This is a genomic window from Streptomyces sp. DH10 (assembly GCF_029813805.1).
GTDB lineage: Bacteria > Actinomycetota > Actinomycetes > Streptomycetales > Streptomycetaceae > Streptomyces > Streptomyces coeruleofuscus.
In genome coordinates this window covers 454,432-565,072 of record NZ_JARVKU010000003.1, presented here as the reverse complement: position 1 = coordinate 565,072, position 110,641 = coordinate 454,432, and the positions used below count along the sequence as shown (strand labels likewise).

The window sequence follows — 110,641 nt, the reverse complement described above, 5'->3', positions numbered from 1 at the left end:
TCACTCCGTGAGGTTCAGCCGGGGGGTGAGGTGTGGCTCCCGGCGTGTCCGAGGCACCCGGCGTGAACCCGGCGTGTCCGAGGCACCCGGCGTTGGCCCACCGTCCCCATGGGGCTCCGCCCCCTGGACCCCCGATCGGCCTGAACGGCCTCGTCCTCAATCGCCGGACGGGCTGATGGTGCCGATCGGCGCTGCGAAGGCCGGCGCTGCCGTAATCCGCGGGCATTCGTGCCTCCCCCAGTGCCTTAAGGGCCTGGGAGGTGCCCCCAGGGCGGCACGCGTGGGCGCGGGCGGCACCCCTCAGCGCCGGGCTGCGCAACGCCCTGACCCCAGCGACAACACCGAGCAACCGTCACGCAGGCCTCAGGTGCACGATGTCCCCCGCGCCGACAGGCTCCTGCACCCCCTCCCCCGTAGCCAGCACCAGCCGCCCGTCCCCGTCCACCGCAACCGCTTCCCCCACCACGGCCCGGTCACCCGGCAGCTCCGCCCGCACTTCCCTCCCGAGCGTCGCGCACCCCGCCGCATACGCCTCCTGCAACCCGCAGACACCCGCGTCGCCCCCCGCCGTACGCCACTTCCCGTACCACTCCTCCAGCGACCGCAGCACGCCCCGCAGCAGCGGATCCCGGTCCGTGCTCACGGCCCCGGCCAGCTCCAGCGAGCCCGCCGTGGGCACGGGCAGCTCGGCCTCCTTCAGCGTGACGTTGATGCCGACGCCGATGACGACCCCGCCGTCACCCGCCCGCTCCGCCAGAATCCCCCCGGCCTTGCGCTCCTCGCCCCGCACGGTGACCAGCAGGTCGTTCGGCCACTTCAGCGCCGTGTCGACACCCGCCGCCCGCGACAGCCCCGTCGCCACCGCGACACCCGTGAGCAGCGGCAGCCACCCCCACCGCTCCACGGGCACCTCGCCCGGCGTGAGCAGCACGGAGAAGAACAGACCGGAGCGGGGCGGCGCCGTCCACTGCCGGTCGAGACGCCCGCGCCCGGCCGTCTGCTCCTCGGCGACGAGCACGGCGCCCTCGGCGGCCCTGCCTTCGGCGGCCCGGGCCACCAGGTCGGAGTTCGTGGAGCCGGTGCGCTGCACGACGTCCACCTCGGACCACAGCCCGCCCTCGTGCACCAGGCCGCGGCGCAGGGCGGTGATGTTGAGGGGCGGACGGTCCAGGTCGGACCAACGGCTACCGTTCGGCTCTGATGCATCTCGCGGCGTCATGCAAGCCACCCTAGGTGTGGTAAACGCCGCACTGCCGATGCGGAGGCACCCCACTAGTCTACGGATGAGTAACCGTCCCCCCTTTTGAGCAGGCAGGGAGCCACATCCCGATGTCCGAGCCGGAAGAGTTGCAGCAGCCCGACATTCACACGACCGCGGGCAAGCTCGCGGATCTCCAGCGCCGCATCGAAGAAGCGACGCACGCCGGCTCCGCACGCGCCGTCGAGAAGCAGCACGCCAAGGGCAAGCTGACGGCCCGTGAGCGGATCGATCTCCTGCTCGACGAGGGCTCCTTCGTCGAACTCGACGAGTTCGCCCGGCACCGTTCCACCAATTTCGGCCTCGACAAGAACCGGCCGTACGGGGACGGGGTCGTCACCGGATACGGCACCGTCGACGGCCGTCCCGTCGCCGTCTTCTCCCAGGACTTCACCGTCTTCGGCGGGGCCCTCGGCGAGGTCTACGGGCAGAAGATCGTCAAGGTCATGGACTTCGCCCTGAAGACCGGCTGCCCGGTCATCGGCATCAACGACTCCGGCGGCGCCCGGATCCAGGAGGGTGTCGCCTCCCTCGGCGCCTACGGCGAGATCTTCCGCCGCAACACCCACGCATCGGGTGTCATCCCGCAGGTCAGCCTGGTCGTCGGCCCGTGTGCGGGCGGGGCCGTGTACTCCCCCGCCATCACCGACTTCACGGTCATGGTCGACCAGACCTCGCACATGTTCATCACCGGGCCCGACGTCATCAAGACCGTCACCGGCGAGGACGTCGGCTTCGAGGAGCTGGGCGGAGCCAGGACCCACAACTCGACGTCCGGAGTCGCCCACCACATGGCGGGCGACGAGAAGGACGCCATCGAGTACATCAAGCAGCTGCTTTCGTACCTGCCGTCCAACAACCTCTCCGAGCCGCCGGCCTACCCCGAGGAGGCCGACCTCGAGGTCACCGACGAGGACCGCGAGCTGGACGTGATCGTCCCGGACAGCGCGAACCAGCCGTACGACATGCACGCGGTGATCGAGCACGTCCTGGACGACGCCGAGTTCTTCGAGACGCAGCCGCTGTACGCGCCGAACATCGTCACCGGCTTCGGACGGGTCGAGGGGCGGCCGGTCGGCATCGTCGCCAACCAGCCGATGCAGTTCGCCGGGTGCCTGGACATCAAGGCCAGCGAGAAGGCGGCCCGTTTCGTGCGGACCTGCGACGCCTTCAACGTCCCGGTGATCACCTTCGTCGACGTCCCCGGCTTCCTGCCCGGCGTCGACCAGGAGCACGACGGCATCATCCGGCGCGGCGCCAAGCTGATCTACGCCTACGCCGAGGCGACCGTCCCGCTCATCACCGTCATCACCCGCAAGGCCTTCGGCGGCGCCTACGACGTCATGGGCTCCAAGCACCTGGGCGCCGACCTCAACCTCGCCTGGCCCACCGCCCAGATCGCCGTCATGGGCGCCCAGGGCGCGGTCAACATCCTGCACCGCCGCACGATCGCCGAGGCCGAGACGGGCGGGGAGGACCTGGACGCGGTCCGCGCCCGGCTGATCCAGGAGTACGAGGACGCCCTCCTCAACCCCTACGTCGCGGCCGAGCGCGGCTACATCGACGCGGTGATCATGCCGTCCGACACCCGCCGGCACGTCGTGCGGGGTCTGCGTCAACTGCGGACGAAGCGGGAATCCCTGCCCCCGAAGAAGCACGGCAACATCCCCCTCTAGACCGGCGAGCCCAGGAGGCCCACATGACGATCAAGGTCGTACGGGGCAACCCGACCCCCGAGGAGCTGGCCGCCGCCCTGGCGGTGGTCAGGGCCCGCGCCGCGGCGGCAGCCGCAACGCCGCCCGGCGCGCCGACCACCCGCGACTCCTGGTCCGACCCGTCCCGCATCGCGGCCCACCGCCTGCCCCAGCCGGGGCCGGCGGCATGGGGCCGCACGTACTGGCCGGGCTGACCCCAGGGCGTGTCCGCAAAGTCCCGTCGTCCGCCCGGAGGGCGGGCCCTGCGGCGTCCGGTGCGTGCTCTGGGGGTCCCCCCGGCCGGAGGCTGGGGGAGTGCCGGGCGGACGCCCGCGTACTGGTTGTACGTGGGTGTCCGCCCGGTGCGGCGAGAGGGCGTGCCGGGCGTCGCGGGGCAGGCGGGACTTTGCGGACACGCCCTAGGGGTGGGGGCCGGACAAGTTGAGTACTCGTACTCAGGCGCCGCCCCCGTCCCCCGTCCGACCATGGAAGGCATGCTGTGGTCCGACCCCGAGAACGAACCGCCGAAAGAGCTGCGGGACACGCAGGACATGCTTCGGCGGCTGGGCGTTCTCATGGCGTTGGCCATGGTGCTGGCGATGATCGTGATCGGCGTGAGGTGAGTCGCGACAGGTGACGCCGATACGCTGAACGCATGACAGATCAGCCACGCCGCCGACTCGTCCTCGCCTCCCAGTCCCCCGCCCGGCTCGGGCTGCTCCGCCAGGCCGGTCTCGCCCCCGAGGTGATCGTGAGCGGCGTCGACGAGGAGGCCGTCACCGCTCCCACCCCCGCCGAGCTGGCGCTCGCCCTGGCCGAGGCGAAGGCCTCCGTCGTGGCGGCCCGGCCGGAGGCCAAGGGTGCGATCGTGATCGGCTGCGACTCCGTGCTCGACCTGGACGGCCAGGCCCTCGGCAAGCCCGAGGACGCCGAGGAGGCCACCGCCCGCTGGAAGGCGATGCGCTCACGCGCCGGAACCCTCCAGACCGGCCACTGCGTGTACGACACGCTCTCCGGCCGCTACGCCTCCGCCACCGCGTCCACCGTCGTCCACTTCGGCGATCCCACGGACGAGGAGATCGCCGCCTACGTCGCCTCCGGCGAACCCCTCTACGTCGCCGGGGCGTTCACACTGGACGGCCGCTCGGCCCCGTTCATCGACGGCATCGACGGCGACCACGGCAACGTGATCGGCATCAGCCTGCCCCTCGTACGACGACTGCTCGCCGAACTGGGCGTCGGTATCACGGAGTTGTGGGCGCCGACGGAGAAGTGACCGGGGTCCCGCCGCCGCCCGTCCCGTCCTGGGGCGCGGCGTCGGCGGGCTCGGCCGCACGGTCGTAGGTCATCAGCAGCAGCACGATCAGGCCGAGCACCAGCATCATGAACAGGAACGCGGGCGGGCCGACGAGGCCCCAGGTGAACGCGCCGAGCAGCCCGTGCACGACCGCCGCGCTGATCAGCAGCACCCGCCCTAACCCCGCCGCGGGCCGGTCCCGCAGCGCCACCAGCAGGGCGACCAGGCCGCACAGCGCGAAGTAGAGGCCGAAGACGATCCCGCCGATCTTCGACGACACGGACATCATGTGCGGGTCGAGTCCGGCCAGGGACATGTCCTGCCGGTCGACGGCCAGGCCGAGGATCCAGTTCAGCGCGGCGATGCCGAGCGCCTCTGCGAACAGCACCACCGCCACGACCCACGCCACCGGCCTGCGCACCACCGGGCCCCACCCACTTACCCCTAGTACGTTCGAGACATCGCGAGGCTACTAACCGGTAAACCCTGGGACAAGGGTTGAGCGGGGGGCAAAGAATCATTGGGCCATTCGTAGGGACTCCACAAAGAAACCGAGTGGCCCGCAGCACGTGATGACAGAGACCTTGGCCACAGGGGAGGGCTAGGGTTTGCCGGAGGAGTACTGCGTACCGCGGTGCGACAAGGGATTTCGCGGGTCGAGCGAGCCTCGCATCACGCTCCGTGTGGGCAAGCTCACCACTGGGGACGGGTCGAAGTGTCGTGTCGGCAGTCCCTAAACTCGGCTTGTTTCAAGGAGGGAGCCTCATCGTGCGCAAGGTGCTCATCGCCAACCGTGGCGAAATCGCTGTCCGCGTGGCCCGGGCCTGCCGGGATGCCGGCATCAAGAGCGTGGCCGTCTACGCCGACCCCGACCGGGACGCTCTGCATGTGCGCGCCGCGGATGAGGCGTTCGCCCTGGGCGGTGACACGCCGGGCACCAGCTACCTCGACATCGAGAAGGTGCTGAACGCCGCGCGCGAGTCGGGCGCGGACGCGATCCACCCCGGCTACGGCTTCCTCTCCGAGAACGCCGACTTCGCGCAGGCGGTCCTGGACGCGGGCCTGATCTGGATCGGCCCGCCCCCGCAGGCGATCCGCGACCTGGGCGACAAGGTCGCCGCCCGGCACATCGCGCAGCGCGCCGGCGCGCCGCTGGTGGCGGGCACGCCCGACCCGGTGTCCGGTGCCGAGGAGGTCGTCGCCTTCGCCGAGGAGCACGGTCTGCCGATCGCCATCAAGGCGGCGTTCGGTGGCGGTGGCCGCGGCCTGAAGGTCGCGCGCACGCTGGAAGAGGTCCCGGAGCTGTACGACTCGGCGGTCCGCGAGGCCGTCGCGGCCTTCGGCCGGGGCGAGTGCTTCGTCGAGCGCTACCTCGACAAGCCCCGCCACGTGGAGACCCAGTGCCTGGCCGACCAGCACGGCAACGTGGTCGTGGTCTCCACGCGTGACTGCTCCCTCCAGCGCCGGCACCAGAAGCTGGTCGAGGAGGCGCCCGCGCCCTTCCTGTCCGACGAGCAGATCGCCGAGCTGTACGCGTCCTCCAAGGCGATCCTGAAGGAGGCCGGCTACGTCGGCGCCGGCACGGTCGAGTTCCTCGTCGGCAACGACGGCACGATCTCCTTCCTGGAGGTCAACACCCGCCTCCAGGTGGAGCACCCGGTCACCGAGGAGGTCGCCGGCATCGACCTCGTCCGCGAGATGTTCCGCATCGCCGACGGCGAGGAGCTCGGCTACGACGACCCGGCGCTGCGGGGGCACTCCTTCGAGTTCCGCATCAACGGCGAGGACCCGGGCCGCAACTTCCTCCCGGCTCCCGGCACGGTCACGACGTTCGCCCCGCCGTCCGGCCCGGGCGTGCGCCTGGACGCGGGTGTGGAATCCGGCTCGGTCATCGGCCCGGCGTGGGACTCCCTGCTGGCCAAGCTGATCGTCACCGGCCGCACGCGCAAGGAGGCACTGGAGCGGGCCGCCCGTGCCCTGGAGGAGTTCCAGGTCGAGGGCATGGCGACGGCGATCCCGTTCCACCGTGCGGTGGTGCGGGACCAGGCGTTCGCTCCCGAGGTGCACGGTCAGGACGGGCCGTTCACGGTCCACACCCGCTGGATCGAGACGGAGTTCGTCAACGAGATCAAGCCCTTCGCGGCCGCTGCGGACGCCTTGGACGCGGACGAGGAGGCGGGTCGCGAGACGGTGGTCGTCGAGGTCGGCGGCAAGCGCCTGGAGGTCTCCCTCCCGGCGTCCCTGGGCATGTCCCTGGCCCGCACGGGCCTCGCGGCCGGGGCCAAGCCCAAGCGCCGCGCGGCGAAGAAGTCGGGCCCCGTCGCCTCCGGCGACACCCTCGCCTCCCCGATGCAGGGCACCATCGTCAAGGTCGCGGTGGAGGAGGGCCAGGAGGTCAAGGAGGGCGATCTGGTCGTCGTCCTCGAGGCCATGAAGATGGAGCAGCCCCTCAACGCCCACAGGTCCGGCACGATCAAGGGCATCAGCGCGGAGATCGGCGCGTCGGTCACGTCCGGCGCGGCGATCTGCGAGATCAAGGACTGAGCCCACCGGGCAACGGCCTGCGGCGCGGCCCCGGCTTGGGGTCGCGCCGCTTGGCTGCCGTCGGCCGCCGCTGCGGGCATCGTGCCTCCCCCAGTGCCTTAAGGGCCTGGGAGGTGCCCCCGGGGCGGCACGGGCGGGCGCAGCGGCACCCCGCAACGCCGGGCTGCGGACCCACCCGGCCTCGGCAGCCGCTGGCGGCACCCTTCCAGGCCGGGCCGGACCCACACCGCTCCGGCGACAACGCCGAGCACCTGGCCGCCATCAGCAGCGACTCAGCCGACCCGCCGGGTCAACGCCGCCGCAGATCCGCGACCCTCGCCCGCTCCGCCCCAGGACTCTGCTCCCCGAGCATCGAGGCCGACCGCAGCCCACTCCCCGCCCCCGGCACCTGCCTCCGAGGCCCGGGCAACGGCACGTCCCGACGCTGCTGACGCGCCGGGGCAGCGTCACCCCCGGGGCCTCCCGCCCCCGCCGAACCCCCCGGCGCCCCCGCGACGGCGATCTGCACTCCCTGATCGGCGAGCGCCTGGAGCTCCGTCGCCGCACGGTCGTCGTGACCTGGCGGTTCGTCCGTCACGAGGCGGGTGATGAGATCCGTCGGCACGGTCTGGAACATCGTGTCCGTCCCGAGCTTGGTGTGGTCGGCGAGGACCACGACCTCCGCGGCCGCCTGCACCAGCGCCCGGTCGACGGACGCCGACAGCATGTTGGACGTGGACAGCCCCCGCTCCGCGGTCAGACCGCTCCCGGACAGGAACGCCCGCGACACCCGCAGCCCGTGCAGGGACTGCTCGGCACCACTGCCGACCAGGGCGTAGTTCGAGCCGCGGAGCGTTCCGCCGGTCATCACGACCTCGACCCGGTTGGCATGGGCCAACGCCTGTGCGACGAGCAGTGAGTTGGTGACGACGGTCAGCCCGGGCACCCGGGCGAGCCGGCGGGCCAGCTCCTGGGTCGTCGTACCCGCCCCGACCACGATCGCCTCGCCCTCCTCCACGAAGCTCGCGGCGAGGTCGGCGATGGCGGTCTTCTCGGCGGTCGCGAGATGAGACTTCTGCGGAAAGCCGGACTCCCGCGTGAAACCGCCCGGCAGTACCGCACCGCCGTGCCGGCGGTCGAGGAGTCCTTCTGCCTCCAGCGCGCGCACGTCCCGCCGTACGGTCACTTCGGAGGTCTGGACGACGCGGGCGAGCTCACGGAGCGACACGGCCCCGTTCGCTCGCACCATTTCGAGGATCAATTGGCGACGTTCTGCAGCGAACACGAAACTGACAGTAACGCCAGCGACCGTCTGCTTTCAGCAGTTTGCGCTGAATAGCAGAAGATGTTCGCACGGAGCAGCGGGAAGTGATATAGGGCCTAGTCCCGCCGCCTATGCCGCACGCATGGTCGAACACTCCCCGTGACCAGCGGGGAGGCGGATCCGGCCTCAGCCCTCGCCGGTCTCCTTACGGGTGTGCAACTGCCGTGCCACCTCGGCGATCGAGCCCGACAGAGAGGGATAGACGGTGAAGGCGTTCGCAATCTGTTCGACGGTCAGATTGTTGTCGACCGCGATCGAGATGGGGTGGATCAGTTCCGAGGCACGCGGCGCCACGACCACACCGCCGACCACGATCCCGGTCCCCGGCCGGCAGAAGATCTTGACGAAGCCGTCGCGGATGCCCTGCATCTTCGCGCGCGGGTTGCGCAGCAGCGGCAGCTTGACGACCCGGGCGTCGATCTTCCCGCCGTCGACATCGGCCTGGCTGTAGCCGACGGTGGCGATCTCCGGGTCGGTGAAGACGTTCGACGAGACGGTCTTCAGGTTCAGCGGGGCCACGGCATCGCCCAGGAAGTGGTACATGGCGATACGTCCCTGCATGGCGGCCACGGAGGCGAGGGCGAACACGCCCGTCACGTCACCGGCCGCGTACACGCCCGGAGCGGTCGTACGCGACACCTTGTCGGTCCAGATGTGACCGGACTCGCGCAGCCTGACACCGGCTTCCTCCAGCCCCATGCCCGAACTGTTCGGAACGGCACCGACGGCCATGAGGCAGTGCGACCCGGTGATGACCCGCCCGTCGGAGAGGGTCACCTCGACCCGGTCCCCGACCCGCTTGGCGGACTGCGCCCGGGTACGCCCCATGACGTTCATGCCGCGCCGCCGGAAGACCTCCTCCAGCACGGCGGCCGCGTCCGGGTCCTCACCGGGCAGCACCCGGTCCCGCGACGACACGAGCGTCACCTTCGACCCCAGCGCCTGATAGGCACCGGCGAACTCGGCACCGGTCACACCCGACCCGACCACGATCAGCTCCTCGGGGAGCTCGTCGAGGTCGTAGACCTGGGTCCAGTTCAGGATCCGCTCGCCGTCGGGCTGGGCGTCGGGCAGCTCGCGGGGATGCCCGCCGGTGGCGATGAGCACGGCATCCGCCGTAAGGGTCTCCTCACTCCCGTCGGCGGCGCGCACCACGACCTTGCGCGACCCGTCGAGGGCCTGCATGCCCTCCAGCCGCCCGCGCCCGCGCAGGACACGCGCCCCGGCACGCGTCACGGAGGCCGTGATGTCGTGCGACTGGGCGAGTGCGAGCCGCTTCACACGCCGGTTGACCTTCCCCAGGTCGACCCCGACCACCCGGGCACTCTGCTCCAGATGCGGGGTGTCGTCCGCGACGATGATCCCCAGCTCCTCGTACGAGGAGTCGAAGGTGGTCATCACCTCGGCCGTGGCGATGAGGGTCTTGGACGGCACGCAGTCGGTGAGCACCGACGCCCCGCCCAGACCGTCGCAATCGACGACGGTCACCTCCGCACCGAGTTGGGCGGCCACCAGCGCCGCTTCGTATCCGCCGGGTCCGCCACCGATGATCACGATCCGAGTCACGTACTCCATTGTCCCGCACGCCTCCACGGGACACCGCCCCGGGGGACCGCCCGATGCGGCTCCGTTACGCGAGTGACTCCGGTGCACCTGCCGTACCCTCTCCCCATGTCGCTCTACGCCGCGTACGCCGGCAACCTCGACGCGCGGCTGATGTCCCGCCGCGCCCCGCACTCGCCGCTGCGCGCCACCGGCTGGCTGAACGGGTGGCGGCTGACCTTCGGCGGCGAGCACATGGGCTGGGAGGGCGCCCTGCCGACGATCGTCGAGGACCCCCTCTCCCAGGTCTTCGTCGCGCTGTACGAGATCGCCCCCATGGACGAGGAGTCACTCGACCGATGGGAGGGCGTGGGGCTCGACATCTACCGCCGCACACGCGTACGGGTGCACACCCTGGAGGGTGACGAGCAGGCGTGGGCCTTCACCCTCAACGCCTACGAGGGCGGCCTGCCCTCCGCCCGCAACCTGGGCGAGATCGCCGACGCGGCCGAATCGGCCGGCGCCCCGCACGACTACGTGATGGAACTCCGCAAGCGCCCCTGCTGAGCCCCGTCTGGTCGGAAACGACAGGACAACGATCGCCACCCCGTGAGCTCTGCCATCTACGCGCGTAGGCAATCACCGGCTACCCTCGTCGGCGTGAACGCATCTCTTCTTCCGGACGACATCCAGGGCGACCCCCACGCCGCCGCCGACGCCGCCGCGGCCCGCCTGCGCGAACTCACGGGCGCCGAGACCCACGACGTCGCCCTCGTGATGGGCTCCGGCTGGGCCCCGGCCGTGGACGCCCTCGGCGCACCCGAGGCAGAGCTCCAGGTCACCGAGCTGCCCGGCTTCCCGCCGCCGGCGGTCGAGGGCCACGGCGGCAAGATCCGCTCTTACCGAATCGGCAACAAGCGCGCCCTGGTCTTCCTCGGCCGCACGCACTACTACGAGGGCCGCGGCGTGGCCGCCGTCGCCCACGGCGTCCGCACCGCCGTGTCCGCGGGCTGCAAGACGATCGTCCTCACCAACGGCTGCGGCGGCCTGCGCGAGGGCATGCGCCCCGGCCAGCCGGTCCTGATCAGCGACCACATCAACCTCACGGCGACGTCCCCGATCATCGGCGCCAACTTCGTCGACCTCACCGACCTCTACTCCCCGCGCCTGCGGGCCCTGTGCAAGGAGGTCGACCCCACCCTGGAGGAGGGCGTCTACGCCCAGTTCCCCGGCCCGCACTACGAGACTCCGGCCGAGATCCGCATGGCCCGGGTCATCGGAGCGGACCTGGTGGGCATGTCGACGGTCCTGGAGGCGATCGCCGCGCGTGAGGCGGGCGCGGAGGTTCTGGGCATTTCCCTGGTGACCAACCTGGCCGCGGGTATGACCGGGGAGCCCCTCAACCACGAAGAGGTCCTCCAGGCCGGCCGCGACTCCGCGACGAGGATGGGCTCACTGCTGGCACAGGTCCTGGGGCGCCTGTAAACGACCCGGCGCCGCTGCCGAGGCCGGGCGGGTCCGGTGCCGCTTCCTTGGGACGGGTGCCACCCTGGGGGCACCTCCCAGGCCCTTGAGGCACCAAGGGAGGCACGACTGCCCGCAGCTAAGGCGGCCTGCGGCAGCTCAGCCGAGACGCGCCCGCACCCGCGCACGGTGAGAAGGGGACGTGTCGGGGGGTGTCCGCCCGCAGCGGTTGGCGCGTCAACGGACGGTTAGTCGGTTCGCAGGCCCATCGCGCCGTTCCGAGGACGGACACCCCCCGGCGCGGCCCCGACCCACAACCGGCGAGCAGGCGCTACGCGCACCCCCACCGAGGCCGCACAGGCCGCCGCAGGCACCCGGCACAACCGCCGGAGGCAACCCGCACCCCACCGAAGCCGCACAGGCCGCCGCAGGCACCCGGCACAACCGCCGGAGGCAACCCGCACCCCCACCGAAGCCGCACAGGCCGCCGCAGGCACCCGGCACAACCGCCGGAGGCAACCCGCACGACAACCGGAGAGGCTGACACAGACCGTGCACGACGAACTCATCGCACAGGCCCAGGCGTGGCTCACCGAGGACCCCGACCCGGAAACCCGCACCGAGCTCGCCCGCCTCATCGACGCGAAGGACCACACCGAACTCGCCGCCCGCTTCAGCGGCACCCTCCAGTTCGGCACGGCCGGCCTGCGAGGCGAACTCGGCGCCGGCCCCATGCGCATGAACAGCTCGGTCGTCATCCGCGCGGCCGCCGGCCTCGCCGCGTACCTCAAGAAGCAGGGCCACCACGACGGCCTCGTCGTCATCGGCTTCGACGCCCGCCACAAGTCCCACGACTTCGCCCGCGACACCGCCGCCGTCATGACCGGCGCCGGCCTCCGCGCCGCCGTCCTCCCCCGCCCCCTCCCCACCCCCGTCCTCGCCTTCGCGATAAGGCACCTCGGCGCGGTCGCCGGCGTAGAGGTCACCGCCAGCCACAACCCGCCCCGCGACAACGGCTACAAGGTGTACCTCGGTGACGGCTCCCAGATCGTCCCCCCGGCGGACATCGACATCGCCGCGGAGATCGCCGCCGTCCCGTCCCTCACCACCGTCCGCCGCCCCACCGAAGGCTGGGACACCCTCGACGACAGCGTCCTCGACGCCTACCTCGCCCGCACGGACGCCGTCCTGGCCAAGGACTCCCCCCGCACCGCCCGCACGGTGTACACGGCGATGCACGGCGTTGGCAAGGACGTCCTCCTCGCCGCCTTCGCCCGCGCCGGCTTCCCGGAACCGGCCCTCGTCACGGAGCAGGCCGACCCCGACCCGGACTTCCCGACCGTCGCGTTCCCCAACCCGGAGGAACCCGGCGCGATGGACCTGGCGTTCGCGAAGGCCCGCGCCACGACACCCGCCCCCGACCTGATCATCGCCAACGACCCGGACGCGGACCGCTGCGCCGTCGCCGTACGGGACGGCCAGGACGCCCAGGACGGCGCCGACTGGCGCATGCTCCGCGGCGACGAGGTCGGCGCCCTGCTCGCCGCCCACCTGGTCCGCCGCGGAGCGACAGGCACCTTCGCGGAGTCGATCGTCTCGTCCTCCCTCCTCGGCCGTATCGCCGAGAAGGCCGGCCTCCCCCACGTCGAGACCCTCACCGGCTTCAAGTGGATCGCCCGCGCCGAGGGCCTGCGCTACGGCTACGAGGAGGCCCTCGGCTACTGCGTCGACCCGGACGGCGTACGCGACAAGGACGGCATCACGGCAGCGCTCCTGATCACCGAACTCGCGTCGCAGCTCAAGGAGGAGGGCCGCACGCTCCTGGACCTCCTCGACGACCTGGCGGTGGAACACGGCCTGCACGCCACCGACCAGCTCTCGGTCCGCGTCGAGGATCTCTCCGTCATCGCGGCCGCGATGCGCCGCCTGCGCGAACAGCCCCCGACCGAGCTCGCCGGCCTGCCGATCACCCGCACCGACGACCTCACCCAGGGCACGGACACCCTCCCGCCCACCGACGGTCTTCGGTACACCCTCGACGGCGCCCGGGTGATCGTCCGCCCGAGCGGCACGGAGCCGAAGCTGAAGTGCTACCTGGAGGTCGTGGTCCCGGTCGCGACCCACGCCGAACTCCCTGAGGCCCGCGCCCAGGCGACGGACCTACTGGAGTCGATCAAGCGCGACCTGTCGACGGCGGCAGGCATCTGAAAACGCCGGACTAGCCGGCCCGGCAACGCATCCACCCCGGCCCGGCAACGCCGGCACCCCGGGCCCGGGGCCGCCCTCCACGAAACTGAGAGCCGCCCCGGGCCCGAGGCCCGCCGGAAGCCGCCGATCGGGCGGCCGAACCGACGGCGTTCCCCGTCAGCCCACCACCAGCAGAATCAGCACCAGCAGCGCCCCCGCGACCGCCGGCCCCACCACCTCGTAGGCCCACCGCACGGTCACCTCGCCCTGCGCCGTCTCCACCCGGTGCCGCGCCTCGTGCAGCCCCCGCAGCTCATCCATGATCCGGTCGGTCTCCGCCCGCACGGGCCCGTCGGACACGGGCCCCGCGCCGAGGCCGCCGCCCAGCCCCGCTCGCATCCCCAGCCCCATGCCGCGGCCCTCGTCCCGCCCCGTTTCCCGCCGCGCCTGCGCAGTCGCCCGCATCTCACGCCGCGCGGCCTTCTTGCGGGCGCGCAGCGAGACGGGCACGGCCCACAGCTGGTATTTCGCGCCGGACTCGGTGAGGACCTCGTTCGAGTAGGCGGACTTCAGCGAGGCGATCCGCCCCCACGGCAGCACGATGACGCGGAACGGGTTGCGGATGCGCAGCCGGTCCTCGCCCGCGTACACAGCGGGCCGCAGCGTGAAGGCGACGACCAGCGGCACGATCAGGATCAGTACGGCGAGCGCCATCCACGGCGTACGCCCGCCGCCCGAGGCCACCGCGTCGATGCCGAGCCACCCGGCGATGGCGAGCAGCAGCACGCCACCGGCGATGGCGGGAACCGACCGGTACACCCGGTCCTTGGACTCGGGCTCCGGAGGCTGCGGCGCTGGTGACTGGGGTTCGGGGCTCGTCATGCCTCGATTCTGCCGGACCGTATTCCGGCCGCCCCAACTGCACCTGAGCAAACCCGGGGGCTGTACAGCCGCTACGCGCGTAGATATGCTCGTCTGGTGACCATGCCCAGTTCTGCACTCACCGCAGCTCACCCCCTCAAGGACGTCACCGCGTCCGACAGCGCGCTGCGCCGCTTCCTCCACGGGCTCCCCGGTGTCGACGCGGTCGGCCTGGAGGGGCGTGCGGCCTCCCTCGGCACGCGTTCGATCAAGACGACCGCGAAGGCGTACGCCATCGACCTCGCCATCTCGATGGTCGACCTGACGACGCTGGAAGGCGCGGACACCCCGGGCAAGGTCCGGGCGCTCGGCGCGAAGGCGGCCCAGCCCGACCCGACCGACCGTACGACGCCCACCACGGCCGCGGTCTGCGTCTACCCCGACATGGTGGCCGTGGCCAAGGAGGCCGTCGCCGGATCCGGCGTGAAGGTCGCCTCCGTCGCCACGGCGTTCCCGGCCGGCCGCGCCCCGCTCGCCGTCAAGCTGGCCGACGTGCGCGAGGCCGTCGCCGCGGGCGCCGACGAGATCGACATGGTCATCGACCGCGGGGCGTTCCTCTCGGGCCGATACTTGAAGGTGTACGACGAGATCATCGCCGTGAAGGAGGCCTGCGGCACCTCCGCGCGCCTGAAGGTCATCTTCGAGACCGGCGAGCTGTCGACGTACGACAACATCCGCCGTGCGAGCTGGCTCGGGATGCTGGCGGGCGCGGACTTCATCAAGACGTCCACCGGAAAGGTCGCCGTCAACGCGACCCCGGCGAACACGCTCCTCATGCTGGAGGCGGTACGTGACTTCCGCGCACAGACCGGCATCCAGGTCGGCGTGAAGCCGGCCGGCGGTATCCGCACCTCCAAGGACGCCATCAAGTTCCTCGTGCTGGTCAACGAGACCGCCGGCGAGGACTGGCTGGACAACCACTGGTTCCGCTTCGGCGCCTCCTCGCTGCTGAACGACCTGCTGATGCAGCGCCAGAAGCTGGCCACCGGCCGCTACTCCGGCCCCGACTACGTGACGGTGGACTGATCACCATGGCATCGGTATTCGAATACGCCCCGGCGCCCGAGTCGCGCTCGATCGTCGACATCGCGCCCTCCTACGGCCTGTTCATCGACGGCGAGTTCGTCGAGGCGGCCGACGGCAAGGTCTTCAAGACGGTCTCGCCGAGCACCGAGGAGGTCCTCTCCGAGGTCGCCCAGGCCGGCGAGGCGGACGTCGACCGCGCGGTGCAGGCCGCCCGCAAGGCCTTCGAGAAGTGGTCGGCGCTGCCCGGCTCGGAGCGCGCCAAGTACCTGTTCCGCATCGCGCGGATCGTCCAGGAACGCTCCCGCGAGCTCGCCGTCCTCGAGACCCTCGACAACGGAAAGCCGATCAAGGAGACCCGCGACGCGGACCTGCCCCTGGTCGCCGCGCACTTCTTCTACTACGCGGGCTGGGCCGACAAGCTCGACCACGCCGGCTTCGGCGCGAACCCGCGGCCGCTGGGCGTGGCGGGCCAGGTCATCCCCTGGAACTTCCCGCTGCTCATGCTGGCATGGAAGATCGCCCCGGCGCTCGCGACCGGCAACACGGTCGTCCTGAAGCCGGCCGAGACCACCCCGCTCTCGGCGCTGTTCTTCGCGGACATCTGCCGCCAGGCGGGCCTGCCGAAGGGCGTCGTCAACATCCTCCCCGGCTACGGCGGCGCGGGGGCGGCGCTGGTGGCCCACCCGGACGTGAACAAGGTCGCCTTCACCGGCTCCACAGCCGTCGGCAAGGAGATCGCCCGCACGATCGCCGGCACCCGCAAGAAGGTCACGCTCGAACTGGGCGGCAAGGGCGCCAACATCGTCTTCGACGACGCGCCCATCGACCAGGCCGTCGAGGGCATCGTGAACGGCATCTTCTTCAACCAGGGCCAGGTCTGCTGCGCGGGCAGCCGCCTGCTGGTCCAGGAGTCGATCCAGGACGAGCTGCTGGAGTCCCTGAAGCGCCGGCTGTCGACGCTCCGCCTCGGGGACCCGCTCGACAAGAACACGGACATCGGCGCGATCAACTCCGAGGAACAGCTCACGCGCATCACCTCCCTCGTCGAGCAGGGCGAGGCGGAGGGCGCCGAGCGCTGGTCGCCGGCCTGCGAACTTCCGGAGAGCGGCTACTGGTTCGCCCCGACGCTCTTCACGAACGTCACCCAGGCGCACACCGTCGCCCGGGACGAGATCTTCGGCCCGGTGCTGTCGGTGCTGACCTTCCGCACTCCGGACGAGGCGGTCGCCAAGGCCAACAACACGCCGTACGGCCTGTCGGCCGGCATCTGGACGGAGAAGGGCTCCCGCATCCTGGCGGTCGCGAACAAGCTCCGCGCGGGCGTCGTCTGGTCCAACACGTTCAACAAGTTCGACCCGACCTCGCCGTTCGGCGGTTACAAGGAGTCGGGCTTCGGTCGCGAGGGCGGCCGCCACGGCCTGGAGGCGTACCTCGATGTCTGATCGGCTCACCGTTCTGAAGACCTACAAGCTGTACGTCGGCGGGAAGTTCCCGCGTTCCGAGAGCGGCCGGGTGTACGAAGTGACCGACTCGAAGGGCAAGTGGCTGGCGAACGCACCCCTGTCCTCCCGCAAGGACGCCCGTGACGCGGTCGTGGCAGCCCGCAAGGCGTTCGGCGGCTGGTCCGGCGCGACGGCGTACAACCGCGGCCAGGTCCTCTACCGCGTCGCCGAGATGCTGGAGGGCCGCCGCGACCAGTTCACGCGTGAGGTGGCCGACGCCGAGGGGCTGTCGAAGTCCAAGGCGGCTGCGGTCGTGGACGCGACGATCGACCGCTGGGTCTGGTACGCGGGCTGGACCGACAAGATCGCCCAGGTGGTCGGCGGCGGCAACCCGGTCGCGGGCCCGTTCTTCAACCTGTCCTCCCCCGAGCCGACGGGCGTGGTCGCGGTCCTGGCGCCCCAGGAGTCGTCCTTCCTGGGCCTGGTGTCGGTGCTCGCCCCGGTGATCGCGACCGGCAACACGGCGGTCGTGGTGGCGAGCGAGAAGTCCCCGCTCCCCGCGCTGTCCCTCGCCGAGGTCCTGGCGACCTCGGACGTCCCCGGCGGCGTTGTCAACGTCCTCTCGGGCCGCACGGCGGAGATCGCCACCCCGCTCGCCTCCCACCAGGACGTCAACGCGATCGACCTCGCGGGCGCCGACGAGGTCCTCGCGAAGGAACTGGAGATCGCCGCGGCCGACAACCTCAAGCGCGTTCTCCGTCCACAGCCTGTGGATTACGTGGAGACCCCCGGCATCGACCGCATGACGGCGTTCCTGGAGACCAAAACGGTCTGGCACCCCACGGGGTCACTGGGCGCGTCGGGTTCCTCCTACTAGGGCATGTCCTAGGCGCCCCTCACAGCGGAAGCCCCGGCCCTCCTCCGTCCGGGAGGGCCGGGGCTTCTCTCGTGCGCGCCTGTCGCCGTACACGGGCCTACCGCGAGACCATCCCCGCCGCCTGCCCCGCCACCGGGATGCTCTCGACCGACGGGGCCTGCGCCACCGGACCCGTCAGCTCCCGGGACTGCACCGGCTCGAAGTCCGCGACCTCGGTGCCGACGCCGTTGTCGAGCGGGTCGACTCCCGTGCCGGCGAGGGGATTGGGCTTGAGGCCCGTGACCGGGCCGGTGACGGAGCCGGTGGCGGCCTTGAGGGCGGACGGGGGGTGGGTCCTGCCGAGGGAGGTGTGGACCACGTCCAGGGCCGAGCCGGTGCCCGCCGCGGCGGCCGTCGCCGCCCCCGCTCCCAGCGCCATTCCCGCGGTCGCGAGGACGGTCAGGGCACACTGGGCGGTCGGCTTCTTGGGTGAGTCGTGTCGGGCCATCGCCGCCACCTTCTGATGCACTGGGTAATCGATTCGACACAAAGGGTAGTTGAGGTGTGACGCGCGCATCAAAGCCGACCCGCAGGGTCGTACGGCCCACGGTGTATGCCTCACACTGGTGTCCCGTGAGTTCCCCTCTCCCCATACCGACGCGAGTCGTGCTGCTCTGCGGCCCATCCGGCTCCGGCAAGTCCCTCCTCGCGGCCCGCTCCGGCCTCCCGGTGCTGCGGCTCGACGACTTCTACAAGGAGGGCGACGACCCGACGCTGCCGCTCGTGGCGGGGAGTTCGGACATCGACTGGGACCATCCGGAGTCGTGGGACGCCGACACGGCCGTCGCCGCGATCACCCGGCTGTGCCGCACGGGCCGTACGGACGTCCCCGTCTACGACATCGCGCGGAGCGCCCGCACCGGCACGGAGACGGTGGACGTCGGGCGTACGCCGCTGTTCATCGCGGAGGGCATCTTCGCCGCGGAGATCGTCACGCGCTGCCAGGAGCTCGGCGTCCTCGCCGACGCGCTGTGCCTGAGCCGCGGCCCGGTGAAGACGTTCCGCCGCCGCTTCCTTCGGGATCTGAGGGAGGGCCGCAAGTCGGTGCCGTTCCTGCTGCGCCGCGGGTGGCGTCTGATGCGGGAGGAGCGCTCGATCGTCGCCCGCCAGACCGCGCTGGGCGCGTACGCCTGCGACCGCGAGGAGGCTATGGGGCGGCTGGCGGCCGCGGCGGCGGGCCGGTCCGCGAGCCTCGGTACAGCGGCCTGAGGGACGAACGGACGAGCAGAGGAACAAAAGAAAGCGGGACCGGATGGACCCCCCGGTCCTCCAGTCCCGCCCCTGTGCTCCCCCGTTGTCCTCCCCCGTGTTCCCCCCACTCTCCTGAGGAGACGCCCCCCAGCGCCTCCGCAGTTCCCCCGTGGGCCCCCCTTTTTGGTGCTTCCCCCCCAGCCTCAGGCGACGAGCTCGCCGAAGGCGTCTTCCTCGTCACGGCCGAAGCTGAGGACCTCGTCCTCGCGCAGCCGGCGGAGCGACCGCCAGATGCTGGACTTCACCGTGCCGACACTGATGTCGAGGATCTCCGCGATCTCCGGGTCCGTGCGGCCCTCGTAGTAGCGCAGGACCAGCATGGTGCGCTGGAGCTCGGGCAGCCGGGCCAGCGCCTGCCACAGGACCGCGCGCAGCTCGGTGCCGCGCATCGCGTCCGTGTCGCCGGGCGTCTCCGGGAGTTCCTCGGTCGGGTACTCGTTGAGCTTGCGGCGCCGCCAGGCGCTGATGTGCAGGTTGGTCATGGTGCGGCGGAGGTATCCGCCGACCGCGGCCTTGTCGCTGATCCGGTCCCACGCCCTGTACGTCGAGAACAGCGCGCTCTGGAGCAGGTCCTCGGCCTCGAAGCGGTCGCCGGTCAGGTGGTAGGCGGTGGCGTACAGGGAGGCGCGGCGCTCCTGGACGTAGGCGGTGAACTCCGCCTCCGACAGCGAGCGGCGCTCCCCCGAGTCCTCCCTGTACGCGGCTCCCCCGTGAGCCGCCCCCGACCCCTTGTTCTCCCCCGTGTGTGCGTCAACCACCGTCATGAAGGCGGTGTGCTGACGCCCGGTGCCGCGAGCGCACCCCCGCCCGCTCACGGCACCGGACTTCTCGGAACCCCGGCCCACGTCGTGCAGACGCGTGATCACTGCGCTGGTGCTGGTGCCGTGCAGCGTGTTCATCTCGCGCCCCCCGTCGTGGACTTCCGGTGTGCGGCCCGCCGGTCGGGCGGGCTTTCCTGCTTGTGCCGAGAACTTTGCCGCGGCACTTTCATGGCCGTGTCCGCCGACTGTCACAGAGCTGTCACAGGGCTCGGCCATATGGCGGATACACCTCGTACACCGGCGTCAGCGCTGTGCGCGGATCTCATCTCGGCCCACAGGTCGAACCCCGGCCCCTCCATAGGCCAGAATGTGCCCGTGCCTTCCCTGTTGCTGATCGAGGACGACGACGCCATCCGGACGGCCCTGGAGCTCTCTCTGACGCGCCAGGGCCACCGGGTGGCGACCGCTGCCAGTGGTGAGGACGGTCTGAAGCTGCTGCGCGAGCAGCGGCCGGATCTGATCGTGCTGGATGTGATGCTGCCCGGCATCGACGGGTTCGAGGTGTGCCGGCGCATCCGGCGCACGGACCAGTTGCCGATCATCCTGCTGACCGCGCGCAACGACGACATCGACGTGGTCGTCGGGCTGGAGTCCGGCGCCGACGACTACGTCGTCAAACCGGTGCAGGGGCGGGTGCTGGACGCCCGGATCCGGGCCGTGCTGCGGCGCGGCGAGCGGGAGTCGAACGACGCGGCGAGCTTCGGCAGCCTCGTCATCGACCGCTCGGCGATGACCGTGACCAAGAACGGCGAGGACCTCCAGCTCACGCCGACCGAGCTGCGGCTGCTGCTGGAGCTGAGCCGGCGGCCGGGACAGGCGCTCTCCCGTCAGCAGCTGCTGCGGCTGGTGTGGGAACACGACTACCTGGGCGACTCGCGGCTGGTGGACGCCTGTGTCCAGCGGCTGCGCGCCAAGGTCGAGGACGTGCCCTCGTCCCCGACGCTGATCCGTACCGTGCGTGGTGTCGGCTACCGGCTGGATCCGCCTCAGTGACACAGCGGCACCACCAAGGGGGGGACCGCGGCTGGACCGCGGCGCGCAAGGGAGTTCTGTCGCGGCTGCGCTTCACCAGCCTGCGGCTGAGGCTGGTCGTCGTCTTCGGCCTGGTGGCGCTGACGGCCGCCGTGTCCGCGTCCGGCATCGCGTACTGGCTCAACCGCGAGGCCGTGCTCACCCGCACCCAGGACGCCGTGCTGCGCGACTTCGAGCAGGAGATGCAGAACCGGGCGGGCGCGCTGCCCGAGCGTCCGACGCAGGACGAGCTCCAGCACACCGCGGGCCAGATGGCGGGCAGCGACCAGCGCTTCAGCGTGCTGCTGGTCGCGAGCAACGCCGACGGCAGGACCGTCTACGGCAGCTCCGGCGGGCTGAGCGGCTTCTCGCTGCGGGACGTGCCGGTCTCGCTGCGCACGGCGGTGAACAAGACGCAGAAGGCCGACGGTGCCGACAAGCACCCGCACCACCTGTACTGGCAGCGGGTCGTCGACCACGACACGCCGTACCTCGTGGCCGGGACGCGGGTGATCGGCGGCGGTCCGACCGGGTACATGCTGAAGTCGCTGGAGCCGGAGGCGAAGGACCTCAACTCGCTGGCCTGGTCGCTGGGTATCGCCACGGGGCTGGCACTGGTCGGCTCGGCGCTGCTCGCGCAGGCCGCCGCGACGACCGTGCTGAAGCCCGTGCAGCGGCTCGGGACGGCCGCGCGGCGACTCGGGGAGGGCAAGCTGGACACCCGGCTCCGGGTGTCCGGGACCGACGAACTCGCCGATCTGTCACGGACGTTCAACAAGGCGGCCGAGGCACTGGAGAAACGGGTCGCCGACATGGCCGCGCGCGACGAGGCGTCCCGGCGGTTCGTCGCCGACATGAGCCATGAGCTGCGCACGCCGCTCACCGCCATCACCGCCGTGACGGAGGTGCTGGAGGAGGAGCTGGAGGCGGAGACCGGGAGCATGGACCCGATGATCGAGCCCGCCGTGCGGCTGGTGGTCAGCGAGACGCGGCGGCTGAACGACCTGGTCGAGAACCTGATGGAGGTCACCCGCTTCGACGCGGGCACGGCCCGGCTCGTCCTGGACGACGTCGACATCGCCGACCAGATCACCGCGTGCATCGACGCCCGCGCCTGGCTGGACGCGGTCGAGCTGGACGCCGAGCGCGGCATCCACGCCCGGCTGGATCCGCGCCGTCTGGACGTCATCCTGGCCAACCTCATCGGCAACGCGCTCAAGCACGGCGGCTCCCCGGTGCGGGTGTCCGTCCGGGTGGAGGACGACTCGCTCCTGATCGAGGTGCAGGACCACGGGCCCGGCATCCCCGAGGACGTCCTGCCGCACGTCTTCGACCGTTTCTACAAGGCCAGCGCCTCCCGGCCGCGCTCCGAGGGCAGCGGCCTGGGCCTGTCCATCGCCCTGGAGAACGCCCACATCCACGGCGGCGAGATCACCGCGGCCAACTCGCCCGACTCGGGCGCGATGTTCACCCTGCGGCTCCCGCAGCACACGTACGCGCCGGGGGAACAGCCCGCCGAGGGCGAGCCGAAGCACGGGGACGACACCGGCCAGGACCGGGGCGAGGACTCGAAGGGGGACGCCTGATGACCACACGTGTCGTGTCCAGGGCGCGGATCGGTGCCGTGTCGGTGCTCGCCCTGCTGCTCGCCGGCTGCGGGATCCGGGCCACGGAGGTGCCGACGAACTTCGGGCCCGCGCCCTCGCGGGTGCGGTGTTCGCTCGCCGAGCCGGACGTGTCGACGCAGGCCGCCCGGGGGCTGCCGGTGCAGGTGTTCCTGCTGTGCGGGTCGTCGCTGGTGACCGTAGACCGGACCGTACGGGTCCCGGACGGCGCGGCCGACTCCGAGCGGCGCATGCTGGTCGCGCAGGGCCTGCTCGACCAGCTCGCGGCGCCGCCGTCGCCCGCCGAGAAGGAGGCCGGCTACAGCACGGACGTACGCGACGGCATCAAGGTGAGCGGGCCGCGGCCCGGCGACCCGGAGGACACGCTGCGGCTGAGCATGACGCCGGACAGCCTCACCTCGTACGCCCTCGCCCAGATCGTCTGCACCTTCTCCGACTCGGCGGCCGCCGAGGGGGACGGCTCCGTGGTCCTGGGCGGCCCCGGCGCCGAGTCCCCGCGCCGCTGGGAGTGCACCGACGAGGTCCGGGCCCGCCCGGGCAGCAAGGAACCGCCGTCCAAGGACGTGCCCCGGGAGTGAGCGGGCCGGCTTGCGCCGGGCTGTGGCGCATGCCTCACAGGCGTATCGGGGGGCATCCCGGAACCGATCCCGCCGGAGGCGGCGTCTAGGGGGGCGTGCAGCGTCAAGGCTCCATCGGCGGCAGCGCCGAGTTCCGCATCCGTGTGACAGGAGGTGTCCTCCTCGTCGCACACCTCGCGTTCGTCGCCTGGTTCACGCTGCGGCCGCTGGACGTGCCCTGGGTGATGCCCGCCAATCTGCGGCCGTTCGACGGGATCCGCGCCGATCTCGCCCTGGGCTGGCCCGAGGCGACCCGGCGGATCTGCGAGGGACTGGCCCTGCTCGCCCCGCTGGGCGTGCTGCTGCCGATGGTGAGCGGCAGACTGGTCGTCTCGCCGCTGGCGTCCCTGCTGCGCACCGTCACGGCCGGCGCCCTGCTGTCGCTGGGCATCGAACTGCTCCAGACCGGCGTTCCGGGTCAGGTCGTCGACGTCGACTCGCTCTTCCTGAACACCGCGGGCGTGGCCCTCGCGCATCTCGTGCTCGTCCCGGCCGGCCGCTCCTGGCTGCGCCGCCGCACCACCGTCGGCCTGTCCCTCGCGCCCCTCCCCGCGGAGGAGCCGGCTCAGGGTCGGACCCCGACGATTCCCAGGGTCGGGATCGCCCCGTGGAGCGACGCTTTGCCCCCTTCGTCTCCGTAGCGTGGAGTGCAGATGGGGTACTCGGAGAAGAGGCCTCACGCCCCGACCCTGAAGGAGACGCACATGTCCCGCCTCGCCCGCCCCACCCACGGCCGCATGATCGGCGGAGTGTGCGCCGCACTGGCACGGCGCTTCGGCACCTCCACGACGACGATGCGGGTCATCTTCCTGGTCTCGTGCCTGCTGCCCGGCCCGCAGTTCCTGCTGTACATCGCGCTGTGGATCCTGCTGCCCTCGGAGAACAAGGTGCAGAGCAAGGCACAGGCAGCCTGGTAACGACCGTCCGCGAGAACGACGATGGGGCGCACCCCGGTTCCAGGGGGTGCGCCCCATCGGCGTGTGTTCCGCCCGGGCGGGAGGTCAGCCGACCGGCACGCCGTTCACCGGCAGGCCGTGCGCGGGCAGGCCCTCCACCGGCAGACCGCCGAGCAGCTTGGCGGCCGGCCCGGTCGGGCCCTCGGCGAGCAGCTGCTCGGCGACCGGCTGGGCGGCGGCGAGACCGGCACCGGCCGCCGTCTGCCCCTGGCCCAGCGCCTCGCCCGAGCCCGGCAGCGCCTGGGAGAGCTGCTCCGCCGGGAGCGCCTGGGTGACGGTCTCCAGCGTCTGAGCGGTGTCCGGGAGGGCCGGGGTGGCGGCGTTGGCGGCGCCCGCACCGGCGGCGGCGAAGGCGGCACCGAGAGCGGCGACACCGAGGGACTTGGCAGCGGACTGCTTCATGAAATGCGTCCTCATAATGGGATGACGGGGTGTGAGCGGTCCAGCGACCGTAATCACGCGGCGCCATCCGCCGCAAACTGCGGACGGATTGTGAACACCGCCCGCATTCCCTGTGTGCCGAGGATTCTCGGATCAGCTCTCCGAAGGCGAAGAACCGCTGGTGGAGGCGGTCTGCCGGAACAGCCATTCGGATTTCAGCTCGGCATATCCGGGCTTGATCACGTCATTGATCATGGCCAGCCGTTCATCGAAAGGAATGAACGCCGACTTCATAGCATTGACAGAAAACCATTGCATGTCGTCGAGCGTATAACCGAACGCCTCGACCAGGTGCTCGAATTCCCGACTCATGCTGGTGTGGGACATGAGGCGGTTGTCGGTGTTCACCGTGGCCCGGAAGTGCAGCCGGCGCAGCAGCCCGATGGGGTGCTCGGCGTACGAGGCAGCCGCCCCGGTCTGGAGGTTGGAGCTCGGGCACAGCTCCAGCGGGATGCGCTTGTCCCGGACGTACGAGGCGAGCCGCCCGAGTTCGACGCTGCCGTCCTCGTGGACCTGGATGTCGTCGATGATCCGCACGCCGTGCCCGAGCCGGTCGGCGCCGCACCACTGGAGGGCCTGCCAGATGGAGGGCAGCCCGAAGGCCTCGCCGGCGTGGATGGTGAAGTGGTTGTTCTCGCGCTTGAGGTACTCGAAGGCGTCCAGGTGCCGGGTGGGCGGGTAGCCGGCCTCGGCGCCCGCGATGTCGAAACCCACCACTCCCAGGTCCCGGTGGCGGTTGGCGAGTTCGGCGATCTCCAGGGCGCGGGCGGCGTGCCGCATGGCGGTGAGCAGGGCTCCGACGCGGATGCGCAGACCCCTCTCCCGGGCGCGGCGCTCCCCTTCCCGGAAGCCCGCGTTGACGGCCTCGACGACCTCTTCGAGGCTCAGACCGCCCTCCAGGTGCTGCTCGGGGGCGTAGCGCACCTCGGCGTACACGACGCCGTCCTCGGCGAGGTCCTCGGCGCACTCGGCGGCGACCCGGACCAGGGCGTCGCGGGTCTGCATGACGCCGACGGTGTGGGAGAAGGTCTCCAGGTACCGTTCCAGGGAACCGGAGTCGGCGGCCTCGCGGAACCAGACGCCGAGCTTCTCCGGGTCGGTCTCGGGGAGCTGGGAATAGCCCGTCGCGTGGGCGAGTTCGACGATCGTGGCGGGACGCAGGCCGCCGTCGAGGTGGTCGTGCAGCAGAACCTTGGGCGCCCGGTGGATCTGTTCCGGTGTCGGGGTGTTCGCGATGGTCTGGCTCGTCATTTCCGCACTCTAACTCCTACGCGCGTAGATCGCGCGTCCTCGTCTCCTTTACGTTTCCGTCGATACGTAACGGTGACCCCGAGGACGGGTCGAGTACACCCGCGCTTCTGACACTGTTCTGTCATGGCACACCAACCGACGCCGGTTCGCAGGGCCCGGCTGGGCAGGACATTCGGTCCGGATCCGTCGGCGGTGAGCGGCGTGGTGCTGCTGCTCCCCGGCGGCGACGAGGTCTCGGGTCGCAGGCCGTCCCCCATGGTGGCGACCGCCTCCGTACGCGCCCTGGGGCGCCGCCTGGCCCGCGCGGGCCGGGACGAGGGTCTCGTCACCCACGTGGTGCACTACCGCTACCGCGGCTGGAACGGCAGCGAGGCCAACCTCGCGGCCGACGCGGCCTGGGCGGCCGACGAGGTCGTACGGCGTTACGGAGACGTTCCCGTCTGCCTCGCCGGCATCGGGATGGGCGGCCGGGCCGGGTTGCGGGCGGGTGGGCACGAGGCCGTCAACTCCGTGCTGGCGCTCGCCCCCTGGCTCCCGGAGGAGGATGTGGCCGCACCACCCGAACCGGTGAAACAGCTGGTGGGGCGGCAGGTGCTGATCGTCCACGGCACGAACGACGGGCGGACGGATCCCGAGTTGTCGTTCCGGCTGGCGGCGCGGGCGAAGAAGGCGAATCGGGATGTGTGCCGGTTCGAAGTGCACGCGGACGGGCACGGGTTGAGTCAGTACCGGGATGAAGTTCTCGCGTTGGCCGAGGACTTCGTGATGGGGGCCTTGTTCGGGCGGGCCGTGTCCCGGCCCGTGCGGGACGCGTTCGCGGCGCCGCCGCCGTTGGGGTTGCGGATGCCGTTGGCTGCGGGGTTCGGTTCTTCGTTGCGCCGGTAGCGTCGTGGGGGTTCTTGCCGGCCGGCGGGTGCGGGCCGGCTGTGGCTTGTCGCGCAGTTCCCCGCTCCCCTCAGGTGGGCAGCAGGCTGCCTCTTCTGGAGAGCAGGAACCTTTTGAAGGCTGCCACCGGGGGTGTGTCCGGGCGGCCCTCCAGCCAGGCCAAGCCGATTTCGCGGGCCGCTCGGGGGGCCGTGACCGTCAGTTCCACCACCCCCGGGCGCGGGACGGCCGGCGGGGGCAGGAGGGCCACTCCCAGGCCTGCCGCCACCAGGCCCCGCAGGGTCTCCGCCTCCTCGCCCTCGAAGGCGACGCGGGGCTTGAAGCCGGCCTCCTGGCAGAGGTCGTCGGTGATGCGGCGGAGGCCGTAGCCGGGTTCCAGGGTGACGAACATTTCGTCCGCGGCCTCGGCGAGGCGGACGCGGCGGCGGGTGGCCAGGGAGTGGTCCGCGGGGACGACGAGGCGGAGCTTCTGTTCGTCGAGGCGGCGTGCGACCAGGTCGGGGGCGTCGGGCACGGGGGACGTCAGGCACAGGTCCAGTTCGCCGGCGCGGAGGCGTTCGAGCATGGCCTCCCCGTAGTTCTGGACGAGGCTGAAGCGGACGCGTGGATGTTCGGCGCGGAAGGCCTGGAGGAGGCCCGGGACCGTCTCGGCGCCCATGGTGTGCAGGAAGCCGAAGGCGACCTTGCCGGTGGCGGGGTCGGCGTCGGCGCGGACCTCCTCGGCGGCGCGTTCGACCTCGGCCAGGGCACGCTCGACGGAGGTGAGGAAGGTGCGTCCGGCCGGGGTGAGGGAGACCGTGCGGCCGTGACGGGCGAAGAGGTCCACGCCGAGGTCCTGCTCCAGGCGGACCATGGCCCGGGAGAGGGTCGACTGAGGGACGTTCATCTCCTGGGCGGCGCGGGTGACGTGCTCGGTGCGGGCGACACCGGCGAAGTACGCGAGGCGGGGCGCCAGCACCTTCGACATCTCCGCCATGTCTTCTGTGTCACTGGACGGTGACAGCCGAGCCCTTGAGCTGTGTTGATGCTCCATGGGAACGATTATGACGGTTTCATGCATTGGACGGATCAGTGGGTGCGTCCGTACGTTCGAAGCATGTCTCCCGCCAGTACCGGGGCGTCCACCATCGTGGGCGCCGATGCCTCTGTCCCTGCCGCCGACTCCCGTATGTCCCCGGGCGGGCCCGGCTACCGCCGGATGAGCCTCGCCCTCTTCCTCGCGGGTGTCGCGACCTTCGCGCTGCTGTACTCCACGCAGGCGCTGCTCCCGCTGATCTCCGGCGAGTTCGGGGTGGCGGCGAGCGACGCGAGCTGGACGGTGGCCGCCGCGACGGGCGGGCTGGCGCTGTTCGTCCTTCCGATGAGCGCCCTGTCGGAGCGCTTCGGACGGCGTGCGGTCATGACGGCCTCGCTGGCCGTGGCGGTGACGGTCGGACTGCTGGTGCCCTTCGCCCCGTCGCTGGGTGTCCTGGTCGTGCTGCGGGCGCTCCAGGGGGCGGCCCTGGCCGGACTGCCCGCGTCGGCGACGGCGTACCTCGCCGAGGAGGTCAGCCCCAGGGCGCTGGTCACCGCGATCGGACTGTTCGTCGCCGGCAACAGCGTCGGCGGGATGAGCGGTCGCGTCATTACCGGCTGGGTCGCCCAGGAGTGGGGCTGGCGGGTCGCGGTCGGTGTGATCGGCGCGCTCGCGGTGGCGTGCGCGGTGGCCTTCCGGATGCTGCTGCCCGCCCCGAGGAACTTCAAGGCCGGCTCGCTGCGCCCGCGCGTGCTGGCCCGGACGGTCCGTGACCACCTGTCCAACCCGCTGCTGTGCCGGCTGTACGCGATCGGCGCGCTGTTCATGACGGTGTTCGGCGGCGTGTACACGGTCATCGGCTACCGGCTGACCGAGGCGCCGTTCTCGCTGCCGCAGGGCATCATCGGCTCGGTCTTCCTGGTGTACCTCGTCGGTACGGTGTCGGCGTCGACGGCCGGCCGTCTGGTGGGCCGGCTGGGCCGCCGGGGCGCCCTGTACGCGGGCGGCGGCACGACGGCGGCGGGTCTGCTGCTGTCCCTGGCCGGCTCCCTCCCGCTGGTCCTGCTGGGCCTGGTCCTCATCACGGCGGGCTTCTTCGCGGGCCACGCGGTGGCCTCCTCGGCGGTCAGCAAGACGGCCACGACCGGCCGCGCACAGGCCTCGGCGCTCTACCAGTCGGCGTACTACATCGGATCCAGCGCGGGCAGCACGGCCGGCGCGATCGCCTTCCACGCGGGCGGCTGGGCCGGGACCGTCGGGGTCGGCCTGCTGGCGGTCCTGGGCGTCGTCACGATCACGGTCTTCGGAACGCGGGCGGCCCGGATGCAGCGGCGGCTGGCCACCGCCGCCTGAGCCCGGGGCCCGGGCCGTTCCCCCTGGTCGGGGCCGGTTGTCAGTGGGCGCGGATAACCTCCGCCTCCGCTGACCACCGGATTCGAGCAGGGGGATTTTCCATGGAGTTCCGCATCGACCGTACGGCGTTCGCCGAGGCCGTGGGCCGGGCGGTACGGGCGCTGCCCGCGCGGACGCCGGTGCCGGTGCTGGGCGGACTGCTGCTGGAGGCGGACGCGGGACGGCTGGCCGTGACGGGGTTCGACTTCGAGGCGGCGGTACGGGTCGAGGCCGACGCGGAGGTCGCGGTGCCCGGGCGGGTGCTCGTCCCGGGGCGGCGGCTGCTGGACGTCAGCCGGGTGCTGCCGGACGGGCCGGTGAGCTGTGCGCTGGAGACGTCGCGGTTCGCGGTGGAGGCGGACGGAACGCGGTTCGGGCTGTCGACGCTGCCCCTCGCCGAGTACCCGGCCCTGCCGGCGCCGCCAGCGCCGTACGGCACGGTGGACGCCGCCGCGTTCGCGACGGCCGTCGCCCAGGTCGCCGTCTCGGCCGGGCGCGACGACTCGCTGCCGCTGCTGACGGGTGTCCAACTGCGCCTGGAGGACGGGCGGATGACACTGGCCGCTTCGGACCGCTACCGGTACGCCGTGCGGCGGCTGGAGTGGCGGCCGGGGGCGGCGGCCGACGGTGTGGTGGATGCGCTGCTGCCCGCGCGGCGCCTGCTGGACGCCGCGCGGTCGCTGGGGCGCTGCGGGGAGGTGCTGATCGGGTGGGACCCGGCCGCCGGCGGCGGACTGATCGGCTTCGAGGGCGGGCGGACGCGGACGGCGCTGCGGCTCCTGGACGGGCGGCTGCCGACGTACAAGTCGCTGTTCGACATGGCGGGGGCCGCCGTCGCCGAGGTGGCGCGCGAGGAGCTCGCGGAGGCCGTGCGGCGGGTCGCGGTGGTGGCGGAAGCGAACAGTCCGGTGCGGCTGGACTTCTCGTCCGACGGGTCCGTCACGCTCCGCGCCGGCTACGGCGACGACGTGGCGGCCCAGCGGCTGCCGGCCACGCTGACCGGCGCCGACGAGGTGCCCGTGGCCTTCAACCCGGCCTATCTGCTGGACGCGCTGACGTCCTTCGAGAGTCCGAGCGTACGGCTGGAACTGCTGGGGGCGGGGCAGCGGGCGCTGCTGCACGCGGTGCCGGGCGACGGGGCCGCCGAGGGGGCCGGGGAGACGGCCGGGGAGCACCGGCATCTGCTCATGTCGGTGAAACAGCTGGTCTGAAGCACCGCTCCTGCCTGCGCGTTCGTGCGCTCGGGGGGCCGTTGTCAGTGCGCTGCGGTAGCTTCCGAAGTGCTGGACGCGATGGCGCGTGACAGAAATTCCACAGGGGTGGGTGGACGATGACGAACGGCACGGCGACACCAACAGATCTGGACACCAGGCTGGAGGCACACCGGACGGAGCTGACGGGGTACTGCTACCGGATGCTCGGCTCCTCCTTCGAGGCCGAGGACGCGGTGCAGGACACGATGATCCGTGCCTGGCGCAGCTACGACAAGTTCGAGGGCCGCTCCAGCCTCCGCTCCTGGCTCTACCGCATCGCGACCAACGTGTGCCTGGACATGCTGACCGCGGGCAACAAGCGCGCCAGGCCCATGGACCTGACCGAGTCCACCCCGCTCGCCCAGGCGGCCCTCACCCCCCGCCCGGACAACACCTGGCTGGAGCCCATGCCGGACGCCCGTGTGCTGCCCACGACCGACGACCCGGCGGAGGCGGCGATAGCCAAGGAGTCCGTGCGGCTCGCCTTCATGGCCGCTCTTCAGCAGCTGCCGGCCAAGCAGCGGGCCGTGCTGATCCTGCGCGAGGTGCTGGCCTGGAAGGCCAGCGAGGTCGCCGAGTTGCTGGGCACGTCCGTGGCGTCGGTCAACAGCGCTCTCCAGCGGGCCCGCGCGACCCTGGCCGAGCGGAAGGAGCCGGGCGCCGACGCGACCGTCTCCGACCCGCTGGACGAGGACCAGCAGAAGCTGCTGGACCGCTATGTGGCGGCCTTCGAGGGCTACGACATGACGGCGCTGACGTCCCTGCTGCACGAGGACGCGGTGATGACGATGCCGCCGTTCGACCTGTGGCTGACCGGCGTCGGCGACATCACCGGCTTCATGACCACCCTGGGCGCGCCCTGCGCGGGTTCCCGGCTGGTGCCGGTCCAGGTCAACGGCCTGCCGGGGTTCGCCCAGTACAAGCCCGACCCGGAGAAGGGCGGCTTCTCGCCGTGGGCGGTCCAGGTGCTGGAGATCTCAGACGGCCGGATCACCGGGTTCCACTGCTTCCTCGACACGCAGCGCTGGTTCCCGCTCTTCGACCTGCCCCTCCACCTCGAAGCGGAGACCGACCAGGTCGAGCAGGGCGCGTAGGGCCGGGTCGGGGTCGCGCAGTCTGATCCGGCCCCCGGCCCTGCGAGCGGCGAGCTGGAGGCGTGCGAGCAGGTCGACGGCGGCGAGCCCCGGCGGCCCGAGGCCCCCGACGTCGCACACCACGACCCGGGCACGGCTGGTGTGCAGCAGTGACCTCACGTCGTCGCTCAGTCCGCTCACCTGGTCCCGGGCGACGGGGCCGGGGAGCACGAGCACGGGGGGTTTCATGGCGTCCACGATCGGTAGACCGGGCGGGTGGCGGTAACTCATCGCGGCTGTCCGTCCTGTCGGCGCCGAAAGGATCACATTGACCTCGGTACGGCCTTCCCCGGAGGGTTGGCTGTATGGCCCATGCATCCGCCCCTCCCGCGCTGTCCGCTGCCCGTGCCGCCGCCGGTGAGGGGACCCCGTGCAGGGGGTGCTGAGCGGCTTCGCGGTCATCGCGGTCGTCATCGGGGTCGGCTATCTGATCGGCCGCCGCGGGTATCTGGGCGACGGCGGGCGCGAGGTCCTGACGAAGCTGGCCTTCCACGTCGCGTCTCCCGCCCTGCTCTTCACCACGCTCGCCCAGGCCGACCTGTCGGTGATCTTCTCCGACCGGCTGCTGGTCACGGCGATGAGCACGGCGGCGGTGGCGGGTGTCTTCGTGGCGGTGGGTGCCGCGCGCGGCTGGGGTGTGGGCCGGACCACGATCGGCGCGCTGTGCTCCAGCTACGTCAACTCGGGGAACCTCGGCATCCCGATCGCGGTGTACGTGCTGGGCGACGCGTCACTGGTCGCGCCGGTGCTGCTGTTCCAGCTGGTGGGCGTCACGCCGGTGGCGCTGACGGTCCTGGACCTGGCGAGCGGCGGAGTGAAGCGCCCCCTGTGGCAGCGCCTGCTCACGCCCCTGCGCAACCCGATAGCCCTGGGCTCCCTGGCCGGTGTGGCGGCGTCGGCGTCGGGCCTGCGCGTCCCCGGCCCCTTGATGGACCCGCTCACGCTGATCGGCAACATGTCGGTCCCGGCGGTGCTGCTGGCCTTCGGCATCTCCCTGCGCGGCAGCACGCTCCCGCTGCGCGGCGCGGAACGAGCCCCTGTCCTCCTCGCCGTGGCCCTCAAGGCGGTCGTCCAGCCCCTGGTCGCCTGGGCCCTCGCAGCGGGCGTCTTCGGCCTCCACGGGGCCTTGCTGCTCGACGTGGTGGTGACGTCGGCGCTTCCGGCGGCGCAGAACCTCTTCACGTACGCGAGCAGCTACCGGGTGGGCGAGGTGCTGGCGCGGGAGGCGATCTTGTTGTCGACGGTGCTGGCGGTGCCGGTTCTGGTGGTGGTGGCGGCGCTTCTCGGGTGAATCGCTTCTCCGGGAACTCGCCGGTGCCGAGTTCCAGACCGAAGGGTTCCGGCAGCGTGATCCGTTCTCCCCGTCGCCGTCGAGCACGCTCAGGGCGCTGGCCAACCCCCCGAACGGGACCGGCGGCGGTCCGCCGGTCCCGTTCCCCCCGGAGAGGAAAGCGCGGGTCAGGCGATACGTTCCAGCACCACCGGCGACGCCGTGAAGTCCGTGCCCGGCGCCGCGATGTCGTACGAGCCCTCGACCGCGTCCAGCGCGTACTCGAAGCGCTCCGGCGTGTCCGTGTGGAGGGTCAGCAGCGGCTGGCCCTCCCGCACCGTGTCCCCCGGCTTGGCGTGCATCTCGACGCCCGCGCCCGCCTGGACCGGGTCCTCCTTGCGGGCGCGGCCCGCGCCCAGGCGCCAGGCCGCGACGCCGATGTCGTAGGCGTCGAGGCGGGTGAGGACGCCCGAGGCCGGGGCCTTGATCACGTGCTGCTCGCGTGCCACCGGCAGCGCCGCGTCCGGGTCGCCGCCCTGGGCGGTGATCATGCGGCGCCACACGTCCATCGCCGAGCCGTCGGCCAGGGCCTTCGCCGGGTCGGCGTCCCTCACCCCGGCGGCGTCCAGCATTTCGCGGGCCAGGGCGATCGTCAGCTCGACCACGTCCGCCGGGCCGCCGCCCGCCAGGACCTCCACCGACTCGCGGACCTCCAGCGCGTTGCCGGCCGTCAGGCCGAGCGGGGTCGACATGTCCGTGAGGAGCGCGACCGTCTTCACGCCGTGGTCGGTGCCGAGGCCCACCATCGTGGAGGCCAGCTCGCGGGCGTCCTCCAGGGTCTTCATGAAGGCGCCCGTGCCGACCTTCACGTCCAGGACCAGCGAGCCCGTGCCCTCCGCGATCTTCTTGGACATGATCGAGGAGGCGATCAGCGGGATCGCCTCGACCGTGCCGGTGACGTCCCGCAGCGCGTAGAGCTTCTTGTCCGCGGGGGCGAGGCCGTCGCCCGCCGCGCAGATCACCGCGCCGGTGCCGTCCAGGACGGACAGCATCTCCTCGTTCGAGAGCAGGGCGCGCCAGCCGGGGATCGACTCCAGCTTGTCCAGGGTGCCGCCGGTGTGGCCGAGGCCGCGGCCCGACAGCTGCGGGACCGCCGCGCCGCAGGCGGCCACCAGCGGGGCGAGCGGCAGCGTGATCTTGTCGCCGACGCCGCCCGTGGAGTGCTTGTCGGCCGTCGGGCGGGACAGGGACGAGAAGTCCATGCGCTCGCCGGAGGCGATCATCGCGGCCGTCCAGCGGGCGATCTCGCGGCGGTTCATGCCGTTGAGCAGGATGGCCATCGCGAGGGCCGACATCTGCTCGTCGGCCACCTCCCCGCGGGTGTACGCGTCGATGACCCAGTCGATCTGCTCGTCGCTGAGTTCGCCGCGATCCCGCTTGGTGCGGATGACGGAGATGGCGTCCATGGCCATGGCTTGGGCTTCCTTCCGAGGATTCCAGAAGCCGTACGGCCCCCCTGAGCCGGTCGCGTGAGCAACTCAGGGGGGCCGCACGGGGATTACTTGGTGAGGTGCTCCGGGCCGAAGGCCTGGGGCAGCATCTCCGACAGCGGCAGGATCCCCGCCGGGGTCTCCAGCAGCAGGTCCGGGCCGCCGAACTCGTGCAGCAGCTGACGGCAGCGGCCGCACGGCACGAGCGTGGCGCCGTCGCGGTCGACGCAGGTGAAGTGCGTCAGCCGGCCGCCGCCGGTGTTGTGCAGCTCGGAGACCAGGCCGCACTCGGCGCACAGGCCGAGCCCGTACGAGGCGTTCTCGACGTTGCAGCCGGAGATGATCCGGCCGTCGTCGACCAGGGCGGCCACGCCGACCGGGTAACCGGAGTAGGGGGCGTACGCCCGGGACATGGCGTCCCGGGCCACCGCGCGCAGCTTCTCCCAGTCGACGTCCGGGCCGGCGCCGGTCACTTGCCCTGCCCCTTCCGGTACGGCATGCCGTTCGCCCTCGGCATCCGCAGGCGCTGGGCGGACAGGGCGAGGACCACCAGGGTGATGACGTACGGCGTGGCGGAGACGACCTGGTTCGGGACCTCGTCGGTGGTCGCGTACCAGGTGAACACCAGGGCGCCGGCGACCAGGGTGCACACGGCCGGGACGTACTTCTTGCGGACCACGAGCCAGATCGCGCCGATGACCAGCAGCAGCGCGCCGAGCAGCAGCAGGGCGTGGACGTTGGCGGAGCCGCCGCGCAGGTTGAGGCTGTCGGTGTAGCCGAACAGGCCCGCGCCGAGGGCGAGGCCGCCCGGCATCCAGTTGCCGAAGATCATCGCCGCCAGGCCGATGAAGCCGCGGCCGCTGACCTGGCCCTCCAGGTAGAAGGGGTTCGCGACGATCGACAGGAAGACACCGCCGAGGCCGGCCAGACCGCCGGAGACGACCACGGCGATGTACTTGTACTTGTAGACGTTGACGCCGAGGGACTCGGCGGCGACCGGGTTCTCGCCGCAGGAGCGCAGCCGCAGGCCGAACGCCGTGCGCCACAGCACCCACCAGGTGCCGGGGATCAGCGCGACGGCGATCAGGGTCAGCCAGGAGACGTTGGTGACCAGGCCGCCGAGCAGGCCGGCGATGTCGGAGATGAAGAACCAGCCCTGGTTGTTGAGGTCCCTGAGCGCGTCGGACAGGCCCGGCACCGTGAAGCTGCCGAGGGAGTCGACCGCCGGGGACTGCTTGGCGGAGCCGCCCGTGTGGCCCTCGAAGGCGAGGGGCGCGAGGTAGCGGGTGGCGCCGAGGGCGAGGATGTTGATGGCCACACCGGAGACGATGTGGTTGACGTTGAAGGTGACGGTCACGAAGGCGTGCAGCAGGCCGCCGATCGCGCCGCCGGCGATGCCCACCAGGACACCGGTCCACGGGCCCCACTGGAAGCCGGCCCAGGCGCCGAACCAGGTGCCGAGGATCATCATGCCCTCGAGGCCGATGTTGACCACGCCCGCGCGCTCGGCCCACAGGCCGCCGAGACCGGCGAGGCCGATCGGCACGGCGAGCTGGAGCGCGGTGGACATCTGGCTGACGTTGGTGATGCCGTCGGCGCCGGTGATGAGACGGACGATCGAGGTGAGCGCGAGGCCGCCGGCGATGATCAGCAGCAGGACGGGCAGCGACAGGCGGCGGCCGGTCGGCGCCGCGGGCTGCAGCGTGGGCTGGTTGAGGTCGGTCGCGGTGGTCATCGGCCAGCCACCTCCTTCGTGGTGTTGTTGTTGCCGAGGACGTGACCGGCGGCCAGTTCGGCGCCGACCCGGCGCTGCTGGCGGCGCAGGCCCCACTCGCGGACGGCCTCGTAGGAGACGACGACCGAGAGCACGATCAGGCCCTGCATGATGACCGCGATCTCCTTGTCGTAGCCGTGGAAGTCCAGCTCGGGCGAGGCCTTGTCGAGCCAGGCCCACAGCAGGGCGGCGAAGGCGATGCCCACGGGGCTGTTGCGGCCGAGCAGGGCGATGCCGATGCCGAGGAAGCCGATGCCCGTGGGGAAGTTCAGGCTGTAGGTGTGGGTGTCGCCGAGCAGGATCGGCAGGCCGGCCAGGCCCGCGATACCGCCGGAGATCAGCATGGCGCTGAGCACCATCCGCTTGGGGTCCACACCGCTGGCCGCGGCGGCGGTCTGCGAAGCGCCGGAGGCGCGCAGGTCGAAGCCGAAGCGGGTGCGGTTGAGGACGACCCAGTAGCCGACGCCGAGCAGGACGGCGAGCAGCACCAGGCCGTAGATCTCGCCGGCCGCGCCCACGGGAATGCCGGGGATCCAGCCGGACTCGTGCATCTCGCCGGTGGTGTTGTTGTTGCCGACCTTCACACCGAAGACGTTCGGCAGCCACAGGTAGGCGATCACGGAGGTGGCGATCGCGTTGAGCATGATCGTGGCGACGACCTCGCTGACGCCGCGGGTGACCTTGAGGACACCGGCGATGCCGGCCCAGAAGGCGCCGGTGAGGACGGCGGTCAGGAGCAGCAGCGGGACCTGGAGGGCGGCCGGCAGAGCGACGTGGGCGCCGACGATCGCGGCCAGCATCGCGCCGAGCTGGTACTGGCCGTCGACGCCGATGTTGAACAGGTTCATCCGGAAGCCGATGGCCACCGAGAGCGCCGCGATGTAGTACATCGAGGCCTGGTTGATGATCAGGACCTGGATGTCCGAGAAGCCGAGCTGCTCGAACATCAGGGCGTACGGCTCGACCGGGTTCTGGCCCGACGCGACCAGCACGATCGAGGTCAGGGCGAAGGCCACGGCGAGCGCGATGACCGGTCCGGCCACCGCGAGGAGCACGCGCTCCCTGTCGAACTTCTTCATCAGCGGGCCTCGTCTTCCGGAGACTCGGGGGCGTCGCCCTTCGAGGTCTCGGGGGTCTCTTCGTGCTCGAGGTGCCCGGTGGCGGCACCGGTCATGGCCGAGCCGAGCTCTTCGGGGGTGATGGTTGCCGGGTCGGCGTCCGCGACCAGCTTGCCGTTGTAGATCACGCGCAGCGTGTCGGACAGGCCGATGAGCTCGTCCAGGTCGGCGGAGATCAGCAGGACGGCCAGGCCCTCGCGGCGGGCCTCGCGGATGTGGTCCCAGATGGCTGCCTGGGCGCCGACGTCCACACCCCGGGTGGGGTGGGCGGCGATCAGGAAGCGCGGCTTGTGGCTCATCTCGCGGCCGACGATCAGCTTCTGCTGGTTGCCGCCGGACAGGGAGGCGGCGGTGACGTCGATGCCGGGGGTGCGGACGTCGTACTCCGTGACGATCCGGCGGGTGTCCTCCTGGGCCGCCTTCGGGTCCAGCCAGACGCCCTTGGCGAGGGGCTTCTCGGTGACGTGGCCGAGGATGCGGTTCTCCCAGAGGGGGGCCTCCAGAAGCAGGCCGTGGCGGTGGCGGTCCTCGGGGATGTAGCCGATGCCCTGCTCGCGGCGCCTGCGGGTGGGCCAGGCGGTGATCTCCTCGTCGGCGAGCCGGATGGTGCCGGAGTCGGCGGACCGCAGGCCGATGAGCGCGTCGACCAGCTCGGTCTGGCCGTTGCCCTCGACACCGGCGATGCCGAGGATCTCGCCCGCGTGGATGGTGAAGCTGATGTCGTCGAGGAGGGCCTTGCCGCCCGGTGCGGCCAGGCGGAGCCCGTCGACGGCGATGACCGGGCGGTCGGTGACCGTGGACTCGGCCGTCTCGGGCGTGGGCAGCTCGCTGCCGACCATCATCTCCGCGAGCTGGCGCGGGGTGGTCTCGGCGGGGACGGCCGTACCGACCGTGGTGCCGCGGCGGATGACGGTGATCTCGTCGGCGACGGAGAGTACCTCGCCGAGCTTGTGCGAGATGAAGATGACCGACAGGCCCTCGGACCGCAGTTCGCGCAGGTTGGCGAAGAGGGCGTCGACCTCCTGCGGCACGAGCACGGCGGTCGGCTCGTCCAGGATGAGGATGCGGGCGCCGCGGTAGAGGACCTTGAGGATCTCCACGCGCTGGCGGGCGGCGACGCCGAGCTCCTCGACCAGGAGGTCGGGGTCGACGTCGAGGCCGTAGCGCTCGGAGAGGTCCTTGATCTTGCGGCGGGCCTTGGCGCCGATGCCGTACAGCTTCTCGCTGCCGAGCACGACGTTCTCGAGGACGGTCAGGTTGTCGGCGAGCATGAAGTGCTGGTGGACCATGCCGATGCCGCGGACGATGGCGTCGGCCGGCGACGAGAAGGTGACCTGCTCGCCGTCGACGGCGATGGTGCCCTCGTCCGGCTTCTGCATGCCGTAGAGGATCTTCATCAGCGTCGACTTGCCGGCGCCGTTCTCGCCGACGAGGGCGTGCACGGTGCCCTTGCGGACGCTGAGGTGGATGTCGTGGTTGGCCACGACGCCCGGGAAACGCTTCGTGATCCCGGCGAGCTCGACGGCGGTCACCGATTCCTTGACCGCCGCTCCGGCCGGAGGGCTGCTGGACGCGTTGATGGCGCACTCTCCTGGGGACGGGGGTCGTCTACGCGCGTAGCGCCCCTACGGCATACAAAGGGGCCGACGCACCGCGACAACGGGGTACGAGGAGCAGCCTCCCCGTACCCCGTCGAGCGGACGTAACCCCGGGGGTTACCGCCTGCTTGCGAGGCAGTCGGTCGTCAGCTGCTCTTGACCTTGATCTCGCCGCTGATGATCTTCTCCTTGGCCGTCTTGATGGCTTCCTGAAGCTCGGCGTCGTCCGCGAACTTCGGGTTGGAGTCCGACAGGCCCACCTCGCCGGTCTTCAGATCGCCACGAACGATACCGGTCTCGGGCTTGCCGTCCTCGACCGACTTCGCCAGGTTGTACACCGCCTTGGCGACGTCCTTCATCGCCGAGGTGAGGATGAAGTCCTTGTACTTGGCGAGGGCCGCCTGCTTGTACTGGTCGGAGTCCACACCGATGGCCCACACCTTCTTGGCGGCGGCGGCCTCGATGACGCCCTGACCGGACAGACCGGCGGCCGCGTAGACGACGTCGGCCTTCTTCTCGATCTGGCCCTCAGCGGCCGTCTTGCCCTTGTCGGGGCTGGAGAAACCGCCCTCTTCGGCCGTCTGGGTGAGGTACTGCGAGAGGACCTTCACCTTCGGGTTCGTGTCCTTGACGCCCTGCGCGAAGCCGGCCTGGAACTTGTGGATCAGCGGGATGTCCACACCGCCGACGAAGCCGACGACGTTCGACTTGGTGCTCTTGGCGGCGGCGACACCGGCCAGGTACGAGGCCTGCTCCTCGCTGAAGACGAGGTCGGCGACGTTCTTGGTGTTGATCGTGGCGTCGTCGACGATGCCGAAGGTGGTCTTCGGGAACTTCTCCGCGGCGGCCTTCACGGCGGAGGCATACGCGTAGCCGACACCGATGACGGGGTCGTAGCCCTGCTTCGCCAGCGAGGCCAGGCGCTGCTCCTTGTCGGCGTCCGTCTCGCCCTCGGTGGGCTCCACGTCGGCCGTCTCGTAGCCGAACTCCTTCTGCGCCCGCTCCAGACCCGCGTACGCGGCGTCGTTGAAGGACTGGTCACCCTTGCCGCCGACGTCGTACGCGATGGCGAGGCCCTTGTCCCCCTTCGAGTCCGACGACCCGGAGGTCGAGGTGCTGCCGCAGGCGGAGAGGGCGAGGGCCAGGGAGGCGGTCGCTGCGCCTGCGACCGTGATCCGGGAAATCCGGCGCATGTGTGGGTGCTCCTGTCGTACTACCGGGGCCGCATAGCGCCGGTACGGTTCAGCTTCGGCGCTGGCTTCGCCGCAGATTAACGCGCGTAGACCTGCCTGAAAACCCCTTCTGTCCACCTTGTTATGCGCCCGTGGCCAAGCCATCACCCGGGCACGGCCGGGGCGTTGCCGACTGCGAACGGAGGGTGGCGCTGGGTGATCCGGCCCCCGGTTCCCGGCCCCTGATTCCCGGCTTCCGCGGGAACGACGGAGCGGGCGGGCACCCAGGGTGCCCGCCCGCTCCGGTTGTCGCAGACCGCTGACGTACTACTCGGTCTTGACCTTGATGGAGCCGTCGTTGATGCCTTCCTTGGCCTTGTCCACGGCCGCCTTGAGATCCGGGATCTTGGCGTACTCGGGGTTCGACTCGGACAGGCCCACGCCGTCGACCTTCAGGTCGAAGGTCTGAGTGCCGGTCAGGGGCTTGTCGTCCTGGACGGACTTGGCCAGCGCGTAGACCGCGCCGCCGACGTCCTTGAGCGCGGACGTCAGGATGTAGTTCTTGTACGGAGCGAGAGCGGCGTGCTTGTACTGGTCGGAGTCGACACCGATCGCCCAGACCTTCGCCTTGGCGGCGGCCTCGATCACGCCCTGGCCGGACAGGCCGGCGGCGGCGTAGAGCACGTCGGCCTTCTTCTCGATCTGCCCCTCGGCGGCGGCCTTGCCCTTGTCGGGGCTGGAGAAACCGCCCTCCTCGGCCGTCTGGGTGAGGTACTGCGACTGGACCTTCACCCCGGGCTTGGTGTCCTCGACACCCTGCTTGTAGCCGGCCTCGAACTTGTGGATCAGCGGGATGTCCACACCGCCCACGAAACCGACGATGTCGCTCTTCGTGGCCTTGGCGGCGGCGACACCGGCGAGGTACGAGGCCTGCTCCTCGGCGAAGACGAGGGAGGCGACGTTCTTGCCCTCGACCACGGAGTCCACGATGCCGAAGGTGGTGTCCGGGTACTTTGCGGCCGCGGCCTTCATCGCCGGGCCGTAGACGAACCCGACGCCGATGACCGGGTTGTAGCCCTGCCTGGCCAGCGAGACGAGGCGCTGCTCCTTGTCGGCGCTCGTCTCGCCCTCGGTGGGCTCGATGTCGGCCGTCTGGTAGCCGAACTCGTCCTTGGCCTTCGTCAGGCCCGCGTAGGCGGCGTCGTTGAAGGACTGGTCACCCTTGCCGCCGATGTCGTACGCGATGGCGACGCCGCGGTCCTTAGTGTCGCTGTCGCCGCTGTCACTGCTGGTGCCGCCACACGCCGTGGCGACGAGCCCGAGCGACGCGACCCCCACCGCGACGCGGGTCAGTTTGGAAATCCGACGCATCTTGAAGTTCCCCATTCTCCAAAGCCCCGCAGCGGGTGCTCGGTTCGGCGCACATTAACGCGCGTAGACACTCCTGGGAACGGTTCGCTGCGGGGCCGTTATCCATTCGTGCCGATGGCCGGTTACGCCCTTGTGAACCACGAGAGCGAACGGGGTCGAAAGGTGTACTCGGGGACACGGCGCGTGCCTGCTCGTCACGCGCACAAGGGTGCCCCCGGGCTGCCCGGGGCGCAACCGGAGGCTCGGCCGGGCACGACCCGGCCGCGGGGGCGGCGGGCGGGAGCGCCGCCAACGCGGGCGGGAGCGCCTCCAACGCGGCCGGGGCCGGGGACGGACAGCGGGCGGGAGCGCCGCCGGGCGGGGACGGGCCGGGGACGGACACCGGCGGGAGCGCTGCCGGGCGGGGACAGGCAGCGGGCGGGCGTGGGCGAGCGTCGGTCGGGGCTCGGCTGGGGCTCGGCTGGGCAGGGAGCTGGCAGCGGGCCGGCGGGGGCGGGCTTCGGTCGGAGCTCGGCTGGGCAGCAAGCCGACAGCCGGTCGGCGGGAGCGAGCGCCGGCCGGAACTCGGCTGGGCAGCAAGCCGACAGCCGGTCGGCGGGAGCGAGCGCCGGCCGGAACTCGGCTGGGCAGCAAGCCGACAGCCGGTCGGCGGGAGCGAGCGCCGGCCGGAGCCCGGCTGGGCGGGGGCGGGAGAGCGGCGGGCACCGGGCGGAGGTCCGCCGGACGGAGACGACGCCGGACGCAGCTCCGTCAGGCAAACCGCCGGCAGCGGGCAGAGGCCCGCCAGGCCGAGACGACGCCGAACACGGCTCCGTCAGGCAAGCCGCCGGCAGCGGGCAGAGGTCCGCCAAACCGAGACGGCACCGAACGCGGCTCGGTCAGGCGGCGGGCGGAAGCTCCGTCAAGCGCGACGATGCCCAGGGCCGCCCACACCGGCGGACCCGCACCGAAGCTGCGGACTCACCCGGCACTCTCGTGCCGCATGAGTCCGCGGGCCCGCACCCACCCGGCAAGACAAGAGCCCCAGGCGGTCGGGACAAGGGCGGATGCGTCGCCGGAGTCCCGCAGCGAGCCGGCGGCCAGCCGTCAGCGCAGGCCGTTGACCAGGGCCGCGGCGGTGAAGAGTTCCACGCCTACCTTGATCGCGGACTCGTCCACGTCGAAGTCGCCCTGGTGGAGGTCGCGCACCTGGCGTTCGCCGGGGGTGCGCACGCCCAGGCGGGCCATGGCGCCGGGGACGTGCTCGAGGTACCAGGAGAAGTCCTCGCCGCCGAGGCTCTGCTCCGTGCCGACGACCGAGTCGACGCCGCGGCGGGCGATCATGGCGTCGCGCAGCAGCTCGGTCACGCCGGGCTCGTTGACGACGGGCGGGACGCCGCGGACGTAGTTGATCTCCGACTTGGCGCGGTGCAGGTTGGCGATCTCGTCGATCGCGGCGACCACGACGTCGGGAGCCTGCCGCCACGCCTCGATGTCGAGGCATCGCACGGTGCCGGAGAGCTCGGCGTGCTGCGGGATGACGTTGGGCGCGTGCCCGGACTCGACGCGACCCCAGGTGATGGCGAGCCCGCTCCGGCTGTCGAAGCGCCGGCCGACCAGGGCGGGTACGTCCGTGACGACGCGGGCGGCGGCGGTGACCAGGTCGGTCGTGAGGTGGGGGCGTGCCGTGTGCCCGCCCGGGCCGTTCAGGGCGATCTCCAGCCGGTCGCAGGCGGAGGTGATGGGCCCCTCCCGGAGTCCGACCTGCCCCGCGTCCACGCGGGGGTCGCAGTGCACGGCGATGATCGCGCCGACCCCTTCCAGCGCCCCGCACTTGATGACGTCGGCGGCACCGCCGGGCAGGACCTCCTCGGCGGGCTGGAAGATCAGCCGGACGGGGCGGGGCAGCAGACCCCGCTTGTGCAGTTCGGCGAGGACGAGACCGGCACCGAGGACGACGGTGGTGTGCACGTCGTGGCCGCAGGCATGCGCGCGGTCGGGCACGGTCGAGCGGTACGGGCACTCGCTCTTCATGTCGGGGATGGGCAGGCCATCGATGTCGGCCCGCATGGCGAGCATGCTGGGGCCGCCGTCCCACTGTTCGCCCTCTACGCCGATGTCACAGACGAGTCCTGTCCCGACGGCGAGTACGCGCGGCTTGAGGCCGGCCTTCTCCAGCCGCTCCTTGATCGCGGCTGTCGTGCGGAACTCCTGGTTGCCCAGCTCCGGGTGCATGTGCAGGTCGCGTCGGAACGCGATGAGCTCGGCGCGCAGAGCGTCGGGCAGCGCGCCGGGAAGCACGGCTCCCGCGGGAAGATCGACCTCGGACTCCAATGACATCAATTGCTTCACCCTCTGAAGGGTAGGGCGCCAGGACGGTCGTCCGACCCTCGATCAACAAATTTTCAACCCGTTCGGGGAAGAAAATATGACCGCCGAACGCATAGCTATCAACTGAGATGGGTAAACTCGCACGCCTTTAGGGCCGAGCCGGTCACCACAACCCACGGAGTGTGACATCGGCCACACCTGACTCATGGCGCCGGTATCCATCCATCCTCCTCCACGGATACCACGCCCTGCGCGGGGAACACGGCCTTGTTCGTCTGGTGGACGCACGGCCCCGATAGTGTGCGCCCCGTGCGCGCCGACAGCCCCGAATTCGTCCAGTCCACCCAGGCCTCGTACGACGCCATCGCCGAGGACTACGCCGCCGGGTTCCCGGACAGTCTCGCCGGGAGGCCGCTGGAGCGAGCCCTCCTGACGGCCTTCGTCGACCTGGTACGTGCCCCCGGAGCGCCGGTGCAGCCCCCGGTCGCCGACATCGGCAGCGGTCCCGGGTACGTGGCGGCCCGGCTGCACGAGTCGGGACTGCCCGTGTTCGGGGTGGACGTCTCACCCCGCATGGTGGCCCTGGCCCGCAGGGCGCATCCGGGGCTGCGGTTCCACGTCGGTTCCATGACGGCCCTGGACCTGCCGGACGAGACGCTCGGCGGCATCGTCGCGCTGTACTCGATCATCCACGTGCCCGACGACCATCTGCCCTCGGTCTTCGCCGGGTTCCACCGCGTCCTGGTGCCGGGTGCGCCCGTGCTGCTCGGGTTCCAGTCCGGCACGGAGGACGGCCGGGCCCACCTCACCGAGCGCTTCGGGCAGGAGATCTCCCTCGACTACTACTGGCGCACCCCGGAGACCGTCGGGGCGCACCTCACGAAGGCCGGCCTGGAGCTCCACTCACGAGTGCTGCGGGAGCCCGAGGGCGAGGAGCAGCGCCCCCGGGCGTTCCTGCTGGCCCGCAAGCCGGCGTCCGCCGGAGCGTGAGCACCGGCGGGGGTCTGTAGCCGACTTTGGGTGCGTGGTGCGCCGTGTCGGTGCCCGGTGCGCCGTGTCGGTGCGTGAGCCCGCCCTGGTGTGTGCGGGAGCCCGCCGCCGGCAGTGCATGATCGCCCCTGCCAGTGTGCGAGCCCTCCTCGGAGCGCGCTGAGGCCGCCGGCGCCTGCCGGAACCCGTGGTGGCCGGAACAGGGATCGCGCCTGCCGACGCCTGCGCCGCCGCACGCCTTCGGCCCATCGCCGCCCGGCCTGTCCGGCCTGTCCGGCCGCCAGGCCCACGGGGTCTGCCTGAACCGCCTCGCCGCCTGGCCGTCCGCCTGACTCGGCTGGCCCAGCCGTGCCCGAGGCCCTCAGCCGGCAGCGACAGCGCCCGCCGGGCCGGCCATACCGGCCGAGCCTGCCGCGCCGGACGGGGCGACCATGTCCGCCGAACCCGGCGTCCCGGCCGGGCCGGCCGTACCCGCCGAGCCTGCCGTCCCGGCCGGGCCCGTCATGCCCGTGCCCGTGAGACTCCCCGGGCCGGTCGCGTCCGCCGGACCAGTCGGACCCTCGGAAGCCTCCGAGCCCCTCCGTCCCCCCGGCCCGACGGGACCCGCCGGGCCGGTCGCACCCGCAGGGCCAGTCGCCCGGGCCGAACCAGTCGAGCCAGTCGAACCAGCCGCACCTTCCGGATCCCCCGCCCCCGCCCCCGTCGTGGACAACCGCTGCACATCCCGCGCCGCCCCCGTCACCCCCGACAGGAAGCCCTGGGCGCGAGGGGAGGCGTGGTCGGTCAGCCAGGCCGGGTCGATGTCGCAGACCGCGACGCGGACCTCGGTGCCGGAGAGGGCGAGGGGGAGGGTGTGGACGACCGTGGAGGGGAAGCTGAGGATCGTCCGGCCGATGGGGCCGCGGCGGGCGATCAGTTCGAGCGGGAGTTCGGGGCGGACGATCTCCAGGCCCGTCTCGACCGCGAGCCGGCGGAGCTTGTCCGTGCTCTCGCGGCGGTGGGCGAAGTAGCGGGTGGCGCCGTGGGCCCTGGCCAGGGCGCGGACGGCCTCCAGGTAGCGGTCGTCGTCGACCACGCCCGTCTCCACCAGGGACGTGCCGACCATGTCGGCGCCCTTGGTGATGCGGGGCGGGCCGAAACGGCTCCGGGTCCAGGCGAAGTCGTTGGCGCTGACGGTGACGCCCGCCGGGGTCTCCTCCATCGGCATGGAGGAGAAGATCTCGACGTTGCGGTCGCCGCCCGGGGTCAGGCGGCGGCGGGCCGAGGCCGACACCGGCGCGAAGATCAGGTCCCGCGGGCCGGGGCGGCCGCCCTTGCGGTGCCAGCGCACCAGCCGTTCGCCCCGGGCCAGCTGGCCGACGAACTCCATGGTCGCCGTGCCGTCGTCGACGACGACCAGGTCGCGGACCCGGGTGATCGTCAGCAGCAGCTGGACGTAGCGGGAGAAGGGGTCCCCCAGCACCACCCGGCGCGCCCTGCGGAGCAGGCCGGCCAGGCCGCCGATGGTCTGGAAGGGCGCCAAGGGGCCGCCGCGCGCCTCCTCCCAGCGGACCTCGTGCCCCTCGTCGCGGGCCAGGTCGGACATCCGCCGCAGCTGGCCGCGCGTCATCGGGTCGACGGGCGACAGCACCACGAGGGTGAGCCCCACGCCGGGCGCATGCGCGTGCGCCCACTCCAGCACGTTCAGCAGCTGTACCGGACTCTCGACGAACGCGAGAGTGTGGGGGCCGGCATTCCCGGCGCGGGGGCTCATCGACGTACGACCGTCCCGTCGTAAGGGGGTGGTGGGGGTGTGGGTCAGACGCCGACCGGCTCGCCCGCGGCGTCGGCGATCTCCGCCTCGGCGACCACACCGGCGACGCGGCGCAGCTTCTTCATCGGGGCCAGCTCGGACTCGTAGACCTTCTTGACGCCGTCGCCGAGGGAGGCCTCGATGGTGCGGATGTCGCGGACGAGGCGGGTGAGGCCCTGCGGCTCCACGGAGGCGGCCTGGTCCGAGCCCCACATGGCGCGGTCGAGGGTGATGTGACGCTCGACGAAGGTGGCGCCCAGGGCGACCGCGGCCAGCGTGGTCTGGAGGCCGGTCTCGTGGCCGGAGTAGCCGATCGGGACGTTCGGGAACTCCTTCTCCAGCGTGTTGATCACACGGAGGTTGAGCTCCTCGGCCTTCGCCGGGTAGGTCGACGTGGCGTGGCACATCAGGATGTTGTCGGAGCCGAGGACCTCGACCGCGTGGCGGATCTGCTTCGGCGTCGACATGCCGGTGGAGAGGATCACCGCGCGGCCCGTGCCACGCAGGGCGCGCAGCAGCTCGTCGTCCGTGAGGGAGGCGGAGGCGACCTTGTGGGCGGGGACGTCGAACTTCTCCAGGAAGGCGACGGCCTCGGTGTCCCACGGGGAGGCGAACCAGTCGATGTTCTTCGACTTGCAGTAGTCGTCGATCGCGCGGTACTCGTCCTCGCCGAACTCCACGCGGTGGCGGTAGTCGATGTAGGTCATCCGGCCCCAGGGGGTGTCGCGCTCGATGTCCCACTGGTCGCGCGGGGTGCAGATCTCGGGGGTGCGCTTCTGGAACTTGACCGCGTCGCAGCCGGCCTCGGCGGCGGCGTCGATCAGCTTGAAGGCGTTCTCGAGCTCGCCGTTGTGGTTGATGCCGATCTCACCGCAGACGTAGACCGGACGGCCCGGGCCGACCTCGCGCGAACCGAAGCGGCGGATACGGGAGTTGGTGCTCATGGCAGAGATGTCCTTACTTGGTGAGGGAATCGAGAGAGGGGCCGAGGATCCAGCTGGCGATCTCTCGGATCGCGCCGTCGCCACCGGGGACGGTGGTGACCGCGCGTGCGGCGCCGCGCACGACGTCGTGGGCGCTCGCGACCGCCACGGGCCAGCCCACGAGGGCGAAGCACGGGAGGTCATTGACGTCGTTGCCGACGTAGAGCACGCGCTCCGGCGCGATGCCCTGCTCCTCGCACCACTGCTTCAGCGCGAGGTCCTTGCGGTCGATGCCGTGCAGCACCGGGAGCTTGAGCTTCCGGGCCCGGGCGGCGACCACAGGGTTCTGTTCCGTGGACAGGATCAGCATCTTCAGGCCCGAGTTGCGCAGGGCCCCGATGCCGAGGCCGTCTCCGCGGTGCACGGAGACGAACTCCCGCCCATCGGCGTCGATCAGCACCCTGTCGTCGGTCTGGGTGCCGTCGAAGTCGAGGACGACCGCGTCGATGTCGTCGGCGGTCGGGAGCGCGCCGGGCCGGTCCGCGTCGAAGAGCGGAGCGAGGGCCCGGGCGCGGGCGAGGTCGTGCGGGTCGTCGACCTCCAGCACGCGCGCGGCGTCGGTGCGGACCAGTTCGGTCCGGCCGAAGAAGCGGTGCTGGTGCTTGCGGAAGCCGGCCGCCTCCATCGCGTAGGCGGCGCCGGTCTCCAGCAGGTCCTGGGGGCGGTCCTGGCGGCGGGGGCGGAAGGACTTGTCGTGGTTGACGCCGTAGCCGCCGCCCGTGGCCGCGTCGGCCTCCGCGACGGTGCCGGCGGCGACCTCGTCCTCGGCGTCGCGCCAGACGAAGCCGTGGAACGGGGCCACGGTGAGGGCCGTGTCGGCGCCGTTCTCGACGATGGCGGCGGCGACGCCGTCCACGTCCTCGCGGGTGATGAACGGGCTGGTGCACTGCACCAGCAGTACGACGTCCACCACCGAGCCGTGCAGGGCCTCGTGCGCGTCCATGGCGTGCAGGACGGCGGCCTCGGAGGTGGCCGTGTCGCCGGCGATGGCGGCGGGCCGCAGGACGACCTCGGCGCCGGCCTGACGGGCGGCGGCCGCGATGGCCTGGTCGTCGGTGGAGACCACGACGTCCGTGACGAGCCGGGCGGCGCGGCACTCGCGCACCGCCCGCGCCACCAGCGGGACACCGCCGACGGGGAGGAGGTTCTTCGCGGGGACGCCCTTGGAGCCGCCGCGCGCGGGGATCACCGCGAGCACGCGGCGCACCGAGGCGCCTCGGCCCGCTTCCGGGTGGGACATGGGGTGTACTCCTTGGGCTCCTTGGGCGGAGGGCTCGGGGCGGCTCACAGCTCCCCCATCCGCCGGATGACGGGCGCCACGCGCTGCACGCCGTGCCGGTAGGCGCCGCGCGCCGCCCGGCGCACGATCTGCCGGACCGGTCCGGGCTCCCGGTCGGCGGCCGGCGCGCCGGGCAGCGGGGTGCCGTCCGGGCCGAGGTGGTGGCGGGCGAGGATCCCGGGCAGATAGCCGGGCGCGGTGACGGGTGTGTAGTACGGGGCCAGCGGCGGCAGGCCGCCGGGCCGGTCGAGCAGCTTGGCGATGCGTTCGCGGGCCGCGTCGAAGGCTGACTCGTAGGAGCCGTCGGCCACGACGCCCTGCCGGGCGACCCACTCCTCGTCGGGCGCCGGCCGGTGCCCGGCGTCGAGCTGGTCCCAGGAGGCGAGGCAGCCGGAGCCCACGAAGTGGTGGTTGCCGAGGGCCTCGCGCACGCCCAGGTCGGTCAGCACGACGGTCGGGATGCGGCGGTGCAGCGACTCCAGGGCGGCCGTGGAGCTGACCGTCACGAGCAGGTCGGTGCGGTCGAGGACCTCGCCCATGTTCCCGTAGACCAGGCGGAAGTTGGCGGGCGGATCGAGGCGCTGCACCAGCTTCTGGTACGGCAACTCCTCGATGTGGGTGGTGTGTTCGCCCGGCCGGGACCGCAGCTTCAGCAGCACCTCGCGCTCGGGGTGCCTGCGGGCGTGCTGCACCAGCCGGTTCAGCAGGTACGTACGGTCCTTGCGGCTCTCCGGCACGGAGGGCTGGGCGGCGAAGACGACCGTGTATGGGTCGCGCTCACCTTCGTACGGCGCACCGCCGAGGAACGGCAGGGCCACCTCGGTCACCGACGAGGCGTCGGCGCCCACCCCTTCGTAGACGGCCCGGAAACGGTCCGCGTCCTGCCGGGAGTTGGCGAGGACCAGGTCCGCGCCGTGCCGCAGCAGCAGGCCGTCGGCGAGCTTCTCGTAGACGACACCGACGTAGCCGGTGACGACGACGGGCCGTGAGGTCCGGTTCTGCCAGACGCGCGCCAGGCCGTGCAGCATCGCCTGCACACCGCCGCCCACGAGGGCGAGGACGAGGACGTCGTAGGACTCCTCGGCCATGGTGCGCAGGAACTCGACGGCGGTGACCTCCCGCAGCGAGTCGGCGCGCACGCCCACTTCCTCCAGCTGGCGCGGCGTGGGCGTGGCCCGGCCGCGCAGCAGGAATCCGTCGAGGGCGGGGCCCACTTGCGCGGCCTCGCGCGGTGCGGTTTCCATGGACTGTCCCGGGGCGATGCGGTGCGCGGTGAGCGCACCCCATTTCCAGCGGGTGTCGGAGTCCGCGAGGACGGCGATTCGCGGGCGGTTCGGTGTACTTGCTGGCACGTTGAAGACGCTAGGAAGCAATTCCTAGGTATGGCGGAACCACGACTCAACGAAAAGTTAACAACACCCCACCGGAAGCCGAACTGGCCCGTGGCGAACCGGGAAGTACACGGGGTGCACCGTTCTGACACATTGAGTTCACCCAGTGTATGTGCACCGGAAAGTTGCCGAGCCGGACGGCCTCCTAACGTTTTGCGGGTGCCTAAGCTTTCCGTGATCGTGCCGTTCTACAACGTGCAGCAATACGCCCCGGACACCCTCAGAAGCCTTCGGTTGAACGCCGACCGTGATTTCGAGTTCATCCTGGTCGACGACCATTCGAAGGACGAAACGCCGGCCATTCTCGAACGGGCGGCCGAGGACCTTTCGGATGTCGCGCAGGTGCGTTACATCCGACACGAGAAGAACGGGGGGCTCGCCACCGCCCGCAACACCGGCCTGGACGCCGCGCAGGGCGAGTACCTGACGTTCCTTGACGGCGACGACTGGCTGGCCCCCGGCTATCTCGCCGAACTGGTGTCCGCCCTGGACGAGTTGGGCTGCGACTTCATCCGCACCGACCATGTGCAGGCCACCGCGCGCGCCCGTTCCGTCTCCCGGGTGCCGGTCGGCCGGCGCTGGGAGGCGTTCGACCCGCGGGAGGCGATCCTCCCCTCCCACCGCTCGACCTCGGTGGACTACGCCTACGCCTGGGCCGGCGCCTACCACCGCCGCCTCCTCGACAGGGGCGTGCTCCACTTCACCGACGGGCTGCGCACGGCCGAGGACCGGCCGTGGATCTGGAAGCTGCACCGCGAGGCGGAGTCGTTCGCCGTGGTGAGCCTGCTGGGCGTGTTCTACCGGCGCGGGGTGGCCTCGTCCCTGACCCAGATCGGCGATGTCCGCCAGCTCGACTTCATCCGCGCCTTCGACCAGGTGATCGAGGAGACGGCCGCCGACCGTGAGGCCGACCGGCTGCTGCCGAAGGCCGTACGGACGTACTGCGCGATCATCGCGCACCACCTTTCCAACGAAGACAGGTTCGAACCGGCCGTGGCGAGGCAGCTGCGGTCGATGAGCGCGGCGGCCATCAAGCGCATGCCGCAGGACGCGCTCGGTGACGCACTGGAGGCCATGGACATGGACCGCTCGTCCAAGCTGCGGCGGCTGCGGCGCAGGGTCACGCCGGCGGGAGCGGCCGCCTGATGCCCGGGACCACACAGATCTTCTGCGCCTCGACGCTGTACGGCGTCGCCACCCTGGCCGCCGCGATCGACTCCGACCTCTTCGAGGAGCCGGACCGCCGGGTGCTGCTGGTCTTCAACAACTCCGCGAACCCGGAGACCACCCCGGCCCTCGACGAGATGCCGGGCTTCGCGCCGCTGCGCGAGCACTTCGACGACGTGCTGTCCTGGAACGAGGCCATCCGCCCGTTCCACCCCGGGGCGTGGACGCCGCGCTCCGACGACATCCCGCTGTTCGAGCGCTATCTGCGGATGCTGTGGGGTCTCGGCGACGACCGGGTGAGCCTGGTGCTGGAGTCCATCCAGGTCGCGCCCGCGCTCACGGTGGCGCAGTTGTTCACCGACGCCCCCATCGACGTCTACGCCGACGGGCTGATGAGCTACGGTCCCACGCGCAACAAGCTCGACCCGCTGGTCGGCACGCGCGTGCGGCGGCTGCTGCACCTCGACCTGGTGCCGGGGCTCACTCCGATGCTGCTGACCGAGTTCGAGGTCCCGGCGCGCCTGGTGCCGTCGCCCGCGTTCCTCAAGGTGCTGGGCGAGGTCACGGAGACCGTGCCCGAGCTGCCCGACCTGCCCGGCGACGCGGCGCTGCTGCTCGGCCAGTACCTGTCGGCGCTCAACATCCTCTCCCCGGAGGAGGAAGAGGACCTGCACGTGCGGATGATGCGGGGCGCGGTCGCCCGCGGCCACCGCACGGTCGTCTTCAAGCCGCACCCGACCGCACCGGCCCGCTACAGCCGCGCCTTGGAGACCGAGGCCGAGAAGCTGGGCGTGGACCTCACCGTGCTGGACACGCCCGTGCTCGCCGAGGTGCTGTTCGACCGGACCCGGCCCGCGCTCGTCATCGGCTGCTTCTCCACGGCGCTGTTCACGGCCTCGGTGTTCTACGAGCTGCCGGTCGCGCGCATCGGCACCGAGCTGCTGCTGGAGCGGCTGACGCCGTACCAGAACAGCAACCGGATCCCCACCACCCTGGCGGACGCGCTGCTGCCCGACCTGGACGGCGGCGAGGACGGCGACCTGCTGCCGGCGGAGCTGCTGTCCGACCTGGTGACCGCGGTCGGGTTCACCATGCAGCCGCAGATCTATCCGGACCTGCGCCCGCGGGCGGAGCGGTTCCTGTCCCGGCATCTCGGTCCGCGCACCCGGCGTTACTTCAAGAAGCGCCGTCTCACCTCGCTCGGGCTGCCCGGCGGTATTCCGCAGCGGCTGGCGTTCCTGCCCCGCAATTCCACGGCACGCAGGGTGGTCCGGCGGGCGCGGGCGCTGCGCAAGGCGGTGCGCCGCTGAGGCGGGTCCCGTCCGGCGGCCGGGCTCGGCGACATCCAGATGAACCCATGGGGACCGGCAGGCGAAGGCTGACTCCGTCGAACGTTTTAGCGTCAACCTCCGCCCTAGGGTGACATCGGCGCCCTGCCCGCCCCTGGCGGCTCAGGTGAAGGACATACGAGCTACTACAGAGGTTTTCAGCGTGACCGAGACGGTCGTCAGCACCCCCAAGCCCCGGCCCGAAGTCACCGTGCTGGTCGAACCAACGGGCGCCGCGACCGCCCCACCGCGCCGGAAGGACTCCGGCGGCCGGCTGCGCGCCCTGGACGGGCTGCGGCTGGTGGCCGCGCTGATGGTGGCGGCGTACCACTACGGCGGGCGCGACGGTGAGGTCTCCGAGGCCTGGGGCAGCTCGCCCAAGGAGCAGTTCCCGACGCTGCACGAGTACTTCGCCTACGGCTGCCTCGGCGTCCAGGTCTTCTTCGTGATCAGCGGGTTCGTGATCTGCATGAGCGGCTGGGGCCGGCCGCTGAAGTCGTTCTTCGCATCCCGCGCCTCCCGGCTGCTGCCCGCCTACTGGGTGGCGGTCGTGCTCGTGACGGCGGTGTTCGCGCTGCCCATGGTGGCCTACAAGGCGGTCTCGCCGAGCGACGTGCTGGTGAACCTGACCATGCTTCAGATGCCGCTGGGCGTGGACCGGGTGCTCGGGGTGTGCTGGACGCTGTGGGCGGAGGTCCGCTTCTACGCCCTGTTCGCGCTGTGCGTCGTGCTCCCCGGGGCGAACCGCCGCCGGGTGATCATGTTCTGCGCCGGCTGGACGCTGGCGACGGTGATCGCGCAGAACGCGAACATGCCGCTGCTCGACATCGTCGTGATGCCGGAGTACGCCCCGTTCTTCATCGGCGGTGTCGGCCTCTACCTCGTCCACCTCGACCGGCGGGACGCCTACGGGTGGGGCATCGTCGCGGTGAGCTGGCTGATCGGTCAGCACTTCGCGGTGCAGAGCCTGTGGCACGCGCCCGACGCGGGCGGCTTCTCGTACCGCTCCTCGGTCGGCATCATGCTCGTCGTCACCTTCGGCTTCGTCGCGGTCGCGGCGATCGCCCTGGGCTGGCTGCGCTGGGCCAACTGGCGCTGGCTGACGGTGGCGGGGGCGCTGACCTATCCGTTCTACCTCGTCCACGAGCATCTCGGCTGGGTGGTGATCCACGCCCTGCACCGCGGCCTGGGTCTGCCGTCCGCGGCGACATTCTCGCTGACGGTGGCCTCAATGCTGCTGCTGGCGTGGTTGCTGAACCAGTATGTGGAGAAGCCGCTGACACCACGACTGAGGGCCCTGCTGGCCAAGGCCCGCTGAGCTGTTCACGGGACGTTCAACCAGCCGTCGGTTTCGGCACCGCTCAGGGAGAAGGCTCGTCTCATGACCAACGCACAAGTGACCGACACGTACCCCGGCGAACTCGCCGACGTCCCGGGCTGGTTCCCGCCGCTGGACCAGATGCTGTTCACCTGGTTCCTGGAGCGGCAGCAGAAGCAGGGGATGCGCGGAGACCTGCTGGAACTCGGCGTCTACATGGGCAAGAGCGCGATCCTCCTCGGCCACCACCTCCAGGACGGCGAGCAGTTCACCGTCTGCGACCTGTTCGAGGGCGACGCCCCGGACGAGGCCAACAAGGCGGAGTCCACGAAGTCGTACGCCTCGCTCACCCAGCAGGCCTTCGAGCGGAACTACCTGTCCTTCCACGACACGCTGCCGACGGTGATCGCGGCCCCCAGCTCGGTGGTGTCCGAGAAGGTGGCCCCGGACACCTGCCGCTTCGTCCACGTCGACGCCTCGCACCTGTACGAGCACGTGTACGGCGACATCGGCGCCGCCCACGACATCCTGATGCCCGAGGGCATCGTGGTCCTCGACGACTTCCGTTCCGAGCACACGCCGGGTGTCTCGGTCGCCGCCTGGGAGGCCGTCCTCAACCGCGGCCTGAACCCGGTCTGCCTCAGCACGCAGAAGCTGTACGGCACCTGGGGCGACCCGGAGCCGGTCCAGGAGGAGCTGCTCGACATGCTGCGGCAGCGCACGGACGTCGGGCTGAGCGTGCAGGAGGCGGCCGGGCACCGGCTGATCCGCACCCGGTCCAGGGGCATGAAGCCGCCGGCTTTCCCGCCCTCCCGGCACTACGTGGCACCGGTGCCGGCGCCGCCCGGCGCCCCGGTGGCGCCTGTCGCCGAGTCCCGCGCGGCACGCCCGGCCCGGCCCGCCCCCTCCCGGGCCCGCCGGCTCGCCAAGGACCTGCTGCCCCCCGTGGTCACCCGGGCCGTACGGCGGGCACGCGCGAAGCGGTCCTGACCCGGGGTGTCATGAGACCCCGTACCGCACCCCGATCCCCTCGATCACGAGGGCGAGTCCCTCCTCGAAGTGCCCGTCGTAGTCCTCGAAGATCTCCGCGCCCGCCTGGGCCGACAAGGGAAAGTCGGCCAACAGGCGGGCGCGTTCGTCCATGTCGTAGCCCTCGCGCCGCTCGCCCGGCAGCGGCTGGACGCCCTGTTCCTCGGTGACGAAGCCCAGCGTGTACAGATACGCCGTGGTGAGCGCCCGGACCGCCTGGGCGAGAGTGAAGCCGGCCGCCGTCAGCAGGCGCAGGTTGTCCTCCATCTGCCCGGCGTGCTCGATGCCGGTGAAGCGTGAACCGCTGAACACCTTGGCGCCGTCCCGGTAGCCCAGCAGGGCGGCACGCAGCCCCCGGTTGGCCTTCAGCAGCCGTTCCCGCCAGGTGTCGGCGGGGTCGAGCGGGGCCCCGGCGACCATCCGGCGGTACATCTGCGTCGCCATCTCGTCGAGCAGCGCCTGCTTGTCCTTGAAGTGCCAGTAGAGGGCGGGCGCCTTCACGTCCAGTTCCCGGGCGATGGCGCGCAGGGTCAGGCCGTCGAGGCCCACCTCGTTCAGCAGCCGCAGCGCGGTGTCCGCGACCCGTCGGCGGTCCAGGGGCTCGCGTCGTTCGGTACTCACGCTTGACAACTTAACACCGTTAAGGCAACCCTCGGGCAGGGCAGCACTTAACAACGTTAAGGAGAGGGTGTCTCATGGACACGGACGTACTGGTGGTGGGGGCGGGCCCGACCGGTCTGGCACTCGGCATCGATCTCGCCCGGCGCGGGGTGGCCGCGGTGGTGGTCGAGCGGGCCGGGGCGCTGTTCCCCGGTTCGCGCGGCAAGGGCATCCAGCCGCGCACGATGGAGGTCTTCGACGACCTGGGCGTACTCGACGCGATCCACGCGGCGGGCGGCCCCTACCCGGTGGGGATGATCTGGCAGGACGGCAGGCGGGCGGGCGAGCACCGGATGTTCGACCCGGCCGAGGCGAGCGAGGACTCGCCCTACACCGGGCCGTGGATGGTGCCGCAATGGCGCACGCAGCAGATCCTGCGGGCACGGCTCGAGGAGCTGGGAGGGAAGGTGGCCTTCGGCCGGGAGGTCGTCGGGCTGACGCAGGACGCGGACGGGGTCCGCGCCGAGTTCGCCTCCGGGGAGGCCGTCACCGCCCGGTACGCCGTCGCGGCGGACGGCGGCCGCTCGACGGTGCGCCGGCTGCTCGGCATCGGCATGACGGGCGAGACCGTCGACCCGCACCCGACGCTGGTGGCGGACGTGCGGATCAACGGCCTGGACCGGGACAACTGGCACATCTTCCCGCCGCTCGGGGACGGCGACGGCTTCCTCGTGATCTGCCCGCTGCCGGGCACGGAGGATTTCCAGCTGATGGCGCAGTTCCCGGACGGGACGGCACCGGACGCCTCCCCGGAGGGCATACGGAAGGTCGTCGCCGCCCGCTCGCACCTCGCGCCGGAGGCCGTGACCGAGGTGCGCTGGGCCTCGGACTTCCGCCCCCGGGCGGCCCTGGCGGACCGCTTCCGCTCCGGGCGGGTCTTCCTCGCCGGCGACGCGGCGCACGTGCACTCCCCGGCCGGCGGCCAGGGCCTCAACACCAGCGTCCAGGACGCCTACAACCTGGGATGGAAGCTGGGCGCGGTGCTGACGGGCGGTGCGCCGGCGTCGCTCCTCGGCACCTACGAGGAGGAACGGCGGCCGATCGCCTCGGACATGCTCGGCCTGTCGACGAGCGTCCACCGCGGACAGACGCGGCGCGGCGCGGCGACCCGCCAACTGGGGCTGGGATACCGGGAGTCGTCACTCACGCAAGAGACGCGTACCGCCCCGGGCGGCCTCCGGGCCGGCGACCGCGCACCGGACGGCGAGCTGGACGGCGTACGGCTCTTCGACGCCTTCCGGGGACCGCACTGGACGCTGGTGGCGGTGGGCACGGAGGCGCCGGAGCTGCCGGAGCCGGTGCACGGGGTCGGCGGGGCGGAGCAGGAGTGGTACGGAAAGGGCCTGTTCCTGGTGCGGCCGGACGGCTACGTGGGCTGGGCGGGCGAAACGGGCGACGGACTGCGGCAGTACCTGGGGCGCGCCGGACTCTAGCCGGACACCCCCTGGTCACGCGCTCGCGAGGGACAACTTCACCGCGAACCCGAGGAACAGCGCGCCCGCCGCCGAGGTCGCCCCCGCCGACAGACGCCTCCGGCGGCGGAAGGCGGCGGCCAGCCTGGTGCCGCCGAATATCAGCGCGCTGAGGTAGAGCACGCTGGCGAGCTGGGCGAAGGCTCCGAGGACGACGAAGGACAGGGCGGGATGGGCGTACCCGGGGTCGACGAACTGCACGAAGAAGGCGACGAAGAAGAGGATCGCCTTGGGGTTCAGCAGACTGACCACGAAGGCACGGCGGAAGGGGCGCTCCCCGGCGGGCGCGGAAGCCTCCGCACCGGCGGGCCGCTCCGCACGCGTCCGCCACATGCCCCAGGCGGCCCGCAGCATGCCCACGGCAAGCCACGCCAGATAGCCGGCCCCCACGTACTTCACGATTCCGAACAGCACGGCGTTGGCCTGCAACAGGGACGCGACCCCGGCCGCCGACAGCGTCATCAGCACGGTGTCCCCGCACCACACCCCGGTCGCGGCGGTGTACCCGGCACGCACACCGCGCCGGGCGGCGACGGACAGGACGTACAGGGAGTTGGGACCGGGCAGCAGAACGATCAGGACGAGGCCCGCCAGGTAGGTGGGCAGGTCGATGACACCGAACATGGAAGGGAGTGTCGCACGGGCGCGGCGGGAGGATCAGAACGCGTCGCTCGGGACGTACGTCCCCCACACCTCCCGCAGGGCGTTGCACACCTCGCCGACCGTGGCACGGGCCCGCAGCGCGTCCTTCATCGGGTACAGGACGTTGTCCTCGCCCTCGGCGGCCTTCTTCAGGGCGGCCAGGGCGGCGTCGACCGCCGGCTGGTCGCGCTCGGCGCGGAGCCTCGCGAGGCGTTCCGCCTGCTGGGCCTCGATCGCCGGATCCACCCGCAGGGGCTCGTACGGCTCCTCCTCGTCGAGCTGGAAGCGGTTGACGCCGACGACGACCCGCTCGCCGGAGTCGGTCTGCTGGGCGATGCGGTAGGCGCTGCGCTCGATCTCGTTCTTCTGGAACCCGCGCTCGATGGCTTCCACCGCACCGCCCAGCTCCTCGACCTTGGCCATCAGCTCGACGGCCGCGGCCTCCACGTCGTCCGTCATCCGCTCGACGACGTAGGAGCCCGCGAAGGGGTCGACGGTCGCCGTCACGTCCGTCTCGTGGGCGAGGACCTGCTGGGTACGCAGGGCCAGGCGCGCGGACTTGTCCGTGGGCAGCGCGATCGCCTCGTCGAAGGAGTTGGTGTGCAGGGACTGGGTGCCGCCCAGGACCGCCGCAAGGGCCTGGACCGAGACGCGGACCAGGTTCACCTCCGGCTGCTGGGCCGTCAGCTGGACGCCCGCCGTCTGCGTGTGGAAGCGCAGCATCAGCGACTTGGGGTTCTCCGCACCGAACTCCTCCTTCATCACCCGCGCCCAGATCCGGCGCGCGGCACGGAACTTGGCGACCTCCTCCAGGAGCGTCGTACGGGCGACGAAGAAGAAGGACAGGCGGGGCGCGAAGTCGTCGACGTCCATGCCGGCCGCGACCGCCGTGCGGACGTACTCGATGGCGTTGGCGAGGGTGAAGGCGATCTCCTGCACCGGGCTCGCGCCCGCCTCGGCCATGTGGTAGCCGGAGATCGAGATGGTGTTCCACTTCGGGATCTCGGTCTGGCAGTACTTGAAGATGTCGGCGATCAGGCGCAGCGAGGGCTTCGGCGGGAAGATGTACGTCCCGCGCGCGATGTACTCCTTCAGGACGTCGTTCTGGACCGTGCCGGTGAGCCGGCCGGCATCGACGCCCTGCTCCTCCGCGAGCAGCTGGTAGAGGAGCAGCAGCAGGGCCGCGGGGGCGTTGATCGTCATCGACGTCGAGACCTGGTCCAGCGGGATGCCGCCGAACAGCGCCCGCATGTCGTCGATCGAGTCGACGGCGACGCCCACCCTGCCGACCTCGCCGTGCGCGAGCGGGGCGTCGGAGTCGTGGCCCATCTGGGTGGGCAGGTCGAAGGCGACCGACAGGCCCGTCGTGCCGTGGGCGATCAGCTGCCGGTAGCGGGCGTTGGACTCGGTGGCCGTGCCGAAGCCCGCGTACTGGCGCATCGTCCAGGGCCGGCCGGTGTACATGGTCGGGTACACGCCACGGGTGAAGGGATACGCCCCCGGCTCCCCCAGCTTCCGTGCCGGGTCCCAGCCGCGCAGGTCGTCCGGCCCGTAGACCGGTTCGATGGGCAGTCCGGACTCCGACTCGCGCGCCATGGTCTGATGCCTCCAGCAGGACGGACTGTAGGGACCTCGCTCACCACCATGCCCCCTGGTTCGCGAAGGGTCACCCCGGGGGAACATCTCAGGTGACATCCGGGCACACCGGTGAGACGACGGAGGGCCGTGTGCGTACCACGGGCATGGGGAGAGCAGCGATCGCAGTGGCAGTCGCCGGGGCGGCCGTGCTGGCCGGCTGTACCGTGCAGGCTCCCGACGGCGACGGGAAGCGCCGCTCACCGGTGCACATCGAGTTACCCGGCGACACCCCGTCCCCGGACCCCACCCCCGACGACGACGGCGGACCGAGCACCGATCCCGCCCCGCCCGGCGACGACAAGCCGGGCGCCGCACCCGCCCCGTCCCGCGTGCTGTGGTCCCGCGGCGACACCGGCCGGGACGTCCGCGAGCTCCAGGCCCGGCTGCGGCAGGTCGCGTGGCTCTTCGACGGGCCGACCGGGACGTACGACGAGTCGACGGAGCGGGCGGTCAGCGGCTTCCAGGGCAAACGGGGGCTGCCGCGCACCGGACGGACCGACACCGTCACCTGGCAGCGGCTGCGGGGCATGACCCGCGAGCCGGGCACCTGGGACCTGTACCTGATGGGCGGCCAGCCGGCCGATCCGCCGGACCCGCGCTGCACGACCGGGCGGGTGCTGTGCATCGACAAGACCAGCAGGACGCTGCGCTGGATGATCGACGGCCGGACCGTGTCGACGATGGCGGTCCGCTTCGGCTCGAAGGGCACACCGACCCGGGAGGGTGTGTTCTCCGTCTACTGGAAGTCCCGCGACCACGTGTCGACGCTCTACGACTCGCCCATGCCCTACGCGATGTTCTTCAGCGGCGGCCAGGCCGTGCACTACTCGCCCGACTTCGCGGCCCGGGGCTACGCGGGGGGCTCGCACGGCTGCGTCAACGTACGGGACGAGGGGGCGATCGCGGAGCTGTACGCGCAGGTCCGCGACGGCGACAAGGTCGTCGTGTCCTGGTGAGGACGCGGAAAGGGAGTTGGGGCGCGGGCGGGACCGGGGGAACGTGTCCCGCCCGCGCTCAGGTGCACGAGCCGTAGGTACGGGGGGAACCCCGGCTCTGTGCGACGGCCGATGACCAGTCGGCTCACTCATTACTGCGCCGGGGCGGCCGAAAACGTCACACCCTCGGCGAGGAGATTTTCACGGAGTACGAAACCGCAGGTCGCAGGGGTGCGAGAGACCTCGTGGACCGGCCGCGGTCCGCGGCGGCGGTGTCGCCGTCCTGCCGGCCGACGCGCTTGCCGGCCCGCTTGTCGGCGTGCTTCCCGGCCTTCCGCTCGGCCTTCTTCCCGTCCTCGTCCCGCTTCCGGTCCTGCTTTCCGGACCGGTCCTCGCGGTGGCGCCGGTCCGTGTCCTCGTCGTGCCGCTCTCCCGAGCGGCCGCCGGACCCGGACAGCACGCCCTTGCAGTACTTCCAGACCCGGGAGCCGCCCGCCGCGTCCCGCAGGGCGCGCCTGCGGTCGGCGTCCAGCCGCTTTCCGTCGCGGAGGTCGCGGCAGGCGGAAGCGATCTTCCCGCGGCTGTCGCCGGGGTGGTCTCCCCCGTCGCCGGAGCCGGGTTTCTGAGCAGGGTCGTCGCCCGCCGCGTCCCGTCCGGGGTCATCGGTGCCGCCCGTCGAGCCGCCGCTCGGGGTGTCGTCGGGCGTGGCACCGCCCTGCCCGGCGTCGCTCGGCGAGGGCGACACCAGCGGGCGCTCGTGCGGAGTGGCGGCGGCCGAGACCGAGGAGCCGGGGTGGGGGTCGTCGTTGCCGAACGGTGCCTTCAGGGCTCCGGTTCCGGCCGCGACGGCGGCACCGCCGGCCATGCCCACGGCCAGCACGGCGGCCAGGGCGAGGCGCGCGGGGCGAGCCCGGCGCGGCCGCCGGACGTCGCCGGAGCCGCTGCCGCGCGGGGTCGCGATCCGGACCAGCCCGGCGTCGGCGACTTCGCCGCGAGCCTGTGCGCCGCCGGCCGCGGGGGCCGCTCCGGTGTCGGCGCGTTCCGCGCGCGCCTTGCGGAAGGCGGCCATCGCCGCGGCCTCACCGGGGAGTTCCTCGCTGGTCAGCAGGGGTGAGGCGGAGAGCGCGCGGAGCGCTGCGGCGAGCCGTTCGGCCTCGTCCGGCGCGGCACCGTCGACAGCTTCGAGTGGCTCTCCGCTCAGCAAACGCTCCGCCGTTTCACGGTCCAGCCACCAGTACTGCTCGTCGGCCATCACACATCCTTCTGCGTCCGCGCGACGCTTTGCGTCACACGTGCGGACGCCATGGCACCGCCGCGCGGTTCTCGCTGCGGCGGCAGAGCGTCGAGCACCCCGGCCGATTCCGGATCGGCCTCCGGGTCGTCGCCGAGCAGTTCGGCGAGCCGCTTCAGGCCCCGGTGGGCCGCCGTACGGACGGCGCCCGGACGCTTGCCCAGGGTCTCCGCGGCGGTCTTCGCGTCGAGCCCCACGACCACGCGCAGCACGACCGCCTCGGCCTGGTCCTGCGGCAGCCGGGATATCAGGGAGAACGTGCCGTCGGTGGCGAGTGCCTCGATGGCCTCGTCGGCGGTGTCGGACTCGGCGGCCCGGCCGGTCAGTTCCGTCTCGTCGCCGCCGATCGCGGGGCGGCGCCCGCGCATGCGTATGTGGTCCAGCGCGCGGTTGCGGGCGATACGGGCGGCCCAGCCGCGGAAGCGGTCCGCGTCACCGGCGAACCGCTCCAGGTCCCGGGCGATCTGCAACCAGGCCTCGGACGTCACGTCCTCGGCGTCGGGGTCGCCGACCAGCGTCCGTACGTACCCGAGCAGCCGCGGATGCACGGTCCGGTACACAGTCCGGAAAGCGGTCTCGTCTCCGTCCTGTGCCGCTCGTACCGCGGCGGTCAGCTCCGCGTCGTCCCCCAGCACCGCGCGCCCTTCTGCGCCTGAGCCCTCGCCGCTTGCGCGGACCGGGTTCTCGCCGTCGTGGTTCCTCGATTGATGGTTGCGGTAACAGGACCGCAGCTCGTTGCGGTCACAAGACCGCAGGTTGTTGCGGTGGTCTTGGTGCCCCCGCGCTGGCGCGAAAGGCACGTTACGACCTGAAACCACTCCCCGTCCATGTCCGTCCAGGATGCAACTAAGCCGTGACACGGTGGGGTGTGACAGAAAACGCAGCCCGGGCGCTGTAGGTAGTACGGGCCGCCGCGCGGCCCGTACCGCGCGACGGCCGGGGCCTCTCCTGTGGGGGGTGGCGGCCTCGGCCGTCTCCGCGCATCGCCCGGGCTGCCCACCGTCAGCCTGTGGGCGCCTTCGAAGCGGCACTTCCCGCACTGGTCCATGGTGCGGTCCGATGAGTGCTGTCTCACACCGGCATCAGCGGCGCAGCGCTGCGGCGGATGACAGATGAGACGGGACACGCTGTAGCCGCTCACGTGCCCGTACGGCGAAGTGTTCGCGTCGGGCAGGCCTGAGCGGTGCCGCCGGGCGCCGACTCGTGACGCTCCGGCTCCTGTTGGCGAATTCCGCTACGGACGGCGGTCATCGGGCTGGGCGGGCCTGCCCTGGTCCCCGGACGGGGCACCGTCGGCGGCGCCGTCCCCGCCGCTGCGCGCGGCACCCGAGCCGCTGTCCGCGTTGCCCGTGCCGGTGTCCGCGTTGCCTGCGCCGTTGTCCGCGTTGCCTGCGCCGTTGTCCGCGTTGCCCGACGTGCCCGAGCGGTCGCCGGCGCCGGTGGAGCCGGGAGCTTCCGCGCTCTGCTCCGGTTTCGCGGTGCTGCCGGGCTTCGCCTCCGCCCGGGCCAGTTGCTCGGCGCAGTACGCGGTGACGTTCCTCTCACCGCCCGCCGCCTCGACGAGGCGCTTCCAGGCCGTCGCCTCCATGGCCTTGCCCCGGCCGTCGACCTGCTCGTAGGCGCGGCAGCGGGCCTCGGTGTCCCGGGCGGGGGCGGGGCGGTCCGGGCGCGCGGACGCGGAACCGGTCGCGGAACCGGGCGACGTGCCGGTGGGCTCGCCCGCCGAGGTGCCGGGGGCACGCGTGGGGACGGGCGAACGACCGCGGTCGTCGGCGCCGTCCGTGGATCCCACCGAGCCGATCGCCGCGACCGCGACCCCGCCCAGCGTGAGACTGGCGAGCAGCACGGAGAGCGTGGTCTTCAGCGAACGTCCCGGATGCCGGCGCTCCCTGGGGCGCCAGTCGTCCCGGCGGCGGCTGCGGGCCCGGTGGGCGCCGGCGTCCCGGGCGGCCAGGAAGGCGGCCACGGCCCGCTGCTCGGCCTCGGCGTCGATCCGGTCCCGGATGAGGGCGGCCACGAGCAGCGCCTCCAGCTCGGCTTCGTCCAGGACGCGACGGGAGCCGAGGCTGTCGAGGCCGGCCGTCCCGCGGTGGCCGGGCAGCCGGCCGTCGGCGTCCCGCGCCGCCCGGTGGCCGTACGCGGAACCCCCAGGGTGCACACGCCGGCGGCCCGGGAACCCGCCGTCGCTCTGATGTTCACCCATGTTCTGTTCCGTCCCTGCTCGATCCACACGTCCCGCGATGCCCGCCGGGTCCGTACGACCCGTATGACCTGTACTGCCCGTACGGCCCGTATGACCCGTACGACCCGACCGGTCCGGCCGACCGGCCCGGCGTTCCGGTTCCGATCCATACGTCCCGCTCGTCCGCCCTGTTCAGGGCACCGGACCCGGAGGTTCCGCCCGACCCGCCGTCATCCTTCATTTCGACTCCCCCAGCGTCCGGGGAGCCTCATCCGTCACACCTTCGGCGCCCAGCCGGGTGGCGAGGCGCTTCAGGCCCCGGTACGCGGCCGTCCGCACGGCACCCGGCCGCTTGCCGAGCACGCGGGCGGCGGCCGGCCCGTCCAGCCCCACCACGACGCGGAGCAGCACGGCCTCGGCCTGGTCCTGCGGCAGGCCCCTGACCAGCCGCAGGGCCTGCTCGGTGGACATGGCCTCCAGCGCCTGGTCGTGCGTGCTGTGCGGCCCGGGCAGGTCCAGGACGTCCTGCTCCAGCGCGGACGACCTCGGCCGTACGCGCTGGCGGCGCAGATGATCCAGCGCCCGGTGCCGGGCGATGGTCGCCGTCCAGCCGCGGAACCCGGCCCCGTCGCCCTTGAACCGCCCCAGGTCCCGGGCGATCTCCAGCCAGGCGTCGGATGCCACGTCCTCCGCGTCCTCCCCGACCAGGCCGCGCAGATAACCGAGCAGTCCGGGCTGCACGATCCGGTAGGCGACCGCGAAGGCCGCCTCGTCACCGTCCTGGGCCCGCGCGACGGCCGCGCCCAGTTCCCCGTCGCGCGGCTGCTCGCGCCGGGGCTCCCCTCGCTGGCCCAAAAACCGTCCTCGTCCGTACCGGGTTCGCGACGGGTGCACTCCGGCCGGGACATCCCGGATGCCCGGCATGCCCTGCCCAGTGCGCCCGCACCGCGGGGAACGCGTCCGTGCCACGCCCTCCACGATCATCAGCGCCGGGCTCCGGAGAAGTGTCACAGCAGGCGGGTTTCCCCGGGTCCTTCGAACTACGGCAGCGGCACAGCCGAGTGATGTTTGGCCACAGATGTGCGCTGCGTAAGTGGCACCTGTGTGACAGCAGTTGCCAATGTGTCCAGTTCTAGGGGTGGGGTAGTTGAGTCCTCGCAGCACGCGTGCGTACAAACCGCTCGGTCTGAAGAGACGGGTGTGGCTGACCGTCGGTGCCGTCGTCCTGAGCGGAGCAGGGATCGTCACTTATGCGATGGCCGATCCGCCCGGTGGTGCCGACGGTGGGTCCCAGAGCCGCAAACCGGCCGTCCACACCGTGAAGCTCAAGGACAAGGGCTTGGGGCGCAAGGGCCTAGCCAAGCAGGACACCGACCGGTTCAGCGCGGTGCTCGTGACCTGGGACGACCCCGACGCTCTGGTACGGGGCACGGCGGAGGTGCGGACCCGGGATCTTCAGAGCGGGCGCTGGTCCGGCTGGCAGAAGCTGTCGGCCGAACCGGGCCAGGCCGACGGCGCGGAGGGCGAGCGGGCCGCGCTGCGCGGTGGCACCGAGTCCCTCTGGACCGGCGACGCGGACGGCGTCGAGGTACGCGTCGTGAACGCGGACGGCACGGAGGCGGGCGGCCAGCCCGCCGGCATGGACGTGAAGCTCCTCGACCCGGGCACCGACCCGAAGGGCGGCATGCGGCCCGCGGCCTACGCCGAGGAGACCGCCTCCCCGACCGCGGAGCCGCCGGTGCCCACCGATTCCCCGACGGACACGGCCACGCCGACCGAGACGGCCACTCCCACCGAGACGGCCTCGCCGACCGGCACCCCCGGCGACACGGCGTCCCCGTCGGCGCCCGCCTCCCCGTCCCCGACGGCCTCCCCCTCCCCGACCCCCACGGTCCCCGCGCCCCGCCCCTCCACGGTCGTCGCGCCGCCGATCATCACGCAGGCCGAGTGGGGAGCTTCCACGGACTACGACGGCACTCCGGCCTACGGCACCGAGATCAAGGCCGCCGTCGTCCACCACACCGGCATGGACAGCGACAACACCCTGTCCTGCGCCCAGTCCCGCGCCCGGCTGCGTTCCATCCAGCAGGAGCACTTCGCGCGCGGCTACTACGACCTCGGCTACAACTTCCTCGTCGACAAGTGCGGCCAGATCTTCGAGGGCCGCAGCGGCGGCATGGACCTGCCGGTCACCGGGGCCCACGACGTCGGCTTCAACACCGACACCGTCGGCATCTCGTACATCGGCAACTTCGAGAAGGCCCGGCCGAGCCGAGCCGCGCTCGACGCCATCTCCCGGCTGGTGGCCTGGAAGTTCGGGATGTACGGCATCGACCCGGCGGGCAAGGTGACGCTCACCTCCGGCAGCGCGGCCGGCCAGGACGGCAACAAGGTCGCCAAAGGCACCTCGATCACCCTGCCCCGGGTCTTCGGCCACCGGGACACCAACGCCACCGCCTGCCCCGGCGCGAACCTCTACTCCCAGCTCTCCCGGATCGCCCAGGTCGCCAAGACCCCGGGCATCTCGCACGCCCTCGCCACCTCCGACTACAACCGGGACGGCGTCACCGACCTGGTCGCGGGCACGCCCCCGGCCCTGAGCGGCGGCACCGTCTCCGTCGTCCCGGGCGGGATCGACGGCCCGGTCACCGCCGTTAAGGTGACGCTCAGCCAGAGCAGCCCCGGCGTCCCCGGCTCCCACGAATCCGGTGACGGCTTCGGCACGTCCACCGCGTGGGGCGACGTCAACGGCGACGGCCACGCCGACCTCGCGATCGGCGCACCCGGCGAGGACGACACCAGCGGCCACGCCGACCGCGGCGCGGTCACGGTGATGTACGGCCCCTCCCTCGACTCCGGCTTCTCCTACACCACGTCAGGGGTCACCTCCACGGGCGCCAGGCTCGGCTCCACGGTCGCCGTCGGCGACTTCAACGGCGACGGCAAGGCCGACGTCTTCTCCGCCGGCACCGGCAAGGGCGGCAACTGGAACGCCCGGCTGACCGGCGGCGCCACTCAGTACGGCACCCTCACCACGGCCACGGGCGCCGTCTCCTACCTCGACGCCGCGACCGGCGACTTCAACCGGGACGGCTACGCGGACCTCGCCCTCAACTACCGCGACACCGGCGGCATCGGCCGGGTCGTCCGCTTCGCGGGCTCGGCGACCGGTCTGGCCAAGGCGGGCGTCATCTCCGTCAAGGGCGGTCGCTCCCTCGCGGCCGGTGACGTCAACGGCAACGGCTACGACGACATCGTCATCGGCCAGCCGGTCGCGTCCGAGTCGGGCGGATCCAGCGCCGGCCAGGTCACCATGCTCCTGGGCACCTCCACCGGATTCACGACGACCGGCATGAAGGTCGTCCACCAGGACACGGCGTACGTGCCCGGCGGCAACGAGTCCGGCGACTCCTTCGGCAGTTCCGTCTCGGCCGGCGACTACAACGCCGACGGCTACGCGGACGCACTCGTGGGCGTCCCGAACGAGGACTGGTCGCGCGACGGTGTGAACCGCGTCAACGCGGGCAACGCCGTCCTGCTGAAGGGCACGTCCTCGGGACTCACCGGATCCGGCTCGATCGGCATCTCGCAGGACACCTCCGGCGTCCCCGGGGTCTCCGAGAGCGAGGACACCTTCGGCTCGGCGGTGTCGCTGACGGACCTGTCCGGTTACGGCCGGGCGGACCTGACGTTCGGCGCGGCGGGCGAGGACGGCACGGACGGCATCCTGCTGTACCTGCCGAGCAACAGCACCGGCCTCGGCTACGCCGACTCCGTCGTCTTCAGCAAGTCCACGCTGGGCACCCCGACGGACGCCCGCCTGGGCCAGACGCTGACGCCGTGACAAGTCGTCAGTCCACCTGAGAACAGGGGCCCCGCGCACTGCGCGGGGCCCCTGTCGTTGCCGGCGGGCCCGTCCTCCGTTCGCCGGATTTCTCCGGGCGGGCGAACGGACGGCCCGGCGGGCGGGAATGACGTTCACGACATCACGCCGTCCCCAAGAGGACCGGAATCGAGCCCCGAATGACACGCCTCCTGCTGCACACCGCCGTCGCCACCGCCCTGGCCGCCGGCGCGCTCGGCCTCACCCAACCCGCCCGGGCCTCCTCCGACGGTGTGCACACCGTCCGGGTGCCGGACGGCGACCCGCACGAGCGGTCCCTCGCCCCGCGCACCACCGAGCCGTTCAGCATGATCGGTGTCACCTGGGACGACCCGGACGCGGCCCTGGACGGCACCGCACAGGTGCGCACCCGCTCCCGCGAGAGCGGCGAATGGAGCGCGTGGCGCCCACTCGACACCGACGTCCGTACGCCCGAGACCGGACCCGACCGCCTCCGTGCCGGGGTCCGCGGCGGCACCCAGCCGCTGTGGACCGGGCCCTCGGACGGCGTCCAGGTGCGGGTGTCGGGCGCGCGGCTGCCCGAGGGGCTGCGCGTCGAACTGGTCGACCCGGACGGCGGGCCGGACGCCGTGCGCACCACGGTCGTCGAACCGGACGTCGACGAACCGGACGTCGACGAACCGGACGTCGACGAACCGGACGTCGACGAACCGGACGTCGACGAACCGGACGTCGACGAACCGGACGTCGACGAAGTGGACGTCGACGAAGTGGACGTCGACGAAGCGGACGTCGATGAAGCGGACGTCGATGAACCGGACGTGGACGAACCGGATGTCGTTGAACCAGCTGCCGTCGAACCGGCCGCCGGTGGGCCCAGCGCCCAGCGTCCCGCCGTCACGTCGCGTTCCGGCTGGGGCGCCGACGAGTCCCTGGTGAAGGACCCGCCCACCTACACCACCAACACCCAGGCGATGTTCGTCCACCACACCGCGGGTACCAACGACTACTCCTGCGCCGAGTCGGCGTCCGTCGTGCGCGGCGTGTTCCTCTACCACGTGCGCAGCAACGGCTGGAACGACATCGGCTACCACTTCCTCGTCGACAAGTGCGGCACGGTCTTCGAGGGGCGTGCGGGCGGCATCGACAAGCCCGTCCTCGGCGCGCACACCTACGGCTTCAACGCCGGCACCAGCAGCATCTCGGTGCTCGGCGACTACAACAAGACGACCGCGAACACCGCGGTGCGCGAGTCGGTCGCCAAGGTCGCGGCCTGGAAGCTCGGCCTGTACGGCATCGACCCGACCGGGACGGTGGTGCTGACCGCCGGTGCCGACAACGGCAAGTACAAGGCGGGCCAGAAGGCCACGCTGCCCCGCATCTCCGGCCACCGCGACGGCTATCCGACCGAGTGCCCCGGCCAGCACCTCTACGACGACCTGCCCGAGATCCGCACCCTCGCCGGGAAGGCCGCCAAGCCCGAAGAGCCGGCCCCGGATCCCACCGCTCCGGGAACCGAGGACGACACCACGGTGACGCTCGCACGCTGACGCCCGAGCCGGGCCCGGCAATCGCCGACACCAGTGCCAGGACGCGGCAATCGCTGACGCCAGCGCCGGGGCTCGGCGGTCGCCGACACCAGCGCCAGGGCCCAACGGTCGCTGACGCCGTTGCCAAGGCCCGGCGGTCGCCGACGCTAGTGCCGGGGCCCGGTGGTCGTCGCGTCCCGGCACATCAGTCGCAGCGAGCCGTGCCCGGCGTAACAGCGGCGGGCCTCGTCGATCGGGTCCCAGAGGCGTCCGTCGGGGGTGCGGATCCAGTGGTCGCCGCCCGTCGCCCACCACTCGGCCCCGGCCTGACGCGCCATCACCTCACCGGCGTAGGCCCCGAACCCGCGCAGCACCTCCTGCACGGCGGCCGACGGCGCTCCCTCCCGCCGTATCCCCTCGATCATCCGGTCGATGCTCCACAGGCTCTGCGCCGAGTAGTCGAGGTGCAGCCGCGCTCCCTCGCGCATCGTCGCCACCGTGTCCGCCGCCCACCGCAGCGGCTTCGCCGCGGCCGAGGGCCTGGTTTCCGCTTGAGTCGTCACACCCCGGAAAGCGCTGCGGCGAAGCGATTCGTCACCCGGATCCGGCGACTTCCCCGAAGCAGCGCAAGACCGCCCCACCTCACCCGGGGGACGGTCACAGGACTCTCCCAGGAATGGGGGTTTAGGCCGGTCAGGAGCGTCGGCGGCCCGCTCCTCAGCTCCGCTGCCGACTCCGGCGCGAGACGACCGCGCGCAGCACCCGACGGCCCTCGATCGACACCTCCAGCGCGCGCCGCAGCCCGGCCGGGCCGTGTCCGGCCAGGACTTCCAGGACGGTGATCTGGCGGCGCAGTTCCGCGGCGACGAGCGGCGACATGCCCTCCGTACGGCCCTCGCGGCGCACGTCGACCGAGGAGGCGTCGTCCTGGGCGGTGTCGAGGAGGCGGTGGATCTGGAGGGCGGCGACGGAACAGGCGTCGGCCCACACCCGTACCCCGGCGTGGGACCGCTCGGCGGGGGCGGCCTCGAGCATTCGGTGGGCGAGCACGACCGCCTCGTCCCCGGTGCCGGCGGCGTCCAGCTTCCCGCGCGCCTGCTCCAGTCCCTCCCCCCAGTCACCGGTACCGGCATCGTCGGTGAGGCTCGCCCACAGCGGCCGCAGGATCTCGTCGTCACCGCCCAGCAGGGGCACGCACCGATCCAAACAAGCCAGCCCGCTCGCGGCCAGCCCGCGTTCGTCGGCCTGTGCGATCAACTCCACCAGGCTCATCCACGCCTCCCTCCGCGGGCCTTGTCCAGGGCCCTACCAGGCCGCTTCCAGCCCTCACCCCTCACGGAACCCGCACTTCCCCTTACTGCGCGCAACGGCCCCGGAACGTCACAGGGGCACGACGCCCAGTCGGTCGAGGAAGCTGAAGAAGAGGTTTTCGGCCAGGGGATCGGGGTCTGAAGTGAGTACGTCCACCAGTGCGTCGGCGTTCACTTCGCGCCCGGCCTCGGCGGCCCAGCGGACGGCGCGCTCGGCGGCGTCGCGGGATTCCAGGAAGTAGTCCTCCAGCGTGAGGCCCTCCCGGCCGGCCCCCAGGTACCCGGCCATGGCGGCCCGGGCGAGGCAGGTCGTCCACGTCCCGCTCTCCGGCGCAGCGGCCTCCAGCACCACGCACTCGCTGTTCATGACGTACCCGAACAGCGCGGGCGCCCCGGTCTCCCGGGTGAGGGCGTTCATGTTCCCGACGTCGCCGTCGCTGCTCGGGTACTCCCAGACCTGCCACCCCTCCGGCGCCGAGGTGCGCCGCACCATCCCGTCCGCCGCCCCCGCCAGCACGTCCAGCTCCGCCAGCGGCCGCTCCCCACGGCCGACGACGAAGTACCCCCAGTACCCCATGCTCCGGTTCCCCCCGGCATATTCGATTCGGCTCCCGCCAGAAGACCACCACACCCGTACGGCGGTTCGCAGCCGTACGGGCCAATTCGCGTGCGGTCAGCCGAGCCTGTCCGCAAGCGCCCGGAACTCCGCCCAGGACAGCTCCGGCTTGTCCGGATCCCACAGCTTCTGGACGGTCGCCCGCAGCGGCATCCGGATCCCGGCCGCGACCTGGTCCTGCGTCTGCGAGTTCGCGAGGTCGCACCAGACGGCGAAGGACCCGCCGAGGATCTGCCCGTCGTAGCGCTCCGGCACGGCCGTGGTGCCGCGCAGCACCCGGGGCGTCCACTGCTCGTAGATCCGCTGCCCGGTCGGATAGACGAAGGTCTGCGGCTGGCCGAGCACGTAGTACAGGAACTCGTCGTTGTAGTTGATCACCTTCCGGCCCTCGCCCAGGTACTCCGCCGGCTGCCGGGCGCCGATCTCCTTGCCGGTCCAGTAGGCGACCTGGATGTCCTCGGCCGCCTTGACGGAGGTGCCGCGGAAGAAACCGTCGTTCCACGCACGCGGGGTGCGCTGGTGCTTGCGGACGGTGTCGGCCCGGTCGTTGAGCCAGCCGGTGGTGAGGTCGGCGACCGTCGCGCCGGAGCCGTACCTCTCCCGCGCGGCGGAGGCAAGCTGCGGGAACGACGCCTCCGGGTCGGAGCGCACCAGCGCCTGGTACTCGTCGCCGCCGAGGTGCCACGGCCCGCCCGGGAACAGATCCGCGTACTCGTTCAGCAGGTCGTCGACGATGTCGGCGCTCTCGCTCTTGGAGATGTCGATGGCCCCCTGCACCGGCGACCCCTGCGCGGTGCGCAGCTGGAGGTCGGGGTGGGCGTCGATGACCGCGCCGAGGTGCCCCGGGGAGTCGATCTCGGGCACGACGGTGATGTGCCGGCTCTCCGCGAGGTCGACGATCTTCCGCACCTGCGCCTTGGTCAGATGCTGCTGGGACACGATCTCCGGGTGCGAGTCGGACTCGATCCGGAACCCCTGGTCGTCGGAGAAGTGCAGACCGAGCTGGTTGAACTTCAGATCGCCCAGCTCCCGGACCCGGTCCTCGATCCAGTCGGCCGTGAAGTTCTTGCGCGCGATGTCCAGCATGAACCCGCGCTGCGCCTTGGCCGGCTCGTCCCGCACCACGCCCTCGGGCGCCGTGCCGCCGTCGTGCACCTCCTGCTTGAGGGTGCGGGTGCCGTAGAAGACGCCCGCGTCGGCGGGCCCGCTGATCTCCACCCGCCCGCCGCGCACGGTCATGACGTAGGACTCCGGGTTCGCGCCCTTGTCCTCGTTCAGCGTCAGCCGCAGGTCCCCGGCGCGCCGGTCGTCCTTCTCGCCCTCGTACGCCAGCCCCAGCTCACCGGCGACCAGCCGGCCCTCGTCGGCCAGCGCCGGGTCGTCCACGACGACGCGGTTCCCGCTCGCGGGACGCCAGCCCGGGCCGCGCGCCGCGGTGTGCTCGCGCACGGCGGGGATCGTCCGCGGCGCCTTGGACAGGGCGTACGAGCGGCTCGGACTCGGGGCGGGCGAGGTGCCGTGCGGGGCGGCCGCGGTCCGGCCCTGGGAGGATCTGGCCTCCGGCCCGGTGGCCCCGCCGTCGCCGCCCGAGGCCGCCCAGAGCCCCAGGCTCACCCCGGCCGCGACCACGACCAGGGCGACGGCCATGGCCAAGACCAGCACCTGCCGCTGTTTCCCCTGCTTCGCCTGCTTCGCCGGATCCCGGCGCCTGTGCTGACTCACACCCGCCAACCTAAGACGCGACGCCGTCCCACGCGCGTCCACCACGCGTTCCGAATCTCTCTCTCCCGGGTGAAATTCGGGCATCCGTCGGACACGTCATGGTCGCACTCGATAGCGTGACGTCACATCTCTCACAACATGCCCTGCCGACACACGTGACGCCCACGAGGACCCACGCTGCCTGCGCACCGTCTCCCAGACCTCCCCGGCGGACTCGCCATACCGGTGGAGCACTTCAACACAGCCTCCGCACAGGTCCTGGAACAGACCCTCCTCTCCTGCCTGCGCAGCCCCCGCTGGTCCCGGCGCGTCGCGGAACACCGCCCCTATCCGGACCTGGACTCCCTGCTGGCCGCGGCGGACGAGGCGGCCTACGACCTGACCTGGCCCGACCTGACCGAGGCCCTGGCGGCCGAGTCCCTGCCGCCCCTCCCGCCGGACACCTACTCCGCGGCCCACACGGCCCTGAGCGCGGCCCACGCCGCCTACGAGGCCCGCTTCGGACATGTGTTCGTCATTTGCCTGGAGGGGGTGCCGCGGGGCGAGTGTCTGGACCACATCCTCGAGGGCATCCGGTCACGATTGACCAACGATCCGGAGGAGGAGCGGACGGTGGTTGCGGACGAACTCCGGCGCCTTGCAAGGGAGCGGTTGGTACACGCCCTGAGGGGCGCCGGGAACTGCGCGGCCAGCCACACCCCACCCGCACCCGGCCGATAACAGGACACCCCACCCCACAAGCCGCAAGGCTAGCCCGTACGCATGCCAGTTTGATCACACAGCCAGACCCCGGCTCAGCCCAGCGGCAGCGCCTCGCTACGATGCTGGGGGCCGGTGGACCGTACCCGGCCGGGCCCGACCGACACACCAAGCCGGCGCGGCCCCAATCCCCGCTCCCGGAGGAAACTTCCGTGCCGGCTGGAACGCTGTACCGCGGCCGGGAAGGAATGTGGTCCTGGGTGGCTCATCGAGTCACCGGCGTCCTCATCTTCTTCTTCCTGTTCGTTCACGTGCTGGACACCGCACTCGTCCGTGTGTCGCCCGAGGCCTACGACACCGTCGTGGCCACGTACAAGACGCCGATCGTCGCGCTGCTGGAGTACGGCCTCGTCGCCGCCATCCTCTTCCACGCGCTCAACGGCCTGCGCGTCATCGCCGTCGACTTCTGGATCAAGGGCGCCCGCTACCAGAAGCAGATGCTCTGGACCGTCGTCGCCCTGTGGGTCGTGCTGATGGTCGGGGCGATCTACCCCGTCCTCGGCCACGCCGCTCGTGAACTGTTCGGGAGCTGACGCCAATGTCCACGACTGACAAGACCGCTGCGGGCGTCGGCCCCGTCGAGGGCGGCGCCGTCTACACCGTCGACAACCCGGCGCCCCTCATCGAGGCCCCGCGCCAGCGCACCCGGAAGACCCCGAAGACCACCCGGGGCAACTTCGAGCTGGCCGCCTGGCTCTTCATGCGCCTGTCGGGCGTGGTGCTGGTCGTGCTGGTCCTCGGCCACCTGCTGATCCAGCTGGTGCTGGACGGCGGTGTCTCCAAGATCGGCTTCGCCTTCGTGGCGGGCCGCTGGGCGAGCCCCTTCTGGCAGGTCTGGGACCTGCTGATGCTGTGGCTCGCGATGCTGCACGGCGCCAACGGCCTGCGCACGGTCATCAACGACTACGCGGAGCGCGCGAACACCCGGCTGTGGCTCAAGGGCCTGCTCTACACCGCCACGGTGTTCACCATCCTGCTGGGCACGCTGGTGATCTTCACCTTCGACCCGAACATCCGCTAGGCACGGGGCTGCGAGAATCATGAAGATCCACAAGTACGACACCGTCATCGTCGGCGCCGGTGGCGCCGGTATGCGCGCCGCCATCGAGTCGACGAAGCGCAGCCGCACCGCCGTGCTCACCAAGCTCTACCCCACCCGCTCCCACACGGGTGCCGCGCAGGGCGGCATGGCCGCAGCGCTGGCCAACGTGGAGGAGGACAACTGGGAGTGGCACACCTTCGACACGGTCAAGGGCGGTGACTACCTGGTCGACCAGGACGCCGCCGAGATCCTGGCGAAGGAGGCCATCGACTCCGTCCTCGACCTGGAGAAGATGGGCCTGCCGTTCAACCGCACCCCGAACGGCACGATCGACCAGCGCCGCTTCGGCGGTCACAGCCGCAACCACGGCGAGGCCCCGGTCCGCCGCTCCTGCTACGCGGCCGACCGCACCGGCCACATGATCCTCCAGACGCTGTACCAGAACTGCGTCAAGGAGGGCGTGGAGTTCTTCAACGAGTTCTACGTCCTGGACCAGCTGATCACCGAGGTCGACGGCGTCAAGCGCTCGGCCGGTGTGGTGGCGTACGAGCTGGCCACCGGTGAGATCCACGTCTTCCAGGCGAAGGCCGTGATCTACGCCTCCGGCGGCTGCGGCAAGTTCTTCAAGGTGACGTCGAACGCGCACACGCTGACGGGTGACGGCCAGGCGGCGGTCTACCGCCGGGGCATCCCGCTGGAGGACATGGAGTTCTTCCAGTTCCACCCGACCGGCATCTGGCGCATGGGCATCCTGCTGACGGAGGGCGCCCGTGGTGAGGGCGGCATCCTCCGCAACAAGGACGGCGAGCGCTTCATGGAGAAGTACGCGCCGGTCATGAAGGACCTCGCCTCGCGTGACGTCGTCTCGCGCTCCATCTACACGGAGATCCGCGAAGGCCGCGGCTGCGGCCCCGAGGGCGACCACGTCTACCTGGACCTCACCCACCTCCCGCCGGAGCAGCTGGACGCCAAGCTGCCCGACATCACGGAGTTCGCCCGTACGTACCTCGGCATCGAGCCGTACACGGACCCGATCCCGATCCAGCCCACGGCCCACTACGCGATGGGCGGCATCCCGACAAACGTCGAGGGTGAGGTCCTGGCGGACAACACCACGGTCGTCCCGGGCCTGTACGCGGCCGGCGAGGTCGCCTGCGTGTCGGTGCACGGCGCGAACCGTCTCGGCACCAACTCGCTGCTGGACATCAACGTCTTCGGCAAGCGGGCCGGCATCGCCGCGGCCGAGTACTCCCAGACGGCGGACTTCGTCGAGCTGCCGGAGAACCCGGCCGAGTTCGTGATCGGGCAGGTGGAGCAGCTGCGCGACTCCACCGGCACCGAGCGCGTGACGACGCTGCGCCGTGAGCTCCAGGAGACCATGGACGCCAACGTCATGGTGTTCCGTACCGAGCAGACGATCAAGACAGCGGTCGAGAAGATCGCCGAGCTGCGCGAGCGCTACAAGAACGTGTCGATCCAGGACAAGGGCAAGCGGTTCAACACGGACCTGCTGGAGGCCATCGAGCTGGGCAACCTGCTCGACCTCGCCGAGGTCATGGCGGTCTCCGCGCTCGCCCGCAAGGAGTCCCGCGGCGGTCACTACCGCGAGGACTACCCGAACCGCGACGACGTCAACTTCATGCGGCACACCATGGCGTACCGCGAGGTCGGCGCCGACGGCTCCGAAACCGTCCGTCTCGACTACAAGCCGGTCGTCCAGACCCGCTACCAGCCGATGGAGCGTAAGTACTGATGGCTACCCCCGTTCTGGACAAGTCGGACGCGGCCGGAAAGCCCGAGCCCGGCTTCGCCGACTCCCCCTACATCACGGTCACCTTCCGCATCCGCCGGTTCAACCCGGAGGTCGCGGCGGAGGCGAGCTGGGAAGACTTCCAGCTGGAGATCGACCCGAAGGAGCGCGTCCTCGACGCCCTCCACAAGATCAAGTGGGAACTCGACGGCACCCTCACGTTCCGCCGTTCCTGCGCCCACGGCATCTGCGGCTCGGACGCGATGCGGATCAACGGCAAGAACCGCCTCGCCTGCAAGACGCTGATCAAGGACATCAACCCCGAGAAGCCGATCACGGTCGAGGCCATAAAGGGCCTGACGGTCCTGAAGGACCTGGTCGTGGACATGGAGCCGTTCTTCCAGGCGTACCGGGACGTCATGCCCTTCCTCATCACGAAGGACACGAACGAGCCCACGCGCGAGCGGCTCCAGACGGCCGAGGACCGCGAGCGCTTCGACGACACGACGAAGTGCATCCTCTGCGCGGCCTGCACCACGTCGTGCCCGGTCTTCTGGAACGACGGCCAGTACTTCGGCCCGGCGGCCATCGTCAACGCGCACCGCTTCATCTTCGACTCGCGTGACGAGGCGGGCGAGCAGCGCCTGGAGATCCTCAACGACCGCGACGGCGTCTGGCGCTGCCGCACGACCTTCAACTGCACGGACGCCTGCCCGCGCGGCATCGAGGTCACGAAGGCGATCGCCGAGGTGAAGCGGGCGCTGATCACGCGCCGCTACTGAGATCGACCGCTTGCTGATGAGGGCCCTGTCTCCGCTGGAGACGGGGCCCTCTGGCATGTGCCACACCATCGGGTGAGAGAGCTCGTGAAGGCCATCGGCGCAAAGGTGACCCTCGACGCGGCCGAGATCCTCAGGGCCGGCCAGGCGAAAACGAGCGAATGAGCCGGCGCTGCGGCACCATCGCGGGCTCCATCACAACTGGCTGAGGATCGAAGGGTCCGTCCTCCGCCAGCATCATCGCCTTGCCCGCGGGCGGCCCTCCAGAGCGCAGCGGTCGGCTGTCGCCAGGCGTCAGCTCGATCTCCTCGTCCGTTGCCCGCGAACGCCCGCAGGGCCAGGGCGCCGGATCAACTCCCGTGCGGTCAATCGCTCCTCGGCGATCTCCAGCCCCAGGCCGCCCGCCGCTCCCCCCACTGTCGTCCCGTTGCCCACGGCAGTACGAGGCACCACTGACAATCACCCGGGAGCATGTGTTGAACATGTTCAAAAACAGGTCTAAGGTCATCTACGACAGCGTTTTGAACGTGTTCAAGAAGGGTGGGGCAATGGACCGCACGGTCGTCGCCTACGTCATCTACCTGCTGGTCAGCGTCGGTCTGACCATCTGGGTGGCCCGCACGCTCAGCCGGAACGGGAGGATCTTCCTCGCCGACGTGCTGCACGGCAACGAGAAGCTCGCCGACGCCGTCAACCACCTCCTGGTGGTCGGCTTCTACCTCGTCAACCTCGGGTTCGTCGCGCTGTACCTGAGCGGCGACGAGACCATCACCGACACGCGCGGCGTCTTCGAGGCCCTGTCGACCAAGCTCGGCGTGGTGCTGCTGGTGCTCGGCGTGATGCACCTGGCCAACGTCTATGTGCTCAACCGGATCCGGCGCCGGGGTGCCATGGAGCGGGAGCAGGTGCCTCCGGTGCCGCCGCAGGGCTGGGCCGCCCCGTCGGCGCAGGCCTGAGCGGAGACCGGCATGAACGCCACCGGCACGAACGCGACCGGCACGAACACACCCGCACCGGTCCACCGGCTCACCGTCCTGTACGACGCCGAGTGCTCCCTGTGCGCGTTCCTGCGCGACTGGCTCCTGCGGCAGCCTCAGCTGGTGCCGCTGGAGCTGGTCCCGGCCGGCTCCGAGGAGGCCCGGCGGCGCTTTCCCGGCCTCGACCACGGCGCCACCCTCGACGAGATCACCGTCGTCGGCGACGCCGGGCAGGTCTACCGGGGCCCCGCCGCCTGGGTGGTCACCCTGTGGGCGCTGCGCGAGCACCGGCCGCTCGCCCACCGTCTGAGCACCCCGTCCGGCGCCCGGCTCGCCAAGGGTGCGGTGCTGGCCGCCGCCAAGTGGCGCGGGGCGCAGTGGAACCGGGGGCAGCAGGGCGGGGCGCGGTGGGGCGGCCGGGTGTACCGGCGGGCGGACGGGTGGTCCTACGATCCTTCCCTCGGCTGGACCTACACCGCGCCGGGCTGCGCCGACGGCACCTGCGCCCCTCACCGGGCGCCGGGGCGCTGACGTTAGGCTCTCTTCCCGTGCCCGCGAAGAACGACGGCCCCGACGACGGCGCCACCCCCAGCAAGTCCGAGCAGACCCGCGCCCTGATCCTGGAGACGGCCATGCGGCTGTTCCAGGAGCGCGGCTACGACAAGACGACGATGCGGGCCATCGCCACGGAGGCCGGGGTCTCCGTCGGCAACGCGTACTACTACTTCGCGGGCAAGGAGCACCTGATCCAGGGCTTCTACGACCGGATCGCCGCCGAGCACCAGGTGGCGGTCCGCGAGATCCTGGACCGGGAGACCGATCTGGAGGCCCGGCTCGCGGGCGTGCTGCGGGCGTGGCTGGACATCGCGGCCCCCTATCACGAGTTCGCGGTGCAGTTCTTCAAGAACGCCGCCGACCCGGACAGCCCGCTCAGCCCCTTCTCCCCGGAGTCGGAGCACGCGCGCGAGGAGGCCATCAGCGTCCACCGGGAGGTGCTGGCCGGGGCGACGAAGACCAAGGTGCCCGAGGAACTGCGGGACATCCTGCCCGAGTTGATGTGGCTGTCCCAGATGGGGCTCGTCCTGTACTGGATCTTCGACCGTACCGAGGGACGGGAGCGCAGCTACCGCCTCGCCGAGCGCGGCGCCCGGCTCACCGCGCGGGGCGTCGCCCTGGCCCGCTTCCGGGTGCTGCGGCCGCTGGTGCGCGAGGTGCACGAGCTGTTCACGGACTTCCTGCCGGGGATGACGCGGGCCGTCCCGGATCCGGCGGCCCCGCGTCGCACCGGCTCCTGAGCATGGACGTCAGATCCCGGTGAGCCTCCAGAGGCGGAACACGCCCGTGCCGTCCGACAGATACTGGCCGCCGCCGACGTCCTCGGTGGTCACGACGTACTCCTTCGCCTGCCACAGCGGAAGCACCGGCACGTCCTGGGCGACGGTCTGCTGCACCGAGCGGAAGTCCCCGTCGGCCTCGCCCCGGTCGGCGTAGCGCCGGCTGTCCCGGATGAGCCGGTCGACGGTCTTGCTGCTGTAGCCGGTGTTCATCGCGCTGCCGGTGCCGACGAGCGCGGCCTGGAAGGTGTCGGGGGCGGGGAAGTCGGCGACCCAGCCGACGGCGTACGCGTCGAGCTCGCCGCTCGCCCACCGCTTCTGGAAGTCGGTCCACCCGTAGCCCCGGAGGGTGACCTTGAACAGGCCGCTCGCCTCCAGCTCCCGCTTGATCTCGGCCGCCTCCTGCGCACCGTCGCCACGGCCCTCGGCGTAGCCGTAGGTGAAGCGGACCGGCAGGGTCACGCCGGCCCGGGTGAGCAGCTGCCGCGCCTTCTTCGGGTCCGGCCCGGGATAGTCGTCGAAGAACGAGGCGGTGTGCCCGGTGATGCCCGCCGGGATGAGGGAGTACAGCGGGTCGACGGTGCCGTCGTAGACGGTGGCGGCCAGCCGCTCGCGGTCGACCAGCCAGGCCATGGCCTGCCGGACCTTCACATCGTGCAGGGGCTTGCCCGCGCGGGTGTTGAAGTACAGGTTGCGGGTCTCGGAGCCGTCCGCCTCGAAGACGCGCTGCGTGGGGTCGCTCGGGTTCAGGCCGGCGAGGACGCCGGGCGGCAGCTGACGGGTCGCGACCTCGACCTGTTCGTCCTTCCAGGCGGTGTCCAGGGCGCCGGGGGTGGCGTAGTAGCGCAGCGTGATGTGCCGGTCCGCGCCGTCCTTGACGGCGCCCTGGTAGCGGCTGTTGGGCGCGAGGACCGCCTTGTCGTCCTTCGTGTAGGAGGTGAGGGTGTACGGGCCGGTGCCGTCGGCTCCGTCGCCGGTGCGCAGCTTGGTGGCCGGGTACGCGGTGCGGTCGACGATCGAGCCCGCACCGGTGGCCACCTTGAACGGGAACGTGGCGTCGGGCGAGGACAGGTGGAAGGTGACGGTCGGCCCGTCGGCGTCCACGGAACGGAGGGTGTCGAGCAGGGACGCCGGGCCGACCGGGGACTTGATCTTCATGATCCGGTCGAAGGAGTACTTCACGTCCTCGCCGGTCATCGTCCGGCCGCTCGGGAAGGTGAGCCCTGAGCGCAGTTCGCAGCGGTACGTGGTGAGGTCGCCGTCGGCGAACGCGCAGCTCCTGGCCGCGTCCGGCACGGGCGTGGTGCCGCCCGGGGCGAAGGTGAGCAGCGACTGGAAGACGTTGCTGAAAAGCGCCCAGGAGCCGGCGTCGTAGGCACCGGCCGGGTCGAGGGACGTGACGGCGTCCGTCGTGCCGACCGTGATGGTCGTGCCGTCCCGCTGCGACGGCACGAACTGCCGGGCGCCCACCGCCACGGCCGCCAGGACGAGCAGTCCCGCGAGTATCCGCATGCGAACCGATCGCATCGGCCTTGCCTCCCAAGGCCCTTGGGCCCTTGTGCCAGTGCCACACCCCTTTGTGGCGGCCTCACCCAATCACAGGTGTTTGACCTGGCGGAAGGGAGATCTGCCGAGTTGGGAAAGAACTTACCGATGGGCGTTTCGGTCCGTTTTCACAGCGTTCTCACAGGGTCAGGCCCGCTTCGACGCCAGCTCGATCACCGTGATGTCCGACGGTGCCCCCACCCGGGTGGGCGGGCCCCAGGCGCCCGCGCCGCGTGAGACGTAGAGCTGGGTGTCGCCGTAGCGCTCCAGGCCCGCGACGGTCGGGTTGGCGGCGGCGGCGAGGAAGTTGCCGGGCCAGAGCTGGCCGCCGTGGCTGTGGCCGGAGAGCTGGAGGTCCACGCCGTGCTCGACGGCGTCGTGGATCTGCACGGGCTGGTGGGCGAGCAGCACGCAGGCGCGTGCGGTGTCGCGGTCGCCGAGGGCCCGGGCGTAGTCGGGGCCCTGGCCCTCGTCCTCGCCGGTCACGTCGTTGACTCCAGCCAGGTCGAAGTGCGGCAGCTCCCTGCGGGCGTTCTCCAGGGGGGTGAGGCCGAGGCGCCGGACCTCCTCGACCCACTGCTCCGCGCCGGAGAAGTACTCGTGGTTCCCGGTGACGAAGTAGGACCCGTGACGGGCCCTCAGCTGGGCCAGCGGGGCCGCAGCGGGGCCCAGGTCCTTCACGCTGCCGTCGACCAGGTCGCCGACGACCGCGATCAGGTCGGGCTGGGTCGCGTTGATGGTGTCGACGACCTTCTGCGCGAAGCCGCGGCCCAGGACGGGGCCGAGGTGCACATCACTGACCACGGCGATCCGGAACCCGTGCGCCGCGCGCGGCAGTTTGGCCAGCGGCACCGTAACCCGCTTCACCTGGGGCCCACGCAGCACGCCGTACGTCCCGTACCCGACGGTTCCGACAGCGGCGGCCGCGGCGGCCCCGGCGACGACGCGGGAGACGAAGAGGCGGCGGGAGGGGCCGGTGGGGGCGGGTGCGGGGGCGGTGGTGTCGGTGGTGCCCGGGGCCGTGAGCGGCTGTGGTGAGCTGTCGGGGGTGGCGGGTGTGGCGGGTGCGGGACCCGCTTGGAGCTGGGGGGCGGTGGCGGAAGCGGATGCTCCGGCCTCTGCCTGCCCGTCCACCACCGCCGCCGCGGCAGGCACTGCGCCGGGCACGCCGGCGTCGCCCTTCTGCGGTGCGGCCGGCGTGCCGGAGAGGTGCTCCGTGTCGGAGGGCGGGCCGGTTTTCGCCGGGGTGCCGGGCGTCGTCCCCGAGTCCGTCCCGGTCAGGGGGGTCCGCGTCACCGGGCCGGGCTCCGCCGCTCTCGCCCGCCGTTCCAGGAACCGTCTGAGCAGAGGCCGTACGACCTCCCCCGCCACCACCGCCAGCAGCAGGTATATCGACAGGGCCAGCCACAGGAAGCCCGGCCAGGCGAGGACCTGCTGGAGCCAGAAGGGGGCGCCCGAGCGCTCGGCGACCAGGGCGGTGATCGCGAGGACCCAGCCGCCCGCGATCAGGACCGCGCCCGCGCGGCGGGTCGGGCCCGGGCCGCGGGTCGTGTCGCGGAACAGGCGGCGCCACACGTACCAGTTGGCCGTCACGATGACGGCCAGGACGAGCAGTGCCACGAGGACGAAGAAGACGATGGCCACGGTGTCGTGTCTCCCGATTGCCGTTATGACGTCCGGCGCAGTGCGCGCAGACCACGCAACCCGATGGCCCCGACGGCCGTCCCCAATACGAAGGAGACGACTGCGAGCAGCAGGTGCACCCAGAAGTACGCCGTGGGATGACCGTCGTCGAAGGCGAGCCCGCTGCTGTCCTTGACAAGGTTCTTGACGAAAGTGATCCAGATGACCCAGCTCCACACCCCGAAGGCGAGCAGGAACCAGGACACGGGGCGGCTGAGCTTCACAAATTCAGACCTTTCATCACAACGCCGGGCTCCCGGGGTCGGCCGGGGGTCCGGGGGTTGTCCCCCGGATGAGCACGGCATGAGTCCAGTATCGCCAGAGCCTGTCCGGTTCCGTTCCCGGGGTGGGGGCGCGGGCGGGACTTCACCCCGTACGGCATGTACGTTTCCGATCGTGCCCGCTCCGAAGAAGACCGCCAGGCGATCCCTGCTGGTCACCTCCGCCCTCCTGTCGTCCCTCGCCCTGGCGGCCCCCGCGGCCGTCGCGGCCCCGAGCCCTTCGGGCAGTCCGTCGGCGAGCCCCTCGGGCAGTCCGTCGGCCACTCCCCCGGCGTCGATGTCGACCGTGGGCGGCGCCCGGCTCGGGCAGCCGGGGACGCAGGTGAACCTCGCGAGCGGCGTGCCGGTGCTGCCCAAGGACGTGAGCGCCCGCTCCTGGATCGTCGCCGACGCCGAGTCCGGTGACGTGCTGGCCGCGCACAACGCGCACTGGCGGCTGGCCCCGGCGAGCACGCTGAAGATGCTGTTCGCGGACACGCTGCTGCCGAAGTTCCCGAGGACGGCCGAGCACAAGGTCGCCCCCTCCGACCTGGCGGGCATAGGCCCGGGCTCCAGCATGGTCGGCATAAAGGAGGACGAGACGTACACCGTCCACGACCTGTGGCTCGGCGTCTTCCTGCGCTCCGGCAACGACGCCGTGCGCGTGCTGTCCGCGATGAACAAGGGCGTCGAGAACACCGTCAAGGAGATGAACGAGCACGCCGAGGAGCTCCAGGCCCTCGACACGCACGTCGTCAGCCCGGACGGCTACGACGCCGAGGGACAGGTCTCCTCCGCGTACGACCTGACGCTGATCGCCCGCTCGGGGCTCCAGAAGAAGGACTTCCGCGAGTACGCCTCGACGGTCAGCGCGAAGTTCCCCGGCGAGACGAAGAAGGACAAGAAGGGCAAGACGGTCCGCAAGCCCTTCGAGATCCAGAACACCAACCGGCTGCTGAGCGGCGACGCGGACCTGCCCGTCTACCAGGGCATCGCCGGCATCAAGAACGGCAACACCACCAACGCGGGCGCCACCTTCACGGGCGTCGCCGAGCGGAACGGCAAGGTGCTGCTGGTGACGGTGATGAACCCGGAGAAGGACGAGCACAACGAGGTCTACAAGGAGACCGCCCGGCTGTTCGACTGGGGCTTCAAGGCGGCCGGGAAGGTGCAGCCCGTGGGTGAGCTGGTGCCGCCGAGGAGCGCCGCACAGGCCGGTGCCCAGCCCGGGGCCAACCCCTCCGGTGAGGCCGGCGGCTCCGGGAGCGGCGCGGGCGGCACGGCCGGGACCGGTGCGAAGCCGGTGGCCAGCGCCCCGGCCGCGAACGGCTCCAGCGGCATCGGCATCGCGCTCGGCATCACGGGCGGTGTGCTGGTGCTGCTGGCGGGCGGCTCCTTCCTGGTCAACCGCCGCTGGCCGCTGCCGGATCTGGTGCGCCGCCGGACTCGCCCGTGACGTCCGGCAGTTCGTCCTCCTTGCTCTGCGTCGCCGTCCAGGAGGCGCAGAACAGCACCAGCTTCGAGGTGAAGTTGATCCACAGCAGCAGCGCGACGGGCACGCCGAACGCGCCGTACATGCTCTTCGCGGCCACGCCCTGCAAGTAGCCGCTGAGTAGCAGTTTGAGCAGTTCGAAGCCGACCGCGCCGGTCAGCGCCGCCACGAACAGGCGGTGGCGCGTGGGCTCGACGCCGGGCAGCAGCGTCAGGACGTAGAGCAGCAGCAGGAAGTCGGCGAGTACGGCTATCAGGAACGCGGCGATGTGCAGCAGGACCCCGCTCCAGCCGCCCTCGTCGATGCCCAGCTGCCGGGTGATCCAGCCGACCATCGCGGAGGCGACGGCGGAGGCGGCGATGGTGACGAGGAGCGCGCCGCCGAGGCCGATCAGGACGCCCGCGTCCTTGGCGTAGCGCAGGACCGGGTTCTCCTCCTCGTCGGACAGGTCCCACACCGCCCGCAGGCACTCGCGCATGGAACCGGCCCAGCTGATGCCGGTGAACAGCAGCAGGGCGCCCGCGATGAGGCCGATCGTGCCGGCGTTGTTCACCAGGCCTGCGATGTCCAGCTGGTCGGAGATGCCGGGCACCTGCTCGGCGATCTTGTCCTGGAGCGTGTCCTGCTGCTCCGTGCTGAGCGTGGCGGCGGCGATCGTGGCGGACACCGTCAGCAGCGGGAACAGCGCGACGAAACTCGTGAAGGTCATCGCGGCGGCCAGCCGCGTCCACTTCACGCGGTCCAGCCGCTCGTACGACCGCCACGCGTGGGTGATCATCAGCCGTGTCATCCACGGCCCGATGACCGGGAGCTTTTTCAGCCAGTCCATGATCCGACTCTGCCCTCCGCCCGGAAGACCCATGTACGGGTACCCCAGAACCGCAGAATCGTTGCCAGTGCCATGCCGATGACCGCGCCGGAGACGGTGTCCGCGCGCTGCGAGGTGAGCCCCAGGCCGTAGTGGCTGACGGCGAGGCAGAGCAGTTGGACGGCGGCACCGGCGAGGTTCACCAGGAAGAAGGCGGCGTACGGGCGCAGGCCCCGGGCTCGCGTGGCCCGGTAGGTGCCGAGGGCGTTGCCCGCGTAGGCGACCGAGCAGGCGGCCACGAAGGACAGGGCCTTGGCGGTGAGCGGGCCGAGTCCGGCGGGGCCGCGCAGGCAGGTGAAGAGGGCGAGGTCGACGGCGTAGGCGAGGAGACCGACGGTGGCGAACCCCAGGAGCTCCCGGCGGCAGGGGGCCGTGGGGCTCGACCACGCGCGCGTGGTCACCAATTGGCCACCGCCAGGCCGTACATCGCCGCCCACACCAGGCCGATGAGGGCGAGCGCCCGGTCGCGCAGGACGACGTCCTCGGGTTCGCCGGCCGTGCCGCGGTCGGCGAAGACGGCGTACCGCAGGACGGCGAGGATGAAGGCGACCATGGACAGCTGCCGCCAGGGCAGCACGCTGGTGTGCGGGACGCCGCCCTCCTCCATGGCCCACAGGCAGTAGCCGAGGATGGCGACACCGGCCGCGAGCTGCCAGACGAAGCGGAGGTAGCCGGTGGTGTACTCGGTGAGCAACGCGCGTGTGGCGCCCGCTTTTCCGGCCATCTGCACGGCTTCGGAGTAGCGCTTGGCCGACACCATGAACAGCGCGCCGAACCCCGTCGTGATCAGGAACCAGCGCGACAGCGGGATGCCGAGGGCGAGTCCGCCGATCATCGCCCGCATCAGGAAGCCGGTCGTGACGACGGCGAGGTCGACGACGAGGACGTGCTTGAGGCTGACGCAGTAGGCCAGTTGCATGCCGAGGTAGGCGGTCAGCAGGGCGGCGACGGCGGGGGAACAGAGCCAGGCCGCGGCGGTAGGCGCGAGCAGGCCGAGGCAGGCGCCGACGGCGTAGGCGACGGGCACGGGGACCTGTCCGGCGGCGACCGGGCGGTGCCGCTTGACGGGGTGGGCGCGGTCGGCCTCGGCGTCGCGGGCGTCGTTGACGAGGTAGACGGCGGCGGCGCAGGCGGTGAAGAGGACGAAGACGAGGGCTAGTTGGGTCAGGGCGTGGCGGGAGAAGAGCTCGCCGGCGGCTGCCGGGGCGGCGACCACCAGGACGTTCTTCACCCACTGCCTGGGCCGCGCGGTCCGCAGGAGACCGGCCAGGAGACCGCCCTTGCGGGGTGGCGCGGACGGCTCCTCGTGGGTGCGCTGCCGCAGGACGGCCGTCTCAGCCATGGTGGGCCCCTCCCCTCATCCAGCGGGCGCCGAGCCGGGCCGTGAGCGCGCCGAGGGCCGCGCCCGCCGCGACGTCCGAGGGGTAGTGGACGCCGGCCACCAGCCGCGAGACGCACACGGCGGCGGCGAGCGGCGGGACGGCGCGCGCTCCCAGGGCGCCGAAGGCGACGGCGGCGGCAGCGGCGGACGTGGCGTGCGAGCTGGGGAAGGAGTGCCGGCCGGCGGTGCGCACCAGGGGCTCGACGTGCGCGGGGCGCGGGCGGCGCACGACCCGCTTGACCCCCATGCTGACGAGGTGCGCCCCCGCGGTGAGCGCCGTGCCGCGCAGCCAGGCGCCGCGTCTCCTGCCGTCGACAGCGGCTCCGGCGAGCCCCGCCGCCAGCCACAGCGCGGCGTGTTCCCCCGCCCAGGACAGGGCACGCGCGGCGCCGGCCACGCGCGGGTCGGTGCCGCACGCTCTGAGCGCCGAAACGATCCGGTGATCCATGTCGTGCAGGTCGTCGAGGTCGTCCATGTGGACTCACTGTTCACGCCCACCTGGCCTGAACTCCGGCAATATTGAGCGACATCCCATTAATCACCCGTTTCGGGGAGGGATGCCATGTTCTCGAACTAATAGCTCACATTGGGGCGATACGGTCACGGACATGTCTGCCGACACCGATTCCGTCCCGGACGTCCTGGGCCTGGACCACACCACCGTCACCGGCTGGGGCCGCACCGCTCCCACCGTCGCCCGGCTGATCCGCCCGCAGACCTACGAGGAGGCCGCGGCGGCCGTCCGCGACTGCGGGGCCCGCGGCGGGATCCCCCGGGGCCTGGGACGGGCGTACGGGGACGCGGCGCAGAACGCGGGCGGGTCCGTGCTCGACATGACGGGCCTGGACCGCGTGCACGCGATCGACGCCGACGGCGGCACCGTGCTGTGCGACGCGGGCGTCTCCCTGCACCGGCTGATGGAGGTGCTGCTGCCGCTCGGCTGGTTCGTGCCGGTCACCCCCGGCACCCGCTACGTCACCGTCGGCGGTGCCATCGGCGCCGACATCCACGGCAAGAACCACCATGTCTCGGGCTCCTTCTCGCGGCACGTGCTGGCCTTCGAACTGCTCACCGCCGACGGCGAGATCCGCACGGTGATCCCCGGCACGCCGCTGTTCGACGCCACCGCGGGCGGCATGGGCCTGACCGGTGTGATCCTCACCGCGACGATCCGGCTCCAGCCGGTCGAGACCTCGCTGATGTCGGTCGACACCGAACGGGCGGCGGACCTCGACGACCTGATGGCCCGGCTGGCGGCCACCGACCACCGCTACCGCTACTCGGTCGCCTGGATCGACCTGCTGGCCCGGGGCGCCGCCACCGGCCGGGCGGTCCTCACCCGCGGCGACCACGCGCCCCTGGACGCCCTCCCCGCCCGCCTGCGCCGGGACCCGCTGTCCTTCCGCACCTCCCGCTTGCCGTCCGCCCCCTCGGTCCTCCCCGAGGGCCTGCTCACCCGCACGACCGTGGGCCTCTTCAACGAGCTCTGGTACCGCAAGGCCCCCCGCGCGCGGTCCGGCCGGCTCCAGCGCATCTCCGCCTTCTTCCACCCCCTGGACGGAGTGCCCCACTGGAACCGCGTCTACGGCCCGGGCGGCTTCGTGCAGTACCAGTTCGTCGTCGGCTACGGCCAGGAGGACGCCCTGCGCCGCATCGTGCGCCGCATCTCCGAACGCCGCTACCCGTCCTTCCTGGCCGTCCTCAAGCGCTTCGGGGAGTCCGACCCGGGCTGGCTGTCCTTCCCGGTGCCCGGCTGGACGCTGGCGCTGGACATCCCGGCGGGCCTGCCCGGCCTCGGCGCGTTCCTCGACGAACTCGACGAGGAGGTCGCCACCGCCGGCGGACGCGTCTACCTCGCCAAGGACGCCCGGCTGCGCCCGGAACTGCTCGCGGCCATGTACCCGCGGCTGGACGAGTTCCGGACCCTGCGCGCGGAACTGGATCCGCACGGGGTCTTCACGTCCGATCTGTCCCGCCGCCTCGGCCTCTAGGCACAGACACAGGCACACCAGGCAACCTCTAGGAGCTGTCATGAAGGACGCCTTCGGTCTCCCCCAGTCCCTGCTCGTCCTCGGCGGGACGTCGGAGATCGCGCTGGCCACCGCCCGCCGGCTGATCGCCCGCCGCACCCGCACGGTCTGGCTGGCCGGCCGCCCGTCGCCCGCCCTGGAGGCGGCCGCCGGGCAGCTGCGCGGACTCGGGGCGGACGTGCACACCATCGCCTTCGACGCGCTCGACCCCACCTCCCACGAGGCCGTGCTCGGCAAGATCTTCGCCGAGGGCGACATCGACATGGTGCTGCTCGCCTTCGGCCTCCTCGGCGACCAGGCCCGCGACGAGCGGGAGCCGGAGGCGGCGGTGCGGGTCGCGCAGACCAACTACACCGGCGCGGTCTCGGCGGGCCTGGTGTGCGCCCGCGCGCTCCAGTCCCAGGGGCACGGCTCGCTGGTCGTCATGTCCTCCGTCGCGGGCGAGCGGGCCCGCCGCGCGAACTTCATCTACGGCTCCAGCAAGGCGGGCCTCGACGCCTTCGCGCAGGGCCTGGGCGACGCGCTGCACGGCACGGGCGTGCACGTCATGGTCGTACGCCCCGGCTTCGTCCGGACGCGGATGACCGCCGGCCTGCCCGAGGCGCCCCTCGCCACCACGCCCGAGGCGGTGGCGACGGCCGTCGAGCTGGGGCTGCGGCGCCGCTCCGAGACGGTGTGGGTGCCGGGCGCGCTGCGCGTGGTGATGTCGGCGCTGCGGCACATGCCGCGCGGGATGTTCCGGCGCCTGCCGATCTGACCTACGGGCGGATCACCAGGTGGGGACCGAGCCGCGCTCCACGTGCCCGGTCTGGGGCGGGACCACCGAGCCGCCGAAGGGGAACTCGCGGAGCTTGCGCCAGACACCGTCGGCGCCCTGCTCGTAGAGGGCGAAGCCGGTGCACGGCCACTCGGCCTCGTAGTCGGCGAGCTCCTCGAAGGCGCGATCCATGGCCGCCTCGTCGATGCCGTGCGCCACTGTGACGTGCGGGTGGTACGGGAACTGAAGTTCGCGTACCACCGGCCCGGCGGGGTCCCGGACCTGCTCCTGGAGCCGGGTGCAGGCCTCCGCACCCGAGACGACCCGGACGAACACCACCGGCGACAGGGGCCGGAACGTGCCGGTGCCGGACAGCCGCATCGGGAACGGCCGGCCGGTCGCGGCGACCTCGGCCAGATGCGTCTCGACGGCCGGCAGGGCCGACTCGTCGACCTCCGTCGGCGGCAGCAGGGTGACGTGCGTGGGAATGCCGTGAGCCGCGGCGTCGCCGAAGCCCGCGCGCAGCTGCTGAAGCCGGCTGCCGTGAGGCTCCGGGACCGCGATCGAGACACCGATCGTTACGGTCCCCACGTCGTCTCCTGTCGTCAAGTTCGCGGGTCGCTGATACGACCACCCGGTTATCGACTGTACGGCCACGACCCGGTTACAGGCAGGCGCAACCGAAGTGATGTACAGCGCTGTTCGGTGGTACGGCTGTGCGCGGGAGCGGGTTCAGTGCTTGGCGGGCAGGAAGCCGACCTTCTCGTACGCCTGCGCGAGGGTCTCCGCGGCCACGGCGCGGGCCTTCTCGGCTCCCTTGGCCAGGATCGAGTCGAGCGTCTCCGGATCGTCCAGGTACTGCTGGGTACGCTCCCGGAACGGCGTCACGAACTCGATCATGACCTCGGCGAGGTCCGTCTTGAGCGCGCCGTAGCCCTTGCCGGCGTACTTCGCCTCCAGCTCCGCGATGCCCTCCCCGGTGAGGGTCGAGTAGATCGTGAGGAGGTTGCTGATGCCCGGCTTGTCCTGGACGTCGTAACGGATCACCGTGTCCGTGTCGGTGACCGCGCTCTTGACCTTCTTCGCGGTGGCCTTCGGCTCGTCGAGGAGGTTGATGAGGCCCTTCGGCGTGGACGCCGACTTGCTCATCTTGATCGACGGGTCCTGGAGGTCGTAGATCTTCGCCGTCTCCCTGAGGATGTACGGCTTCGGAACGGTGAAGGTCTGGCCGAAACGGCCGTTGAAGCGCTCGGCGAGGTCGCGGGTGAGCTCGACGTGCTGGCGCTGGTCCTCGCCGACCGGGACCTCGTGCGCCTGGTAGAGCAGGATGTCCGCGACCTGGAGGATCGGGTACGTGAACAGGCCGACGGAGGCGCGCTCGGCGCCCTGCTTGGAGGCCTTGTCCTTGAACTGGGTCATCCGGCCGGCCTCGCCGAAGCCGGTGAGGCAGTTCATGATCCAGGCGAGCTGGGCGTGCTCGGGGACGTGGCTCTGGACGAAGAGCGTGCAGCGGTCCGGGTCCAGACCCGCGGCCAGCAGCTGGGCGGCGGCCAGGCGGGTGTTGGCGCGCAGGTCCTTCGGATCCTGCGGGATGGTGATCGCGTGCAGGTCGACGACCATGTAGAACGCGTCGTGGGTCTCCTGGAGGGCGACCCACTGGCGCACGGCGCCGAGGTAGTTGCCGAGGTGGAACGAGCCGGCGGTGGGCTGGATCCCGGAGAGCACGCGAGGTCGGTCAGAGGCCATGTTGCTTATTGTCTCAGAGGGCCGTGAGTGGTTTCGGCGGTGGGGAACTGCGGACCCGTCGTGGCTGGTCGCGCAGTTCCCCGCGCCCCTTACGGGGCGCTTCAGCCGAGGTCGATCTCGGGGTACAGCGGGAAGCCCGCCACCAGGTCCGTCGCCCTGTGGCTGATCTCTTCGGCGATCTTCGCGTCGAGGACGTGGGCCGCCTTGGAGGGGGCGCCCGACTTGGTGGTGCCCGGCTCCGTGGTGGTGAGGACGCGGTCGATCAGGGCCGCGACCTCGTCCATCTCCGCCGTGCCGAGGCCGCGGGTGGTCAGGGCCGGGGTGCCGATGCGGATGCCGGAGGTGTACCAGGCGCCGTTCGGGTCGGCGGGGATCGCGTTGCGGTTGGTGACGATGCCCGAATCGAGCAGGGCGGCCTCGGCCTGGCGGCCGGTGAGGCCGTAGGAGGAGGCGACGTCGATCAGGTTCAGGTGGTTGTCCGTGCCGCCGGTCACGAGGGTCGCGCCGCGGCGCATCAGGCCGTCGGCGAGGGCGCGGGAGTTGTCGACGATGCGCTGGGCGTAGTCGCGGAAGGAATCCTGGCGGGCCTCAGCGAGGGCGACGGCCTTGGCGGCCATGACGTGCGGGAGCGGGCCGCCGAGGACCATCGGGCAGCCGCGGTCGACCTGGTCCTTGAGCGAGTCGTCGCACAGGACCATGCCGCCGCGGGGGCCGCGCAGCGACTTGTGGGTGGTCGTCGTCACGATCTGGGCGTGCGGGACCGGGTCGAAGTCGCCGGTCAGGACCTTGCCCGCGACCAGGCCGGCGAAGTGCGCCATGTCCACCATGAGCGTGGCGCCGACCTCGTCGGCGATCTCGCGCATGATCCGGAAGTTCACCAGGCGGGGGTAGGCCGAGTAGCCCGCGACGATGATCAGGGGCTTGAACTCGCGGGCGGAGGCGCGCAGGGCCTCGTAGTCGATGAGGCCGGTGGCCGGGTCCGTGCCGTAGGAGCGCTGGTCGAACATCTTGCCGGAGATGTTCGGGCGGAAGCCGTGGGTGAGGTGACCGCCGGCGTCCAGGGACATGCCGAGCATGCGCTGGTTGCCGAAGGCGCGGCGCAGCTCCGCCCAGTCGGCCTCGGAGAGATCGTTGACCTGGCGGGCGCCGGCCTTCTCCAGGGCCGGGACCTCGACGCGCTGGGCGAGGACCGACCAGAAGGCGACGAGGTTGGCGTCGATGCCGGAGTGCGGCTGGACGTAGGCGTGGCGGGCGCCGAAGAGTTCCTTGGCGTGCTCGGCGGCGAGGGACTCGACGGTGTCGACGTTGCGGCAGCCGGCGTAGAAGCGGCGGCCGATGGTGCCCTCGGCGTACTTGTCGCTGAACCAGTTGCCCATCGCCAGCAGCGTGGCCGGGGAGGCGTAGTTCTCCGAGGCGATCAGCTTGAGCATCTCGCGCTGGTCGGCGACTTCCCGGCCGATGGCGTCGGCTACGCGTGGTTCCACGGCGCGGATGACGTCGAGGGCGGCGCGGTAGGCGGTGGAAGCGGTGGAGAGGGGCTCGGCTGGCATGAAGGGACCTCCGGACGTTGCGTTCAGCGTTCACGGTACGGCCCAGGCGCACGGCTCTCTCTGCTCGGGCCGCTCCCCGATGGTTTGTCCCATCCCAGCGCGCCAGTCACGGCCCGTGGTCAGCCTACCGGACCAGGTGTACGGGTTTCCTCTAGAGGATCACGTGGGGCAGGAAGCGGGCGTACTCGTCCGTGATCAAGCCCGACGATTCGCGGATGCCCAGGCCCGCCGACTCGTTCTCCACCACCCATGCGCCCAGGACCACGCGGTTGCCGTCGAAGTCGGGCAGGGGGGCCAGTTGCTGGTAGCAGCAGGGTTCGTCCCGGAGGGTCCGGGGGGATCCGGGTTCGTGGATGGTGACGCCCGCGCCCTCTCGGCCGAGGAGGGGCTTGGCGACCCAGCCCGGCAGGTCCCGGGGGCCGTCCAGATAGGCCGGGAGGAGATTGGGGTGGCCGGGGTACAGCTCCCAGAGGATGGCCAGGAGCGCCTTGTTGCTGAGGAGCATCTTCCAGGCCGGCTCGATCCACAGGGTGGAGCCGGTGCCGCCGCCGTTGTCGAGGGTGTCCAGGACGTGGTCGGCGAAGCGGTCGGTGGTGAGCCACTCCCAGGGGTAGAGCTTGAAGATGCTGCGGATGAAGCGGAGGCGGTTGTCGACGAAGCGGCCGGAGAGGCGGTCCCAGCCGATCTCCTCCATGGAGATCCAGTCGGTTTCCATGCCCGCCTGCTCGGCTGTCTCCTTGAGGTAGGCGACCGTCATGAGGTCCTCGCCGAGTTCGTCGGCGGAGGAGTACGCGAAGTACAGGGGGCTGCCCGGCGGGAGGAGGGCGGCCTGTTTCCGCCAGGCGTCGATCAGGCGTTCGTGGAGGGAGTTCCACTGGTCGGCGCCCGGGAAGCGGTCCTCCATCCAGAACCACTGGGGGGACGCGGCCTCCACCAGTGAGGTGGGGGTGTCGGCGTTGTACTCCAGCAGTCTGGCCGGGCCGGTGCCGTCGTAGCGGAGGTCGAAACGGCCGTAGACGGAGGGGAGTTCGGCGCGGCGGTGCCAGGACTCGGCGACCGTGCGGGCCACGCGGGGGTCGGTGATGCCCAGGTCCGCGAAGCGGTCCTCCGTGACGATGTGGTCGGCCGCCGCCAGGCACATGCGGTGGAGTTCCTCGACGACCTCCTCCAGGGCCTCGATCTCCGGGAGGGTGAAGACGTAGTAGGCGCTTTCGTCCCAGTAGGGGCGCAGGGAGTCGTCGGGGTAGCGGGTCAGGGGGTAGATCAGACCCTGTTCCTCGACGGTCTGCTGCCAGCCGGGACGCGGAGTGATGGTGTGGCGTTCCATGTGCGTACGGCCCCGGTCAGCCGCCGCCGCTGCCGGAACCCGAGCAGCCGAAGCCGCCCCGGTCGACGGCCTCGCTGCGGCTGAAGGTGCCGTTGTCGGCGTAGCGGCCGCTGACGTCGGCGTCGTAGTACCAGTCGGCGTCCGTGGTGGTCTTGCCGGTCTTCTTGCGGCCCTTGCCGTAGGAGGAGGACGAGGAGCCGGACTTGCAGTTCTTGTCGGCGACGATCTTGTAGCCGTTGACGTAGTCGTAGCTGTCCCGGTCCACGCAGCGGCGGTCCGGGTCGGAGCCGCACGCGGACAGGGCCGCCGCGAGGACACCCATGCCGCCCAGCACCACCGTGCTCGAACGCAGTCGTCGCCGTGTTTCAGCCATGCGCGTGTCTCCCCGTGTCCCCGTCGTGTACCGCGTGCCGCTGTCATGTACTGCTGAGCGGTCAGCCTAGAGACCGGTGTGAGCGGGCGCGCATCACCCCCCGGCTCACGCCCCTGCCCCTACTGTCCTTTTGTGATCCTTGGAATGGTCTGCGCCCTTGGTGCGGCGGTCTGCTTCGGTACGGCGACGGTGTTGCAGGCGATGGCCGCGCGGGCGGTGGCCACCGGCCCGGGCGGGGACGTGGCGCTGTTGTGGCGGGCGCTGCGGCAGTGGCGGTACCTGGTCGGGCTCGGGATGGACGGGCTCGGTTTCCTGCTCCAGATCGTCGCGCTGCGGTCGGTGCCGATCTACACCGTGGGGGCGGCGCTGGCCGCGAGTCTCGCGGTGACGGCCGTGGTCGCGGCGCGGCTGCTCGGGGTGCGGCTGAGCCGCATGGAGTGGGCGGCGGTGGGGGCGGTGTGCGCCGGGCTCGCGGTGCTGGGGTCGGTGTCCGGGGCGGAGGGCGACGAGGCCGGGCCGGTCTGGCTGAGGTGGGCGATGCTCGCCGCGGCGGGCGGGGTGCTGCTGCTCGGCGGGGCGGCGGGGCGGCTGCCGGAGCGGGGACGGGCGCTGGCGCTCGGGCTGGGTGCCGGGCTCGGGTTCGGGGTGGTGGAGGTGGCGGTGCGGCTCGTCGACGGTCTGGCGCCCGGCGCGCTCTTGACGAACCCGGCGGCGTACGCGCTGCTGCTCGGCGGCGGGGCAGCGTTCCTGTTGCTGACGTCCGCCCTCCAACGCGGGTCGGTGACCACGGCGACCGCGGGACTGGTGCTCGGGGAGACCGTCGCGCCCGCGCTGATCGGCGTGGTGTGGCTCGGGGACCGTACGCGGCCGGGTCTGGGGTGGCCGGCGGTCCTCGGGTTCGCGGTGGCGGTGGCCGGGGCGCTGGCGTTGTCGCGGTTCGGCGAGGCGCCGGTGGAGCGGGCGGAGAGCGCGCTTGCTCCCCGGTGATCCGGGAGGGGACGCCCGGCCGACCGGAGGGGTCGCACCGGCCGGCCGGAGAGGTCGCGCCAGGTGATCGGGGGTGTTTCCCATCTGCTGAAATGCTTCACGTTCCGGACGGCCGGAAAATTGTTTGTTGAATCTTGAACGCGGGTGAACCGCTTTCCGTATGGGACGGCGTGACCAGTAATCCCGTCACGGTCACCGTGGCCTATCGCGTGATGCCGGGCCGGGCGGCCGACTTCCACTCCTGGGGGTGGGCCATGCTGGGTGCGACCGCGCGGCAACCGGGGTTTCTGGGGGGTGGGGTACTTGTCGACGGAGGGGCGGAGTGGCATGTCGTCTATCGCTTCGCCAGCGAAGGTGCGGCCCTGGCCTGGGAGAAATCACCCTCCCGGGCACAGTGGGACGCCCGGCTGGAGGGGCTCGCCCAGGAGGCGGAGCGCAGACGGGTGCCGGGGGCCCGGGCCTGGTTCGAGGCGCAGACCCTGACACCCGCGCCGCCCGCTCCGCCGTCGAAATGGAAACTGTGGTTCGTGAATATGAGCGCGGTTTTTCCGCCGGTGCTCCTGTTCAATCTGACGGTGCTTCCCTATCTCGGTGACCTCAATGCGCTGATCCGCACGCTGTTGTTATGCCTGTGTGTGACGGCCCTGGTCACCTGGATTCTCATGCCGCGACTCCAGCGTTTCTTCAGGAAATGGCTGTACCCGTCGCTCCAGGCGCTCCGCGGACGGCACAAACGCCGGGCCACGTAGGCCCGCGAACGAACAGAGGGAGGTGGGCGGGTGAAGACCCTGCTCATCGACAATTACGACTCGTACACGTACAACCTGTTCCAGCTGATCGCCGAGGTCAACGGCGAGGAGCCGGTGGTCGTCCGCAACGACGCCGCCGCCGACGGGGTTCCGGATCTCCGGGAGTTCGACAACCTGGTGGTGTCCCCGGGTCCCGGGCACCCGGCGGACGCGCGTGACCTCGGCATCGCGGCCAGGCTGGTCGCGACCTCCCCGGTTCCCGTGCTCGGCGTGTGTCTCGGCCATCAGGGCATCGCGCTCGGGGAGCACGGGGTGGTGGGGCCCGCTCCGGAGCCGCGGCACGGGCACCTGTCCACGATCCGGCATGACGAACGCGACCTGTTCCAGGGCCTGCCGCAGAACTTCACCGCCGTCCGCTACCACTCGCTGTCCGTGCGCGAGCCGCTGCCGGAGATGCTTCAGGCCACGGCCTGGGCGGAGGACGGCGTCCTGATGGGCCTGCGGCACCGCACCCGGCCGCTGTGGGGCGTGCAGTTCCACCCGGAGTCCGTCCTCACGGAGTTCGGCCACCGCATGCTCGTGAACTTCCGCAACCTGACCGCGAAGCGGGCCGGCAAGCTGCGCACGAAGAACACGGCGGTGCCGTCGCACGAGTCACCGGCCCGGCGCCGCGTGGTGGTACCGGAGTGCGAGGCGGGCGTGTCGCGGCCGGCCGCGGCGGGCTCGGTGCCGGCACGGGACCTGGTCACGGCCGGACCCCGGCCCCGGGCCGTGTCCGGCGACGCCCTGGTTCCCTCCGTGCCGGGCGCCCCGCCCGCCGCGACCATCCCCCGCCCCCGTCGCCCTCAGCGCGTCGGGTACCGGCTGCACAGTCGGCGGATCGGTGGTGCGGTGGATGCCGAGGCGGCGTTCGCGCGGATGTACGCGGGGTCTTCGCGGGCGTTCTGGCTGGACAGTTCGCTGGTGGAGCCGGGGCGGTCGCGGTTCTCGTTCTTCGGGGACGACAGCGGGCCGCTGGCCGAGTTCGTGCGGTACGACGTCGGCAGCGGGCGCTGTGAGATCGAGCGGGCGGGGCGGCCGGCGCGGAAGGTCGCGGCCAGTGTGTTCGACTACCTCAAGCGGCAGCTGACCAGCCGCCGGGTGGACGCGACGGGGCTGCCGTTCGACTTCACCGGGGGATACGTCGGTTACTTCGGCTACGAGGTGAAGGCGGACTGCGGGTCGCCCAACCGCCACCGCTCCCCGGCCCCGGACGCCGCCTGGCTGTTCGCCGACCGGGTGATCGCGGTGGACCACCAGGAGGGCTTCACGTACGCCGTCTGCCTGGCGGAGGACACCCCGCAGGCCGCCGGGGAGGCCGCCGACTGGCTGGAGAGCGCGCTGGCCGACCTCACGTGCGTGGCGACGGAGCGGCCGCCCCTGCCCGTGCCGCCCGCCCCGGCGGACCCCGGCGCCGCCGAGCCGTGGCTGGTGCGCGACCGGGCGACGTATCTCGCGGACATCGAGGCGTGCAAGCGGGAGTTGCGGGCGGGCACCAGTTACGAGGTCTGCCTGACCAACGCCGCCCGGCTGCCCGCGCCGCCCGACGCGCTGGAGTTCTACCGGACGCTGCGCCGCGACAACCCGGCCCCGTACGCGGCGTTCCTGAGGTTCGGCGAGCTGGAGGTGGCCGGGTCCTCGCCCGAGCGGTTCCTGCGGATCGGGCGGGACGGCACCGCCGAGGCGAGGCCCATCAAGGGGACCGCGCCGAGGGGCGACGGGCCTCAGGAGGACGCCCGGCTGCGGGACGCGCTGGCGTCGGACGCCAAGACCAGGGCCGAGAACCTGATGATCGTCGATCTGCTCCGCAACGACCTGGGCCGGGTCTGCCGGACGGGGTCCGTGCGGGTCTCCAAGCTCATGGCCACGGAGACGTACGCCACCGTGCACCAGCTCGTCTCGACCGTGCAGGGCAGGCTGCGGGCGGACACGGACGCGGTGGACTGTGTCCGGGCCTGTTTTCCCGGCGGCTCGATGACCGGCGCGCCGAAGCTGCGCACGCTGGAGATCATCGACTCGCTGGAGTCCGAGGCCCGGGGCGTGTACTCCGGCGCCCTCGGCTACTTCGGGTGCGGCGGCGGCGCGGACCTCAGCATCGTCATCCGTACCGCGGTGTTCGCCGACGGCCAGATGCACCTGGGCGCGGGCGGAGCGATCGTCCTCGGCTCCGATCCTGACGCGGAGTACGAGGAGATGCTGCTGAAGACCGCGGCCCCGATGCGGGCCCTGCACCAGCACACGGCCGACCGAATCCGGCGGCAGGCCCCGCCGGGAGACCGGGCCGGGGCCGCCGAGGAGGCGCGGCGATGACCAGTCCGCAGGCCGTGCTGCACCCCGCCGGGGCCGAGGCGCCCGGGAACCTCTCGGCCCAGCTCGCGGAGCTCGCCGAGCGGCGTGGGTGGGGCGGGCGGACCGCCTTCCACCAGGGGCACCGGGCCTGGACCCACGGCGAGGTGCACGACCTCGCCGCCCGGGCCGCCACCGTGCTCGCCGGACACGGGGTACGCCCCGGGGACCGGGTGCTGCTGGCGCTGCCCGACTCCCTCGCCTGGGTGACGGCCTTCCTCGCCACCGCCCGTCTGGGCGCCGTAGCGGTCCTGGTCAACCCCGAACTCCCCGCGGCCGACCACGCGTTGATGGCCGAGGACGCCGGGGCCGCGCTCTGCGTGACGGGGCCGGGCCTGGAGGAGCGGTTCACCGGACGGGCCCGCCTGGGCGCCGACCAGCTCATGGCGCTCGCCCCCGCCGCCGAGCCCGCGCCCGCCCACCAGGTCGACGCGCACACCCCCCTCTACGTCCAGTACACCTCCGGCACCACGGGCCGCCCCAAAGGCGTGGTGCACACGCACGGCGATCCGCGGACGTACCACGACCTCGTCGGCCGACGGGTGCTGCGGATCACCGCCGAGGACGTCACCCTGTCGGTGTCGAAGCTGTTCTTCGCCTACGGCTTCGGCAACGCCTTCGTCTTCCCGCTCTTCTCCGGCTCGTCCGCGGTGCTGGTGGACCGGCGCCCCACCCCGGCGATCCTCGACGAACTCGTCGCCCGGCACCGGGTGACGCTGCTGTACTCCGTGCCGTCCGCGTACGCCGCGCTGGTGGCCGAGCGGGGCCACGGGCACGAGGGCTGCTTCGCCTCGGTACGGGCCGCGGTGTCGGCCGGCGAGGGGCTGCCGGAGGGGCTCGCCCGGCAGGTGACCGCGCTGTTCGGCGCGCCCGTGCTGGAGCAGATCGGCTCCACGGAGGCCGGTCACGCGTTCTGCGCCAACGGTTTCGCCCACAACCACCCGGGCACCGTCGGCCGTCCCGTCCCCGGCTTCGAGGTGGAGCTGCGGGACCGCGACGGCCACCCGGTGCCGGACGGCGAGGAGGGCGAGATGTGGGTGCGCGGGCCGACGGTGACGCCCGGCTATCTGAACCGGCCCGAGGAGACCGCCCGGGCCCTGGTCGGCGGCTGGCTGGCCACCCGCGACCGGGCGTGCCGCGAACCGGACGGCTCCTACCGACATCTGGGCCGGGCCGACGACATGGAGATGGTCGGCGGCATCACCGTCTCCCCGCTGGAGGTGGAGGCCGTGCTGCGCGGCCATCCGGCGGTGCGGGAGGTGGCGGTCGCGGCCGTGCCCGACGGGCGGGGCGCGAACCGGCTGCGGGCCTTCGTGGTCCCCGGGTCGCCGGTGCGGGACGGCCTGGCGGACGAGCTCACCGGCCTGGCGCGGGAGAGCCTCGCCGCGTTCAAGGTCCCCCGCAGCGTCAGCTTCGTCCCGTCGCTGCCGCGCACGGCGACCGGGAAGCTCCGCCGCCATCTGGTGCGGCGGGGCGCCTGGTGAACCCCGTGGAGGGGCGTCTGGTGAGCCCCGTAGAGAGGAACGACCGCATGCGAGCACCCCTGTTCACCGACCGCGGCTTCTATCTCGGACCGGTCTTCCGGCGTGCGGCCGACCGGCACGGTGCCGTCTTCGTCACCCTGGACCGGCCGCTGGACGTCGCCCCCGCCCTCGGGGTTGACCTGAGCTACACCGTGCTGGCCGACCTGGTCGAGGACCTGTCCGGCCGGCTGTGGGAGGCCGGGGTGCGGCCCTCGGAGCAGGTCGTCGTGCACAAGGCGGACAACGTCGACATCATGCTGCTGACCTGTGCCGTCGCGCGTATCGGCGCCGTGCCCGTGCTGCTGTCGCCCACGCTGGCCCCCGCCGTGGCGGGTCAGCTGCTCGAACGGCTGCGCAGACCCTGGCTGATCACCGACGGCGCCACCCTGGACGGCCTGCGGGAGCTCGCCCTGTCCGGGCTCGTGCGGCGGACGCTCTGCGTGGACGACGCGGCCGGGGCGGAACCCCTGGCGAAGTTCGCCGGTGCCGAGCCGCCCCCGCCGGTCCGGCTGCACCCCCGCGAACCCGCCCTGATCACCCACAGTTCGGGCACCACCGGCGTCCCCAAACTGGCCGTGCACTGCGCGCACACCATGTGGAACCGGCTCGTGCCGCAGCAGGCGATGGGCTGGCCCACGCGGGGCGAGCCGGCGGCGCTGCACATGTCGTTCGTGCACTCGCGCTTCTACCACCTGCTCGGCGTCCTGCTGCACTTCGGCAGCCCGCTCGTGCTGATCACCGACCCGGATCCGGCCGCGGTGGGCCCGCTGCTGGTCCGGCACCGGCCCGGCATCGTGGAGACGCACCCCAACACGTTCGTGCTGTGGGAGGAACTGGCCGACGCGCCCGGCGCCCCGCTGTCCCGGGTCCGGGCGTACGGCTCCACGTTCGACGCGATCCATCCGCGCACCGTACGGCGGCTGCTGGGCGCCTCACGGCGCCGCGCGCCCTGGCTGGTCCAGCTGTACGGGCAGAGCGAGACCGGCCCGGTGGCGTTCCAGGTGGTGACCCGGCGCAGCGCGGCCCGCGCGGACGGCCGCCGGGTCGGGTTCGGGATACCCGGCTTCACCCGCGTCCGCGTCACCGACGCCGGGGGTGGGCGGGTCCCGCCCGGCGCCCCCGGCCGGATCGAGGCCCGCACCCGGGGACGGATCCTCACCTACCTCGGCATGCCGGAGCGCTACGACCGTCAGCTCACCGACGGCTGGTGGGAGATGGGCGACATGGGCTACCGGAGCCGCCTGGGCGCGCTGTACCTGATCGACCGGGAGGTCGACCAGATCGACGCCGTGCACAGCAATCTGGAGGTCGAGGACACGCTGATGTCCCGGCTGGAGGAGCTGCGCGAGGTCGTCATCGTGCCGGGCGCGGACCGGGAGCCGGTGCCGGTGGTGTGCGTGCGCGGCGAGCGGCCCCTGGACCCGGAGCGCTGGCGGCGGGCCACGGCGGGGCTGCCGGCTATGGCCGAGCCGCGGCAGTGGCGGTTCGAGGACCTGCCGATGACCGCGACCTGGAAGGTGAAGCGGGTGGAGATCGCCCGGATGCTCGCCGAAGGCGTCCGGGCATGACCCCGGTCTTCGTCGTGGGCGCCGGTCCCGTGGGCCTGTCGGCGGCTCTGGCGCTGCGGGCGCACGGCCTGCCGGCCGTCCTGCTGGAGGCGGAGCCGGAGGACCGGGAACGGCCGGGCAGCCGGGCCCTGTTCGTGCACCGGGAGACCCTCGGCCTGCTGGAGGCGATGCGGCCCGGCCTCGCCGCCGAGATCACCTCGTACGGGCGGACCTGGCACACCAGACGCACCCTCTACCGGGGACGTGAGGTGTACTCCCGCACGTTCCCGCCCCCGTCCGGCCCGCCGCCCTTCACCAGCCTGCGCCAGACGGACACCGAGCGGTTCCTGCGCGCTGCCTGCGCGGAGGCCGGGGTGGAGTTCGTGTGGGGCGCGCGCGTGACGGGCGTGAGCACCGGCGAGACGGAGGTCCGGCTGACCGGTGAGGACGGGCAGGTGTGGACCGGCGCGTTCGCGATCGCCGCCGACGGGGCCCGCTCCACGGTCCGGCGCGAGCTGGGCATCGCCCTGGAGGGCACGCACGGCGAGGGCTTCCACGTCGTCGTGGACGTCGCCGACGTGCCCGGCGCGGAGCTGCCGCTGGAGCGGGTCTTCCACTACGAGCATCCCGGGGTGGGCGGGCGCAGTGTGATGCGGGTGCCGTTCACCGGGGGCTTCCAGGTCGACCTCCAGTGCCGGGACGACGACCGGCAGGAGGAGTTCGGCACCGAGGAGGCCGTACGGCGCTGGCTGCCCTCGGTCGTCGGGGACGGCTACGGCGAGCGGATCCTGTGGGTGTCGACGTACCGCTTCCTGCGCAAGGTGGCGGCCTCGTTCACCGATCCGCACCGGCGCGTGCTGCTGGCCGGCGAGGCGGCGCATCTCTTTCCGCCGTTCGGGGCACGCGGCATGAACAGCGGGATCGCGGACGCGGCGGCCGCCGCGGAGGCGATCGCCGGGGGGACCGGCGAGGCGGTCGCCGGGTTCGCCGAGGTGCGGCGGGCGGCGGCCCTGTTCAACAGTGCCGCCGCCGGTGCCGCCCTGGACCACCTGCGGCCGCGGCGCCGGACCGTCCGGGTCAGGCAGCGGGCCGCGGCGGCACTGGCACCCGTGCTGCCGTGGTGCGGGTCGTGGCTGGAGCACGCGCCGTACGGACCCCGGCACGGGGCACCGGCCGTCGCGGGCCGCACGTACTGAGGAGGCTGTGGGTGACAAGACCGGCGGTGGCGGAAGGCCTGTGGACGTGGGCGCCCGGCCGTGGCCTGGCCCCGGCCCCGGACCAGGTGGCCGGGGGGCGGCTGCTCGTCGCGGACTCGTGGCTGGTGCGCGAGGGCCGGGTGCGGGCCTACGCCCGGCACCGGGAGCGGTTCGCGCGGGCCTGCGGTGACTGCGGCGGCCCGCAGCCGCGCCGGCTCGACGCGTTCTGGCAGGACGTGACCGCCGTACTGCCGCGCACGGGCGCGTGGTTCCCCCGGGTGGAACTCGCGGCGGGCTCCCTGGAGTTGCGGCTGCTGCTACGGCCCGCGCCGCCGCTCGCCACGCAGGTGCGGCTGTGGGCGGCGGGCCAGTCGGATCCGCGGACCGTGCCCCGCCGCAAGGGCCCGGATCTGGACCCCTGGCCCGGGTGCGCCGCCGGGCCTGCGGCGAGGGCGCGGAGGAGGCCGTGCTGATCGCGCCCTCGGGCACGGTGCTGGAGTCGGCCACCGCCAGCGTGCTGTGGTGGGAGGACGACACCCTGTGCCTGCCCCCGCCCCGGCTGCCCGTGCTGCCGGGTGTGACGGCCGGGCTGGTACAGGAGCGGGCGCTGCGGTCCGGGATCCGGATCGCGCACCGGGAGCGGACCGTGGCCGAGCTGGACGGCCGTGAGGTGTGGCTGGTGAACGCGCTGCACGGGATCCGGCCCGTGACGGGCTGGACCGGGCGGCCCATGCGGGTGCCTCCGGCGAAACGGGCCGGGGAATGGCGGGATTGGCTGGACAGCTTGATGGAGCCGCTACCGAACGGCTGAATCGAGGAAACAGCAGGGAAAGAGGAAAAAGCAAGGAAAATGGTGACGCCGGGTCGAATTCGACCCGGCGCCTTTTCCGCTGCCTTCTTCCGCGTTTCGTTCAGCTTTTCGTTCAGCTTTTCGGCACCATACGTGTCGCTATCGCGATCCGGTTGTACGCGTTGATGACGGTGGCCGACCAGATGAGCGCCGCGATCTGGTTCTCGTCGAACACCCCGGCCGCCTCCGCGTACACCGCGTCCGGGACGCGACCGTCGTGGACGAGCGTCACCGCCTCCGTCAACGCCAGTGCGGCGCGCTCGCGTTCGGTGAAGAACGGCGTCTCCCGCCAGGCGTTCAGGGCGTAGATGCGCTGCTCGGTCTCGCCCTGGCCGCGGGCGTCCCTGGTGTGCATGTCGATGCAGAACGCGCAGCCGTTGATCTGCGAGGCGCGGATCCTGACCAGTTCCAGCAGTTCCGGTTCGACTTTTGCGTCCTGGGCCGCGGAAACGGCGGCGGTGTGCAGGGAGGCCATTGCGGCGGAGACGTCGGGGGTGGTTTTCTTCAGGGCCACACGGGGCAGGGAAGTGCTTTCACTCATGGGCTGACCATATCCGCTGAACGGCAAGTCCGGTGAGGAATTCGAGCGATTATCCGGGCAGTACCGCGCACAGCGCGTCCAGCGCCCCCGACCACGCGTGGTCCGGTGGTGTTCCGTAGCCGACGACCAGGGCGTCGGCCGGCTCGACCACGGAGGCGGTGTGCCGGTAGCGGCTGAGTCCGTGGACCGCCAGGCCCTGCCAATGGGCCGCCTGGAGCACCGACTGCTCGGTGCCGGGCGGCAGCCGCAGCAGGACGTGCAGGCCGGCCGCGATGCCGGTGACCCGGGCTTCGGAGCCCCGGGCCGCGACGGCGGCGACCAGGGCGTCCCGGCGGCGCCGGTAGTGCAGGCGGGTCGCGCGGACATGGCGGTCGTAGGCCCCGGACGTGAGGAACTCGGCCAGGGTCAGCTGGTCCAGCACGCCGCAGGTGTCGACCCCGCCCTTGGCCGCCAAGGTCTCCTCCGCGAGGCCCGGCGGCAGCACCACCCAGGCCAGCCGCAGCCCGGGTGCCAGGGACTTGCTCGCGGTGCCCAGGTAGACCACCCGGTCGGGGTCCAGGCCCTGGAGCGCGCCCACGGGCTGACGGTCGTAGCGGAACTCGCCGTCGTAGTCGTCCTCCAGCACCAGCCCGCCGGTGCGGCGTGCCCAGTCCACGACGGCCGCGCGGCGGTCGCGGTGCAGGGGGACGCCCATGGGGAACTGGTGGGCGGGCGTGAGGAGGACCGCGTCGGCGGCGGACAACGCGCCCGGGTCGGTGCCCAGCCGGTCGAAGGGCAGCGGGACCGTGTGCAGACCGGACGCGGCCAGGAGCCTCCAGTGCACGTCGAGACCGTACGACTCGACGGCGACCGTCCGTGCCCCGCGTGCCCGCAGGGCCGTGCCGAGCAGCTTCAGGCCGTGCGCGAATCCGGCGCACACCACGATCCGCCCGGGCTCGGCGCGTACGCCCCGGGCCCGGGAGAGGTAGCCGGCGAGCGCGGCGCGCAGCTCGGGGCGGCCGCGGGGGTCGCCGTAGTCGAGGGCGTCGTGGGGCGCCGCGGTCAGGGCGCGGCGGGCGGCCTTGAGCCACTCCGCGCGCGGGAAGGAGGCCAGGTCGGGGCTGCCGGGGCGCAGGTCGTAGGCGGGTCGGCCGCGTTCGCGGGCGTGGGGTGCCGTGCCCGCCGGCGGGACCACCGTCCGGTCGGCGACCCGGGTCCCCGAGCCCTGGCGGGCGGTGAGCCAGCCCTCGGCGACCAGGTCGGCGTAGGCGTCGGCGACCGTGTTGCGGGCGATGCCCAGGTCGGCGGCGAGCGCGCGGGAGGAGGGCAGCCGGGTGCCGGGGGCCAGCCGGCCGGAGCGCACCGCCTCGCGCAGGGCGTCGGTCAGCCCCCGGCGCAGACCCGGGCCGGTCGGCTCCAGGTGCAGGTCGATGCCCAAAGTGGCCCACTGTTCCGCCATGGAAATGGACCATACTCCTGGGCTGCTTCCTTCCTAGGGTCGAGGGCATGACGACGCACACCGATGACACGACGACCGTGGAGTACGTCCCCGAGCAGCCCGCCCGCCTGGACTGGGCCAAGCACGCGCCCGAGGTCTACAAGGCGATGGTCCGGCTGGAGATCGCCGCCCGGCAGGGACTCGACCACAAGCTGTACGAGCTGGTGAAGATCCGCGCCTCCCAGATCAACCACTGCGCCTTCTGCATCGACATGCACACCAAGGACGCCCTGGCGACGGGCGAGAGCGTCGAGCGGATCCTCCAGCTCAGCGCCTGGGACGAGTCGCGGCACTTCTACACCGCGAAGGAGATCGCGGCCCTGGAGCTGACGGAGGCCGTGACGGTCCTGACGGACGGTTTCGTGCCGGACGAGGTGTACGGGAACGCCGCCGAGCACTTCGAGGAGGCCGAGCTGGCACAGCTGATCGCCGCGATCACGACGATCAACGCCTGGAACCGGTTCGGGGTGACCTGCCGTATGGCGCCGGGGCACTACCAGCCGGGCCAGTACAAGTGACGGCCCGGACGCGCCTGCTCGACCCGGCGGTCGGGCGGGCCTTGTCCGCACTCAGCAAGGCCGCCAAGCAGGGCGTGGGCGACCCGGCCCTGGCCGAACTCGTCGTGATCCGCGCCTCGCAGCTCAACCACTGCGCTTTCTGCCTCGACATGCATCTCGCGATCGCCCGCGAGTACGGGGTGAGCGAGAAGCAGCTCGACCTGCTGGCGGCCTGGGAGGAGGCCGGGGACGTCTTCGACGAGCGGGAGCGGGCCGCGCTGGCGCTGACCGAGGCCGTGACGGTGCTGACCGCCGGTTTTGTGCCGGACGAGGTGTACGAGCAGGCCGCGAAACACTTCGACGAGGCCGGACTCGCCCATCTGATCGGCCTGGTCGTCGCCATCAACAACTGGAACCGGGTGATGGTCGGCCGCCGGATCCCGCCTGGGGGGTACACGCCATGAGCAAGGCCGATGTGTTCCGCGATCTGCACCACGACCGGGCGCCCGGCGATCCCCTCGTGCTGCCCGGCCCCTGGGACGCGGCCAGTGCCCGGGTGTTCGCCGAGGCCGGGTTCCCGGCGCTGGCCACGCCCAGTGCCGGGGTCGCCGCCTCCCTCGGCCACGAGGACGGGCAGGTCCCGGCCGACGAGATGTTCGCGGCGGTCGCCCGGATCGTCCGGGCCGTCGACGTGCCCGTCTCGGCGGACGTGGAGGGCGGGTACGGGCTCGCCCCGAAGGAGCTGGTGGAGCGGCTGCTGGAGACGGGGGCGGTGGGCTGCAACCTGGAGGACTCCGTGGGCGGGGTGCTCAAGGACCCGCGTGCGCACGCCGACTGGCTGGCCGAGGTACGGGCCGCGGCCGGCGGCCGGCTCTTCGTCAACGCGCGCGTGGACACCTTTGCCCGCGGGGTCGCCGATCCCGGACAGGCCGTGGAGCGGGCCGCGTTGTACGTCGCCGCGGGCGCCGACTGCGTCTACCCGATCGGGGCCCCGCCGGAGGTGCTGCCGCTGCTGCGGTCCGGCATCCAGGGGCCGATCAACGTGGCCGCCCTGACCGAGGGTGGCCCCACGCCCGCCGAACTCGGCGCGCTGGGGGCCACCCGGATCACCTTCGGGCCGGGTCTCCAGCGGCGGGCCGCCCGGGCCCTGCGGGAGATCGCCGAAGGACTGCGACCGTAGGGACGCTCAGGACAGCCACTTCTTCCACGTGGACTTGTGGCTGTCCACCCACTTCTTCGCCGCGTCCTCCGGCGTCATCTTCTTGTCGGCGATCATCAGGGAGACCTCGTTCTGGTCCTCGGTCGTCCACTCGAACTTCTTCAGGAAGGCCGCCGCCTTGCCGCCGTTCTTCGCGAAGCCCGAGTTCAGGTACTTCTTCAGCGGCGTGTGCGGATAGGCGCAGGCGACCTTCTCCGGGTCGGCGTCGCAGCCCTCCTTGTACGGCGGCAGCTTCACCTCGGTCATGGGGACCTTCTTGAAGAGCCACTGGGGCGTGTACCAGTAGGTGAGGAAGGGCTTCTTCTCCTTGGCGAACTGCCTCATCTGCGTGATCTGCGCCGCCTCGGAGCCCGCGAACACCACCTGGTAGTCCAGCTTCAGGTTCTTCACCAGCGCCTTGTCGTTGGTGACGTAGGACGGCGAACCGTCCATCAGCTGGCCCTTGTCGCCGCTCTCCGGGGTGCGGAACAGGTGGGAGTACTTGTTGAGGTTCTTCCAGTCCGTGATGTCCGGGTGCTGCTTGGCGAGGTACGTCGGGACGAACCAGCCGATGTGACCGGTGACGCCGAGTTCACCGCCGTCGGTGATCGTCTTCTTGTCCTTGACGTACCGCTGCTCCTGCTCGGGGTGGCCCCAGTCCTCCAGGAGCGCGTCGACGCGGCCCTGGCTGAGGGCGTCCCAGGCGGGCACCTCGTCGACCTGGACGGTGTCGACGCGGTAGCCCAGCTCGTGCTCCAGGATGTACTGGGCGACGGCCACGTTGGCCTGGGCGCCCACCCAGGACTGCACGGACAGGGTCACGGTCTTGGCGCCCTGCGCGTTGGCGAAGGGCGAGGCCTGCTTGGTCATGTCGGCGGCGCCGCAGCCGGTGAGCAGCGCCAGGGAGCTCAGAGCGGCGACGAGGGCCGTCTTGCGGACTCGCATGTCACGCTCCCTTCTTCGCGCGGCGTTCGGTGGGCTGGGTCACCCGGTCGAGCATCAGTCCGAGGCAGACGATCGCCCCACCGGCCACCAGACCGGTCGCGAGATCGCCCTGGGCGAGGCCGAAGACGACGTCGTAGCCGAGCGCGCCACCGCCGACCAGGCCGCCGATGACGACGACGGCGAGGACCAGGACGAGGCCCTGGTTGACGGCGAGCAGCAGGGCCGGGCGGGCCAGCGGGAGCTGGACCTGCTTCAGCTGCTGCCAGCTGGTCGCGCCGAGCGAGCCGGAGGCCTCCAGCGCGGCCGGGTCGACCTGGCGCAGGCCCTGGGTGGTGATGCGGACGACGGCCGGGAGCGCGTACACGATCGCGGCCGCGACGGCCGGGGCGCGGCCGACGCCGAACAGGGCGACGACCGGGATCAGGTACACGAACTGCGGCATCGTCTGGAAGACGTCGAGGACGGGGCGCAGCGCCCGCTCCAGGCGGTCGCTGCGGGCCGCGGCGATACCGACGGCGAACCCGACGACGAGGGTGACGGCGACGGCCGCGAGGACCTGGGAGAGGGTGTCGAGGGAGGGCTTCCAGACGCCGAGGACGCCGATCGCGGCCATGGCGAGGACGGCGGTGAGCGCGGTGCGCCAGGTGCCGATCACCCAGGCGAGGGCGGCGACGATCAGCAGGACCCCCCACCAGGGCAGCGCCTGCAGGCTGTCCCGCATCGGGTCGAGGACCCAGGTGGTGAAGTGGCCGGCCCAGTCGGCGGTGCCGCCGATGACGGGGACGCCGGAGTACAGGTGCGCGGTCATCCAGTCGACGGCGCGGTTGACGGGCTCGGCGATGCCGACGATCCAGGCTTCGGGCCAGTCGAGCCGGCCGGCGAGACGCCCGGCGACCGCTACGGCGACCACGCCGATGAGGGCGACGAGCCAGCCGCGCCCGCTGCGGGGCTCCGGTTCGGCGCCGAGCTTCTCCCCCGCCGCGCCGGTGACGCGGTCCAGGACGACGGCCAGCAGCACGATCGGGATACCGGCGGCGAGCGCGGCACCGACGTCGACCGAGGCCAGTGCCTGGTAGACGCGGTCACCGAGACCGCCCGCGCCGATGACGGCCGCGATGACGGCCATGGACAGCGCCATCATGATCGTCTGGTTGACGCCGAGCAGGAGTTCCTTGCGGGCCAGCGGGAGCCGGGCGGTCAGCAGCCGCTGCCGTGCGGTGGAGCCGAGCGACTCGACGGCCTCCAGCACCTCCTTGTCGGCGCCGCGCAGACCGAGCGAGGTCAGGCGGGCCATGGGCGGGGCGGCGTAGATGACGGTGGCCAGGACGGCCGCCGGGACGCCGATGCCGAAGACCAGCACGACCGGCAGCAGGTAGGCGAAGGCGGGCAGCACCTGCATGGTGTCCAGGACCGGGCGCAGGACGCGGTCCATCCGGTCGGAAAGACCGGCGGCGAGCCCGAGCAGCATGCCGACGACGACCGACGCGACGACCGCGACGACCATCAGGGCGAGGGTCTGCATGGTCGGCACCCACATGCCTAGCAGGCCGCAGGCGAGGAACGCGACGGCCGTGCCGAGCGCGAGCCGCACGCCCGCGACGCGCCAGGCGACCAGCGCGCCCAGGGCCGTGACGCCCGCCCAGCCGATGGCGAGGAGGGTGAGGTAGACGGCCCGTACGGCGATCACGACGACGTTGCTGACGTGGCCGAAGAAGTACAGGAACAGCGGGTGGCTGTCGCGGTTGTCGATGATCCAGTCGCTGGCCTTGGCGAGCGGCTCGGAGAAGTCGACGGTCAGTGCGCTCGGCCAGGTGCCGCTGGCCCAGCGGGCGTTCGCCAGCGGCACGAGGATCGCCGCGGCGACGGCCAGGAGCAGCAGCTTCTGGAAGGCACGGTTCTTGAGCAGTCCGGGCAGGCCGATACGGGGCGGGGAGGCGGTGATGGTCGCCATCACACCGCCTCCTTGGGCTGCTCGGTCCCCGGCGGGGCGGGCTGCTCCGTGCCGGCGACGACGCCGAGCAGCGTGTCGGAGTCGATCACGCCCACGCAGCGGCCCTTGTCCATGACACGGGCCGGTGCGCCGGCGCGGGCGACCGCCTCGATCGCCTCGGAGACCGTCGCCTCGGGCCGGACCGCCGGTCCGGTGCCGTCCTGGTCCGCCGAGGGGCGGCGCATGGCCGTGCGGACGGTCATGACCTGCTCGCGCGGGACGTCCCGGACGAACTCGCGGACGTAGTCGTCGGCGGGCGAGCCGACGATCTCCTCGGGCGTGCCGAGCTGCACGACCCGGCCGTCGCGCATCAGGGCGATGCGGTCGCCCAGCTTGAGGGCCTCGTTGAGGTCGTGGGTGATGAAGACCATCGTGCGGCCCTCCTCCTGGTGCAGCCGGACGACCTCGTCCTGCATGTCGCGCCGGATCATCGGGTCCAGGGCGCTGAACGGCTCGTCGAACAGCAGGACTTCGGGGTCGGCGGCGAGCGCGCGGGCGAGCCCGACGCGCTGCTGCTGACCGCCGGAGAGCTGGCCGGGGCGGCGGTGCTCCATGCCTTCCAGGCCGACCTTGGCGACGACCTCGGCGGCCCGCTCGCGCCGCTCGGCCTTGCCCATGCCCTGGATCTCCAGGCCGT

At 71.8% G+C, this 110,641-nt stretch carries 101 protein-coding genes, 2 pseudogenes and 1 riboswitch (1 of these 104 cut by a window edge); of the genes and pseudogenes, 52 read left to right on the top strand and 51 right to left on the bottom strand.

What is annotated here, in order from left to right; genetic code table 11:
- Nucleotides 1-352 precede the first annotated feature (352 nt).
- Complete coding sequence (locus QC385_RS09520) at nucleotides 353-1,219, bottom strand: biotin--[acetyl-CoA-carboxylase] ligase (RefSeq protein WP_279540795.1); 867 nt, start codon at nucleotides 1,217-1,219, stop codon at nucleotides 353-355.
- A 110-nt stretch (nucleotides 1,220-1,329) separates the two neighbouring features.
- Here QC385_RS09520 and QC385_RS09515 point away from each other — a divergent pair, with 110 nt between their 5' ends.
- From QC385_RS09515 to QC385_RS09500, 4 genes are all read left to right on the top strand, one after another.
- Nucleotides 1,330-2,934, top strand: a complete 1,605-nt coding sequence (locus QC385_RS09515) for an acyl-CoA carboxylase subunit beta (protein ID WP_279540794.1) — start codon at nucleotides 1,330-1,332, stop codon at nucleotides 2,932-2,934.
- Between the two features lie 23 nt (nucleotides 2,935-2,957).
- Nucleotides 2,958-3,167 (top strand): acyl-CoA carboxylase epsilon subunit, encoded by a 210-nt coding sequence (locus tag QC385_RS09510; RefSeq protein ID WP_279540793.1) that lies wholly within the window; start codon nucleotides 2,958-2,960, stop codon nucleotides 3,165-3,167.
- Between the two features lie 279 nt (nucleotides 3,168-3,446).
- Nucleotides 3,447-3,575, top strand: a complete 129-nt coding sequence (mmpB, locus tag QC385_RS09505) for a morphogenic membrane protein MmpB (RefSeq protein WP_010045609.1) — start codon at nucleotides 3,447-3,449, stop codon at nucleotides 3,573-3,575.
- A 32-nt stretch (nucleotides 3,576-3,607) separates the two neighbouring features.
- A complete protein-coding gene (locus QC385_RS09500) occupies nucleotides 3,608-4,228 on the top strand; it encodes a Maf family protein (RefSeq protein ID WP_279540792.1) in 621 nt (206 codons plus the stop codon).
- Here QC385_RS09500 and QC385_RS09495 read toward each other — a convergent pair.
- Nucleotides 4,197-4,673, bottom strand: a complete 477-nt coding sequence (locus tag QC385_RS09495) for a hypothetical protein (protein WP_279540791.1) — start codon at nucleotides 4,671-4,673, stop codon at nucleotides 4,197-4,199. The genes QC385_RS09500 and QC385_RS09495 overlap by 32 nt on opposite strands.
- A gap of 344 nt (nucleotides 4,674-5,017) precedes the next feature.
- Here QC385_RS09495 and QC385_RS09490 point away from each other — a divergent pair, with 344 nt between their 5' ends.
- Entirely contained in the window at nucleotides 5,018-6,793 is a 1,776-nt protein-coding gene (locus tag QC385_RS09490; protein ID WP_279540790.1) for an acetyl/propionyl/methylcrotonyl-CoA carboxylase subunit alpha, read from the top strand.
- 289 nt (nucleotides 6,794-7,082) lie between these two features.
- Here QC385_RS09490 and QC385_RS09485 read toward each other — a convergent pair whose 3' ends face one another.
- Both QC385_RS09485 and QC385_RS09480 read right to left on the bottom strand, forming a co-directional pair.
- Complete coding sequence (locus tag QC385_RS09485; RefSeq protein WP_279540789.1) at nucleotides 7,083-8,057, bottom strand: DeoR/GlpR family DNA-binding transcription regulator; 975 nt, start codon at nucleotides 8,055-8,057, stop codon at nucleotides 7,083-7,085.
- A 165-nt stretch (nucleotides 8,058-8,222) separates the two neighbouring features.
- Entirely contained in the window at nucleotides 8,223-9,671 is a 1,449-nt protein-coding gene (locus QC385_RS09480) for an NAD(P)H-quinone dehydrogenase (protein WP_279540788.1), read from the bottom strand.
- A gap of 96 nt (nucleotides 9,672-9,767) precedes the next feature.
- Between QC385_RS09480 and QC385_RS09475 the strand changes: the two genes are divergently transcribed.
- The 3 genes from QC385_RS09475 to QC385_RS09465 all read left to right on the top strand — a co-directional run bounded on the left by QC385_RS09475 (nucleotide 9,768) and on the right by QC385_RS09465 (nucleotide 13,310).
- Nucleotides 9,768-10,205: a gamma-glutamylcyclotransferase gene (locus QC385_RS09475; RefSeq protein WP_279540787.1), complete on the top strand. Its 438-nt coding sequence runs from the start codon at nucleotides 9,768-9,770 to the stop codon at nucleotides 10,203-10,205.
- Between the two features lie 93 nt (nucleotides 10,206-10,298).
- Entirely contained in the window at nucleotides 10,299-11,123 is an 825-nt protein-coding gene (locus QC385_RS09470) for a purine-nucleoside phosphorylase (RefSeq protein ID WP_020274367.1), read from the top strand.
- A 531-nt stretch (nucleotides 11,124-11,654) separates the two neighbouring features.
- Entirely contained in the window at nucleotides 11,655-13,310 is a 1,656-nt protein-coding gene (locus QC385_RS09465; RefSeq protein WP_279540786.1) for a phospho-sugar mutase, read from the top strand.
- Between the two features lie 156 nt (nucleotides 13,311-13,466).
- Here QC385_RS09465 and QC385_RS09460 read toward each other — a convergent pair whose 3' ends face one another.
- The gene (locus tag QC385_RS09460) at nucleotides 13,467-14,171 is read right to left on the bottom strand and encodes a PH domain-containing protein (protein ID WP_279540785.1); all 705 of its coding nucleotides are present in this window, start codon (nucleotides 14,169-14,171) and stop codon (nucleotides 13,467-13,469) included.
- A 102-nt stretch (nucleotides 14,172-14,273) separates the two neighbouring features.
- Between QC385_RS09460 and deoC the strand changes: the two genes are divergently transcribed.
- From deoC to QC385_RS09445, 3 genes are read left to right on the top strand one after another with little or no spacing between them, the layout of a single operon-like run.
- Nucleotides 14,274-15,236, top strand: a complete 963-nt coding sequence (deoC, locus tag QC385_RS09455) for a deoxyribose-phosphate aldolase (protein WP_279540784.1) — start codon at nucleotides 14,274-14,276, stop codon at nucleotides 15,234-15,236.
- A gap of 5 nt (nucleotides 15,237-15,241) precedes the next feature.
- Nucleotides 15,242-16,678, top strand: coding sequence for an aldehyde dehydrogenase family protein (locus tag QC385_RS09450; RefSeq protein ID WP_279540783.1), 1,437 nt, complete (start codon nucleotides 15,242-15,244; stop codon nucleotides 16,676-16,678).
- Nucleotides 16,671-17,555, top strand: coding sequence for an aldehyde dehydrogenase family protein (locus QC385_RS09445; RefSeq protein ID WP_279540782.1), 885 nt, complete (start codon nucleotides 16,671-16,673; stop codon nucleotides 17,553-17,555). Before QC385_RS09450 ends, QC385_RS09445 begins: the two co-directional genes overlap by 8 nt.
- Nucleotides 17,556-17,652: 97 nt before the next feature.
- On the opposite strand, the gene QC385_RS09440 is transcribed toward QC385_RS09445, so the two are convergent.
- Nucleotides 17,653-18,042, bottom strand: a complete 390-nt coding sequence (locus tag QC385_RS09440; RefSeq protein WP_279540781.1) for a hypothetical protein — start codon at nucleotides 18,040-18,042, stop codon at nucleotides 17,653-17,655.
- Between the two features lie 56 nt (nucleotides 18,043-18,098).
- On the opposite strand from QC385_RS09440, the gene QC385_RS09435 reads away from it, so the two are divergent.
- Entirely contained in the window at nucleotides 18,099-18,803 is a 705-nt protein-coding gene (locus QC385_RS09435; RefSeq protein WP_279540780.1) for a uridine kinase family protein, read from the top strand.
- 185 nt (nucleotides 18,804-18,988) lie between these two features.
- On the opposite strand, the gene QC385_RS09430 is transcribed toward QC385_RS09435, so the two are convergent.
- Complete coding sequence (locus QC385_RS09430) at nucleotides 18,989-19,744, bottom strand: SigE family RNA polymerase sigma factor (protein WP_279540779.1); 756 nt, start codon at nucleotides 19,742-19,744, stop codon at nucleotides 18,989-18,991.
- A gap of 237 nt (nucleotides 19,745-19,981) precedes the next feature.
- Between QC385_RS09430 and afsQ1 the strand changes: the two genes are divergently transcribed.
- The 5 genes from afsQ1 (at nucleotide 19,982) to QC385_RS09405 (ending at nucleotide 23,836) form a co-directional block, all read left to right on the top strand.
- Entirely contained in the window at nucleotides 19,982-20,659 is a 678-nt protein-coding gene (afsQ1, locus tag QC385_RS09425) for a two-component system response regulator AfsQ1 (protein WP_150482700.1), read from the top strand.
- Nucleotides 20,656-22,263: a HAMP domain-containing sensor histidine kinase gene (locus QC385_RS09420; RefSeq protein WP_279540778.1), complete on the top strand. Its 1,608-nt coding sequence runs from the start codon at nucleotides 20,656-20,658 to the stop codon at nucleotides 22,261-22,263. Before afsQ1 ends, QC385_RS09420 begins: the two co-directional genes overlap by 4 nt.
- On the top strand, nucleotides 22,263-22,880 hold the full coding sequence (locus QC385_RS09415) for a hypothetical protein (RefSeq protein ID WP_279540777.1): 618 nt from the start codon (nucleotides 22,263-22,265) through the stop codon (nucleotides 22,878-22,880). The genes QC385_RS09420 and QC385_RS09415 overlap by 1 nt, the downstream gene beginning before the upstream one ends.
- 95 nt (nucleotides 22,881-22,975) lie before the next feature.
- On the top strand, nucleotides 22,976-23,560 hold the full coding sequence (locus QC385_RS09410; protein ID WP_279540776.1) for a VanZ family protein: 585 nt from the start codon (nucleotides 22,976-22,978) through the stop codon (nucleotides 23,558-23,560).
- 63 nt (nucleotides 23,561-23,623) lie between these two features.
- Entirely contained in the window at nucleotides 23,624-23,836 is a 213-nt protein-coding gene (locus QC385_RS09405; protein WP_150482696.1) for a PspC domain-containing protein, read from the top strand.
- Between the two features lie 84 nt (nucleotides 23,837-23,920).
- Here the strand turns inward: QC385_RS09405 and QC385_RS09400 are convergent, their stop codons facing one another.
- The gene (locus QC385_RS09400; protein WP_279540775.1) at nucleotides 23,921-24,277 is read right to left on the bottom strand and encodes an ATP-binding protein; all 357 of its coding nucleotides are present in this window, start codon (nucleotides 24,275-24,277) and stop codon (nucleotides 23,921-23,923) included.
- 132 nt (nucleotides 24,278-24,409) lie between these two features.
- Nucleotides 24,410-25,567 (bottom strand): adenosine deaminase, encoded by a 1,158-nt coding sequence (locus QC385_RS09395; RefSeq protein ID WP_279540774.1) that lies wholly within the window; start codon nucleotides 25,565-25,567, stop codon nucleotides 24,410-24,412.
- A 123-nt stretch (nucleotides 25,568-25,690) separates the two neighbouring features.
- Here QC385_RS09395 and QC385_RS09390 point away from each other — a divergent pair, with 123 nt between their 5' ends.
- Nucleotides 25,691-26,452, top strand: a complete 762-nt coding sequence (locus QC385_RS09390; RefSeq protein ID WP_279540773.1) for an alpha/beta hydrolase — start codon at nucleotides 25,691-25,693, stop codon at nucleotides 26,450-26,452.
- A gap of 70 nt (nucleotides 26,453-26,522) precedes the next feature.
- Here the strand turns inward: QC385_RS09390 and QC385_RS09385 are convergent, their stop codons facing one another.
- Nucleotides 26,523-27,485, bottom strand: a complete 963-nt coding sequence (locus QC385_RS09385) for a LysR family transcriptional regulator (RefSeq protein WP_279540772.1) — start codon at nucleotides 27,483-27,485, stop codon at nucleotides 26,523-26,525.
- Nucleotides 27,486-27,548: 63 nt separating this feature from the next.
- Between QC385_RS09385 and QC385_RS09380 the strand changes: the two genes are divergently transcribed.
- The 3 genes from QC385_RS09380 to QC385_RS09370 all read left to right on the top strand — a co-directional run bounded on the left by QC385_RS09380 (nucleotide 27,549) and on the right by QC385_RS09370 (nucleotide 31,206).
- Nucleotides 27,549-28,820 carry an MFS transporter gene (locus QC385_RS09380; RefSeq protein ID WP_279540771.1) on the top strand — a complete coding sequence of 424 codons (1,272 nt, stop codon included), beginning with the start codon at nucleotides 27,549-27,551 and terminating at the stop codon, nucleotides 28,818-28,820.
- A 101-nt stretch (nucleotides 28,821-28,921) separates the two neighbouring features.
- Nucleotides 28,922-30,070: a DNA polymerase III subunit beta gene (dnaN, locus tag QC385_RS09375; protein WP_279540770.1), complete on the top strand. Its 1,149-nt coding sequence runs from the start codon at nucleotides 28,922-28,924 to the stop codon at nucleotides 30,068-30,070.
- A 119-nt stretch (nucleotides 30,071-30,189) separates the two neighbouring features.
- Nucleotides 30,190-31,206, top strand: a complete 1,017-nt coding sequence (locus QC385_RS09370; protein WP_279540769.1) for a sigma-70 family RNA polymerase sigma factor — start codon at nucleotides 30,190-30,192, stop codon at nucleotides 31,204-31,206.
- Here QC385_RS09370 and QC385_RS09365 read toward each other — a convergent pair.
- A complete protein-coding gene (locus QC385_RS09365; RefSeq protein ID WP_279540768.1) occupies nucleotides 31,090-31,476 on the bottom strand; it encodes an STAS domain-containing protein in 387 nt (128 codons plus the stop codon). The genes QC385_RS09370 and QC385_RS09365 overlap by 117 nt on opposite strands.
- Nucleotides 31,477-31,615: 139 nt before the next feature.
- Between QC385_RS09365 and QC385_RS09360 the strand changes: the two genes are divergently transcribed.
- Nucleotides 31,616-32,536: an AEC family transporter gene (locus tag QC385_RS09360; RefSeq protein WP_279540767.1), complete on the top strand. Its 921-nt coding sequence runs from the start codon at nucleotides 31,616-31,618 to the stop codon at nucleotides 32,534-32,536.
- A gap of 167 nt (nucleotides 32,537-32,703) precedes the next feature.
- Here QC385_RS09360 and QC385_RS09355 read toward each other — a convergent pair whose 3' ends face one another.
- From QC385_RS09355 to QC385_RS09320, 8 genes are all read right to left on the bottom strand, one after another.
- Complete coding sequence (locus QC385_RS09355; RefSeq protein ID WP_279540815.1) at nucleotides 32,704-33,981, bottom strand: thymidine phosphorylase; 1,278 nt, start codon at nucleotides 33,979-33,981, stop codon at nucleotides 32,704-32,706.
- A gap of 92 nt (nucleotides 33,982-34,073) precedes the next feature.
- Nucleotides 34,074-34,478 (bottom strand): cytidine deaminase, encoded by a 405-nt coding sequence (locus QC385_RS09350; protein ID WP_279540766.1) that lies wholly within the window; start codon nucleotides 34,476-34,478, stop codon nucleotides 34,074-34,076.
- Nucleotides 34,475-35,740 carry an ABC transporter permease gene (locus QC385_RS09345; RefSeq protein WP_279540765.1) on the bottom strand — a complete coding sequence of 422 codons (1,266 nt, stop codon included), beginning with the start codon at nucleotides 35,738-35,740 and terminating at the stop codon, nucleotides 34,475-34,477. Before QC385_RS09345 ends, QC385_RS09350 begins: the two co-directional genes overlap by 4 nt.
- Nucleotides 35,737-36,858 (bottom strand): ABC transporter permease, encoded by a 1,122-nt coding sequence (locus tag QC385_RS09340; RefSeq protein ID WP_279540764.1) that lies wholly within the window; start codon nucleotides 36,856-36,858, stop codon nucleotides 35,737-35,739. The genes QC385_RS09345 and QC385_RS09340 overlap by 4 nt, the downstream gene beginning before the upstream one ends.
- On the bottom strand, nucleotides 36,858-38,429 hold the full coding sequence (locus QC385_RS09335) for an ABC transporter ATP-binding protein (protein WP_279540763.1): 1,572 nt from the start codon (nucleotides 38,427-38,429) through the stop codon (nucleotides 36,858-36,860). Before QC385_RS09335 ends, QC385_RS09340 begins: the two co-directional genes overlap by 1 nt.
- A gap of 212 nt (nucleotides 38,430-38,641) precedes the next feature.
- Nucleotides 38,642-39,688, bottom strand: a complete 1,047-nt coding sequence (locus tag QC385_RS09330) for a BMP family lipoprotein (RefSeq protein WP_279540762.1) — start codon at nucleotides 39,686-39,688, stop codon at nucleotides 38,642-38,644.
- 306 nt (nucleotides 39,689-39,994) lie between these two features.
- Nucleotides 39,995-41,038: a BMP family lipoprotein gene (locus tag QC385_RS09325; protein ID WP_279540761.1), complete on the bottom strand. Its 1,044-nt coding sequence runs from the start codon at nucleotides 41,036-41,038 to the stop codon at nucleotides 39,995-39,997.
- A 1,086-nt stretch (nucleotides 41,039-42,124) separates the two neighbouring features.
- A complete protein-coding gene (locus QC385_RS09320) occupies nucleotides 42,125-43,357 on the bottom strand; it encodes a M20 family metallopeptidase (protein WP_279540814.1) in 1,233 nt (410 codons plus the stop codon).
- Nucleotides 43,358-43,657: 300 nt separating this feature from the next.
- Between QC385_RS09320 and QC385_RS09315 the strand changes: the two genes are divergently transcribed.
- Complete coding sequence (locus QC385_RS09315; protein ID WP_279540760.1) at nucleotides 43,658-44,338, top strand: class I SAM-dependent DNA methyltransferase; 681 nt, start codon at nucleotides 43,658-43,660, stop codon at nucleotides 44,336-44,338.
- 694 nt (nucleotides 44,339-45,032) lie between these two features.
- Here QC385_RS09315 and QC385_RS09310 read toward each other — a convergent pair.
- From QC385_RS09310 to QC385_RS09295, 4 genes and pseudogenes are all read right to left on the bottom strand, one after another.
- A pseudogene (locus tag QC385_RS09310) lies at nucleotides 45,033-46,091 on the bottom strand (hypothetical protein); the annotation flags it as partial.
- Nucleotides 46,092-46,135: 44 nt separating this feature from the next.
- Nucleotides 46,136-47,074 (bottom strand): N-acetylneuraminate synthase family protein, encoded by a 939-nt coding sequence (locus QC385_RS09305; protein WP_086848716.1) that lies wholly within the window; start codon nucleotides 47,072-47,074, stop codon nucleotides 46,136-46,138.
- 13 nt (nucleotides 47,075-47,087) lie between these two features.
- Entirely contained in the window at nucleotides 47,088-48,353 is a 1,266-nt protein-coding gene (locus tag QC385_RS09300; RefSeq protein ID WP_279540759.1) for an N-acylneuraminate cytidylyltransferase, read from the bottom strand.
- 44 nt (nucleotides 48,354-48,397) lie between these two features.
- Entirely contained in the window at nucleotides 48,398-49,744 is a 1,347-nt protein-coding gene (locus tag QC385_RS09295) for a DUF6716 putative glycosyltransferase (RefSeq protein WP_279540758.1), read from the bottom strand.
- 198 nt (nucleotides 49,745-49,942) lie between these two features.
- Here QC385_RS09295 and QC385_RS09290 point away from each other — a divergent pair, with 198 nt between their 5' ends.
- The 4 genes from QC385_RS09290 to QC385_RS09275 all read left to right on the top strand — a co-directional run bounded on the left by QC385_RS09290 (nucleotide 49,943) and on the right by QC385_RS09275 (nucleotide 54,586).
- A complete protein-coding gene (locus QC385_RS09290) occupies nucleotides 49,943-50,929 on the top strand; it encodes a glycosyltransferase family 2 protein (RefSeq protein WP_059419255.1) in 987 nt (328 codons plus the stop codon).
- On the top strand, nucleotides 50,929-52,260 hold the full coding sequence (locus QC385_RS09285) for an alpha-2,8-polysialyltransferase family protein (protein WP_279540757.1): 1,332 nt from the start codon (nucleotides 50,929-50,931) through the stop codon (nucleotides 52,258-52,260). Before QC385_RS09290 ends, QC385_RS09285 begins: the two co-directional genes overlap by 1 nt.
- Nucleotides 52,261-52,441: 181 nt before the next feature.
- Nucleotides 52,442-53,596 (top strand): acyltransferase family protein, encoded by a 1,155-nt coding sequence (locus tag QC385_RS09280; protein ID WP_443032863.1) that lies wholly within the window; start codon nucleotides 52,442-52,444, stop codon nucleotides 53,594-53,596.
- Between the two features lie 63 nt (nucleotides 53,597-53,659).
- Nucleotides 53,660-54,586, top strand: a complete 927-nt coding sequence (locus QC385_RS09275; protein ID WP_279540756.1) for a class I SAM-dependent methyltransferase — start codon at nucleotides 53,660-53,662, stop codon at nucleotides 54,584-54,586.
- Between the two features lie 9 nt (nucleotides 54,587-54,595).
- Here QC385_RS09275 and QC385_RS09270 read toward each other — a convergent pair whose 3' ends face one another.
- A complete protein-coding gene (locus tag QC385_RS09270) occupies nucleotides 54,596-55,246 on the bottom strand; it encodes a TetR/AcrR family transcriptional regulator C-terminal domain-containing protein (RefSeq protein WP_279540755.1) in 651 nt (216 codons plus the stop codon).
- 74 nt (nucleotides 55,247-55,320) lie between these two features.
- On the opposite strand from QC385_RS09270, the gene QC385_RS09265 reads away from it, so the two are divergent.
- A complete protein-coding gene (locus QC385_RS09265; protein WP_279540754.1) occupies nucleotides 55,321-56,718 on the top strand; it encodes an FAD-dependent oxidoreductase in 1,398 nt (465 codons plus the stop codon).
- A gap of 15 nt (nucleotides 56,719-56,733) precedes the next feature.
- Here QC385_RS09265 and leuE read toward each other — a convergent pair whose 3' ends face one another.
- A complete protein-coding gene (gene leuE, locus QC385_RS09260) occupies nucleotides 56,734-57,381 on the bottom strand; it encodes a leucine efflux protein LeuE (RefSeq protein WP_279540753.1) in 648 nt (215 codons plus the stop codon).
- A 33-nt stretch (nucleotides 57,382-57,414) separates the two neighbouring features.
- Nucleotides 57,415-58,995, bottom strand: a complete 1,581-nt coding sequence (locus QC385_RS09255) for an acyl-CoA mutase large subunit family protein (RefSeq protein ID WP_279540752.1) — start codon at nucleotides 58,993-58,995, stop codon at nucleotides 57,415-57,417.
- Nucleotides 58,996-59,141: 146 nt separating this feature from the next.
- Between QC385_RS09255 and QC385_RS09250 the strand changes: the two genes are divergently transcribed.
- Nucleotides 59,142-59,993, top strand: a complete 852-nt coding sequence (locus tag QC385_RS09250) for a L,D-transpeptidase family protein (protein WP_279540812.1) — start codon at nucleotides 59,142-59,144, stop codon at nucleotides 59,991-59,993.
- A 157-nt stretch (nucleotides 59,994-60,150) separates the two neighbouring features.
- On the opposite strand, the gene QC385_RS09245 is transcribed toward QC385_RS09250, so the two are convergent.
- The 4 genes from QC385_RS09245 to QC385_RS09230 all read right to left on the bottom strand — a co-directional run bounded on the left by QC385_RS09245 (nucleotide 60,151) and on the right by QC385_RS09230 (nucleotide 64,300).
- Nucleotides 60,151-61,224 carry a hypothetical protein gene (locus tag QC385_RS09245; RefSeq protein ID WP_279540751.1) on the bottom strand — a complete coding sequence of 358 codons (1,074 nt, stop codon included), beginning with the start codon at nucleotides 61,222-61,224 and terminating at the stop codon, nucleotides 60,151-60,153.
- Complete coding sequence (locus QC385_RS09240) at nucleotides 61,224-61,898, bottom strand: RNA polymerase sigma factor (RefSeq protein ID WP_279540750.1); 675 nt, start codon at nucleotides 61,896-61,898, stop codon at nucleotides 61,224-61,226. Before QC385_RS09240 ends, QC385_RS09245 begins: the two co-directional genes overlap by 1 nt.
- Nucleotides 61,899-62,497: 599 nt before the next feature.
- On the bottom strand, nucleotides 62,498-63,466 hold the full coding sequence (locus QC385_RS09235) for a hypothetical protein (RefSeq protein ID WP_279540749.1): 969 nt from the start codon (nucleotides 63,464-63,466) through the stop codon (nucleotides 62,498-62,500).
- 216 nt (nucleotides 63,467-63,682) lie between these two features.
- Nucleotides 63,683-64,300, bottom strand: a complete 618-nt coding sequence (locus QC385_RS09230; protein ID WP_150482658.1) for an RNA polymerase sigma factor — start codon at nucleotides 64,298-64,300, stop codon at nucleotides 63,683-63,685.
- A gap of 400 nt (nucleotides 64,301-64,700) precedes the next feature.
- Here QC385_RS09230 and QC385_RS09225 point away from each other — a divergent pair, with 400 nt between their 5' ends.
- Both QC385_RS09225 and QC385_RS09220 read left to right on the top strand, forming a co-directional pair.
- Entirely contained in the window at nucleotides 64,701-67,289 is a 2,589-nt protein-coding gene (locus QC385_RS09225) for an FG-GAP-like repeat-containing protein (protein WP_279540748.1), read from the top strand.
- A gap of 179 nt (nucleotides 67,290-67,468) precedes the next feature.
- Nucleotides 67,469-68,839 (top strand): peptidoglycan recognition protein family protein, encoded by a 1,371-nt coding sequence (locus tag QC385_RS09220; RefSeq protein ID WP_279540747.1) that lies wholly within the window; start codon nucleotides 67,469-67,471, stop codon nucleotides 68,837-68,839.
- 146 nt (nucleotides 68,840-68,985) lie between these two features.
- On the opposite strand, the gene QC385_RS09215 is transcribed toward QC385_RS09220, so the two are convergent.
- The 4 genes from QC385_RS09215 to QC385_RS09200 all read right to left on the bottom strand — a co-directional run bounded on the left by QC385_RS09215 (nucleotide 68,986) and on the right by QC385_RS09200 (nucleotide 72,391).
- Nucleotides 68,986-69,381: a hypothetical protein gene (locus tag QC385_RS09215; RefSeq protein WP_279540746.1), complete on the bottom strand. Its 396-nt coding sequence runs from the start codon at nucleotides 69,379-69,381 to the stop codon at nucleotides 68,986-68,988.
- Between the two features lie 154 nt (nucleotides 69,382-69,535).
- The gene (locus tag QC385_RS09210) at nucleotides 69,536-70,090 is read right to left on the bottom strand and encodes a hypothetical protein (protein WP_279540745.1); all 555 of its coding nucleotides are present in this window, start codon (nucleotides 70,088-70,090) and stop codon (nucleotides 69,536-69,538) included.
- Between the two features lie 108 nt (nucleotides 70,091-70,198).
- Nucleotides 70,199-70,705, bottom strand: coding sequence for a hypothetical protein (locus QC385_RS09205; protein WP_279540744.1), 507 nt, complete (start codon nucleotides 70,703-70,705; stop codon nucleotides 70,199-70,201).
- A gap of 96 nt (nucleotides 70,706-70,801) precedes the next feature.
- Nucleotides 70,802-72,391, bottom strand: a complete 1,590-nt coding sequence (locus QC385_RS09200; protein ID WP_279540811.1) for a beta-N-acetylhexosaminidase — start codon at nucleotides 72,389-72,391, stop codon at nucleotides 70,802-70,804.
- Between the two features lie 300 nt (nucleotides 72,392-72,691).
- Here QC385_RS09200 and QC385_RS09195 point away from each other — a divergent pair, with 300 nt between their 5' ends.
- The 8 genes from QC385_RS09195 to QC385_RS09160 all read left to right on the top strand — a co-directional run bounded on the left by QC385_RS09195 (nucleotide 72,692) and on the right by QC385_RS09160 (nucleotide 79,068).
- Complete coding sequence (locus QC385_RS09195) at nucleotides 72,692-73,186, top strand: 2-oxo-4-hydroxy-4-carboxy-5-ureidoimidazoline decarboxylase (RefSeq protein ID WP_279540743.1); 495 nt, start codon at nucleotides 72,692-72,694, stop codon at nucleotides 73,184-73,186.
- 191 nt (nucleotides 73,187-73,377) lie between these two features.
- Nucleotides 73,378-73,758, top strand: a complete 381-nt coding sequence (gene sdhC / locus QC385_RS09190; protein ID WP_279540742.1) for a succinate dehydrogenase, cytochrome b556 subunit — start codon at nucleotides 73,378-73,380, stop codon at nucleotides 73,756-73,758.
- Nucleotides 73,759-73,763: 5 nt separating this feature from the next.
- Nucleotides 73,764-74,246, top strand: coding sequence for a succinate dehydrogenase hydrophobic membrane anchor subunit (locus tag QC385_RS09185; protein ID WP_150482650.1), 483 nt, complete (start codon nucleotides 73,764-73,766; stop codon nucleotides 74,244-74,246).
- Nucleotides 74,247-74,265: 19 nt separating this feature from the next.
- On the top strand, nucleotides 74,266-76,020 hold the full coding sequence (sdhA, locus tag QC385_RS09180; protein ID WP_279540741.1) for a succinate dehydrogenase flavoprotein subunit: 1,755 nt from the start codon (nucleotides 74,266-74,268) through the stop codon (nucleotides 76,018-76,020).
- On the top strand, nucleotides 76,020-76,799 hold the full coding sequence (locus QC385_RS09175; RefSeq protein ID WP_086604082.1) for a succinate dehydrogenase iron-sulfur subunit: 780 nt from the start codon (nucleotides 76,020-76,022) through the stop codon (nucleotides 76,797-76,799). The genes sdhA and QC385_RS09175 overlap by 1 nt, the downstream gene beginning before the upstream one ends.
- Before the next feature lie 545 nt (nucleotides 76,800-77,344).
- Nucleotides 77,345-77,752 (top strand): hypothetical protein, encoded by a 408-nt coding sequence (locus QC385_RS09170; RefSeq protein WP_279540740.1) that lies wholly within the window; start codon nucleotides 77,345-77,347, stop codon nucleotides 77,750-77,752.
- Nucleotides 77,753-77,764: 12 nt separating this feature from the next.
- Nucleotides 77,765-78,304: a thiol-disulfide oxidoreductase DCC family protein gene (locus tag QC385_RS09165; protein ID WP_279540739.1), complete on the top strand. Its 540-nt coding sequence runs from the start codon at nucleotides 77,765-77,767 to the stop codon at nucleotides 78,302-78,304.
- Nucleotides 78,305-78,321: 17 nt separating this feature from the next.
- The gene (locus QC385_RS09160; RefSeq protein ID WP_279540738.1) at nucleotides 78,322-79,068 is read left to right on the top strand and encodes a TetR/AcrR family transcriptional regulator; all 747 of its coding nucleotides are present in this window, start codon (nucleotides 78,322-78,324) and stop codon (nucleotides 79,066-79,068) included.
- 9 nt (nucleotides 79,069-79,077) lie between these two features.
- Here QC385_RS09160 and QC385_RS09155 read toward each other — a convergent pair whose 3' ends face one another.
- The 3 genes from QC385_RS09155 to QC385_RS09145 all read right to left on the bottom strand — a co-directional run bounded on the left by QC385_RS09155 (nucleotide 79,078) and on the right by QC385_RS09145 (nucleotide 82,559).
- Entirely contained in the window at nucleotides 79,078-80,634 is a 1,557-nt protein-coding gene (locus QC385_RS09155; RefSeq protein ID WP_279540737.1) for an ABC transporter substrate-binding protein, read from the bottom strand.
- A 165-nt stretch (nucleotides 80,635-80,799) separates the two neighbouring features.
- On the bottom strand, nucleotides 80,800-82,296 hold the full coding sequence (locus QC385_RS09150) for a metallophosphoesterase (protein ID WP_279540736.1): 1,497 nt from the start codon (nucleotides 82,294-82,296) through the stop codon (nucleotides 80,800-80,802).
- Between the two features lie 23 nt (nucleotides 82,297-82,319).
- Nucleotides 82,320-82,559, bottom strand: a complete 240-nt coding sequence (locus QC385_RS09145) for an SCO4848 family membrane protein (RefSeq protein ID WP_086838581.1) — start codon at nucleotides 82,557-82,559, stop codon at nucleotides 82,320-82,322.
- A gap of 172 nt (nucleotides 82,560-82,731) precedes the next feature.
- Between QC385_RS09145 and QC385_RS09140 the strand changes: the two genes are divergently transcribed.
- The gene (locus tag QC385_RS09140; RefSeq protein ID WP_279540735.1) at nucleotides 82,732-84,051 is read left to right on the top strand and encodes a D-alanyl-D-alanine carboxypeptidase family protein; all 1,320 of its coding nucleotides are present in this window, start codon (nucleotides 82,732-82,734) and stop codon (nucleotides 84,049-84,051) included.
- Here the strand turns inward: QC385_RS09140 and QC385_RS09135 are convergent.
- Genes QC385_RS09135 through QC385_RS09120 form a run of 4 tightly spaced genes read right to left on the bottom strand, consistent with a single transcriptional unit; the run spans nucleotide 83,999 to nucleotide 86,811 of the window.
- Entirely contained in the window at nucleotides 83,999-84,916 is a 918-nt protein-coding gene (locus tag QC385_RS09135; protein ID WP_279540734.1) for a YihY/virulence factor BrkB family protein, read from the bottom strand. The two genes, QC385_RS09140 and QC385_RS09135, sit on opposite strands and share 53 nt — an antisense overlap.
- Nucleotides 84,904-85,356: a GtrA family protein gene (locus QC385_RS09130; protein ID WP_279540733.1), complete on the bottom strand. Its 453-nt coding sequence runs from the start codon at nucleotides 85,354-85,356 to the stop codon at nucleotides 84,904-84,906. The genes QC385_RS09135 and QC385_RS09130 overlap by 13 nt, the downstream gene beginning before the upstream one ends.
- Nucleotides 85,353-86,297, bottom strand: coding sequence for a decaprenyl-phosphate phosphoribosyltransferase (locus QC385_RS09125; RefSeq protein ID WP_279540732.1), 945 nt, complete (start codon nucleotides 86,295-86,297; stop codon nucleotides 85,353-85,355). The genes QC385_RS09130 and QC385_RS09125 overlap by 4 nt, the downstream gene beginning before the upstream one ends.
- Nucleotides 86,290-86,811, bottom strand: coding sequence for a phosphatase PAP2 family protein (locus QC385_RS09120; RefSeq protein WP_279540731.1), 522 nt, complete (start codon nucleotides 86,809-86,811; stop codon nucleotides 86,290-86,292). The genes QC385_RS09125 and QC385_RS09120 overlap by 8 nt, the downstream gene beginning before the upstream one ends.
- Nucleotides 86,812-86,944: 133 nt before the next feature.
- On the opposite strand from QC385_RS09120, the gene QC385_RS09115 reads away from it, so the two are divergent.
- Both QC385_RS09115 and QC385_RS09110 read left to right on the top strand, forming a co-directional pair.
- A complete protein-coding gene (locus QC385_RS09115) occupies nucleotides 86,945-88,327 on the top strand; it encodes an FAD-binding oxidoreductase (RefSeq protein ID WP_279540730.1) in 1,383 nt (460 codons plus the stop codon).
- A gap of 40 nt (nucleotides 88,328-88,367) precedes the next feature.
- Nucleotides 88,368-89,123 (top strand): decaprenylphospho-beta-D-erythro-pentofuranosid-2-ulose 2-reductase, encoded by a 756-nt coding sequence (locus QC385_RS09110; protein WP_279540729.1) that lies wholly within the window; start codon nucleotides 88,368-88,370, stop codon nucleotides 89,121-89,123.
- A 12-nt stretch (nucleotides 89,124-89,135) separates the two neighbouring features.
- Here QC385_RS09110 and QC385_RS09105 read toward each other — a convergent pair whose 3' ends face one another.
- From QC385_RS09105 to QC385_RS09085, 5 genes are all read right to left on the bottom strand, one after another.
- Nucleotides 89,136-89,714: a 2'-5' RNA ligase family protein gene (locus tag QC385_RS09105; RefSeq protein ID WP_279540728.1), complete on the bottom strand. Its 579-nt coding sequence runs from the start codon at nucleotides 89,712-89,714 to the stop codon at nucleotides 89,136-89,138.
- Between the two features lie 141 nt (nucleotides 89,715-89,855).
- Nucleotides 89,856-90,869 carry a tryptophan--tRNA ligase gene (trpS, locus tag QC385_RS09100; protein WP_279540727.1) on the bottom strand — a complete coding sequence of 338 codons (1,014 nt, stop codon included), beginning with the start codon at nucleotides 90,867-90,869 and terminating at the stop codon, nucleotides 89,856-89,858.
- A 101-nt stretch (nucleotides 90,870-90,970) separates the two neighbouring features.
- Nucleotides 90,971-92,419, bottom strand: coding sequence for a glycine hydroxymethyltransferase (locus QC385_RS09095; RefSeq protein WP_279540726.1), 1,449 nt, complete (start codon nucleotides 92,417-92,419; stop codon nucleotides 90,971-90,973).
- 33 nt (nucleotides 92,420-92,452) lie between these two features.
- A riboswitch (ZMP/ZTP riboswitch) is annotated at nucleotides 92,453-92,539 on the bottom strand.
- A gap of 31 nt (nucleotides 92,540-92,570) precedes the next feature.
- Nucleotides 92,571-93,746: a glutathionylspermidine synthase family protein gene (locus QC385_RS09090; protein ID WP_279540725.1), complete on the bottom strand. Its 1,176-nt coding sequence runs from the start codon at nucleotides 93,744-93,746 to the stop codon at nucleotides 92,571-92,573.
- A 16-nt stretch (nucleotides 93,747-93,762) separates the two neighbouring features.
- The gene (locus QC385_RS09085; protein WP_279540724.1) at nucleotides 93,763-94,119 is read right to left on the bottom strand and encodes a hypothetical protein; all 357 of its coding nucleotides are present in this window, start codon (nucleotides 94,117-94,119) and stop codon (nucleotides 93,763-93,765) included.
- A gap of 144 nt (nucleotides 94,120-94,263) precedes the next feature.
- Between QC385_RS09085 and QC385_RS09080 the strand changes: the two genes are divergently transcribed.
- The 7 genes and pseudogenes from QC385_RS09080 (at nucleotide 94,264) to QC385_RS09050 (ending at nucleotide 103,317) form a co-directional block, all read left to right on the top strand.
- On the top strand, nucleotides 94,264-95,106 hold the full coding sequence (locus QC385_RS09080) for a hypothetical protein (RefSeq protein ID WP_279540810.1): 843 nt from the start codon (nucleotides 94,264-94,266) through the stop codon (nucleotides 95,104-95,106).
- A gap of 170 nt (nucleotides 95,107-95,276) precedes the next feature.
- The gene (locus QC385_RS09075) at nucleotides 95,277-95,855 is read left to right on the top strand and encodes an antibiotic biosynthesis monooxygenase (protein ID WP_279540809.1); all 579 of its coding nucleotides are present in this window, start codon (nucleotides 95,277-95,279) and stop codon (nucleotides 95,853-95,855) included.
- A 30-nt stretch (nucleotides 95,856-95,885) separates the two neighbouring features.
- Complete coding sequence (gene pabB / locus QC385_RS09070) at nucleotides 95,886-98,204, top strand: aminodeoxychorismate synthase component I (RefSeq protein WP_279540723.1); 2,319 nt, start codon at nucleotides 95,886-95,888, stop codon at nucleotides 98,202-98,204.
- Nucleotides 98,201-99,724, top strand: coding sequence for an AMP-binding protein (locus QC385_RS09065; protein WP_279540722.1), 1,524 nt, complete (start codon nucleotides 98,201-98,203; stop codon nucleotides 99,722-99,724). Before pabB ends, QC385_RS09065 begins: the two co-directional genes overlap by 4 nt.
- Before the next feature lie 47 nt (nucleotides 99,725-99,771).
- Nucleotides 99,772-101,331 carry a class I adenylate-forming enzyme family protein gene (locus QC385_RS09060; RefSeq protein ID WP_279540721.1) on the top strand — a complete coding sequence of 520 codons (1,560 nt, stop codon included), beginning with the start codon at nucleotides 99,772-99,774 and terminating at the stop codon, nucleotides 101,329-101,331.
- Complete coding sequence (locus tag QC385_RS09055; protein ID WP_279540720.1) at nucleotides 101,328-102,506, top strand: FAD-dependent monooxygenase; 1,179 nt, start codon at nucleotides 101,328-101,330, stop codon at nucleotides 102,504-102,506. Before QC385_RS09060 ends, QC385_RS09055 begins: the two co-directional genes overlap by 4 nt.
- A gap of 11 nt (nucleotides 102,507-102,517) precedes the next feature.
- Nucleotides 102,518-103,317, top strand: a pseudogene (locus tag QC385_RS09050) (aminotransferase class IV).
- Between the two features lie 112 nt (nucleotides 103,318-103,429).
- On the opposite strand, the gene QC385_RS09045 reads toward QC385_RS09050, so the two are convergent.
- Nucleotides 103,430-103,897 (bottom strand): carboxymuconolactone decarboxylase family protein, encoded by a 468-nt coding sequence (locus QC385_RS09045; protein WP_279540719.1) that lies wholly within the window; start codon nucleotides 103,895-103,897, stop codon nucleotides 103,430-103,432.
- Nucleotides 103,898-103,946: 49 nt separating this feature from the next.
- Complete coding sequence (gene pdxR / locus QC385_RS09040; protein WP_279540718.1) at nucleotides 103,947-105,335, bottom strand: MocR-like pyridoxine biosynthesis transcription factor PdxR; 1,389 nt, start codon at nucleotides 105,333-105,335, stop codon at nucleotides 103,947-103,949.
- 47 nt (nucleotides 105,336-105,382) lie between these two features.
- Here pdxR and QC385_RS09035 point away from each other — a divergent pair, with 47 nt between their 5' ends.
- From QC385_RS09035 to QC385_RS09025, 3 genes are read left to right on the top strand one after another with little or no spacing between them, the layout of a single operon-like run.
- Entirely contained in the window at nucleotides 105,383-105,892 is a 510-nt protein-coding gene (locus QC385_RS09035) for a carboxymuconolactone decarboxylase family protein (protein WP_279540717.1), read from the top strand.
- The gene (locus tag QC385_RS09030) at nucleotides 105,889-106,335 is read left to right on the top strand and encodes a carboxymuconolactone decarboxylase family protein (RefSeq protein ID WP_279540716.1); all 447 of its coding nucleotides are present in this window, start codon (nucleotides 105,889-105,891) and stop codon (nucleotides 106,333-106,335) included. Before QC385_RS09035 ends, QC385_RS09030 begins: the two co-directional genes overlap by 4 nt.
- A complete protein-coding gene (locus tag QC385_RS09025; protein WP_279540715.1) occupies nucleotides 106,332-107,051 on the top strand; it encodes an isocitrate lyase/PEP mutase family protein in 720 nt (239 codons plus the stop codon). The genes QC385_RS09030 and QC385_RS09025 overlap by 4 nt, the downstream gene beginning before the upstream one ends.
- A gap of 6 nt (nucleotides 107,052-107,057) precedes the next feature.
- On the opposite strand, the gene QC385_RS09020 is transcribed toward QC385_RS09025, so the two are convergent.
- The 3 genes in view from QC385_RS09020 to QC385_RS09010 are tightly spaced (at most 1 nt apart) and all read right to left on the bottom strand, a layout consistent with a single transcriptional unit that may run on beyond the window.
- The gene (locus QC385_RS09020; RefSeq protein WP_279540714.1) at nucleotides 107,058-108,014 is read right to left on the bottom strand and encodes an ABC transporter substrate-binding protein; all 957 of its coding nucleotides are present in this window, start codon (nucleotides 108,012-108,014) and stop codon (nucleotides 107,058-107,060) included.
- 1 nt (nucleotide 108,015) lies between these two features.
- Nucleotides 108,016-109,965: an ABC transporter permease gene (locus tag QC385_RS09015; RefSeq protein ID WP_279540713.1), complete on the bottom strand. Its 1,950-nt coding sequence runs from the start codon at nucleotides 109,963-109,965 to the stop codon at nucleotides 108,016-108,018.
- Nucleotides 109,965-110,641, bottom strand: the 3' portion of a protein-coding gene (locus QC385_RS09010; protein WP_279540712.1) for a quaternary amine ABC transporter ATP-binding protein. Its footprint extends 397 nt past the window's final position; only the last 677 of its 1,074 coding nucleotides appear in the window; the start codon falls outside the window, past its right edge — the gene reads right to left on this strand; its stop codon occupies nucleotides 109,965-109,967. Before QC385_RS09010 ends, QC385_RS09015 begins: the two co-directional genes overlap by 1 nt.

Bases quoted from the DNA above. Each gene is read 5' to 3' on its own strand.
- QC385_RS09175 (WP_086604082.1), top strand. From the start codon at position 76,020: ATGGCTACCCCCGTTCTGGACAAGTCGGACGCGGCCGGAAAGCCCGAG.
- QC385_RS09090 (WP_279540725.1), bottom strand. From the start codon at position 93,746: ATGGAACGCCACACCATCACTCCGCGTCCCGGCTGGCAGCAGACCGTC.
- QC385_RS09395 (WP_279540774.1), bottom strand. From the start codon at position 25,567: ATGACGAGCCAGACCATCGCGAACACCCCGACACCGGAACAGATCCAC.
- QC385_RS09460 (WP_279540785.1), bottom strand. From the start codon at position 14,171: ATGACGAGCCCCGAACCCCAGTCACCAGCGCCGCAGCCTCCGGAGCCC.
- QC385_RS09055 (WP_279540720.1), top strand. From the start codon at position 101,328: ATGACCCCGGTCTTCGTCGTGGGCGCCGGTCCCGTGGGCCTGTCGGCG.
- QC385_RS09390 (WP_279540773.1), top strand. From the start codon at position 25,691: ATGGCACACCAACCGACGCCGGTTCGCAGGGCCCGGCTGGGCAGGACA.
- trpS (WP_279540727.1), bottom strand. From the start codon at position 90,869: ATGGCCTCTGACCGACCTCGCGTGCTCTCCGGGATCCAGCCCACCGCC.
- mmpB (WP_010045609.1), top strand. From the start codon at position 3,447: ATGCTGTGGTCCGACCCCGAGAACGAACCGCCGAAAGAGCTGCGGGAC.
- QC385_RS09245 (WP_279540751.1), bottom strand. From the start codon at position 61,224: ATGGCCGACGAGCAGTACTGGTGGCTGGACCGTGAAACGGCGGAGCGT.
- QC385_RS09305 (WP_086848716.1), bottom strand. From the start codon at position 47,074: ATGAGCACCAACTCCCGTATCCGCCGCTTCGGTTCGCGCGAGGTCGGC.
- QC385_RS09200 (WP_279540811.1), bottom strand. From the start codon at position 72,391: ATGGCCGTCGCCCTGGTCGTGGTCGCGGCCGGGGTGAGCCTGGGGCTC.
- QC385_RS09475 (WP_279540787.1), top strand. From the start codon at position 9,768: ATGTCGCTCTACGCCGCGTACGCCGGCAACCTCGACGCGCGGCTGATG.
- dnaN (WP_279540770.1), top strand. From the start codon at position 28,922: ATGGAGTTCCGCATCGACCGTACGGCGTTCGCCGAGGCCGTGGGCCGG.
- QC385_RS09250 (WP_279540812.1), top strand. From the start codon at position 59,142: ATGGGGAGAGCAGCGATCGCAGTGGCAGTCGCCGGGGCGGCCGTGCTG.
- QC385_RS09185 (WP_150482650.1), top strand. From the start codon at position 73,764: ATGTCCACGACTGACAAGACCGCTGCGGGCGTCGGCCCCGTCGAGGGC.
- QC385_RS09125 (WP_279540732.1), bottom strand. From the start codon at position 86,297: ATGGCTGAGACGGCCGTCCTGCGGCAGCGCACCCACGAGGAGCCGTCC.
- QC385_RS09345 (WP_279540765.1), bottom strand. From the start codon at position 35,740: ATGACCACCGCGACCGACCTCAACCAGCCCACGCTGCAGCCCGCGGCG.
- QC385_RS09025 (WP_279540715.1), top strand. From the start codon at position 106,332: ATGAGCAAGGCCGATGTGTTCCGCGATCTGCACCACGACCGGGCGCCC.
- QC385_RS09300 (WP_279540759.1), bottom strand. From the start codon at position 48,353: ATGTCCCACCCGGAAGCGGGCCGAGGCGCCTCGGTGCGCCGCGTGCTC.
- QC385_RS09210 (WP_279540745.1), bottom strand. From the start codon at position 70,090: ATGAGCCTGGTGGAGTTGATCGCACAGGCCGACGAACGCGGGCTGGCC.
- QC385_RS09400 (WP_279540775.1), bottom strand. From the start codon at position 24,277: ATGAAGCAGTCCGCTGCCAAGTCCCTCGGTGTCGCCGCTCTCGGTGCC.
- QC385_RS09110 (WP_279540729.1), top strand. From the start codon at position 88,368: ATGAAGGACGCCTTCGGTCTCCCCCAGTCCCTGCTCGTCCTCGGCGGG.
- QC385_RS09165 (WP_279540739.1), top strand. From the start codon at position 77,765: ATGAACGCCACCGGCACGAACGCGACCGGCACGAACACACCCGCACCG.
- QC385_RS09380 (WP_279540771.1), top strand. From the start codon at position 27,549: ATGTCTCCCGCCAGTACCGGGGCGTCCACCATCGTGGGCGCCGATGCC.
- pdxR (WP_279540718.1), bottom strand. From the start codon at position 105,335: ATGGCGGAACAGTGGGCCACTTTGGGCATCGACCTGCACCTGGAGCCG.
- QC385_RS09450 (WP_279540783.1), top strand. From the start codon at position 15,242: ATGGCATCGGTATTCGAATACGCCCCGGCGCCCGAGTCGCGCTCGATC.
- QC385_RS09265 (WP_279540754.1), top strand. From the start codon at position 55,321: ATGGACACGGACGTACTGGTGGTGGGGGCGGGCCCGACCGGTCTGGCA.
- QC385_RS09365 (WP_279540768.1), bottom strand. From the start codon at position 31,476: ATGAGTTACCGCCACCCGCCCGGTCTACCGATCGTGGACGCCATGAAA.
- QC385_RS09120 (WP_279540731.1), bottom strand. From the start codon at position 86,811: ATGGACGACCTCGACGACCTGCACGACATGGATCACCGGATCGTTTCG.
- QC385_RS09135 (WP_279540734.1), bottom strand. From the start codon at position 84,916: ATGGACTGGCTGAAAAAGCTCCCGGTCATCGGGCCGTGGATGACACGG.
- QC385_RS09065 (WP_279540722.1), top strand. From the start codon at position 98,201: ATGACCAGTCCGCAGGCCGTGCTGCACCCCGCCGGGGCCGAGGCGCCC.
- QC385_RS09320 (WP_279540814.1), bottom strand. From the start codon at position 43,357: ATGTCATTGGAGTCCGAGGTCGATCTTCCCGCGGGAGCCGTGCTTCCC.
- QC385_RS09035 (WP_279540717.1), top strand. From the start codon at position 105,383: ATGACGACGCACACCGATGACACGACGACCGTGGAGTACGTCCCCGAG.
- QC385_RS09520 (WP_279540795.1), bottom strand. From the start codon at position 1,219: ATGACGCCGCGAGATGCATCAGAGCCGAACGGTAGCCGTTGGTCCGAC.
- QC385_RS09045 (WP_279540719.1), bottom strand. From the start codon at position 103,897: ATGAGTGAAAGCACTTCCCTGCCCCGTGTGGCCCTGAAGAAAACCACC.
- QC385_RS09115 (WP_279540730.1), top strand. From the start codon at position 86,945: ATGTCTGCCGACACCGATTCCGTCCCGGACGTCCTGGGCCTGGACCAC.
- QC385_RS09085 (WP_279540724.1), bottom strand. From the start codon at position 94,119: ATGGCTGAAACACGGCGACGACTGCGTTCGAGCACGGTGGTGCTGGGC.
- deoC (WP_279540784.1), top strand. From the start codon at position 14,274: ATGCCCAGTTCTGCACTCACCGCAGCTCACCCCCTCAAGGACGTCACC.
- QC385_RS09220 (WP_279540747.1), top strand. From the start codon at position 67,469: ATGACACGCCTCCTGCTGCACACCGCCGTCGCCACCGCCCTGGCCGCC.
- QC385_RS09060 (WP_279540721.1), top strand. From the start codon at position 99,772: ATGCGAGCACCCCTGTTCACCGACCGCGGCTTCTATCTCGGACCGGTC.
- QC385_RS09225 (WP_279540748.1), top strand. From the start codon at position 64,701: ATGGCCGATCCGCCCGGTGGTGCCGACGGTGGGTCCCAGAGCCGCAAA.
- QC385_RS09080 (WP_279540810.1), top strand. From the start codon at position 94,264: ATGGTCTGCGCCCTTGGTGCGGCGGTCTGCTTCGGTACGGCGACGGTG.
- QC385_RS09020 (WP_279540714.1), bottom strand. From the start codon at position 108,014: ATGCGAGTCCGCAAGACGGCCCTCGTCGCCGCTCTGAGCTCCCTGGCG.
- QC385_RS09355 (WP_279540815.1), bottom strand. From the start codon at position 33,981: ATGGACGCCATCTCCGTCATCCGCACCAAGCGGGATCGCGGCGAACTC.
- QC385_RS09255 (WP_279540752.1), bottom strand. From the start codon at position 58,995: ATGGCGCGCGAGTCGGAGTCCGGACTGCCCATCGAACCGGTCTACGGG.
- QC385_RS09095 (WP_279540726.1), bottom strand. From the start codon at position 92,419: ATGCCAGCCGAGCCCCTCTCCACCGCTTCCACCGCCTACCGCGCCGCC.
- QC385_RS09385 (WP_279540772.1), bottom strand. From the start codon at position 27,485: ATGGAGCATCAACACAGCTCAAGGGCTCGGCTGTCACCGTCCAGTGAC.
- QC385_RS09515 (WP_279540794.1), top strand. From the start codon at position 1,330: ATGTCCGAGCCGGAAGAGTTGCAGCAGCCCGACATTCACACGACCGCG.
- QC385_RS09405 (WP_150482696.1), top strand. From the start codon at position 23,624: ATGTCCCGCCTCGCCCGCCCCACCCACGGCCGCATGATCGGCGGAGTG.
- QC385_RS09015 (WP_279540713.1), bottom strand. From the start codon at position 109,965: ATGGCGACCATCACCGCCTCCCCGCCCCGTATCGGCCTGCCCGGACTG.
- QC385_RS09155 (WP_279540737.1), bottom strand. From the start codon at position 80,634: ATGCGATCGGTTCGCATGCGGATACTCGCGGGACTGCTCGTCCTGGCG.
- QC385_RS09325 (WP_279540761.1), bottom strand. From the start codon at position 41,038: ATGCGTCGGATTTCCAAACTGACCCGCGTCGCGGTGGGGGTCGCGTCG.
- QC385_RS09170 (WP_279540740.1), top strand. From the start codon at position 77,345: ATGGACCGCACGGTCGTCGCCTACGTCATCTACCTGCTGGTCAGCGTC.
- leuE (WP_279540753.1), bottom strand. From the start codon at position 57,381: ATGTTCGGTGTCATCGACCTGCCCACCTACCTGGCGGGCCTCGTCCTG.
- QC385_RS09510 (WP_279540793.1), top strand. From the start codon at position 2,958: ATGACGATCAAGGTCGTACGGGGCAACCCGACCCCCGAGGAGCTGGCC.
- QC385_RS09340 (WP_279540764.1), bottom strand. From the start codon at position 36,858: ATGAAGAAGTTCGACAGGGAGCGCGTGCTCCTCGCGGTGGCCGGACCG.
- QC385_RS09430 (WP_279540779.1), bottom strand. From the start codon at position 19,744: ATGAACACGCTGCACGGCACCAGCACCAGCGCAGTGATCACGCGTCTG.
- QC385_RS09500 (WP_279540792.1), top strand. From the start codon at position 3,608: ATGACAGATCAGCCACGCCGCCGACTCGTCCTCGCCTCCCAGTCCCCC.
- QC385_RS09285 (WP_279540757.1), top strand. From the start codon at position 50,929: ATGCCCGGGACCACACAGATCTTCTGCGCCTCGACGCTGTACGGCGTC.
- QC385_RS09480 (WP_279540788.1), bottom strand. From the start codon at position 9,671: ATGGAGTACGTGACTCGGATCGTGATCATCGGTGGCGGACCCGGCGGA.
- QC385_RS09235 (WP_279540749.1), bottom strand. From the start codon at position 63,466: ATGGGTGAACATCAGAGCGACGGCGGGTTCCCGGGCCGCCGGCGTGTG.
- QC385_RS09370 (WP_279540769.1), top strand. From the start codon at position 30,190: ATGACGAACGGCACGGCGACACCAACAGATCTGGACACCAGGCTGGAG.
- QC385_RS09415 (WP_279540777.1), top strand. From the start codon at position 22,263: ATGACCACACGTGTCGTGTCCAGGGCGCGGATCGGTGCCGTGTCGGTG.
- QC385_RS09330 (WP_279540762.1), bottom strand. From the start codon at position 39,688: ATGCGCCGGATTTCCCGGATCACGGTCGCAGGCGCAGCGACCGCCTCC.
- QC385_RS09445 (WP_279540782.1), top strand. From the start codon at position 16,671: ATGTCTGATCGGCTCACCGTTCTGAAGACCTACAAGCTGTACGTCGGC.
- QC385_RS09205 (WP_279540744.1), bottom strand. From the start codon at position 70,705: ATGGGGTACTGGGGGTACTTCGTCGTCGGCCGTGGGGAGCGGCCGCTG.
- sdhA (WP_279540741.1), top strand. From the start codon at position 74,266: ATGAAGATCCACAAGTACGACACCGTCATCGTCGGCGCCGGTGGCGCC.
- QC385_RS09440 (WP_279540781.1), bottom strand. From the start codon at position 18,042: ATGGCCCGACACGACTCACCCAAGAAGCCGACCGCCCAGTGTGCCCTG.
- QC385_RS09275 (WP_279540756.1), top strand. From the start codon at position 53,660: ATGACCAACGCACAAGTGACCGACACGTACCCCGGCGAACTCGCCGAC.